General features: G+C 39.4%; 105 protein-coding genes, 3 tRNA genes and 8 pseudogenes. 51 read left to right on the top strand and 65 right to left on the bottom strand.

Annotated elements, in window-relative coordinates:
• The 3 pseudogenes from C228_RS13935 to C228_RS13565 form a co-directional block, all read right to left on the bottom strand.
• A pseudogene (locus C228_RS13935) lies at positions 1 to 358 on the bottom strand (helix-turn-helix domain-containing protein); the annotation flags it as partial.
• Positions 358 to 471, bottom strand: a pseudogene (locus tag C228_RS14175) (Mu-like prophage major head subunit gpT family protein); the annotation flags it as partial. The pseudogenes C228_RS13935 and C228_RS14175, both read right to left, overlap by 1 nt.
• 80 nt (positions 472 to 551) lie before the next feature.
• A pseudogene (locus C228_RS13565) lies at positions 552 to 1,060 on the bottom strand (phage protease); the annotation flags it as partial.
• 470 nt (positions 1,061 to 1,530) lie between these two features.
• Between C228_RS13565 and C228_RS0109090 the strand changes: the two are divergent.
• The 4 genes and pseudogenes from C228_RS0109090 (at position 1,531) to queA (ending at position 5,568) form a co-directional block, all read left to right on the top strand.
• Entirely contained in the window at positions 1,531 to 2,286 is a 756-nt protein-coding gene (locus tag C228_RS0109090) for a class I SAM-dependent methyltransferase (RefSeq protein ID WP_018652318.1), read from the top strand.
• Between the two features lie 57 nt (positions 2,287 to 2,343).
• On the top strand, positions 2,344 to 3,411 hold the full coding sequence (locus C228_RS0109085) for an AI-2E family transporter (RefSeq protein WP_018652317.1): 1,068 nt from the start codon (positions 2,344 to 2,346) through the stop codon (positions 3,409 to 3,411).
• Positions 3,412 to 3,605: 194 nt separating this feature from the next.
• A pseudogene (locus C228_RS14860) lies at positions 3,606 to 4,199 on the top strand (2-phospho-L-lactate transferase CofD family protein); the annotation flags it as partial.
• 283 nt (positions 4,200 to 4,482) lie between these two features.
• The gene (gene queA, locus C228_RS0109070; RefSeq protein ID WP_018652314.1) at positions 4,483 to 5,568 is read left to right on the top strand and encodes a tRNA preQ1(34) S-adenosylmethionine ribosyltransferase-isomerase QueA; all 1,086 of its coding nucleotides are present in this window, start codon (positions 4,483 to 4,485) and stop codon (positions 5,566 to 5,568) included.
• A gap of 13 nt (positions 5,569 to 5,581) precedes the next feature.
• On the opposite strand, the gene C228_RS0109065 is transcribed toward queA, so the two are convergent.
• Together C228_RS0109065 and sstT are read right to left on the bottom strand one after the other, a co-directional pair.
• Entirely contained in the window at positions 5,582 to 7,876 is a 2,295-nt protein-coding gene (locus tag C228_RS0109065; protein ID WP_026313262.1) for a DNA internalization-related competence protein ComEC/Rec2, read from the bottom strand.
• Positions 7,877 to 8,013: 137 nt separating this feature from the next.
• A complete protein-coding gene (gene sstT, locus C228_RS0109060; protein WP_018652312.1) occupies positions 8,014 to 9,225 on the bottom strand; it encodes a serine/threonine transporter SstT in 1,212 nt (403 codons plus the stop codon).
• 276 nt (positions 9,226 to 9,501) lie between these two features.
• On the opposite strand from sstT, the gene C228_RS0109055 reads away from it, so the two are divergent.
• The 3 genes from C228_RS0109055 (at position 9,502) to C228_RS0109045 (ending at position 11,968) form a co-directional block, all read left to right on the top strand.
• The gene (locus C228_RS0109055; RefSeq protein WP_026313261.1) at positions 9,502 to 9,864 is read left to right on the top strand and encodes a diacylglycerol kinase; all 363 of its coding nucleotides are present in this window, start codon (positions 9,502 to 9,504) and stop codon (positions 9,862 to 9,864) included.
• A gap of 78 nt (positions 9,865 to 9,942) precedes the next feature.
• Complete coding sequence (gene ushA, locus C228_RS0109050; protein ID WP_026313260.1) at positions 9,943 to 11,586, top strand: bifunctional UDP-sugar hydrolase/5'-nucleotidase UshA; 1,644 nt, start codon at positions 9,943 to 9,945, stop codon at positions 11,584 to 11,586.
• A gap of 82 nt (positions 11,587 to 11,668) precedes the next feature.
• The gene (locus C228_RS0109045; protein WP_018652309.1) at positions 11,669 to 11,968 is read left to right on the top strand and encodes a DUF4298 domain-containing protein; all 300 of its coding nucleotides are present in this window, start codon (positions 11,669 to 11,671) and stop codon (positions 11,966 to 11,968) included.
• Between the two features lie 730 nt (positions 11,969 to 12,698).
• Here C228_RS0109045 and C228_RS0109035 read toward each other — a convergent pair.
• From C228_RS0109035 to yoaA, 13 genes are all read right to left on the bottom strand, one after another.
• Positions 12,699 to 12,772, bottom strand: a tRNA-Cys gene (locus tag C228_RS0109035).
• A 17-nt stretch (positions 12,773 to 12,789) separates the two neighbouring features.
• A tRNA-Gly gene (locus C228_RS0109030) sits at positions 12,790 to 12,865 on the bottom strand.
• A gap of 257 nt (positions 12,866 to 13,122) precedes the next feature.
• On the bottom strand, positions 13,123 to 14,547 hold the full coding sequence (gene lpdA / locus C228_RS0109025; protein ID WP_018652307.1) for a dihydrolipoyl dehydrogenase: 1,425 nt from the start codon (positions 14,545 to 14,547) through the stop codon (positions 13,123 to 13,125).
• A gap of 115 nt (positions 14,548 to 14,662) precedes the next feature.
• Complete coding sequence (gene aceF, locus C228_RS0109020) at positions 14,663 to 16,555, bottom strand: pyruvate dehydrogenase complex dihydrolipoyllysine-residue acetyltransferase (protein WP_018652306.1); 1,893 nt, start codon at positions 16,553 to 16,555, stop codon at positions 14,663 to 14,665.
• A gap of 115 nt (positions 16,556 to 16,670) precedes the next feature.
• Positions 16,671 to 19,325 (bottom strand): pyruvate dehydrogenase (acetyl-transferring), homodimeric type, encoded by a 2,655-nt coding sequence (aceE, locus tag C228_RS0109015; RefSeq protein ID WP_018652305.1) that lies wholly within the window; start codon positions 19,323 to 19,325, stop codon positions 16,671 to 16,673.
• Positions 19,326 to 19,683: 358 nt separating this feature from the next.
• Positions 19,684 to 20,694, bottom strand: a complete 1,011-nt coding sequence (gene pyrD, locus C228_RS0109010) for a quinone-dependent dihydroorotate dehydrogenase (protein WP_018652304.1) — start codon at positions 20,692 to 20,694, stop codon at positions 19,684 to 19,686.
• A gap of 71 nt (positions 20,695 to 20,765) precedes the next feature.
• Positions 20,766 to 21,716, bottom strand: a complete 951-nt coding sequence (locus tag C228_RS0109005; RefSeq protein ID WP_018652303.1) for a ribose-phosphate pyrophosphokinase — start codon at positions 21,714 to 21,716, stop codon at positions 20,766 to 20,768.
• Between the two features lie 31 nt (positions 21,717 to 21,747).
• On the bottom strand, positions 21,748 to 22,593 hold the full coding sequence (gene ispE / locus C228_RS0109000; protein ID WP_018652302.1) for a 4-(cytidine 5'-diphospho)-2-C-methyl-D-erythritol kinase: 846 nt from the start codon (positions 22,591 to 22,593) through the stop codon (positions 21,748 to 21,750).
• Positions 22,593 to 23,225, bottom strand: a complete 633-nt coding sequence (lolB, locus tag C228_RS0108995; protein WP_018652301.1) for a lipoprotein insertase outer membrane protein LolB — start codon at positions 23,223 to 23,225, stop codon at positions 22,593 to 22,595. Before lolB ends, ispE begins: the two co-directional genes overlap by 1 nt.
• A 134-nt stretch (positions 23,226 to 23,359) precedes the next feature.
• Complete coding sequence (msbA, locus tag C228_RS0108990) at positions 23,360 to 25,105, bottom strand: lipid A ABC transporter ATP-binding protein/permease MsbA (protein WP_018652300.1); 1,746 nt, start codon at positions 25,103 to 25,105, stop codon at positions 23,360 to 23,362.
• Between the two features lie 62 nt (positions 25,106 to 25,167).
• Positions 25,168 to 25,854: an LrgB family protein gene (locus tag C228_RS0108985; RefSeq protein ID WP_026313259.1), complete on the bottom strand. Its 687-nt coding sequence runs from the start codon at positions 25,852 to 25,854 to the stop codon at positions 25,168 to 25,170.
• A 14-nt stretch (positions 25,855 to 25,868) separates the two neighbouring features.
• Entirely contained in the window at positions 25,869 to 26,228 is a 360-nt protein-coding gene (locus C228_RS0108980; RefSeq protein ID WP_018652298.1) for a CidA/LrgA family protein, read from the bottom strand.
• A 65-nt stretch (positions 26,229 to 26,293) separates the two neighbouring features.
• The gene (gene yoaA / locus C228_RS0108975) at positions 26,294 to 28,216 is read right to left on the bottom strand and encodes a DNA repair helicase YoaA (RefSeq protein WP_018652297.1); all 1,923 of its coding nucleotides are present in this window, start codon (positions 28,214 to 28,216) and stop codon (positions 26,294 to 26,296) included.
• Positions 28,217 to 28,388: 172 nt separating this feature from the next.
• Here yoaA and C228_RS0108970 point away from each other — a divergent pair, with 172 nt between their 5' ends.
• Positions 28,389 to 28,601 (top strand): hypothetical protein, encoded by a 213-nt coding sequence (locus C228_RS0108970; RefSeq protein ID WP_018652296.1) that lies wholly within the window; start codon positions 28,389 to 28,391, stop codon positions 28,599 to 28,601.
• A gap of 115 nt (positions 28,602 to 28,716) precedes the next feature.
• Here the strand turns inward: C228_RS0108970 and trpA are convergent, their stop codons facing one another.
• From trpA to C228_RS0108950, 4 genes are all read right to left on the bottom strand, one after another.
• Entirely contained in the window at positions 28,717 to 29,529 is an 813-nt protein-coding gene (gene trpA, locus C228_RS0108965) for a tryptophan synthase subunit alpha (RefSeq protein ID WP_018652295.1), read from the bottom strand.
• Between the two features lies 1 nt (position 29,530).
• Positions 29,531 to 30,721 (bottom strand): tryptophan synthase subunit beta, encoded by a 1,191-nt coding sequence (gene trpB, locus C228_RS0108960; RefSeq protein WP_018652294.1) that lies wholly within the window; start codon positions 30,719 to 30,721, stop codon positions 29,531 to 29,533.
• A gap of 329 nt (positions 30,722 to 31,050) precedes the next feature.
• The gene (locus tag C228_RS0108955) at positions 31,051 to 31,800 is read right to left on the bottom strand and encodes an SDR family oxidoreductase (RefSeq protein WP_018652293.1); all 750 of its coding nucleotides are present in this window, start codon (positions 31,798 to 31,800) and stop codon (positions 31,051 to 31,053) included.
• 90 nt (positions 31,801 to 31,890) lie between these two features.
• The gene (locus C228_RS0108950) at positions 31,891 to 32,337 is read right to left on the bottom strand and encodes a YcgN family cysteine cluster protein (RefSeq protein WP_018652292.1); all 447 of its coding nucleotides are present in this window, start codon (positions 32,335 to 32,337) and stop codon (positions 31,891 to 31,893) included.
• Positions 32,338 to 32,437: 100 nt separating this feature from the next.
• On the opposite strand from C228_RS0108950, the gene C228_RS0108945 reads away from it, so the two are divergent.
• A complete protein-coding gene (locus tag C228_RS0108945) occupies positions 32,438 to 34,108 on the top strand; it encodes a formate--tetrahydrofolate ligase (protein WP_018652291.1) in 1,671 nt (556 codons plus the stop codon).
• A gap of 106 nt (positions 34,109 to 34,214) precedes the next feature.
• Here the strand turns inward: C228_RS0108945 and C228_RS0108940 are convergent, their stop codons facing one another.
• The 9 genes from C228_RS0108940 to mepM form a co-directional block, all read right to left on the bottom strand.
• Positions 34,215 to 34,535, bottom strand: coding sequence for a YbjQ family protein (locus C228_RS0108940; RefSeq protein ID WP_005622442.1), 321 nt, complete (start codon positions 34,533 to 34,535; stop codon positions 34,215 to 34,217).
• 27 nt (positions 34,536 to 34,562) lie between these two features.
• A complete protein-coding gene (gene rdgB / locus C228_RS0108935; protein ID WP_018652290.1) occupies positions 34,563 to 35,159 on the bottom strand; it encodes an RdgB/HAM1 family non-canonical purine NTP pyrophosphatase in 597 nt (198 codons plus the stop codon).
• A 38-nt stretch (positions 35,160 to 35,197) separates the two neighbouring features.
• Positions 35,198 to 35,716 carry a GNAT family N-acetyltransferase gene (locus tag C228_RS0108930; protein ID WP_018652289.1) on the bottom strand — a complete coding sequence of 173 codons (519 nt, stop codon included), beginning with the start codon at positions 35,714 to 35,716 and terminating at the stop codon, positions 35,198 to 35,200.
• A gap of 23 nt (positions 35,717 to 35,739) precedes the next feature.
• A complete protein-coding gene (gene narQ / locus C228_RS0108925; protein WP_018652288.1) occupies positions 35,740 to 37,455 on the bottom strand; it encodes a nitrate/nitrite two-component system sensor histidine kinase NarQ in 1,716 nt (571 codons plus the stop codon).
• Positions 37,455 to 38,273: a pyridoxal phosphatase gene (locus tag C228_RS0108920; RefSeq protein WP_018652287.1), complete on the bottom strand. Its 819-nt coding sequence runs from the start codon at positions 38,271 to 38,273 to the stop codon at positions 37,455 to 37,457. The genes narQ and C228_RS0108920 overlap by 1 nt, the downstream gene beginning before the upstream one ends.
• Positions 38,274 to 38,367: 94 nt before the next feature.
• The gene (locus tag C228_RS0108915) at positions 38,368 to 39,216 is read right to left on the bottom strand and encodes an OmpA family protein (protein WP_018652286.1); all 849 of its coding nucleotides are present in this window, start codon (positions 39,214 to 39,216) and stop codon (positions 38,368 to 38,370) included.
• 124 nt (positions 39,217 to 39,340) lie between these two features.
• Complete coding sequence (gene recJ / locus C228_RS0108910) at positions 39,341 to 41,056, bottom strand: single-stranded-DNA-specific exonuclease RecJ (RefSeq protein WP_018652285.1); 1,716 nt, start codon at positions 41,054 to 41,056, stop codon at positions 39,341 to 39,343.
• Between the two features lie 90 nt (positions 41,057 to 41,146).
• Positions 41,147 to 41,830 carry a bifunctional protein-disulfide isomerase/oxidoreductase DsbC gene (gene dsbC / locus C228_RS0108905; protein WP_018652284.1) on the bottom strand — a complete coding sequence of 228 codons (684 nt, stop codon included), beginning with the start codon at positions 41,828 to 41,830 and terminating at the stop codon, positions 41,147 to 41,149.
• Positions 41,831 to 41,848: 18 nt separating this feature from the next.
• A complete protein-coding gene (mepM, locus tag C228_RS0108900) occupies positions 41,849 to 43,303 on the bottom strand; it encodes a murein DD-endopeptidase MepM (protein WP_018652283.1) in 1,455 nt (484 codons plus the stop codon).
• A 204-nt stretch (positions 43,304 to 43,507) separates the two neighbouring features.
• Between mepM and znuC the strand changes: the two genes are divergently transcribed.
• From znuC to sucD, 6 genes are all read left to right on the top strand, one after another.
• Positions 43,508 to 44,308, top strand: coding sequence for a zinc ABC transporter ATP-binding protein ZnuC (gene znuC, locus C228_RS0108895; protein WP_026313258.1), 801 nt, complete (start codon positions 43,508 to 43,510; stop codon positions 44,306 to 44,308).
• Between the two features lie 248 nt (positions 44,309 to 44,556).
• Positions 44,557 to 47,367, top strand: a complete 2,811-nt coding sequence (gene sucA, locus C228_RS0108890) for a 2-oxoglutarate dehydrogenase E1 component (protein ID WP_018652281.1) — start codon at positions 44,557 to 44,559, stop codon at positions 47,365 to 47,367.
• Positions 47,368 to 47,482: 115 nt separating this feature from the next.
• Positions 47,483 to 48,712, top strand: a complete 1,230-nt coding sequence (gene odhB, locus C228_RS0108885; RefSeq protein ID WP_018652280.1) for a 2-oxoglutarate dehydrogenase complex dihydrolipoyllysine-residue succinyltransferase — start codon at positions 47,483 to 47,485, stop codon at positions 48,710 to 48,712.
• A 134-nt stretch (positions 48,713 to 48,846) separates the two neighbouring features.
• Positions 48,847 to 49,713, top strand: a complete 867-nt coding sequence (locus C228_RS0108880; RefSeq protein ID WP_018652279.1) for a VirK/YbjX family protein — start codon at positions 48,847 to 48,849, stop codon at positions 49,711 to 49,713.
• Between the two features lie 170 nt (positions 49,714 to 49,883).
• Positions 49,884 to 51,050, top strand: coding sequence for an ADP-forming succinate--CoA ligase subunit beta (gene sucC, locus C228_RS0108875; RefSeq protein WP_018652278.1), 1,167 nt, complete (start codon positions 49,884 to 49,886; stop codon positions 51,048 to 51,050).
• A 1-nt stretch (position 51,051) separates the two neighbouring features.
• A complete protein-coding gene (sucD, locus tag C228_RS0108870; RefSeq protein ID WP_018652277.1) occupies positions 51,052 to 51,924 on the top strand; it encodes a succinate--CoA ligase subunit alpha in 873 nt (290 codons plus the stop codon).
• A 142-nt stretch (positions 51,925 to 52,066) separates the two neighbouring features.
• Here the strand turns inward: sucD and pckA are convergent, their stop codons facing one another.
• Positions 52,067 to 53,677: a phosphoenolpyruvate carboxykinase (ATP) gene (gene pckA, locus C228_RS0108865; RefSeq protein ID WP_018652276.1), complete on the bottom strand. Its 1,611-nt coding sequence runs from the start codon at positions 53,675 to 53,677 to the stop codon at positions 52,067 to 52,069.
• 273 nt (positions 53,678 to 53,950) lie between these two features.
• Here pckA and ftsB point away from each other — a divergent pair, with 273 nt between their 5' ends.
• The 3 genes from ftsB to ispF are packed head-to-tail and all read left to right on the top strand — an operon-like array spanning position 53,951 to position 55,398.
• Complete coding sequence (ftsB, locus tag C228_RS0108860) at positions 53,951 to 54,229, top strand: cell division protein FtsB (RefSeq protein ID WP_018652275.1); 279 nt, start codon at positions 53,951 to 53,953, stop codon at positions 54,227 to 54,229.
• A 9-nt stretch (positions 54,230 to 54,238) separates the two neighbouring features.
• Positions 54,239 to 54,919: a 2-C-methyl-D-erythritol 4-phosphate cytidylyltransferase gene (gene ispD, locus C228_RS0108855; protein WP_026313257.1), complete on the top strand. Its 681-nt coding sequence runs from the start codon at positions 54,239 to 54,241 to the stop codon at positions 54,917 to 54,919.
• 2 nt (positions 54,920 to 54,921) lie between these two features.
• Entirely contained in the window at positions 54,922 to 55,398 is a 477-nt protein-coding gene (gene ispF / locus C228_RS0108850; protein ID WP_018652273.1) for a 2-C-methyl-D-erythritol 2,4-cyclodiphosphate synthase, read from the top strand.
• 348 nt (positions 55,399 to 55,746) lie between these two features.
• Here the strand turns inward: ispF and C228_RS0108845 are convergent, their stop codons facing one another.
• The 7 genes from C228_RS0108845 to gap all read right to left on the bottom strand — a co-directional run bounded on the left by C228_RS0108845 (position 55,747) and on the right by gap (position 62,920).
• Positions 55,747 to 56,547 carry a class II glutamine amidotransferase gene (locus C228_RS0108845; protein ID WP_018652272.1) on the bottom strand — a complete coding sequence of 267 codons (801 nt, stop codon included), beginning with the start codon at positions 56,545 to 56,547 and terminating at the stop codon, positions 55,747 to 55,749.
• A 194-nt stretch (positions 56,548 to 56,741) separates the two neighbouring features.
• Complete coding sequence (znuB, locus tag C228_RS0108840) at positions 56,742 to 57,527, bottom strand: zinc ABC transporter permease subunit ZnuB (protein WP_018652271.1); 786 nt, start codon at positions 57,525 to 57,527, stop codon at positions 56,742 to 56,744.
• Positions 57,528 to 57,617: 90 nt separating this feature from the next.
• Positions 57,618 to 58,958: a replication-associated recombination protein A gene (locus C228_RS0108835; protein WP_018652270.1), complete on the bottom strand. Its 1,341-nt coding sequence runs from the start codon at positions 58,956 to 58,958 to the stop codon at positions 57,618 to 57,620.
• 10 nt (positions 58,959 to 58,968) lie between these two features.
• Complete coding sequence (gene mreD, locus C228_RS0108830; protein ID WP_018652269.1) at positions 58,969 to 59,457, bottom strand: rod shape-determining protein MreD; 489 nt, start codon at positions 59,455 to 59,457, stop codon at positions 58,969 to 58,971.
• Positions 59,457 to 60,509 carry a rod shape-determining protein MreC gene (gene mreC, locus C228_RS0108825; RefSeq protein WP_018652268.1) on the bottom strand — a complete coding sequence of 351 codons (1,053 nt, stop codon included), beginning with the start codon at positions 60,507 to 60,509 and terminating at the stop codon, positions 59,457 to 59,459. Before mreC ends, mreD begins: the two co-directional genes overlap by 1 nt.
• A gap of 104 nt (positions 60,510 to 60,613) precedes the next feature.
• A complete protein-coding gene (locus C228_RS0108820) occupies positions 60,614 to 61,666 on the bottom strand; it encodes a rod shape-determining protein (protein WP_018652267.1) in 1,053 nt (350 codons plus the stop codon).
• A 249-nt stretch (positions 61,667 to 61,915) separates the two neighbouring features.
• The gene (gene gap, locus C228_RS0108815; protein ID WP_018652266.1) at positions 61,916 to 62,920 is read right to left on the bottom strand and encodes a type I glyceraldehyde-3-phosphate dehydrogenase; all 1,005 of its coding nucleotides are present in this window, start codon (positions 62,918 to 62,920) and stop codon (positions 61,916 to 61,918) included.
• Between the two features lie 222 nt (positions 62,921 to 63,142).
• On the opposite strand from gap, the gene msrB reads away from it, so the two are divergent.
• The gene (gene msrB, locus C228_RS0108810) at positions 63,143 to 63,538 is read left to right on the top strand and encodes a peptide-methionine (R)-S-oxide reductase MsrB (protein WP_018652265.1); all 396 of its coding nucleotides are present in this window, start codon (positions 63,143 to 63,145) and stop codon (positions 63,536 to 63,538) included.
• Between the two features lie 122 nt (positions 63,539 to 63,660).
• Here the strand turns inward: msrB and leuB are convergent, their stop codons facing one another.
• Entirely contained in the window at positions 63,661 to 64,743 is a 1,083-nt protein-coding gene (gene leuB / locus C228_RS0108805) for a 3-isopropylmalate dehydrogenase (protein WP_018652264.1), read from the bottom strand.
• A gap of 114 nt (positions 64,744 to 64,857) precedes the next feature.
• Here leuB and C228_RS0108800 point away from each other — a divergent pair, with 114 nt between their 5' ends.
• The gene (locus tag C228_RS0108800; protein ID WP_018652263.1) at positions 64,858 to 65,088 is read left to right on the top strand and encodes a YceK/YidQ family lipoprotein; all 231 of its coding nucleotides are present in this window, start codon (positions 64,858 to 64,860) and stop codon (positions 65,086 to 65,088) included.
• A gap of 389 nt (positions 65,089 to 65,477) precedes the next feature.
• Here C228_RS0108800 and C228_RS0108795 read toward each other — a convergent pair whose 3' ends face one another.
• The 16 genes and pseudogenes from C228_RS0108795 to C228_RS0108735 all read right to left on the bottom strand — a co-directional run bounded on the left by C228_RS0108795 (position 65,478) and on the right by C228_RS0108735 (position 72,856).
• Positions 65,478 to 65,945, bottom strand: coding sequence for a hypothetical protein (locus tag C228_RS0108795; RefSeq protein ID WP_018652262.1), 468 nt, complete (start codon positions 65,943 to 65,945; stop codon positions 65,478 to 65,480).
• A 261-nt stretch (positions 65,946 to 66,206) separates the two neighbouring features.
• A complete protein-coding gene (locus C228_RS13550; RefSeq protein WP_281109868.1) occupies positions 66,207 to 67,088 on the bottom strand; it encodes a phage portal protein in 882 nt (293 codons plus the stop codon).
• Positions 67,089 to 67,156: 68 nt separating this feature from the next.
• A complete protein-coding gene (locus C228_RS15005) occupies positions 67,157 to 67,438 on the bottom strand; it encodes a phage portal protein (protein WP_281109867.1) in 282 nt (93 codons plus the stop codon).
• On the bottom strand, positions 67,435 to 67,587 hold the full coding sequence (locus C228_RS14475) for a hypothetical protein (protein ID WP_026313256.1): 153 nt from the start codon (positions 67,585 to 67,587) through the stop codon (positions 67,435 to 67,437). Before C228_RS14475 ends, C228_RS15005 begins: the two co-directional genes overlap by 4 nt.
• Positions 67,588 to 67,730: 143 nt before the next feature.
• Positions 67,731 to 68,201: a lysozyme gene (locus tag C228_RS0108775; RefSeq protein ID WP_018652259.1), complete on the bottom strand. Its 471-nt coding sequence runs from the start codon at positions 68,199 to 68,201 to the stop codon at positions 67,731 to 67,733.
• 48 nt (positions 68,202 to 68,249) lie between these two features.
• Complete coding sequence (locus C228_RS0108770; protein ID WP_018652258.1) at positions 68,250 to 68,654, bottom strand: hypothetical protein; 405 nt, start codon at positions 68,652 to 68,654, stop codon at positions 68,250 to 68,252.
• Between the two features lie 47 nt (positions 68,655 to 68,701).
• Entirely contained in the window at positions 68,702 to 69,568 is an 867-nt protein-coding gene (locus C228_RS13545; protein WP_018652257.1) for a terminase TerL endonuclease subunit, read from the bottom strand.
• A gap of 70 nt (positions 69,569 to 69,638) precedes the next feature.
• The gene (gene lysC, locus C228_RS15190) at positions 69,639 to 69,923 is read right to left on the bottom strand and encodes an Rz1-like lysis system protein LysC (protein WP_039771093.1); all 285 of its coding nucleotides are present in this window, start codon (positions 69,921 to 69,923) and stop codon (positions 69,639 to 69,641) included.
• On the bottom strand, positions 69,817 to 70,188 hold the full coding sequence (locus tag C228_RS0108760) for a DUF2570 family protein (protein ID WP_026313254.1): 372 nt from the start codon (positions 70,186 to 70,188) through the stop codon (positions 69,817 to 69,819). The genes lysC and C228_RS0108760 overlap by 107 nt, the downstream gene beginning before the upstream one ends.
• Positions 70,189 to 70,202: 14 nt before the next feature.
• Positions 70,203 to 70,343 (bottom strand): lysozyme, encoded by a 141-nt coding sequence (locus C228_RS14850; RefSeq protein ID WP_018652254.1) that lies wholly within the window; start codon positions 70,341 to 70,343, stop codon positions 70,203 to 70,205.
• Positions 70,344 to 70,462: 119 nt separating this feature from the next.
• Positions 70,463 to 70,711: a hypothetical protein gene (locus C228_RS0108750; RefSeq protein ID WP_018652253.1), complete on the bottom strand. Its 249-nt coding sequence runs from the start codon at positions 70,709 to 70,711 to the stop codon at positions 70,463 to 70,465.
• A gap of 26 nt (positions 70,712 to 70,737) precedes the next feature.
• Positions 70,738 to 70,809, bottom strand: a pseudogene (locus tag C228_RS14355) (IS200/IS605 family transposase); the annotation flags it as partial.
• A gap of 184 nt (positions 70,810 to 70,993) precedes the next feature.
• Complete coding sequence (locus C228_RS0108745) at positions 70,994 to 71,899, bottom strand: DUF7689 domain-containing protein (protein ID WP_018652252.1); 906 nt, start codon at positions 71,897 to 71,899, stop codon at positions 70,994 to 70,996.
• A gap of 216 nt (positions 71,900 to 72,115) precedes the next feature.
• Entirely contained in the window at positions 72,116 to 72,343 is a 228-nt protein-coding gene (locus C228_RS14470) for a hypothetical protein (RefSeq protein ID WP_050560381.1), read from the bottom strand.
• Positions 72,330 to 72,542, bottom strand: coding sequence for a hypothetical protein (locus C228_RS13920; protein WP_050560380.1), 213 nt, complete (start codon positions 72,540 to 72,542; stop codon positions 72,330 to 72,332). The genes C228_RS14470 and C228_RS13920 overlap by 14 nt, the downstream gene beginning before the upstream one ends.
• An 86-nt stretch (positions 72,543 to 72,628) precedes the next feature.
• Entirely contained in the window at positions 72,629 to 72,856 is a 228-nt protein-coding gene (locus C228_RS0108735; RefSeq protein ID WP_018652251.1) for a hypothetical protein, read from the bottom strand.
• Positions 72,857 to 72,863: 7 nt separating this feature from the next.
• Between C228_RS0108735 and C228_RS13525 the strand changes: the two are divergent.
• The 4 genes and pseudogenes from C228_RS13525 to C228_RS14350 form a co-directional block, all read left to right on the top strand.
• Positions 72,864 to 73,135, top strand: a pseudogene (locus tag C228_RS13525) (LexA family protein); the annotation flags it as partial.
• A gap of 18 nt (positions 73,136 to 73,153) precedes the next feature.
• Complete coding sequence (locus C228_RS0108725) at positions 73,154 to 73,843, top strand: hypothetical protein (protein WP_018652250.1); 690 nt, start codon at positions 73,154 to 73,156, stop codon at positions 73,841 to 73,843.
• A 180-nt stretch (positions 73,844 to 74,023) separates the two neighbouring features.
• Positions 74,024 to 74,317, top strand: coding sequence for a DUF4298 domain-containing protein (locus tag C228_RS0108720; protein WP_018652249.1), 294 nt, complete (start codon positions 74,024 to 74,026; stop codon positions 74,315 to 74,317).
• A 137-nt stretch (positions 74,318 to 74,454) separates the two neighbouring features.
• The gene (locus C228_RS14350; protein WP_018652248.1) at positions 74,455 to 74,628 is read left to right on the top strand and encodes a hypothetical protein; all 174 of its coding nucleotides are present in this window, start codon (positions 74,455 to 74,457) and stop codon (positions 74,626 to 74,628) included.
• Between the two features lie 415 nt (positions 74,629 to 75,043).
• On the opposite strand, the gene C228_RS0108710 is transcribed toward C228_RS14350, so the two are convergent.
• From C228_RS0108710 to C228_RS0108695, 4 genes are all read right to left on the bottom strand, one after another.
• Positions 75,044 to 76,258, bottom strand: coding sequence for a tyrosine-type recombinase/integrase (locus C228_RS0108710; protein WP_018652247.1), 1,215 nt, complete (start codon positions 76,256 to 76,258; stop codon positions 75,044 to 75,046).
• Positions 76,259 to 76,488: 230 nt separating this feature from the next.
• A tRNA-Ile gene (locus C228_RS0108705) sits at positions 76,489 to 76,565 on the bottom strand.
• Positions 76,566 to 76,661: 96 nt separating this feature from the next.
• Positions 76,662 to 77,399, bottom strand: a complete 738-nt coding sequence (pgeF, locus tag C228_RS0108700) for a peptidoglycan editing factor PgeF (protein ID WP_018652246.1) — start codon at positions 77,397 to 77,399, stop codon at positions 76,662 to 76,664.
• 27 nt (positions 77,400 to 77,426) lie between these two features.
• On the bottom strand, positions 77,427 to 77,816 hold the full coding sequence (locus C228_RS0108695; RefSeq protein ID WP_018652245.1) for a RidA family protein: 390 nt from the start codon (positions 77,814 to 77,816) through the stop codon (positions 77,427 to 77,429).
• 92 nt (positions 77,817 to 77,908) lie between these two features.
• Here C228_RS0108695 and yejK point away from each other — a divergent pair, with 92 nt between their 5' ends.
• The 5 genes from yejK (at position 77,909) to C228_RS13520 (ending at position 82,296) form a co-directional block, all read left to right on the top strand.
• Entirely contained in the window at positions 77,909 to 78,910 is a 1,002-nt protein-coding gene (gene yejK, locus C228_RS0108690; protein WP_018652244.1) for a nucleoid-associated protein YejK, read from the top strand.
• A 70-nt stretch (positions 78,911 to 78,980) separates the two neighbouring features.
• Complete coding sequence (bamE, locus tag C228_RS0108685) at positions 78,981 to 79,328, top strand: outer membrane protein assembly factor BamE (RefSeq protein ID WP_018652243.1); 348 nt, start codon at positions 78,981 to 78,983, stop codon at positions 79,326 to 79,328.
• Positions 79,329 to 79,656: 328 nt separating this feature from the next.
• Positions 79,657 to 80,997: an NADP-specific glutamate dehydrogenase gene (gene gdhA / locus C228_RS0108680; RefSeq protein ID WP_018652242.1), complete on the top strand. Its 1,341-nt coding sequence runs from the start codon at positions 79,657 to 79,659 to the stop codon at positions 80,995 to 80,997.
• A 97-nt stretch (positions 80,998 to 81,094) separates the two neighbouring features.
• On the top strand, positions 81,095 to 81,550 hold the full coding sequence (locus C228_RS0108675; protein WP_018652241.1) for a DUF5358 family protein: 456 nt from the start codon (positions 81,095 to 81,097) through the stop codon (positions 81,548 to 81,550).
• A 173-nt stretch (positions 81,551 to 81,723) separates the two neighbouring features.
• Complete coding sequence (locus C228_RS13520; RefSeq protein ID WP_018652240.1) at positions 81,724 to 82,296, top strand: integrase arm-type DNA-binding domain-containing protein; 573 nt, start codon at positions 81,724 to 81,726, stop codon at positions 82,294 to 82,296.
• Between the two features lie 134 nt (positions 82,297 to 82,430).
• On the opposite strand, the pseudogene C228_RS14345 reads toward C228_RS13520, so the two are convergent.
• A pseudogene (locus C228_RS14345) lies at positions 82,431 to 82,502 on the bottom strand (IS200/IS605 family transposase); the annotation flags it as partial.
• A 465-nt stretch (positions 82,503 to 82,967) separates the two neighbouring features.
• Here C228_RS14345 and C228_RS0108665 point away from each other — a divergent pair.
• On the top strand, positions 82,968 to 83,780 hold the full coding sequence (locus C228_RS0108665) for a 5'-nucleotidase, lipoprotein e(P4) family (RefSeq protein ID WP_018652239.1): 813 nt from the start codon (positions 82,968 to 82,970) through the stop codon (positions 83,778 to 83,780).
• Between the two features lie 65 nt (positions 83,781 to 83,845).
• Here the strand turns inward: C228_RS0108665 and C228_RS0108660 are convergent, their stop codons facing one another.
• Positions 83,846 to 84,067 (bottom strand): YgjV family protein, encoded by a 222-nt coding sequence (locus C228_RS0108660; RefSeq protein WP_018652238.1) that lies wholly within the window; start codon positions 84,065 to 84,067, stop codon positions 83,846 to 83,848.
• A gap of 118 nt (positions 84,068 to 84,185) precedes the next feature.
• Complete coding sequence (gene folA / locus C228_RS0108655) at positions 84,186 to 84,680, bottom strand: type 3 dihydrofolate reductase (RefSeq protein WP_018652237.1); 495 nt, start codon at positions 84,678 to 84,680, stop codon at positions 84,186 to 84,188.
• A 125-nt stretch (positions 84,681 to 84,805) separates the two neighbouring features.
• Here folA and proB point away from each other — a divergent pair, with 125 nt between their 5' ends.
• From proB to C228_RS0108625, 6 genes are all read left to right on the top strand, one after another.
• A complete protein-coding gene (gene proB, locus C228_RS0108650; protein WP_026313252.1) occupies positions 84,806 to 85,897 on the top strand; it encodes a glutamate 5-kinase in 1,092 nt (363 codons plus the stop codon).
• Between the two features lie 63 nt (positions 85,898 to 85,960).
• On the top strand, positions 85,961 to 86,731 hold the full coding sequence (locus C228_RS0108645; protein WP_018652235.1) for a TSUP family transporter: 771 nt from the start codon (positions 85,961 to 85,963) through the stop codon (positions 86,729 to 86,731).
• Positions 86,728 to 87,360, top strand: a complete 633-nt coding sequence (gene nth, locus C228_RS0108640; RefSeq protein ID WP_018652234.1) for an endonuclease III — start codon at positions 86,728 to 86,730, stop codon at positions 87,358 to 87,360. The genes C228_RS0108645 and nth overlap by 4 nt, the downstream gene beginning before the upstream one ends.
• Before the next feature lie 165 nt (positions 87,361 to 87,525).
• Positions 87,526 to 88,830 carry an acetyl-CoA C-acyltransferase gene (locus C228_RS0108635; RefSeq protein ID WP_018652233.1) on the top strand — a complete coding sequence of 435 codons (1,305 nt, stop codon included), beginning with the start codon at positions 87,526 to 87,528 and terminating at the stop codon, positions 88,828 to 88,830.
• A 10-nt stretch (positions 88,831 to 88,840) separates the two neighbouring features.
• Positions 88,841 to 90,961 carry a 3-hydroxyacyl-CoA dehydrogenase NAD-binding domain-containing protein gene (locus C228_RS0108630; protein WP_018652232.1) on the top strand — a complete coding sequence of 707 codons (2,121 nt, stop codon included), beginning with the start codon at positions 88,841 to 88,843 and terminating at the stop codon, positions 90,959 to 90,961.
• A 59-nt stretch (positions 90,962 to 91,020) separates the two neighbouring features.
• Positions 91,021 to 92,442: a YdgA family protein gene (locus C228_RS0108625; protein WP_018652231.1), complete on the top strand. Its 1,422-nt coding sequence runs from the start codon at positions 91,021 to 91,023 to the stop codon at positions 92,440 to 92,442.
• Between the two features lie 76 nt (positions 92,443 to 92,518).
• On the opposite strand, the gene C228_RS0108620 is transcribed toward C228_RS0108625, so the two are convergent.
• Positions 92,519 to 93,451: an AEC family transporter gene (locus C228_RS0108620; protein ID WP_018652230.1), complete on the bottom strand. Its 933-nt coding sequence runs from the start codon at positions 93,449 to 93,451 to the stop codon at positions 92,519 to 92,521.
• A gap of 1 nt (position 93,452) precedes the next feature.
• Complete coding sequence (gene fdhD / locus C228_RS0108615; protein ID WP_018652229.1) at positions 93,453 to 94,259, bottom strand: formate dehydrogenase accessory sulfurtransferase FdhD; 807 nt, start codon at positions 94,257 to 94,259, stop codon at positions 93,453 to 93,455.
• A gap of 414 nt (positions 94,260 to 94,673) precedes the next feature.
• On the opposite strand from fdhD, the gene fdnG reads away from it, so the two are divergent.
• From fdnG to C228_RS0108535, 15 genes and pseudogenes are all read left to right on the top strand, one after another.
• The gene (gene fdnG, locus C228_RS0108605; RefSeq protein WP_155877785.1) at positions 94,674 to 97,739 is read left to right on the top strand and encodes a formate dehydrogenase-N subunit alpha; all 3,066 of its coding nucleotides are present in this window, start codon (positions 94,674 to 94,676) and stop codon (positions 97,737 to 97,739) included.
• The gene (fdxH, locus tag C228_RS0108600; protein WP_018652226.1) at positions 97,739 to 98,638 is read left to right on the top strand and encodes a formate dehydrogenase subunit beta; all 900 of its coding nucleotides are present in this window, start codon (positions 97,739 to 97,741) and stop codon (positions 98,636 to 98,638) included. The genes fdnG and fdxH overlap by 1 nt, the downstream gene beginning before the upstream one ends.
• Entirely contained in the window at positions 98,631 to 99,296 is a 666-nt protein-coding gene (locus tag C228_RS0108595; RefSeq protein ID WP_018652225.1) for a formate dehydrogenase subunit gamma, read from the top strand. The genes fdxH and C228_RS0108595 overlap by 8 nt, the downstream gene beginning before the upstream one ends.
• Positions 99,297 to 99,421: 125 nt before the next feature.
• Positions 99,422 to 100,339 (top strand): formate dehydrogenase accessory protein FdhE, encoded by a 918-nt coding sequence (gene fdhE / locus C228_RS0108590; protein WP_018652224.1) that lies wholly within the window; start codon positions 99,422 to 99,424, stop codon positions 100,337 to 100,339.
• A 182-nt stretch (positions 100,340 to 100,521) separates the two neighbouring features.
• Complete coding sequence (gene ppc, locus C228_RS0108585; protein WP_018652223.1) at positions 100,522 to 103,161, top strand: phosphoenolpyruvate carboxylase; 2,640 nt, start codon at positions 100,522 to 100,524, stop codon at positions 103,159 to 103,161.
• A 161-nt stretch (positions 103,162 to 103,322) separates the two neighbouring features.
• Entirely contained in the window at positions 103,323 to 103,946 is a 624-nt protein-coding gene (gene lptC, locus C228_RS0108580) for an LPS export ABC transporter periplasmic protein LptC (protein ID WP_026313251.1), read from the top strand.
• Positions 103,943 to 104,443, top strand: a complete 501-nt coding sequence (lptA, locus tag C228_RS0108575; RefSeq protein WP_018652221.1) for a lipopolysaccharide transport periplasmic protein LptA — start codon at positions 103,943 to 103,945, stop codon at positions 104,441 to 104,443. Before lptC ends, lptA begins: the two co-directional genes overlap by 4 nt.
• A gap of 12 nt (positions 104,444 to 104,455) precedes the next feature.
• Positions 104,456 to 105,181: an LPS export ABC transporter ATP-binding protein gene (gene lptB, locus C228_RS0108570; protein WP_018652220.1), complete on the top strand. Its 726-nt coding sequence runs from the start codon at positions 104,456 to 104,458 to the stop codon at positions 105,179 to 105,181.
• A 55-nt stretch (positions 105,182 to 105,236) separates the two neighbouring features.
• Entirely contained in the window at positions 105,237 to 105,752 is a 516-nt protein-coding gene (locus tag C228_RS0108565; protein WP_018652219.1) for a PTS sugar transporter subunit IIA, read from the top strand.
• Positions 105,753 to 105,770: 18 nt separating this feature from the next.
• Positions 105,771 to 106,635, top strand: a pseudogene (gene rapZ, locus C228_RS0108560) (RNase adapter RapZ).
• 87 nt (positions 106,636 to 106,722) lie between these two features.
• On the top strand, positions 106,723 to 107,904 hold the full coding sequence (locus C228_RS0108555; RefSeq protein WP_018652217.1) for an FAD-dependent 2-octaprenylphenol hydroxylase: 1,182 nt from the start codon (positions 106,723 to 106,725) through the stop codon (positions 107,902 to 107,904).
• 137 nt (positions 107,905 to 108,041) lie between these two features.
• Complete coding sequence (locus C228_RS0108550) at positions 108,042 to 108,521, top strand: hypothetical protein (protein WP_018652216.1); 480 nt, start codon at positions 108,042 to 108,044, stop codon at positions 108,519 to 108,521.
• A 72-nt stretch (positions 108,522 to 108,593) separates the two neighbouring features.
• Positions 108,594 to 109,136 (top strand): hypothetical protein, encoded by a 543-nt coding sequence (locus C228_RS13515; protein WP_018652215.1) that lies wholly within the window; start codon positions 108,594 to 108,596, stop codon positions 109,134 to 109,136.
• Between the two features lie 60 nt (positions 109,137 to 109,196).
• Positions 109,197 to 109,670 carry a hypothetical protein gene (locus tag C228_RS0108540; protein ID WP_018652214.1) on the top strand — a complete coding sequence of 158 codons (474 nt, stop codon included), beginning with the start codon at positions 109,197 to 109,199 and terminating at the stop codon, positions 109,668 to 109,670.
• A gap of 73 nt (positions 109,671 to 109,743) precedes the next feature.
• On the top strand, positions 109,744 to 110,022 hold a 279-nt coding region (locus C228_RS0108535), incomplete at its 3' end, for a helix-turn-helix domain-containing protein (protein ID WP_018652213.1).

The raw sequence follows: 110,022 nt of genomic DNA, 5'->3' as shown, positions 1-110,022 counted from the left end.
ACAAATAGAGCTTTTCATCACCCACTATTTTACCACTTATGAAAATGCCTTCAGCTTGCAATTTAGCTCGAATCATCCGATAGCCATCTCGCCCATCATTTTCCTGATGAATAGCGAAAATGTTAGGTTGGCGAATAAGCCCATTGGTACCGTATTTTTCAAAACGTTGCAACCACATAACAACAGAGGAATGCGAAGAGATGGAAAAATAATCTGCCACTTCCCTAACACCCATACGGTTATCTAAAACATGTTGAATGACATGAAACTTAAAAGAAAATGTGTAATGTTTACCCATAACAAAATCTGCACCTTTAATTAGTTGGTTGGTTTGTCCAACTTTTAGGGGGCAGATCAAAGTATGGATTTACCTTTTACCAATAAACTAAACACTAAGTCATCAGGCAATTCCGCCGCACTTTGACCGGCTTGCTGCACAATCGGGATAAATAAACCAACCTGCTCATCTTCAAATCAGGGGTTAAACCGAATGTCTTAGCCGTTGCAATTTCAGCTGCACTCAACGCCACTTTCTCTGTCTCAGAGTTTTTAAGTGCCGCATAAACATCTTTTAAAGCGACTTTAGAGTCACCTTTCGCTGCAGATAAAGCGGTCAATTCCGCTTCAATTTCTGCGTCTGTTGCTGTTGCGGATAATGCAAACAGCTTAATTAATAGTTCTTTCATTTTTGAGTTGTCCTCATTAGGTTCTAAGTAATGGGCAAATTGACTAGATGTCGCCACCACTTCGGCTAGATTGTGCAAAGCAGGGCGATTGGTTAAAGCTGCATTTAACACTTTAATCACACGTCCTGACTTGTCAGCCAAGAATAGTGGTGATAGATATTTATAAATACCGTTCTTAATTTCATCCGAGGCTTTGCTCGTCCAACATCGACGAAGATGCCTTGCCCAGAGATATATTCAGCGTTTACCATCCAACCGGCTGCCGGATTACCTTTGCCATTTTCTGCTACATAAAGAGGTTGATGTTCGTAATCGAACATCAGTTGGATTTGCAAATTATTGATGTCATCAGCGAGCTGATAACCGTTAGTGTCGTCTACATACCAACCTCTCTCACGTCCGTCTTGCGGATAAAGCCAACCATAAGGGAAAAGCTATACACGACCGTTCGCCTTTTGCTCAAGCTGGAAAGCACACGCAATAGGATTTAGTTTAAATTTCTGCGTAAACACAAAAACACCTCAAAATAAAATAATGAGGTTAGAGAATAGTGGATAGTTGGATAAGATAAGAGAGGAGGGACTTCTACAAATGACGAAAATTTGTAGAAAACCTAGAAAAAAAGACCGCTTGAAAAGAATTGCGAGATAAAATCACTTTAAAAACATTTTAATTTATTTTAAAAGATTGCGTAATTAATGTATAAATTACTCGCAATATGATGCCAAATTTTACGATTCGCGTATATAAGAATCATAAAAACTTCGGTATAATCCTTTAAATATCCGTCATACAAGCGGTTAAATTTTCTCAAAATTTTGCAGATAAATGCAGAGAGGTTTCTATGAAAAAAGAAGAAGTAGGACATAATTTTTTAGCCCGTCTTGGCAAAACCCGCTTACGTCCGGGAGGTAAATTAGCGACCGATTGGCTCATTGCGAATGGTGATTTTAACAAAGATAAAAAAGTATTAGAAGTCGCATGCAATATGTGTACAACTGCTATTCAAATCGCTAAACAATATGGCTGCCATATCACAGGCATTGATTTAGATGAAGAAGCGCTTGATAAAGCGCGTGCGAATATTAAAGAGCATAAAGTCGAAGATCTTGTGCAAGTTCAGCGTGCCAATGCAACGAAATTGCCGTTCGAAGATAACTTGTTTGATATTGTGATCAATGAAGCAATGTTGACTATGTTGCCAATTGAAGCAAAAGAAAAAGCGATTCGTGAATATATTCGTGTATTAAAACCGGGTGGTTTCTTGTTAACTCATGACGTCATGCTAAATACCGAAGATGCGGATGCAGTGATTCAGTCGCTAAGAGAAGCGATTAATCTTACGGTAACACCATTAACCAAAGAAGGTTGGAAAACATTATTCCATGAATGCGGCTTCCGCAATGTAGATGCTTATTCAGGTGAAATGACGCTACTTTCTCCTAAAGGTTTAATTCATGATGAAGGTGTTTTAGGCGCAATGAAAATTGTTGGTAATGCACTAAAACCTGAAAATCGCGATACGTTCAAAAAAATGTTCCAAACCTTTAATGATCCGGAGAATAAACTGGGCTTTATTGCCGTTTGTAGCCAAAAATAATTTAAATCCTTCTACATAACGTAGAAGGATTTTTCAAATTTATTAGAGGGAAATAGAATGCTTGAAATGTTCCAAGCTTGGTATAAACAGAGATTTAATGACCCGCAAACAGTCGCTTTACTCGGTATTTTATTGATTGGATTCGGTATCATTTATTTCTTCAGCGATCTGATTATGCCATTATTAGTAGCAATTGTGTTTGCCTATTTACTTGAATGGCCTATTCGCTTTCTCACATGCCATTTTAAATTTCCACGCTTTCTAAGTTTGGCCGTTGTATTAGGTGGATTTATCTCGCTGCTTATTTTTCTGTTTATGGTGATGTTGCCAAGCCTGTGGAACCAAGCGGTCACATTTATTCGGGATCTTCCCTCTATGTTCAACTTATTGAATGCTTGGCTGGAAGCATTACCGGAACATTATCCCGAATTAATTGATTACGCCATGCTAGACACTTTAATGGGCAATTTAAAGACAAAAATTTTAGGTTTCGGAGAATCTTTATTAACTTTATCTGTCCATTCTATTATCAGCCTAGTAGGATTGGGTATTTACGCATTTTTAGTGCCGTTAATGGTGTTTTTCTTGTTAAAAGATAAACACCTTTTTGTGCGTTCTTTTGTGCGTATGTTGCCGAAAAATCGTCGTTTAGCGGTAAACGTATGGTTTGAAATGCAACAACAAATTGCAAATTATATCCGTGGTAAATTCTTAGAAATTTTGATTGTTGGTATTGCAACTTATGCCCTCTTCTTATTCTTTGATTTACGCTACCCGTTACTACTTTCCGTAGCGGTAGGATTATCAGTGTTAGTGCCTTATATCGGTGCAGTATTAGTTACAATACCGGTTGCTTTAGTTGCTTTATTTCAATTTGGATTGTCGCCTGAATTCTATTACTTACTGCTCGCTTTCGTGATCAGCCAACTACTAGACGGAAATTTAGTTGTGCCATTTTTATTTTCAGAAGCGGTCAATTTACATCCGTTAACTATTATTGTAGCGGTGTTAATTTTTGGTGGCTTATGGGGATTTTGGGGTGTGTTTTTTGCAATTCCTCTTGCAACATTGGTTAAAGCTGTGGTTAATGCGTTACCTTCATCAAATGAAGATGAGATCGTATAAATTTATCATTACGAGAGAGCAAAAATATATTCTATATGATGGCGTAATGCAAAATAATAGTCTCTGTTCAATAATAAAAAGGAAAATAAATGCCTGAACAAAAACTATCTTCTCGTCATCCTTATTTGAATAGTATGAGTCAGGTGGTTGCCATTGATGACGGACACGGTTTAGGTTGAGCATTATCATCACTATCATTCCTTGGGAAACGACTTACCGGAATTGTCACCACCACAGATGGTGGCGGTTCTACCGATCGTATTCGTTCCCAACACCGTGGTATTACTTGGGGAGATCTGTGCAATTGTTTAACCCAGATCATAACTAAACCAACTGTTGCATCCGCATTATTTGAATATCGTTTCAGCGATGCGGGTGAACTTGCGGGACGGGACATAACTTAGGTAATTTAATTCTAAAAACGCTAGAAAATATGAAAATTCGACCGCTTGAAGGCATTAATCTTGTTAGAGACTTGCCTACACATTCGAGCAGGTTTGATTCCAATATCTGAATCGCCAGTACATTTAGCCGCACAAATAAAATCAGGTATAACCATTGTCGATGAAGCCTCGGTGGATGTACTGGGAGAAATTCATCGGAATTTATTGCTGATGCTGAGTGTGAATGCGACACCGGAAGCGATTGATGCGGTAAAAGAAGCAGAGTTAATCGTACTTGGTCCCGGTAGTTTTTTGACGAGCATTACGCCATCATTACTTATTGATGAAATATCAAATACGATCAAACATAGTAAAGCCAAAATAATCTTTATTGATAATATTTAGCAAGAATCAGGGTCTGCCGGCTCTCTTTCATTTACAGAGCGTGTAGAATGGTTGGAAACTCGGATTGGTAAAAGTCGCCTAGATGGTATCATCACCGTTCCAACTACCTATAGTAATCTACCGGCAAATATTAAGGTCTTAAAGCAAGTTTTATCTGATGACGATGTTGTTTATCGCCATGATCGAAATAAACTCAGCAAAGCAATCAATGATATAGTAGAATTATTAAATACATGACATCTGCCCCTTTTAAGGGGCAGCCTGTTTTTATAGAGGTTTTCCCATGTTAGTTTCTGATTTCCATTTTGACTTACCTGACGAACTTATCGCTCGCTATCCTACTGCGGAACGTACCGCTAGCCGCTTATTACAGTTAACCGGTGAAACCGGGGAATTTTCCGATAAACAATTCTCCGACTTATTAACGCAAATTGAAGCAGGTGATTTGCTGATATTCAATAATACGCGTGTTATTCCTGCACGCTTGTACGGACGCAAAGCCAGTGGTGGGAAATTAGAAGTTTTAGTTGAGCGAGTTTTAGATGAACATCGCTGTTTAGCGCACGTGCGTGCTTCAAAAGCACCGAAAGAAGGTGCGGAACTTGTACTTGGTGAAGATAAACTCGGAGAAGGTAACGGCTTTAAAGCGATCATGGCTGCCCGCCATGAGGCATTGTTTGAATTACATTTCACCGAAGAGAAACCGCTGTTTGATTTACTTCAACAAGCCGGTCATATGCCATTACCGCCGTATATTGATCGTCCGGACGAAGATGCTGACCAAGAACGTTATCAAACCGTTTATAGTAAAGTTTTAGGTGCGGTGGCTGCACCGACTGCTGGTTTGCATTTTGATACACCAACGCTTGAAAAGCTCAAAGCAAAAGGAGTTAATATAGCGTTCGTAACATTACACGTTGGCGCGGGTACATTCCAACCGGTACGTGTGAATAATATTTTGGATCACAAAATGCACGCTGAATACACCGAAGTGAGCCAAGATGTTGTCGATCAAATTTTAGCAACTAAAGCAGCCGGCAAACATGTTATTGCCGTTGGCACCACTTCTGTTCGTTCGATTGAAAGTGCCGCTCAAGCTGCCGAACAAGAAGGTAAATTGATTGCACCGTTTTTCTCTGACACCTGTATTTTCCTTTATCCGGGCAAAACATTTCGTATCGTTGATGCGTTAGTCACAAACTTCCATTTACCTGAATCAACGCTAATTATGTTAGTTTCTGCATTTGCCGGTTACCGCAACACAATGAATGCGTATAAACATGCGGTAGAAGCGAAATATCGCTTCTTTAGTTATGGCGATGCAATGTTTATTTCAAAAAATCCGAATGCATTAAATGATGTTCCTTAATTAAGAAAGGCAATTATTGATTTGGAAGCCCATAAATCTCTCGATACCATGGGCTTCTACTATTTCTCGCCGTATCTAACTTCCAGCTACCTTTCTCAAAGCTCACTTTGACCATCCCTACCGTTGCCGTACTAAAGGTTTTAATATTTTGTTGTGATAAGCGTACTAATACTTGCTGATGAGGCATTTTCCAAGGATTCCAGCGCCCTGCAGAGATAATAGCGATTTGTGGTTTCGTCTGAGCTAATAAAGTATAACTGGAACTCGTTTTACTACCATGATGAGGAATCTGTAAGAAATCAATTTGCCCGATTTGATTTGCAAATACACGTTCTTTTGTCGAAGTCGTATCACCGGTAAATAGCAATGAGAAGCGGTCTATTTTTACCAAAATAATGCAAGAATCTTCGTTCTTCGCGCGTTTTACTCGTGATATCGGATAAATCGCTTTTAATTCAAATTGCCCAAATTGCCATGTTTGACCAGCGACACAGGCTTCAGGATCATACTTTGCATAACGGCGAGTACTTGCCGAAATTAGACGTGCTTGAGGATATTCAGCAAGAATATCTTCCACTCCACCGGAGTGATCATTATCGTCATGGCTTAAAAAAACGGCTTCTACTTGAATACCATTACGCTTCAAATAAGGCAAAATTTCTAATTGAGCCATTGAACCCGTTCTCCCTGATTTATCTTTCCAGCTTGCCCCCGTATCGTAAAGAATGGCACGTTTTTTACCGCTATCCTGATAAACAAGTGCCTGTGCAAGCCCTTGTCCGACATCAAATGTTACCCATTCCAGTGAAACCGGAAACTTGATGAAGAAAATCGCAAAACCGCTACTTAAGACAACTAATCCCAACTGTTTCCAATATCTTATAAATAATTTTTCTTGTATGAGGTAAAGTAACAACAGACACAATGCATTTAAAATCAACAAATAACATTGCTCACTTTGGCTTAATGCTATCCAATCGGAAGAGAGAAAAGAAAGCATTTTCAAACTCCCCTGTACCAACCAATCCGCCCAAGCCCAGCTATTTAATATATTGTTTGTTAACAATGAAAAAATAACTAATGGTACTAACAGCACACTATATAAAGGAACAATCAGAAAATTGGCAATAAATGCCCAAGGTGAAATCCCCTCAAAAAAGAAAAATTGGACCGGAGAAAACACAAGAAAAATCCCCAATTGCAAATGTACTAGCGATAACCATAAGCGGTTAAATTTCTGCCATTTTTTGCAAAAAGGAAAAAGCTTTACCAGCGGAAAATACTGATACCAAATAATTAAACTGAGTACGGCTAGAACCGACAGCCAAAAGCTATCCGATAGAATCGAGAGGGGATCAAGCACAAGTAATAACGCAACAATACGCCACCATAATTGCCAAGCTGTGTAATAGCGGCGTAACCATTGACATAATAAGACAAGAGAAATCGCAAGTAACGCCCGTAAAGTAGGAATTGCAAAGCCAGATAAATAACTATAGGAAATAGCCAAAACTAGCCCCATACCTCTCGGGAAAAAAATAGAAATGCTTCCAGCAGATAAGACTCCCACTCGTAAAAAAAACCACTGAATACATTTTGCCAACCAAAATCCGATCCCCATCGCTAGACCTATATGTAAGCCGGAAATCGCTATTAAATGAGCAGTAGAAGTTTGTTGAAACAATTGCCAATCCGAATTCACTAACCAAGCACGCTCACCAAAAGCTAATGCTAATAACAACCCTTTAGAAGGAAATGGTTCCAATTGTTTTCTGATATATTCCAGCCATTGAACACGCAAAGAGAGAGAAGACGAAAGCGCTAGTTTTTGTACTTTCTTAACCGTTGCGCTACCATTTATATGGTGTGCAAAAAACCAACGTTGACGGTCAAAATTTCCAATATTTAAACGAGAAGAAATAGGCCGTATCTTAAAATTCGCTTGATAATATTGCTCTAATTCTAACGGTTCATCCGATTGCCAATTTAAATAAATAAGCTCACCATTTTCTAACTTCACAAATGCTGTTTGAAACTCAGCCTGCTTAATAATTTTCTGAACTTGGAACCGATATGGCTGTTGGGAAGATGTTACATATTTGTTTGCATTACTTGCTATGTCAGTAATCTGCCAATAACTCATTAACATTAGAAAACCTAACAAAATTGTTAATCGTTGTTTTTGGGCTATTCCTATAACAATAATTAGAACCGTTACCCAACAGCCATGTATAAACCACTCTCGAGGTAAAAGAAGTAACGGTAGAAAAGATAAGGAAAGGATAAAAACAAAGCGGTCGAGATTCATAGCAAATACCTTTTTGCAAAGTATGCTAAATTTTCGACCGCTTGTGGACAGCTAAGTTAAAGTTTGCGATCTAGATCGCAAAAGTTAATCTTAGTAATTCCTATTGATTAAATAAACTGCATAAAATCTTACGTAAATTACTTATTATCTTCAGCCATACTTACCGCTGCGGTAAATAATACGTCTGTTGATGAGTTTAATGCAGTTTCCGCAGAATCTTGAATCACACCAATGATAAAACCAACACCGATTACCTGTGCCGCAATATCATTTGGAATATCGAATAAGCTACACGCTAACGGAATAAGTAATAACGAACCACCTGCAACACCTGATGCACCACACGCACAAATCGCAGCAACAATACTTAATAACAATGCCGTTGAAAAATCAGGATGAATATTTTGGGTATAAGCTGCCGCTAACGTCAACACAGTTACGGTAATTGCAGCACCAGCCATATTAATATTCGCACCAAGCGGAATAGCCACTGAAGCGATTTCATCACGTACGCCTAAACGTTTAGCTAGATTCATATTTACCGGAATATTTGCTGCTGAGCTACGAGTAAAGAATGCAGTTACACCACTTTCACGTAAACAGGTTAACGTTAATGGGTATGGGTTACGGCGAATTTTCCAATATACGATTAATGGATTTAACACAAATGCTACAAACACCATTGAACCAAGTAATACGCCTAATAAACGTGCATAACCAGCAAATGCATCAATACCATTTTTAGCAATCGTTTCAGCTACTAAACCGAATACACCGATAGGTGCAAAAGCGATTACAATTTTAACAACATAAGATACTGCTTCCGCAAAATCGTTTAAAAATGTTTTAGTGCTTGGCGCCGCATGACGTAACGCAATACCTAAACCGATTGCCCAAGCTAAAATACCGATAAAGTTAGCATTTGCTAATGCTTGTAACGGGTTATCAACTAAATTGAATACGACTGTTTTGATAATTTCCCCAATACCTTGCGGAGGATTTAAATTATCTGGATTTGAAACAAGTTCTAATGTTGTTGGGAAAAGGAAACTAAATATCACTGCTGTCAATGCAGCGACGAATGTACCTAAAATGTACATTACTAAAATCGGTTTTAATTTACTGTCTGAACCTACTTCTTTATTTGCAATTGCAGAAAGCACTAAGACAAATACAAGAATCGGTGCAATTACTCGAAGTGATTTAACAAAAAATTGACCTAATACGCCAACGCTTTTTGCCCAATCAGGATTAACGGATGCTAAACACAAACCTAGTACTAAACCGATGGCAATACGTAAGACTAAGTTGCCCCCGAAAATTTTTGAAGATAAAGATGAATTACTCATAATATTTCGCTATTAAAGACTAAAACAGAATAAACAGCTAGCCGTCTATCCACCTAGATGAATATGAAAATTTGAGATTAGCGGAAAATACCCTTTTTGGGAATAGTTACTTATGCATTTTTATTAGATTTTTATATATTAGTGATTAAAATTTGTTATTTCTCTATATCAAACAAATATAGATAGGCTCGAACCAAGAAAAATGCTTTTCGCAACCGATTTCTTTCAGGTAGAATGCACGCACTTTTTATTAATAAAACTATTTTGAGAAATAAAATGAAACCTGAAAATAAAGCAGACTTTCAACGTGTTATTCGTGCTGCTGGCTATTCAATGAAAGGGCTTAAAGCAGCTTACATTAATGAACCCGCATTTCGCCAAGAAATTTGGTGTGCAACGATTTTAATCCCTCTTGCATTACTACTTGGCAACGATATCATTGAAAAACTTTTACTGCTAAGTACTGTGTTTTTAGTGCTGATTACCGAATTATTAAATAGCGCAATTGAGGCTGCCGTCGATAGGATCGGTTCTGATTTCCATGAATTATCAGGGCGAGCGAAAGACATCAGTTCTGCAGCCGTATTTATGGCAATGGTACTATTTGCGATAACATGGCTACTTATTCTTATTTTTTAATCATATGAGCAATAGATTTATAGGATCTCCTATCTAATGCCCATTTTTTTTGCATATCAATCTAAATTTGAGGTTCTTATGAAATTTAATAAAGCACTTCTCTCTGTTGCACTCCTTTCGGCAACCTCTGCGATGGCATACCAAGCAGATAAAACCTACACATTTACGCTTTTGCACACTAATGATATCCATGGACATTTCTGGCACAATGATAAAGGCGAATACGGCCTTGCGGCTCAGAAAACCTTAGTTGACAATATTAAGAAAGAAGTTGAAGCCAAAGGTGGCTCAACAATTATCTTAAATGCCGGTGATATTAATACTGGCGTACCTGAATCTGATATGCAAAATGCTCGCCCTGATTATGAAGGTTTAAATGCAATTGGTTATGAAGCGATGGTATTAGGTAACCATGAATTTGATTTTCCACTTCAGGTATTAAGTATGCAAGAGAAATGGGCCAATTTCCCGCTTATATCTGCAAACGTAATCAATAAACGCACTCAAAAAGAACTTACTAAACCTTATGTAATGCTAGACAAGCAAGGATTAAAAGTTGCTGTTGTCGGGTTAACCACAGAAGATACCGGTAAATTAGGTAATCCCGATGTAACAGAAAACGTTATTTTTAAAGATCCAATTAGCACAGCTAAAGAGATGTTATCTGAAATTAATAAAACCGAAAAACCGGATGTGCGTATTGCGTTAACCCATATGGGATGGTACTTAGATGGTAAACATGGCAGCAATGCACCAGGCGATGTAACTATGGCAAGAACTCTAGATAAAGGTGCATTTGACATCATTATCGGAGGCCATACTCATGATACCGTATGTTTTGACGAAAAAGGTCAATTTAGAGCGAAATATTCCCCAGGCGATAGCTGTAGACCTGATTACCAAAATGGTACTTGGATTATGCAAGCTGGAGAATGGGGCAAATATGTAGGTCGTGCTGATTTCGAATTTAAGAACGGCAAAACAACATTGGTTAAATATGAACTTATTCCAATTAACTTGAAAAAAACTATCAAAAAAGAAGATGGTAAAAAGGAATACCAACTTTACCAAGCCGAAATCAAACCGGATCAAGCGCTATTTGCTCACTTAAAAAAATATCAAGATGAAGGTGATAAATTATTAAGCGTTGAAGTTGGTGAAGTGAAGGGCTTATTAGACGGCAAACGTGAACACGTACGCTTCATCCAAACAAACTTAGGACGCTTAATTTCTCAATCACAAAAAGAGCGTGTAAAAGCAGATATCGGTATCGTGAACTCTGGTGGTGTGCGCGCTTCTATTGAAGAAGGTAAAGTAACTTATAAAACTTTATTAACAGTTCAACCTTTTGGTAATATGATTTCTACTATTGATCTTAAGGGTCAAGAGTTATTAGATTTCTTAACGACTGTTGCATTAAAAGAAGTTGATACAGGCGCGTATCCTCAATTTGCTGGCATTTCTATGACTGTAGATCGTACGGCGAAAGCAATCTCAAATGTTAAAATTGCAGGAAAACCGTTTGACCCGAATAAAACATATAAAGTATCCATTCCGGATTATCTAACTGCTGGTGGTGATGGTTACCCAGTAATGAAAAGACACCCTAGCTACGTAAATACTGGCTTTATTGATGCAGAAATGTTGAAAAAATACTTTGAAGAAAACAAAGTCATTGATGCAAGTAAATTCGATCCTAAAGAAGATATTATCTTTAAGTAAACACTAAACAAAAAAGCTAAGCGTTATGCTTAGCTTTTTTACTTTCATAGCATTCATCATATAGCAGGAAATTAATCTAAATATGCAACAAAATATTCAACAAATACAAGATAATTACGGCAAGTTAGTTAAACTCTTACTGGAATTAGAAAAAAGCCTCAGCCAGTGGGAAGAAGCCTACCAGCTCATGCAGCAACTCGATCAATTTTATCATAGCCCCTTGTGGCTAGAGCTCTACGATAATGCAGACAACATCCACCTAGAGACTTATGGAAATTACAGTGTACTCTCCCAAGATGCTATCTGGAACGCGATTACAGAACAATATGAACTCGCAAAAAAGTTAAATGAAACACTTTCTAAGATAGTTATCACTGAATAAAGCTAAGTATATAATTAAGATAAAAGAGACAAGAAATAATATGTTGAATAACAAGTCAATTCAACATACTGCCGTATATAGACTCACATACATATTATTTTAATTTACCTAAAAGGAGAAATTCATTATGTCTGGATTTGTTGATTTAGTATTAGCTAGTTCTCGCAACCAAATTACTGTAAGTAAAACAGCCATTTTATTTATTGAAGAAAGCTAAGTGACATAATTTTACCCATCTGCATTATGTAGGCGATATTACTCATGTTATTGTAGGTATTTACTCTGATATTGCAGAAAAATTCCCAAAACTCTTCCCAACATCACGTAGCGATAATGATAATAAAATAAGAGTGTCTATAAATGATTGGAATCTTTCTTATATTGAAAAAAGTAGGCGAAACTACTTTAGTTTACTTTACAGAAAGAGGTATTAATGTTCCTGTTACACACTCTTACGAAGAAATAACTAAATACTTCCATTCATTAAAATAGTTGTTTTTCCGAATCCACCTTTACTAGGTGGGATTTTTATTATAGCTAAGTACACTCTATATAAGAGCCTTAAGATTAATAATGATCTCCACCCAAATTATTTAGAATAATCTATACATCTTAGAAACCATAAAAATGCAAGTAAGTTAATAAAAAATCTAATTTTTTCCTATCATGCCGCTAGAAGAAAAATTGAAACTTGAATGAAACGTCATAACATATTGAAATAATTAAGTAGTGGAGGCGTGTACCGGAGTCGAACCGATCTACATGGATTTGCAATCCAGTGCATAACCGCTTTGCTAACACGCCGTATTGAAGAGATTTAATGGAGCGGGAAACGAGGCTCGAACTCGCGACCCCGACCTTGGCAAGGTCGTGCTCTACCAACTGAGCTATTCCCGCTTTAAGTCTTTGTTCGTAATGAACGAGGTGCATTTTACGGATTTTCAGACCTATGTCAAATGCTAATTTGATTATTTTATTTCAAATGCCGAAAAAAAGTTCATAATGCTGAAAAATTAATAAATGCATAGCTAAATCGTTGATTTTGTAGGCATAAATCAAGCTATTAAACTAAACTTTTAGCCTATAAAAAAGCGGTTGAAACCCGCTATTTTTTGCAAATTTCAACCGCTTTATAAATAAGCTAAATTAACCTATTAGCGTTTTTTCGCTTTTGCGTTTGGTAAGTCTGTGATAGAACCTTCAAACACTTCTGCTGCTAAACCTACAGATTCGTGTAATGTAGGGTGAGCGTGGATAGTTAAAGCGATATCTTCCGCATCGCAACCCATTTCGATTGCAAGACCGATTTCACCTAATAATTCGCCACCGTTGCTACCTACGATTGCACCACCAAGTAAACGGTGCGTATCTTTATCGAAGATAAGTTTAGTCATACCTTCTGAGCATTCAGAAGCAATTGCACGACCTGATGCAGCCCATGGGAATTTCGCCACTTCAAAGTTCAAGCCTTCTTGGCGACATTCTTTTTCAGTTTTACCAACCCAAGCAACTTCCGGTTCAGTATAAGCGATTGATGGAATTACTTTCGGATCGAAGTAGTGTTTCTGACCTGCAATCACTTCTGCAGCAACGTGGCCTTCGTGAACACCTTTGTGAGCTAACATTGGCTGACCAACGATATCACCGATAGCAAAAATGTGTGGTACGTTTGTACGCATTTGTTTGTCAACAGTGATGAAACCGCGATCATCAACGTTTACACCAGCTTTGCCTACATCAATTAATTTACCGTTTGGTACACGACCGATAGCAACTAATACTGCATCATAACGTTTAGTGTCGTTACACGCTTTACCTTCCATTGAAACATAAATACCGTCATCTTTCGCTTCAACTGCCGTTACTTTCGTTTCAAGCATTAACTTGAATTTTTTCTCGATTTGTTTAGTGTAGATACCAACAACGTCTTTATCCGCTGCAGGAATTACTTGGTCAAACATTTCAACTACTTCAACCTCTGCCCCTAAAGCGTGATACACTGTACCCATTTCTAAACCGATAATACCCCCCCCCATTACGAGTAATTTTTTCGGTACTTCTTTTAATTTAAGCGCATCTGTTGAATCCCAAATACGAGGATCTTCATGTGGGATGAACGGAAGCTGAATTGGACGAGAACCCGCAGCAATAATTGCGTTATCGAATTTAATTGTTGTCGGATTACCATCACGGTCACGAGCAACTAAAGTATTCGGATCAGTAAATGCTGCTAAACCCTCTACCACAGTTACTTTACGTGCTTTAGCCATACCCGCTAAACCACCGGTTAATTTAGAAACAACCGCTTCTTTACCCGCACGTACTTTATCTAAATCAATAGTCGGCTCACCGAAAATTACACCGTTTTTCTCTGCGTGTTTTGCTTCTTCAATAACTTTTGCAACGTGTAATAATGCTTTAGATGGGATACAACCTACATTTAAGCAAACACCACCTAAAGTTGAATAACGTTCAACAATTACAGTTTCTAGGCCTAAGTCAGCACAACGGAATGCTGCTGAGTAACCAGCAGGACCTGCACCAAGCACTACGACTTGCGTTTTGATTTCTTTGCTCATATTTATTCCTTTATTGTAGGGACACAAGTGCTGTGTCCTTGGACACACACTGTGTGTCCCTACGAAACAAGCGGTCAATTTTGCAAAATTTTTTGCAAATTTAACCGCTTACCTATTACATAACTAAGCGACGAATGTCTGCTAATACACCATTGATGTAGCTTAAGAATCTCGCACCATCAGCACCATCGATTACACGGTGATCGAATGATAATGAAAGCGGTAACATTAAGCGAGGGGTAAATTCTTTACCGTTCCAAACTGGCATCATTTCAGATTTAGACACGCCGAGGATCGCCACTTCTGGGGCGTTCACAATCGGGGTGAAGTGCGTTGTGCCTAAACCGCCAAGGCTTGAGATGGTGAAACAGCCACCTTGCATATCCGCGGCAGTCAATTTACCGTCACGGGCTTTTTTCGAGATTTCCATCAATTCACGAGAAAGTTCGATAATGCCTTTTTTATTCACGTTTTTGAACACTGGCACCACTAAGCCATTCGGTGTATCCACCGCCACGCCGATATTGATGTATTTTTTGAGGGTCAAACGCTGACCATCTTCGGAAAGTGAGCTGTTGAAACGTGGGTATGCTTCTAATGCTTTCGCTACCGCTTTCATAATGAACACAACAGGTGTGATCTTCACATCAAGTTTTTGTTTTTCAACAATCTTGTTCTGTTCTTTACGAAACGCTTCTAATTCTGTGATATCTGTACGATCGAAGTGTGTAACGTGAGGGATCATCACCCAGTTACGGTGTAAGTTCGCACCAGAAATCTTATTGATACGGCTTAATTCTACTTCTTCAACTTCACCGAATTTGCTGAAGTCTACTTTTGGCCATGGTAATAAACCTAAACCTGCACCGTTTGCAACACCGTTACCCGCTGCTGCAACAGTACCTGTTTCAAACGCTTTAACCGCAGTTTTAACGTATGCTTGGATATCTTCTTTAACGATACGACCTTTACGACCTGAACCTTTCACTTTATCTAAGTTCACACCGAATTCACGTGCTAAACGACGAATTACTGGTGTCGCGTGTGCATAAGCACCCGCTGCTACTACCGCATCTTGGCTTAAACCTGAAACATTACCGCCTTGAGCTGGTTGTGCAGATTGTGCTGCAGGAGCTGGCGCTGCTGTTTGAGCAGCCGGAGCTGGGGCTGCCGCCGGTGCCGCACCTTGAACTTCAAATTTCATAATTAATGAACCGGTTGAAACTTTATCACCTGATTTCACTAAAATTTCTTTTACAACACCTGCAAATGGTGCCGGAACTTCCATTGATGCTTTGTCGCCTTCAACAGTAATTAAAGATTGCTCTTCAGATACTGTATCACCGACGTTTACCATGATTTCAGTTACGTTTACTTCATCGCCGCCGATATCCGGTACATTTACTTCTTTGGTTGCTGAAGCTGTTGCAGCCGGTGCAACAGCTTGTACTGGCGCATCTGCAGCAACCGGTGCTGCTGACGCAGTTTCAAATTTCATAATTAATTTACCGGTTGAAACTTTATCACCTACATTGATTAAAATTTCTTTTACTACGCCCGCGATAGGTGCAGGAACTTCCATAGAAGCTTTATCACCTTCTACATTGATGATTGATTGATCAACTTCAACTGAATCACCAACTTTAACCATAATTTCGGTTACGTTTACTTCGTCTGAACCGATATCGGGCACATTCACTTCAACAACTGCTGATACAGTTGCTACAGGTGCCGCTGCTTGAATTGGCGCTTCTGCTGCCGGAGCAGATACTGCTTCCGCCACTTCTAACACTAACATTGGTGAGCCAGTTGTTACTTTATCGCCCACTTTTACTAAAACTTCTTTAACAACACCAGCTTCCTGCGCTGGTACTTCCATTGAAGCTTTGTCGCCTTCTACGTTGATGATTGATTGATCTACAGTAATAGTATCGCCTACTTTTACCATTACTTCGGTTACTGATACTTCATCTGAACCGATGTCTGGTACATTAATTTGTTTTGACATTTTGGTAATCCTTCATTGTACAAGCGGTCAGTTTTGCAAATTTAACCACTCTTCTAAAACCCAATCATAATGGACGCACGCAGTACGTCCCTACAATCGTTTGTCTAATTTTTAATTATGCGTATAACGGGTTAATACGATCTACGTTTAAGCCGAATTTAGCAATTGCATCAGCAACAACTTTAGTTTCCACTGTGCCTTCTTTCGCTAATTGCGATAACGCTGCAACAACAACGTAACGGGCATCAACTTCGAAGTGTTCACGTAAGTTAACACGGCTGTCTGAACGACCGAAACCGTCTGTACCTAATACGTGGAAGTGTTTGCTTGGTACAAATGCACGGATTTGATCTGCATATTGTTTCACATAGTCAGTTGAAGCAACTGTCGGTAAATCCGCTAATACTTGTGCCACATAAGGAACACGTTGTTCCGCTGTTGGGTGTAATAAGTTCCAACGTACTGCATCATTACCTTCACGCGCTAATTCATTGAATGATGGCGCAGAGAATACATCTGAAGTTACGCCATAGTCATTCGCAAGGATCTGTGCCGCTTCACGAACGTGACGCATAATTGCACCAGAACCTAATAACTGAACGTGACCTTTGCCTTTACCTTTAACAGTTTCGAATTTATATAAACCTTTACGGATACCTTCTTCAGCACCTTCCGGCATTGCAGGTTGATCCATTACTTCGTTTAATGTTGTCATGTAATAGAAAACATCTTCTTGTTTTTCACCATACATACGGTTGATACCGTCTTGCATGATTACCGCAACTTCAAACGCAAATGATGGGTCGTAAGTAATACAGTTAGGGATAATACCCGCTTGAATATGGCTATGGCCGTCTTCGTGTTGTAAACCTTCACCGTTTAATGTTGTACGACCAGACGTACCACCTACCATGAAACCACGAGCTAATTGGTCACCCGCTAACCACATCATATCACCCACACGTTGGAAACCGAACATTGAGTAATAGATGAAGAATGGGATCATCGGTTGGTTGCTTACAGAGTAAGACGTTGCCGCTGCAACCCAGGACGCTGCACCACCTAATTCGTTGATACCTTCTTGTAATACTTGACCGTCTTTCGCTTCACGGTAGTAAGCAACTAAATCGCGGTCTGAAGGCGTATAGTTTTGACCGTGCGGGTTGTAAATACCCACTTGACGGAATAAACCTTCCATACCGAATGTACGCGCTTCGTCTACGATCATCGGAACGATTGTTTTACCGATATTTTTATCTTTTAATAAGATATTTAATGCTCGCGTAAACGCCATTGTGGTTGAAATGCCACGTGGTTGTTCTTCAAGTAATGCTTTGAATTCTTCTAATGCAGGTACTTTATACTCTACGTCAAATTTAGGACGACGAGCCGGAACATAACCGTTTAATGCTTTACGTTGACCGTGAATATAGTTGTATTCTTCAGAACCTTCAGCAAATTTGATGTACTCAAGATTTTCTACTTGCTCATCCGTTAATGATAATTCGAAGTAGTCACGGAAGCCTTTTAAGCTTTCTAATGACATTTTTTTCGATTGGTGCGCAGTATTTTTACTTTCTGCTTCAGGGATTTTATAACCTTTAACTTGGTGAGCTAAAATCACAACCGGTTTGTCTGATTTTTGTGCTTTCGCATATGCAGCGTAAAGTTTTTCGCTATCGTGTGCACCACGGCGAAGATCCCAAATCTCTTCATCTGTCATATCCGCAACTAATGCAGCTGTTTCAGGGTAACGACCGAAGAAGTGTTCACGAATATAAGCACCGTCTTTTGATTTGAAGGTTAAGTAGTCACCATCAACCACTTCCATCATTAATTGTGCTAATTTACCTGAAGTATCTTTCGCGAATAATTTATCCCAGTTGCTGCCCCATAATACTTTAATTACTTCCCAACCTGCACCAGTGAATAAACCTTCTAATTCTTGAACGATTTTACCGTTACCGTTTACCGGACCGTCTAAACGTTGTAAGTTACAGCTTACTGTGAAAATTAAGTTATTTAATTTTTCACGAGCAGCAAATGTTAACGCACCTTTAGACTCGATTTCATCCATCTCACCATCGCCTAAGAATGCGTAAACTTTTTGGTCTGACGTATCTTTTAAGCCACGGTTTTCAAGGTATTTTAAGAAACGTGCTTGATAAATCGCATTAACAGGACCTAAACCCATTGATACGGTTGAGAATTGCCAAAATTCAGGCATTAATTTCGGGTGTGGATATGAAGATAAACCATCCGCAAATGCCTCTTGACGGAAATTGTCTAATTGTTCTTCTGTTAAACGACCTTCAACATAAGCACGCGCATACATACCTGGCGCAGCATGACCTTGGAAGAATACTAAGTCACCACCGTTTTTCTCAGTTGCCGCTTTGAAGAAGTGGTTGTAGCACACCTCATACATTGTTGCCGCTGATTGGAATGTTGAAATATGACCACCTAAGTCAAGATCTTTCTTCTGGCTACGTAAAACCATTGCGATAGCGTTCCAACGTACTGCAGAACGAATACGACGTTCAATTTTGTGGTCACCCGGGTAAGCTGGTTGTGCCGACACAGGGATAGTATTTACATACGCTGTTGTCACACCAGATTGAACCGGCACACCATCTTTACGTGCTTGGCTTAATAATTCATCGATAATGAATTGTGCACGTTCAACACCTTCTACACGGATTAATGAATCAAGTGATTCTAACCACTCTTTAGTTTCAAATGGATCTACATCTCTTTCTAACTCTGACATAGGTTGTCCTTATTTTAAGTAAATAATGAGTGATAAGTTCTCTATACTTAAACTTATCGTTTGATGAAATTATAGACATTCATTCGATTAGACTAAACATAAAACACACAGAAAGTTTAACAAAATGTAAAAATCCGTTTTCCATTCGAGTGAATATCTTGCGATATCTACTTGATTTTAAACACTTTTTATCACGCTATAAAAAATGTTGAAAATTTGTAGAAAAATTTTAGCTAACAAGATAACAAAATTGACCTATTTTGTCTATTTTTTTGACCTGCGCCAACCGTTGTCTTTCCTATAAACAAGCGGTTAAAACCTGCAATTTTTTTACAAATTTTAACCGCTTGTTTAAGGGCTATTTATTAAGTTTAATCTGTTTGGCCAGCTTTTGAATCAGTGCCGGTCCCTGATAAATCATTGCCGAATAAACTTGCAATAAGCTAGCTCCCGCATCAATTTTTTCCTGACCGGAAGAGACAGAATGAATACCTCCGCTACCGATAATTGGTAGCTGCCCGTTTAATTCCTTCGCTAATCTACGAATTAAATGGGTACTGAGCGAATTTAACGGCTTACCGCTTAAGCCGCCTTGTTGTTCCGCATGTTTTAAACCTGCTACCGGTTCTCGAGATAAAGTGGTATTACCGGCAATAACGCCGTCAATCTTATGTCGTACCAAACTATTCGCTACCGAAGCAACTTCTTCATCCGTTAAATCCGGCGCAATTTTCAGAACAAGCGGTTTATATTTTGCAAACTTTTGCGAAAGTATTGATTGTTCTTGCTTTAATGCACTCAGCAATTCATCTAGCGCATCACCGTATTGCAATGAACGTAAATTGTTGGTATTCGGTGAAGAAATATTCACCGTAATATAATCGGCATACTCATACACCTTACGTAAACAAATTTGGTAATCATCCAAAGCGTTTTCAATCGGCGTAAAGGCATTCTTACCGATATTAATTCCGAGTACTCCGTCATATTTGGAACGCTTCACATTTTCTACCAACACATCCACACCGTAATTATTAAAGCCATTACGATTGATAATGCCCTCCGCTTCCAAAAGACGAAATTGCCGTGGCTTAGGATTACCGTCTTGTGCAATCGGTGTAACAGTTCCTACTTCAATAAAACCGAATCCTAACTTGCCAAAACCGTCAATCGCTTCGCCATTTTTATCCGCACCAGCGGCAAGACCGATGGGATTTTTAAATTGTAGCCCCATTACTTCAACCGGATTATGAGGAATGGGTAAAGGCTCAAAAGGTAATTTTCCGACAAGTTTAAGCACTTGAACGGAAAAATTATGCGCATTTTCAGCGTTCATAGCAAAAAGACATTTACGAATGAGGGAATACATGATGAGACCTTTGCTTAATAGAAAGAAATAGATAAATTAAGGGCGAGTATTCAACTCGCCCTTATCAGAAATTATGCGTCAAACATTGCAGAAATGGACTCTTCGTTGCTAATACGGCGAATAGCTTCCGCTAACATGCTTGATAATGTTAATGCACGTACTTTGTTTAATGCTTTGATTTCATCAGAAAGTGGAATTGTATCGGTTACAACTACTTCATCTAATGCCGGATTCGCTAAGTTCTTCGCTGCAGTGCCTGAGAATACCGCATGCGTTGCGTAAGCAACTACTTTGGTTGCACCACGTTCTTTCAACGCTTCCGCTGCTTTAACTAAAGTACCGCCAGTGTCGATCATATCGTCAACTAAAATACAGTCACGACCCGCAACATCACCAATAATATGCATTACTTGTGATACGTTTGCTTTTGGACGGCGTTTATCAATGATTGCCATATCCGCATCATTTAATAATTTAGCGATCGCACGCGCACGTACTACACCACCGATATCCGGTGATACCACCATTGGATTGTTTAAATCAGTTTTCTTAACAATGTCTTCGATAAGTACTGGCGAACCGAATACGTTATCTACCGGTACATCAAAGAAACCTTGGATTTGCTCTGCATGTAAGTCACAAGTTAACACGCGATCAACACCTACGCTTGAAAGGAAGTCCGCCACAACTTTTGCCGTAATCGGCACACGCGCTGAACGAACACGACGGTCTTGACGAGCATAACCGAAATAAGGAATAACAGCCGTAATACGACCTGCAGACGCACGACGTAAAGCATCAACGATCACAATCAATTCCATTAAGTTGTCATTAGTTGGTGCGCAAGTCGACTGGATAATAAACACATCCGAACCACGTACGTTTTCATTAATTTGAACTTGAATTTCACCGTCGCTAAAACGACCGACTGTTGCATTGCCTAAAGAAATGTAAAGGCGCTCTGCAATACGTTTTGCAAGTTCTGGCGTTGCGTTACCCGCAAACAGTTTGATATCTGGCATTGGAATTGATCCTTGAATTTACAAAGGGAAGTTAGGGAATTAAGTTTAATTTTTTGTGCAAAGGCGAAATATTCTGCCCTTTAGCAACAAAACCACACACGTTTTGAGGTTTGCAATTGAAGACTTTCTGTGCGTCTTCTTTTGAATTAAATTCGGCAAAAATACAAGCACCAGTGCCCGTTAACCGAAACGGTGCATATTCTACCAATTCTTGAACAAGATCTTCAACCTCTGAATAATGATCTCGTACAACTTTTTCGCAATCGTTTGCCCATTTATTATCTAACAGGTCCGTCAAACTACGTTTTGGCGTATTTCGAGGTAAATTAGGGTCATTAAAAACGACTGCGGTCGAAATAGAAACACTTGGTTTTAATACAACAAACCATTTTTCTTCCGGCTCACAAGGTGTTAACACTTCACCGACGCCTTCTGCAAAAGCGGCAACGCCTCGCACAAAAATAGGCACATCCGCACCTAGGCTCAATCCTAATCCTGCAAGCTGCTCAAGGGTTAAACCCGTTTGCCAAAAATGGTTTAATCCGACCAGTACAGTTGCCGCATTCGATGAACCGCCACCAACACCACCGCCCATTGGTAAACGCTTGGTTACGCCGATTTTGGCACCTTTCATACAAGCGGTATGATTTTGTAATAATTTTGCAGCTTGATAAATTAAGTTCTGCTCTTTTTCAACCCCTTCAATTTCGTTTAACAATTCAATTTCACCGCTCTGATTTACTTCTAGTGAAATCTCATCGCCAAAATCCAAAAATTGAAATAAGGTTTGTAACTCGTGATAACCGTCTGTGCGTCTGTTAGTAATGTATAAGAAAAGATTTAACTTAGCCGGGCTAGGTAAAGTGACTTTATTCATTAATACGTCCATTGATCAATACGAATTTTTAAGGTTTGTTGACCATTCTCTAATACGATTAACTTCGGTAAGTTCGGTTGACGATCTTCGTGATATTCAACATAGCTCGCTTGCCACACTTGACCGTTAATCGGATAACTAAATTGTGAAAGTTGACGTTTTTCATTCACAATATAATTACCGTTTTTTTCCGGCTGACCTTTTACCCAATAGGCAAATTGATCAATCGGAAATGAAACACCGATAATTTCTTCCATCAACGCATCAACATCCGCTTCCGTACGTGAGCGCCCTTCACTGTCCGAAACGGTTAATCCTCGTTGGGTACGATGTAATTTCATCGACTTTGTCGATAAATTTGATGAAAGTTCTAAACCGAAATTATTTGCTGATTGGTATTGCCAATCGAAGTGTGAAGAAAAACGCTCTTCAGGTGAGATATACCCGAATTGCCCTTTCGCTTGATAACGCTTAATTTGCGCTAATTGATTAAGATGTTGCTGCCATTTGGCATCGGTATGCGAGATTTGTACGGTCGGCGTCTGAACGGTTGTAGGTGCATCTAACACCGAATTACAGCCCGTTAACACTAACATTGCACCGAGTGAAACTAAAAAAGAAAATTTTTTCATAGCGAACCTTTTATAACGTGAGTAGCTATTCTAGCTTATAAGCGGTCTAATTCTGTTAAAAATTTGTAATTTTTTAGCAACTTTTGACCGCTTGTAGAAAACGAAAAGTCTCCCGAAAAGGAGACTTCATTCGATTAACTAAACTGAAGGCTATGTAATTGCTTATAAGCCCCGTTTTGTGCAAGTAATTGGGTATGAGAACCACGTTCGATAATTTGTCCGTGCTCCACCACCAAAATTTCATCCGCTTTTTCAATCGTAGATAAGCGATGAGCGATCACAAGCACGGTTTTATCTTTTTGTAACTCAGCAAGTGCCGCTTGAATTGCTCGTTCGGATTCCGTATCCAGTGCGGAAGTCGCTTCATCCAATACTAATACCGGCGAATTACGTAATAAAGCACGAGCAATGGCTAAACGTTGACGCTGACCACCCGAAAGGCTGGCGCCGTTTTCGCCGATCACCGTATCCAAACCGTCATCAAGCTTCTCAATAAACTCCATTGCATGTGCAGCTGTCGCTGCCGCAATAATTTGCTCACGACTATATTTATCGGTAGCCGCATAAGCGATATTATTGGCAATCGTGTCATTGAATAAATGCACTTGTTGTGAAACCACCGAACATTGTTCACGTAAATTCACCAATTTATAGTCTTGGATATTTACGCCATCCAGTGTAATTTCACCTTCATCAATATCATAAAAACGCGTTAATAGGTTCGCAATCGTTGACTTGCCTGAGCCGGAACGACCGACCAATGCCACTGTTTTGCCTTGTGGAATAGCAAAAGAAATATGATCCAATGCACGTTCGTCTTTACCTTCATAACTAAACGAAACATTATTGAATGTCACATCACCTTTTACTCGCGTAACTTCGTGAGTACCAAGATCTTTCTCTGTTTTCAAATCAAGGAATTCAAATAACGTTTGACAAGCCGCCATACCACGTTGGAACTGTGAGTTAACATTCGTCAACGATTTTAGCGGACGTAACATTGCCATCATAGATGAAAACACTACGGTAAACGAACCCGGTGAGAGATTTTCACTCATCACTTCAGGGAATGTCGCTACATACAGAACAACCGATAACGCAAATGAGGCAATTAATTGCGCGACACCATCTGAAATCCCATCTGCTGAAACGATTTTCATCCCTTTACGACGCATATCATTACTTACACGCTCAAAACGCTCTTTTTCGACTTGCTGCCCGCCGAATGATAAAACAACTTTATGCCCTTTTAACATTTGCTCGGTGGTTACAGTCAATTCCCCCATTGAACTTTGAATATGACGGCTCAATTTACGGAAGCGTTTCGACACAATACCGATTAATACACCAATGATCGGCGCCATAACAAATAACACTAACGATAGTTGCCAGCTGGTGTAAATCATCACCACAAATAACGAAATTAAATATGCGCCTTCACGCACAATGGTAACTAAAGCATGCGAAGAAGAGGTGGCAACCATTTCCGTATCATACGTGACACGAGAAAGAGAGCGCCCAACCGGGTTTTGGTCAAAATAACTGACCGGCATATACATCAAGTGTTGGAAAATAGTACGGCGTAAAATCATCACGACATTACCTGAAACCCAAGCTAAACAATAACCGGCAATATAGTTCGTAATACCTCTCACTAAAATAAATACTACGACTAACACAGCCATAAGTTTTAAAAAGCTGTGATCCGCCTGGCCAAATCCTTGATCTAATAAAGGTTTTAAAAGATAGATAAGCCCCGAATCTACCAATGCATTCAGCACTAGTGCGATTGCCCCGACAACAAGTCCCCACTTATAAGGCGCAATCGTTGGAAATAAACGCTTAAACGTTTTAAAGGTCGAAAGATCTTTTTCTTGCATAATGTCCATTCTTAATTTTCAAAAATCGGGGCATTGTACCCTGAATTGAATGAGATACCAAATTAATAGAATAAAGCTAATACAACTCTGAACACGAAAGGCGCTAAAACGGACGAAAGTACACCACTTAATACTAATGCGATAGAACTATAACTGCCGGTTTTAATACTGTATTCCATACAACGCCCTGTACCTAACGCATGAGAAACCGCTCCCATGGTTAAACCGATGGCTCGGACATTACGTACACCAATATAATGTAAGAAACTAAATCCGAATACTGATCCTAACAGTCCGGCAACCAGCACGCCAACCGCTGTTACTGCGGAACTTGCGCCAATTTGGCTTGAAATCGCAATTGCTATCGGCGTAGAAACCGATTTAGGTACAATTGCCGCAAGAATAGACGGGCTCGCTCCCAGCAACACAGCAAATAGCACACCGGTTAGCATGGTACATACGCTGCCAAATACAACAACCGCTAAAATCGGGCGCCATTTTTTACGAATTTGCGGTAACTGCTCATAGAATGGTAAGGCGAGTGCTACAACAGATACACTGAGTAAATTGTTGATCGGAAAATTGCCCTGATAATATTCCGAATAAGGCACTTTACCCATCACAATCACTAAAATGACGATTGTTAAAGCAATCACAAAAGGATTAAGTACGGACGAACGTAACTTTTGGCTGATACGCTGCCCAGCAAGGAAGGCGAAAATGGTTAAGAGAGAATAAAAATATATCATATTACCTTCTTCCATTATTTACGGTGAAAAATCCATTGCGCAAACAGCCCAATTAAGACTAAAGAAACTGCGGTACTAAGTATATTGGCGAACACAAATGAGGTGAAATGTACCTGTAAAGTATCAAGATGTTCGATAATTTCAGCACAGATAGGAATAAAGAAGATCGTCATATAACGTGTTAACGGTCTTGCGCTTGGTGTTACCCATTCAACTTTTACAACACCAATAACTAAACAGCTAAACAGTAATAGCATTCCCCAAATACTATCGGAAATACCAATCGGAATCAGAATACTAAGTAATTTCCCTGCGTATAACATCGCAAAAAGTAACACTAAGGAAATCAGCACTCTGAGCATACGAACAATCATGTGAATATCCTCCAAAATAAGCGGTTAAATTTGCAAAACATTTTGCAAATTTAACCGCTTGTTCACTAATTTTTTAAGAATTGAATCACTTTGTTTAAATCACGCGTACGCGTTAACGGCGGTAAACTCTTCAGGAATGTTTGACCATAATTCCGCATCACTAAACGTGAGTCACAAATAATCACTACGCCTCTATCGGTTACATCACGAATTAATCGCCCTACTCCCTGCTTCAAGGTGATTACTGCTTCCGGAATTTGAAGATCGTTAAATGGTTCTCCACCTTGTAAACGACAATCTTCCATGCGGGCTCTTAGCAATGGTTCATCAGGCGAAGTAAACGGTAATTTATCGATAATCACTAGTGATAACGCATCGCCTCGCACATCAATCCCTTCCCAGAAACTTTGGGTGGCAACCAATACGCTATTTTCTTCCGCAATAAACTTTTCTAATAAGCGAGTCTTGCTAGTTTCCCCTTGCAGTAGCACACTTAATTTACTGTGCTCACGCAGAAAATCCGCTAAACCTCGCATCATAAAATAGGAAGTACAGAGTAAAAAACAGCGACCATTATTAGCTTCAATCACAGGCATTAACATTTTGCCAAGTTCTGTTAAAGTGTGCGATTTATTTGTGTCCGGCAAATATCGAGGAACACAAAGCAACGACTGATTGGCGTAATCAAAAGGGCTTTGTAACACTAATTGTTCCGCATTCTCAATGCCTAAACGCTGACATAAGTGATCAAATTTACCACCGACCTCAAGCGTTGCGGAAGTAAATACCCAACCAATCTGTTGATTTTTAAGCTGTTCGCCGAATTTGTCTGCCACGGTTAACGGAGTGATATGTAAACCGAAAGAACGTCCGTTGGCTTCATACCAATAACAATAGCCAACCACGGTAGTATCGCTCAATTTTTTTAATTGAGCTTTGACTTCTGCCAACCTTTCAAAAATTTTATCAAGCGTTTCCGAACGACCGAGCGATTTTTTAATCACCTCACTTAAAAAATCAATGCTTTCCGCAACTTTGGTTAAGCCGTCTACTACTTTTGGGTCGTTAAACAACTCTCGTAAATTACCTTTAATTGAACCTTCCTTTCCCATTAATAAGCGGAAATCTTGCACCACTTTTTGCAAGTGATCCGCTGCTTTGCCTAACTGAGCAAGATCTTTTAGTTCGGTACGGTAAACAATATTGGTATCTTTACAAATATCAAACAGTTGACGAGAACTTAACGATTGACCGAAATATTGGCTGGCAATATCCGGTAATTGATGGGCTTCATCAAAAATAATCAATTCCGCTTCCGGAATTAACTCACCGAAGCCGGTTTCTTTAACCGCCATATCGGCACAAAACAGATGATGATTAACTACCACCACATCTGCTTCCATTGCTCGGCGACGAGCTTGTACCACATAGCAATCTTTAAAGTGCGGACAGTCCGAACCTAAGCAACTTTCTGCAGTGCTGACCAATTGCGGTAAAATCGGGCTGTCTTCGGCGATCGTAATACATTCACTTAAATCACCGGTTTTGGTTGAAGTATGCCATTTACTGACTTTCGATAAATCCGCTAATACTGATTTATCGCCTAGCACACCCATTGCCACCACTTGATCCAAACGTTCTAAACAAAGGTAATTGGCTCGCCCTTTTAATAAAGCGACTTTACCTTTGTATTTTAAGGCTTTTTGAATTGTTGGCAGATCTCGATTAAATAATTGATCTTGCAGGTTTTTAGAACCGGTCGAAACAATCGTTTTTTTACCGGAAAGCAGCGCCGGTACCAAATAAGCAAAGGTTTTACCTGTGCCTGTCCCTGCTTCCACCACAGTCGGTGTTGCAAATTTTACCGCTCTTCCGACCGCTTGTGCCATTTCGAGTTGAGCGGCACGAGGACGAAATCCTTGAATATTGTTACTTAATAAGCCGTCTTCACTGAAGGCATGGATAATTTTATTGTCTAATTTATTCATATATTAAAAAAACGTTAAGGCTGCTTGCTCCAAATGCGCAAACAGTCTTTTATTATAATACTGTATAAATACTTAGCCAATTTTTTTGTATTACAGTAGTAAACGCTATATCAATGCTTCTTTTTTGTGTAGAATAACTGCATTATAATTTTTAAGCTTATTAGGATAGCAAATGGGTATTATTGCATTTCTTAGTTATGGTTCGGTTCTTATTCTGAGTCTTTCATTTTTTATTAGTAGTATGACGACTTTACGTCTCTCTAATATCTTTTGGGGATTAGGATTTACGCTTTATGGTTTTAGCTCTAAAGCTTATATCATAGCAATATTAAACATTATTATCGTAGGTTTAAACGGCTACTTATTTGCAAAAGAGCGCCAATAATCGACCTCTTATCAGCTCAAGCTTTATTTAACGACAACACTCCCAAATAAAAAATTTGCACCTTAGTAAATCACTACTAAGGTGCAAATTTTTACCTATTTCGCTTAACGTCCGTTTATTTGATATAAGTAGCACTTTTCATTGCTGTTACAAAACTCGCTAATTCTGTCAATAGTTGAGGCTGGTTATCTAAATGGTTCTCGATAATTTTAACGATCGCAGATCCAGAAATCGCACCATCACAACCCAGAGCTAGCGCTTCTTTAACCTGTTCCGGTTTCGCAATACCAAAACCTTGTAAAATTGGCGCAGAATTTGACCGCTTGAGACTTTCGATAAGATTATCTAAATTTTTAGCATGCACTTGGTTCTCGGCACTGGTTACACCAGCACGAGAAACCAAATAAGTATAACCTTCAGTTAAACTTGCGATGCGTTCAATCGTTACCTGATCCGCATTTGGCGGGCAAATGAAGACAGATTGAATGCCGTGTTTCTTGGCAGTTTTAATAAATTCTTCTGCAGCGAGAACCGGTACATCGGCAATTAATACCGCATCAACGCTCGTTTCAGCACAACGCTTGAAAAACACTTCTTGGGTTGGTACGAAAACTAAGTTAGCACAAAGCAGCAAGCCAATTGGAATCTCAGGATATTTTAAGCGAATTTTAGCAATCATATCAAAACAGGCATCGGTACTATAGCCACCGTCTAATGCACGTTTATTCGCCGCTTGAATTACTGGGCCATCCAACAAAGGATCTGAAAATGGGAAGCCGAGTTCTAATGCATCCGCACCATTGGCAATCAATGTTTCGATAATCTCAAATGAACGATCGAAATCCGGATCACAGAGGGTAACAAACGGCACAAATGCCCCTTCATTTTTTGCTTTTAACTCAGCAAATAAAGTATCAAAACGGCTCATTTTAGTTTCCCCCATTTAAAATTTTATCTACGGTAAAAATATCTTTATCGCCACGACCGGAAAGATTCACCACCAATAGTTGTTCTTTTTCCGGATTTTGTGCAATTAATTTCAGCGCATAAGCCAGTGCGTGCGAACTTTCTAAAGCGGGAATAATACCTTCGTGTTGCGCTAGCGCTTGAAAAGCCTCTAACGCTTCTTGGTCGGTAATCGAAACATAGTCCGCGCGTCCAATCGAATTGAGATAAGCATGTTGCGGTCCGACAGACGGGAAATCTAAACCTGCGGAAATCGAATAAGATTCTTCGATTTGCCCATCCTTAGTTTGCATAATTGGCGATTTCATACCAAAATAAATACCGGTTGTGCCGTGTTTAAGTGGTGCACCGTGTTCGCCGGTTTCAATCCCTTTACCTGCCGGTTCTACACCAATCAATTGGACGCCTTTTTCCTCAATAAAATCCGCAAACATGCCGATTGCATTCGAACCACCGCCGACCGCCGCAATCACGACATCCGGTAAGCGCTTTTCTTTTTCTAAAATTTGACGCTTGATTTCTTCACCGATCATTTTCTGAAATTCACGTACCATAGTCGGGAACGGGTGCGGGCCTGCCGCCGTACCAATTAAATAATGCGTCGTTTCATAGTTTGCCGCCCAGTCACGCATTGCTTCACAGCAAGCATCTTTTAAGGAACAAGAACCTTTTTGTACCGGAATCACTTCCGCTCCCATCAAACGCATACGGAATACATTCGGTGACTGGCGTTCAACATCTTTTGCGCCCATATAGATTACGCAAGGCAAATCTAACATTGCACACGCTAATGCGGTTGCCACCCCATGCTGTCCGGCACCGGTTTCCGCAATAATACGGGTTTTGCCCATTCGTTTTGCTAATAACGCTTGCCCTAATACTTGGTTGGTTTTATGTGCACCACCGTGTAATAGATCTTCACGTTTAAGATAAAGTTTGGTTTTGCTTCCTTTGGTGAGATTACGGCAAAGCGTTAATGCGGTCGGGCGACCAGCGTAGTTTTTGAGTAAATCGGTAAATTCCGCTTGGAATAATGGATCATTTTGTGCATCGACAAAAGCAGATTCAAGTTGCTTTAAAACCGGTATTAGAATTTCAGGAACATACATTCCACCAAATTCGCCGAAGTAAGGATTAAGAAGTGTGTCTGACATAGCGTGTTCTCTCTATCTATAAGGAATATTATATACTATTAAAATAGTACATGATTTCACAATATGCAAGCAAAAATTTCTGATGATGAATTAAAAAAGAGAAATATTGGTGTAAGTGTCTAAGCAAAACCGCTTAAAATCCGAAATTATGTAGAAAATGCACAAGGGGCTAATCTATTTCAATGATGTAGGGGCGAATGGCATTCTCCCAAACAATTTATAATGAATATCACAAGGGCGAACACGGTTCGCCCCTACAATTTGTATAACTGCTACATAATACCTGACAAACTACCCTCTTTAGCAAAGAGAGAAATTTCCTTTAGGCATTAACCTCTTGCTACGGCAAGTGGTGAGAAAGTTTGTGCCGCCGGCATTACTTCAATGCGGTTAATATTGACGTGTTCCGGTTGCTGATTCAGCCATAACACAATATTAGCAATATCTTCCGGTGCGACATAGTTCACGTTTTCATATACTTTTGCCACTTTGTCGTCATCGCCTTTAAAGCGTACGTTCGAAAATTCCGTACCGCCGCATAAACCAGGCTCTACATTCGTTACACGCACTTTCGTACCGGCTAAATCCGCACGTAAATTGAGACTGAATTGTTTAACGAAAGCTTTTGTGCCGCCATAAACATTACCACCTGGGTAAGGATAATTACCGGCGATTGAACCTAAATTGATGATATGTCCGCTATTACGTTCTACCATTTCCGGTAAAATCAGACGAGTAACCGTCACAAGCCCTTTAATATTAGTATCGATCATCTGATACCAATCTTTTAAATCAGTTTTATAAGCTGGTTCCAACCCTAATGCCAATCCGGCGTTATTGACTAATAAATCTATTTGTTGCCAGCCGGTAGGACGGTTATTTAAGGCTTGTGTGGTTGCCGCCTCATCACTTACATCAAACGCAAGCGGTAAAAAATTATTACCTAGTTGCGAATGTAGTTCGGCAAGGCGCTCTTTACGTCTACCGGTACCAATCACTTTATAACCCGATTGAATCAGTAATTTACAAATTGCTAAACCAAATCCTGCGGTTGCACCAGTAACTAATGCTGTTTTCATTGTGTTTGCCCTCTTATCATTATTAAAATTATCCAAATAACAAGCGGTCATATTTTGCAAAATTTTTACAAAATATGACCGCTTATTAGCTTAAACCTCATCAATCACAAATTCAAACCAATCTATCACATCTTTTTCATGAATGCCGTTTGGAATGAGAATATTCGCTTTTTTTACCGATTGTAGATCGTTAGAGATCAACGGATGCCAATCAAATAACGGCTTACCTTCATAAAGTAAACGGTAAGCACAGGTTTTCGGCAACCAGCCAAAATCAGGCAAATTTTTCTTGGTTAATTTGGTACAATCCTGTTCAATTTTGAAACGATTCGGATAATTAGTACAACGCCCACTATCCACGTCCAACAAATTACAAGCGACCGAAGTGTAATACAAACGCTCTCGTTTGCCTCTGCCTTGAATATATTTGCGGTAACAACATTTTCCACAACCGTCACACAATGCTTCCCATTCCGCATCATTCATTTCAAGCAGGCTTTTTGTTTGCCAAAAGTTTGGCGTTAATTGATTCGTCATCTTTTTTGTTAAATATCTGTTACAGTTCTTTATTTTAAACGGATTTTAGCATATTCTAGCAGGGTTGAAAAAAGCAAACGTTTGCCAATCTGGAGGATGAATGAAAAGCGATGTAGAAATTGCTCAAGCTGCCATTATGCAGCCTATTAATAAAATTGCGGAGAAATTAGGTTTAAATGCCGATCAAATCGAACAATACGGCAAATATAAAGCGAAAATTAATCCGGCGGATGCTTTCAAATTACCAGCTAAAAACGGTAAATTAATTTTAGTTACCGCTATTAACCCGACTCCGGCAGGCGAAGGAAAAACCACCGTAACCATCGGTTTAACCGATGCTTTAAACCGGCTTGGTAAAAATGCAGTGGTTGCGGCACGTGAACCGTCATTAGGTCCGGTATTCGGTGTGAAAGGCGGAGCGGCGGGCGGTGGCTATGCGCAAGTGCTGCCAATGGAAGATATCAATCTGCACTTTACTGGCGATTTCCACGCTATCACCAGTGCCAATAACCTATTGGCGGCATTATTGGATAACCATATCTACCAAGGCAATGCGTTAAATATTGATACCAAACGTGTGTTATGGCGTCGAGTAATTGATATGAACGATCGTCAATTACGTAACGTATTAGGCGGTTTGGGTAATCCGACAGACGGTGTGATTCGTCCGGACGGTTTCGATATTACTGTGGCTTCGGAAGTGATGGCGATTTTCTGTTTAGCTAAAGATCTTGCCGATTTAAAAACACGTTTAGGTAATATCTTAGTTGCCTACACCACTGACAAACAACCAGTTTATGCAAAAGATTTAAATGCGCACGGTGCAATGGCAGCATTGTTGAAAGATGCGATTAAACCGAATTTAGTACAAACGATTGAAGGCAGCCCTGCCTTTATTCACGGTGGCCCGTTTGCCAATATCGCTCACGGTTGTAACTCGGTTACTGCAACCCGTTTAGCATTACATTTAGGCGATTATGCAGTAACGGAAGCCGGCTTTGGTGCGGATTTAGGCGCAGAAAAATTCTGTGATATTAAATGCCGTTTAGCTGACCTTAAACCGGATGTGGCGGTGGTCGTTGCAACCGTTAAGGCCTTGAAATATAACTGTGGTGTTGAAAAAGCGAATTTAGCTGAAGAAAGTTTAACCGCTTTACAACAAGGTTTACCAAATCTGCTTAAACATATCAGTAACCTCAAAAATGTATTCGGTTTACCGGTAGTGGTCGCATTAAACCGCTTTGTATCTGATACCGATGCAGAATTAGCCCTAATTCAGAGCGCTTGTGCGGAACAAGGTGTGGAAGTATCGCTCACTGAAGTTTGGGGTAAAGGTGGTGTCGGTGGTGTAGACTTAGCACAAAAAGTGTTAAAAGCGATTGATGAACAACAAAATCGTTTTAATTTCGTCTATGACGTAAATGAAAGCGTGCAAAACAAAATCAAAGCGATCGCACAAAAAATCTATGGTGCGGATGATGTGAATTTTAGTGCCGAAGCCCTAGCGGAAATTAAAAATCTGGAAAAATTAGGTCTAGATAAATTACCGATTTGTATGGCGAAGACACAATATTCATTAAGCGATAATGCAAAATTACTCGGTTGCCCGACAGGCTTTAGCGTTACCGTACGCAGTATTAGTGTGTCTGCTGGCGCCGGCTTTATCGTTGCGATTTGCGGCAGTATTATGCGTATGCCGGGCTTACCGAAAATACCAGCAGCAAATCGTATTGATGTGGATGAAAACGGCTTAATTACCGGTTTATTCTAAACATAGCGAACATAAAAATCCCCGCAAAATGCGGGGATTTTTTACAGGATAATTTACAAAATAACGGCAAAAAATGACCGCTAGTACTCATGCTCATTTGTTAGATTTAGCGAATCACCACCGCTGTGCCGGTTGCAACCACGATAAACATGCCTTTATCGCCGCCCATTGATTGATATTCCATAGAAACACCAACCACGGCATTTGCACCAACACGTTTCGCTTCTTTTTCTAATTCTGCCAATGCTTCTTGTCTAGCACTGTTTAGCTTACTTTCATAAGCGCCTGAACGGCCACCAATCACATCGGTAATACTCGCAAAAAAATCACGAATAAAATTGGCACCGGAAACCACTTCACCAAAAACTAAACCTTTATATTCAGTGATTTGGTGACCTTCAATGGTTGGTGTGGTGGTAATAATCATATTTTCTCCTCGTAAACGTCACTTCGCTTACTTTAGTAACTGTTGTTTTAGCACTTCCAATGCCATTGCACGGTGTGAAATTTTCTTTTTCTCACTGGTTTCTAACTCAGCGAAACTGCAATTTTTGGGCGGATAGAAGAATAGAGAATCGTAACCAAAGCCATTTTGGCCACGTTCTTCACGTAAAATTTCACCAAAACATTCGCCTAAGGCAATTTTCGGTGTCGGATCCGTTTCGTGTTGTAGAAAAACGATACAACTTACAAATTTCGCCCCACGTTTTTCATCTGCAATATTTTGCATTTCAGCTAATAATTTTTGGCGATTTGCCTCATCCTTGCCTTCTTCGCCCGCATAACGCGCGGAATAAAGCCCTGGTGCGCCTCCCAGTGCATCTACCGCTAACCCCGAATCATCCGCAATTGCTGGTAGTCCGGTCATTTTTGAAGCATAACGTGCTTTTAACAATGCATTTTCAATGAAAGTCAAACCGGTTTCTTCCGGTGACTCAATGCCAAATTCACTCTGCGCTACGACATCAAAGCCAAATTGTGCCAAAACATCCGACATCTCTTTGGCTTTACCTTGATTTCCCGTAGCTAACACGACTTTAATTCGTTCCATTATGATCCTTTTGCAAAAAATTGATTAAAAATGACCGCTTATTCAATGCCTTTTTGGTAGGACATCATCAATAGCGTACGCCACTTATCTTGCCCTTGTTCATCTTTGCCCATATTGGCAATATTAGGAAATCGCCCCCACTGTTCAAAACCATGCTTACGCATTAGATTTTGGCTGACTTGATTCAGCTCGAACACATACGCCATTAACGTATGAATATTATGCTTCAACATTTCCGCTTGCATAAATTCAATAATTTTTGAACCGTAGCCTTTGCCTTTAGCACTACCGTCTAAATAAATGCTAATTTCAGAGGTATGCACAAACGCCGGTCGCTCATAAAACGGCGAAAAACTAAACCAGCCGGCAATGCCGTTTTCATCTTCTACTGTCCAAATCGGATACTGTTCACTGGTTAGATGAAAGTCGAACCAAGCACGGCGGTTGATTGGTATCGCTAACTCCAAATCTGCCGTAATTTGATGAGTCGGAATTGCTTGATTATAAATATTTAAAATTGTTTCAAAATCCGCTTCCGTCGATTTTCGAATCTGCATTTTATTGCCTTCCTTTGTAAAAATTATGCGGCAATCATATTCGGTAATACAACCATTACTTCAACGCCGCCTTCCGGACGATTTTTAATACTAAACTCGCCTTTTAATTCAGCAGTTCGCTCTTTCATAATAATCAGCCCATAATGACCTTCCGGCTCAATATCGCTTGCAATACCTTTTCCATTATCACGAATAATTAAGCAATGCTCACCATCCGCATTGGTTTCCGCGATCACGTCAATTTCACTCGCATTAGCATGCTTAATTGCATTAATGACCGCTTCACGCACAATCTGTAGCGCATGAACTTGTTGCTGTGCGCTAAAAATTTGCGAAGGGAGTTTGCAATTTAAACGAATATGAGCGGGTGTTCGAATACGTAATGAATCCAATACTCGTTCTAATGCATGGGCCAGATTGGCTTCCTCAATCGTTAAGCGGAAAGTAGAAAGTAACTCTCGCAATTGACTATAAGCTTCATTCAGCGCTTTTTCAAAATCATCCAAAATCTCTTTTTGCTTATTCCAATCTTGCTTAGTTTCTCCATTACGTTTTAATAAACTCACTTGTATTTTGAAAAACGTCAGTGACTGCGCTAATGAGTCATGCAACTCTCGTGCAATAATCGAGCGTTCTTCCATCAATACTAACTGTTGTTGCTGTTTCTGCACCTGCACAACATAGAGACTACGACCAATCATTTCTGATACGTTTTGGATTAAACGCTCATCCGGACATAAAAGTGACGGTTTCCAGCGTAATAACGCAATTTTCTCGTTTTCAATCGCAATTTCGTTATAACGCCAATCTTGTGCCGGTGCATTATCAATCGTTACATTCCAATAGTCCGCGCCATAGACTTGAATCTCAATTCCACGTAATTGTTCATTATCAAGCACCATTTGTAACACTTGAAATAAGACGTTTTGATTAACCGGTTTTGCGGTTAACAGCTGAGAACATTGGAATAATACCAACAAAGAACGGTTTACCGACATCAAACGACGGGTTTTATCTTCTACTTTCTCTTCAAGGGAAGCATATAGTTTAGCTAAATCGCTTGCCATTTGGGTAAATGCAGAAGAAAGAAAACCTAATTCGTTCGGCTCATTTACTGCTAACTGAATGTGGTCAAAATCTTCATTTTTGACTTGCTGACTTGCTGTCACTAACTGATCAAGCGGTGTAATAATCCGTTTACGAGTGTACCATACGCCAAAATAAGCTAAAGCAATGATCAATAACATAGAGACGGCTATCACACCGATCGCCACTTTTAATTTTAGTTCAACAAATTCTTGTAGCAACCACACGAAATTATTGACTTGCTTTGCATAGCCGTCAATATTGGCTTCATAGGAATGTCTATCTCGCTTGATAATAAAGGATTCCATTTCCTGCCAGCTTTCTTGTAGCTTGACATAAGCTTCCGTGACTTCTTTCGGCAATAAACACTTATGAGCTAGAGAGTCTTGGATTTCCGGCGAGTTCAAACTTTGACGATATTCATTTAAGCGAGTCGGAATAGATTGCGGATGGTGTTCCATTTCATAAAGGAAACGATAACTCTGCATCCGTAATGATCCAGAAACGTTAATCAAACCCGCATCCGATTTATTACTCCACATAATGCCTAATGAAATGCCACTAATTAAAGAGGCAAATACAATCATGACAAGAAAATAAGATCCAATGCGACGAGCAATAGAATACTTAGGATGATTAACCAGTTTATTCATTATAAATTAAGTAATTCCGTTAATTCTTTGGCAATACTGTCTTCGCTATTTGAACCGATGGTTTTATCCGCTCGTTGTTGAACTTCCGCTTCAGAACCACCCATTGCTATACCTAGCCCCACCAATTCTAGCATTGAGATATCATTGAAATTATCCCCGAATGCGATCACATTTTGCGGATCAATCCCTTCAATTTTAAGCAATTCCGCTAACATTGCGCCTTTGCTATTACCAACACTAGTAATATCCACTCTATCCACCCAAGACCATTCTGGGCTAAATTGATCAAGCGGTAATTTTTCAACAAAACTTTGCATTTTTGCTAGATCTGGATCACTAATTAACACTTTCCAAACCGTAGTACCTTTATCAATTTCTTGTTGGAACTTCTCAAGTTGATAAACATTCGGGCGTACCGCTTCAGGACAAGACTGAACCCATTTTTGGAATTTGGTGAAATGCGGATTAAGTTGTTCGTAAGTCATTGCATCACGGAAATACACCGCCGTATGAATGCCTAATGCTTGTGCTTGATTAATTAAACCGGAAGCCTGTTCTGCAGTTAATGGATTGCCTGATAACACTTTATCATGTTGAAAATCATATAAATAAGTACCATTACAGCAAACCACTGGCGTATCCAAGCCGATTTCCGCATAGTAAGGACGCACCGCCGTATGGTGGCGACCTGTTACAAAGAAAATTTTTACGCCTTTCTCTCGTACCTTTTGAATAGCTTGCTTGCTCGATTCCAGAATAACCGCATTCGGTGAAAGTAAAGTCCCATCTAAGTCAAAAGCAACCGCTTGATAACGCATAAAAATTCTCCTATTACAGGGCGGTAAGAAAAAATAAAGGCAATCAATTCTGATTGCCCTTATATTTTACTCTATGTTCTCACGAAACAGTAGATTATTTATTACTGTTATATTGTGGCGTTTGATAAAGTGGTGCTGGACCGTTAGGCCCCGCAACGTTACCACCTTCGTTTTGTTTTAATACGCCACCGTTTGCAGAAATTTCCACACGACGGTTAGGACGTAAGCAATCACGTAATGCTTGACCTGATTCACCGTCACACGCTTTAACTTGGCTTGCTTTACCATAGCCAACAGCGTTGATTTGTGCAGTCACACCTTGTTGAACTAAACGTGCTTTCACCATGTTCGCACGGCGTTGTGATAAATCTAAGTTATATTTTTCTGAACCTAAACGGTCTGTATAACCCGCCACTTTAACTTGTTGTGCGCCAGATGATTTTAATTGTGCAGCAACACTATCAACAACTTCTTTACCTTTCGCAGTTAATGTATCTTTATCGAAATCGAATAAAAAGTCACCACTTAAGTTAAATGATGAGTTACCATTACAACCGTTCGGATACCAGAAGAAACTTTGTGCATTCATATTTTTGTCAAATAAGATTTTGTATTGACAAATTTTGTGCACACCATTCTCACGATAGTTAAATGCATAGTCCCACTCACGGACGCCATATAACCCTTCTTCAAAGTGTGGGCGACCGATTAGGTTATATAATTGGTCTTTGTTCATACCACGTTCGATCTGACGAACGTTTTCCCAGTTTGGCCATGAACCGAATTGAGAACCATCATGGTTGAATTCTGATTCGGAAATTTTTGGGAATACTGGATTTTCTGTCGTACCTTCATCAGTCACTTTGCTTAAGTTACCACAAGCAGCTACAGCTAATGCGATACCAGATAATAACAATCCGCGAAAAACAATCGTATTTTTCATCGTTGGTTGTTCCTTGTTAGATTAAAAACTTCATTCATATGTTCTAAATACCATCCATCAGTATATAGGCGAGCAGATTCTACAACACAATATTATTTTATTCTAGGGTTAGAAATAGAATAAACTAAATAATTAATGTATCGACTCTTAATTGTAAATTTTTATTCCCTCTAAACTCATTTATATCAAGTTTGTAAACTAATTTAACTTGTTTAATCGATAAATCAGGAAAATAACGCAAATCGGCATTAAACCAAATTGCATCAAATAATCCACCGTTAGGTTGCTCGACCATTAACTTTAAGTGTTTACCACCTAGTATACGCTGTTGCAATAAACGAAATTCGCCTTCAAACGTAGGCTCCGGAAAGTTTTGTCCCCAAGGCCCTGCTTGTTGTAATAATTCCGCTATTTCGATATTTAATTCTGATGGAGCTAATTCCCCATCGGTATAAATGACACCTTGTAATTGTTCCGGTTCAATTATTTCATTAATAATTTCATCAAATATTTTCTGGAAACGTAAAAAATTATCTTGGTGAATCGTTAAACCCGCCGCCATCGCATGCCCGCCGAATTTAATAATTAAACCCGGATATAGTGAATCTATACGTTCTAATAAATCACGCATATGCAACCCAGCTATTGAGCGTGCCGAGCCTTTCAAATACTCACTGTCTTCACTCTCTTGTGCAAAGGCGATAACCGGTCGATGGAATTGATCTTTAATTCGCGAAGCTAAAATGCCAATCACGCCTTGATGCCAATCCGGCTGATATAACACAATACCGTGTGCTTGTTCTTTTTGCATTAAAGAAGGTAAATTAGAACAAATTGCCAACGCCTCGGTTTTCATTTCTTGCTCAAACTCTTTACGCGTTTGGTTTAGACTATCCAATTCAAACGCTAGTTGACGAGCGATTTCCATGTTGTCAGCAATTAACAGCTCTACACCAAGTGACATATTTTCCAAACGACCCGCAGCATTTAAACGAGGAGCAATCGCAAAACCTAAATCGCTAGCTTGTAGAGAAGATAAATCTCGCTTAGACACTTCCGCTAAAGCGCGAATACCTGCTCGACAATGTCCCGAACGAATGCGATTTAATCCTTGGTGAACTAAGATTCGATTATTGTGATCAAGCGGAACCACATCCGCGACTGTTCCCAATGCAACAAGATCCAATAATTCCGCTAAATTAGGTTCTTTATCTTTAAAACATCCTAATTCACGCATTTTGCCTCGTAGCGCCAACATCACATAAAACGCAACACCAACACCAGCTAGAGACTTTGAGGGAAATGAGCAATCCTCCAAATTCGGATTCACCATTGCATCTGCATTCGGCAAACTTTCTGCCGGCAAATGATGATCGGTAACTAAAACTTTGATACCGTGTTCTTTTAGTAAATCGATACCTTCAAAAGAAGAAATCCCGTTATCGACCGTCATCACGATATCCGTACCTTTAACCAATACCGTTTCAGCAACGGCTAAACTTAAGCCATAACCTTGCGAAAAACGATCCGGAATCAAATAATCCACATTTTCAAAGCCTAATTGACGCAATGCGAGAATGGCTAATGCCGTACTGGTTGCGCCATCGGCATCAAAGTCTCCGACAATAATAATGCGTGATTGCTGTTTATAAGCTGCGATAAGTAATTCAACTGCTGCATCAATATTCGCTAATTGATTGGGTCTATGTAAAAATTGCAGTGTTCGTTCTAATTCTTGAGGCGAAGCAATACCACGGCTTTGATAGAGTCGATTTAATAGGGGATGGTCTGATAATTTTATGGATGTGAGTTTAGATCGTTGTTTGATTAACTTTTGCACTGGATTTTCTTCTTTTCTTTAAATAAAACAAGCGGTGTAATTTTGCAAAAATTTTACAAAATCAGACCGCTTGTATTCAAGAGATTAATGCTATTCTAGCATTTTAAGTAATTCTTTCGGCTCAACATAACCTGCGATTAATTGACCGCTGCTATCAACCATATTCGGTGTCCCTGTTACACCAAATTTAATTCCAAGTTCATAGTGTTTTTTCACAATATTTGGTGTTTTAACTTCTTTTGGTAAAGTACCATTTTCTGCGTCATTTAACGCTTTTACTTTATCTGTTGATGTCCAAATTGCTTCCATTTGCTTCGCCGTTTGAGTATTCATACCACCACGAGGGAAAGCAAGAAAACGAATCGTAATGCCTAAATCGTTATATTCTTTAATGCGTTGGAACATCAAATGGCAGTAGTGGCAAGTAATATCCATAAACACAGTCACTACATGTTTTTCATTCTTCGCCGAATAAATAATCATCTCTTTTTCTAGAGAATTTAAATCTGCAAGTAATGCTTTATTAGTAATATCAACCGCTTTGCCGTTTTTCAGTTCAAAAATCTGACCTTGAATAACAAAACGCCCGTTCTCACTAATTTGCACGACACCTTCATTCGAAACTGCCGTTCTAAAGCCCGGTAATGCCGAATCACTGATTTTTACATTGGTTGCGCCCATGCCTTCTAACGTACGTTTAAGGCTAACATCATCAGCCATTACTGATGTACTTAATATATATAGGCCTAATAATGCAATCGCATTTTTTTTCATTGTAAATTCCTTAAAAAATTAGAGTTTAAGCTTCGCTTCCACAGCTTTTGCTCGTTTTAAGAAAGATTGTCGCTCTTTACTCGCCATACCTGAACTCGAACCAGGTAACTTAACCGTCATCGGATTAACCGGTCGCCCATTGATATGAAATTCATAATGTAAATGCGGACCTGTTGATCTTCCGGTATTTCCAGAGAGAGCAATACGCTCACCTTTTTTTACACTTTGTCCTACACTCACAAGCGTTTTGCTCAGATGCATATAAACAGTCGTAATATGACCATGGCGAATTTTAATATAACGCCCTGCACCTCGTGCTTGGTACGCAATATGTTCAACTACACCATCACCCGGTGCAATAATCGGAGTGCCCGTTGGCACACCAAAATCCACGCCGTTATGCGGTCTCACACGACGCGTAATCGGATGAACTCGCCTAGGATTATAAGACGATGATACTCTCGCACTGAATAACAATGGAATACGTGCAAAACCTTTGCTTAATGTCTCACCGTGGCTACTATAGTAACGACCGTTATCGGCTTGAATCGCATAATAACGTTTTTTATCGCTTAAAATAAGGATCCCTTCAACATTACCGACATCCGTTACTGTACCGTTAATGTATTCACGTTTCACCAAGATCGCAAAACGATCACCTTTTTTGAGTTTATTGGTTGCAATTTGTGATTGTAACCCAACTGCCAGCTGATTAACTTGGCGCTCGGATAATCCTACATTTTTAAGACTTGTCGCAAAGCTACCATCAATCGTGCCTCGCACAACATCTTGGCGCCATTCGCCTTTTTTCTGTATGCTCTGGAAAACCCATTTACCGTTATCTTTACGCTCATAAATGCGTTCTTCTTTCTCTGAGACCAACCAGTTCATATATTCCAATTCACCGTGGTTATCTAAAATCCAATAGAATTGTTGCCCGCCGTCTAAATTCGCTAACTCAGGGAATTGTTTAATCATTGCTCTTGCTACGCTTACACCTAAACCGGACTGTTCTAAGACATCTTTTAATTTATCACCTCGACCAACCGTATAACTAAACTGATCTTGGATACGTAACGCCTCATCGGCAACTTCTAAGATTTCATCTAGTACTTTCTCTGCTTCCGGTGATAATTTTTCTTCCGGCTTTTCAGCTTCTTTAGTAACTATCGTCCCCTCTTGCCCTTCTACTTCATCATCCTTTTCATTCAGCAGATCTTCATAGGATGTTGCGTTAACATCCTCTGCTGCGCCTTCAACCACATTCGGGTCAGTTTCTGTAGATTCGTTCTCTGCGGAAGCTTGCTTTACCTCATTTTCAGCCGATGTCGCTTCCGCTTGCTCCGGCTCATCCTTATGCTCTTCCGTTTGTTCATCCAGTACAATATATTGTTCTTGATTTGTTGCACTGCTAATGGAAGGTTGATTTTTTAAAGCAAGTATAATACCAATAAAAATCGATAACAGCGCCATAAAGAAAAATAATCCCTTTAAACGAGATTTCTTCCGGCGACGATCTCTTGCTAGAATAACGTGTTGCAAAATATGTCCTATACTATCTTTTATTTATTACGAAAAAATTTGACAAATGTTCTGTTAGAAAATTCATTCTTGCCAACATCACAAAAATCAGCTAACTTGCTCACTTTTATATTATACCCTTAATTTTTTTAAATAATGCAAATAAAACAACTTACTCCCACACCACAGCCGAAAAAAAAGGAATTACCTCTTGTAGAACTTCAACAAATTGAAGTGAGTTTCGGTGGTCAAAAAGCTTTGCAAAATATCAATTTAACGGTATATGCGAATTCAATTACGACGATTGTTGGCCCGAACGGCGGCGGCAAATCGACATTATTAAAAGTGTTACTTAAACTCCTTTCCCCAACTAAAGGCAAAGTCATTCATCAAAAAGGGCTCAAAATCGGTTATGTGCCACAAAAATTGCATATGGATCACTCAATGCCAATTACGGTGAAAAAATTTCTATCACTAAAACCTAACTGCTCTGCACAAGCGATTCAAGAAGCGCTTGCACTCTTTTCTATTACGCACTTAGCAGAAAATAGTATGCAGAAATTATCCGGCGGTGAATTGCAGCGAGTATTGCTTGCCCGAGCTATTTTAGATCGCCCGCAACTTTTAGTTTTAGACGAACCGATGCAAGGGGTGGATATTACAGGGCAAACAGAACTCTATCAACTATTAAATAGTACTCGTTCGTGGTTAAATTGCGCAATTTTGATGGTTTCGCACGATTTAAACATCGTAATGGCAAATACTGATGAAGTTTTATGCGTAAATAAGCATATTTGTTGTGCCGGCACACCGGAAATGGTGACCAATGATCCGCATTTCATCCATTTCTTTGGTGACCAATTTGCCAAAAATGTTGCCTTTTATTCGCACCGCCATAACCATCATCATAACTTACACGGTGATGTCTGCAGCGGACAATGTCATTGCAGTCATTAGTGTTAAATATAAGCGGTCTTTTTAGCATTTCTTTTGCAAATTTTTAGCCAAAAAAGACCGCTTATTTGTTACCAATCTGTTAAAAATCTGACTTAGCTCACATTCTTCACTTAAATTTTCAGGCATAATAGCATTATTGATTTATAAATCGCCTAATAGAATGGTGTTTCAATCCATTTTATTTATATTAGCGTATATAATACTCGTCATAACTCAATAAACACACAAATATACAAGGTTAGGTCTGTATGCAACATAAAAATTTTGAAGACTGGTTAGCCTCCTCACCTTTCGGTGGTTCTAACCAAGCTTATGTTGAAGAAATCTACGAACAATATCTTGAAGACCCAACTAGCGTTGATGTTAGCTGGTGTAACATTTTTGATACCCTTCCGAAAACGCAAGTCGTAGAGCAACCTCATTCACAAGTACGTGATTATTTCCGTAAACTCGCCCGTGAAAATGTCCCTGAATCCGTTACGGTTATCGACCCAGAAGCCAGTGCAAAACAAGTTCGTTTATTACAATGGATTAATGCGCACCGTTTCCGTGGCTATCTTGAAGCCAAACTGGATCCGCTCGGTTACTATCGCTGGAAAACATCTCAAGTCCCGGAGCTAGATTATCGTCATCACGGCTTTACTGATGCGGATCTGAACGAAACCGTTACGATCGGTAAATATGTATATGGCAAAGAAACGATGAAATTCAGCGAACTTGCCGATGCATTAAAACAAACCTATTTAGGTACAATAGGTTTAGAGTTTATGCACGTACAAGATATGGAACAACGTAACTGGCTACAAGCAAAAATTGAAAGTACCTTAAATAAACCGTTGTTCTCGCACAAAGAAAAAGTCAATTTACTCACCGAATTAACCGCCGCAGACGGTCTTGAACGTTATCTCGGCGCAAAATTCCCCGGTGCGAAACGCTTTTCGCTTGAAGGAAGTGATGCGTTTATTCCAATGATGAAAGAAATCATTCGTCATGCTGGTCGCCAAGGTATGAAAGACGTGGTGATGGGAATGGCACACCGTGGACGTTTAAATATGCTGGTAAACGTATTGGGTAAAAAACCGGCGGAATTATTTGATGAGTTTGCAGGTAAACATGCCGATGACAATCGTACCGGTGACGTAAAATATCACCAAGGTTTCTCATCTGATTTCGATGTGGACGGCGAACGTGTGCATTTAACTTTAGCCTTCAACCCGTCGCATTTAGAAATCGTAAGCCCAGTGGTTATCGGTTCGGTACGTGCACGTCAAGAGCGTATTCGTGATACGGAACATAATAAAGTCTTAGCCGTTACCGTACATGGCGATTCGGCAGTTACAGGTCAAGGCGTAGTGCAAGAAACCTTAAATATGTCAAATGCTCGAGGTTATAAAGTTGGCGGTACGATTCGTATCGTGATCAATAACCAAATCGGTTTTACCACCTCTAACCCGAACGACACTCGTTCAACTGAATTCTGCACTGATATTGCGAAAATGATTCAGGCACCGATTATCCACGTTAACGGCGATGATCCTGAAGCGGTCGCATTTGCTGCCCGTATGGCAGTGGAATATCGTACCCTATTTAAACGCGATATTTTCATTGATCTGATTTCTTACCGTCGCCACGGTCACAATGAAGCGGACGAGCCTTTAGCAACACAACCAATGATGTATAGCATCATCAAAAAACATCCTACACCTCGTAAAGTCTATGCGGATCGTTTGGTTGCTGAAGGCATATTAAGCCAAGATCAAGCCACTGAAATGATGAATAACTATCGTGATGCGTTAGATAACGGTGATCGCGTTGTACCTGAATGGCGTGAAATGGATATGGCAGCGGTTGATTGGTTGCAATACCTCAATTATGACTGGACAACACCGTATGAAAGTAAATTCCCGTTAGACCGTTTCCAAACTTTGGCAAAACGTGTATGTGAATACCCTGAAAGTTTAAGTCCGCACTCTCGTGTCGAAAAAATCTATAACGACCGTAAAGAGATGTGCGAGGGCAAAAAATTATTAGATTGGGGTATGGCGGAAACGATGGCATACGCAACCCTACTAGATGAAGGTACGCACGTCCGTTTATCCGGAGAAGATGCCGGTCGTGGTACATTCTTCCACCGTCATGCGGTTGTACATAACCAAAATGATGGTACAAGTTATGTGCCGCTTGCTCATTTACATGCAAATCAAGGGCGCTTTGAAGTATGGGACTCCGTACTTTCCGAAGAAGCGGTATTAGCTTTTGAATACGGTTACGCAACAACCAATCCGAAAACATTAACCATTTGGGAAGCACAGTTCGGTGACTTTGCCAACGGCGCACAAATCGTTATCGACCAATTTATCAGTTCCGGCGAACAAAAATGGGGCAGAATGTGCGGCTTAGTGATGTTACTTCCACACGGTTATGAAGGTCAAGGACCAGAACACTCATCAGCCCGTGTAGAACGTTACTTACAGCTTTGCGCACAACAAAATATGCAGGTTTGTGTGCCAAGTACACCGGCACAGGTTTACCATATGTTACGCCGCCAAGCGATTCGCAAAATGCGTCGCCCATTAGTTGCGATTTCACCTAAATCGTTATTACGTCACCCATTAGCGGTGTCTTCCTTAGCAGAATTGGTTGACGGTGAATTCCAAACGGTGATCGGTGAAATTGACAGTAATATCAAGGCGAAAAAAGTGAAACGTGTTGTAATGTGTTCAGGTAAGGTTTATTACGATTTACTCGAACAACGCCGCCAAAACGAACAAACTGATGTGGCGATTATTCGTATCGAACAACTTTATCCATTCCCATACGAGGATATGAAAAAAGTATTAGAACCTTACGCACATGTAAAAGACTTTGTTTGGTGTCAAGAAGAGCCACTTAATCAAGGCGCTTGGTATTGTAGTAAACATAATTTTGAAGCATCAATTCCAGAAAAAGCAAAATTAACTTATGCGGGCCGTCCTGCATCTGCATCGCCTGCGGTGGGCTATACTTCATTGCATACCCAGCAACAAAAACAATTAGTGGCAGAAGCTTTAACGATTTAACAAATAAGCGGTCAATTTCCAGCAAAATTTTGCAAAAAAATCCTCAAATTTGACCGCTTGCAAAATTATCGGCACAGCTAAAACACTGTGTTAACGAATATAAAGGAACATAACTATGACTATTGAAATTTTAACGCCGGACTTACCCGAATCCGTTGCAGATGCGACTGTTGCTACTTGGCATAAGAATGTGGGTGATGCAATTAAACGTGATGAAGTAATCGTTGAAATTGAAACGGATAAAGTCGTATTAGAAGTACCGGCGCCACATGACGGTATTTTAGCGGAGATCAGCCAAGTTCAAGGCGCTACCGTTATTTCCAAACAATTACTCGGCAAAATCTCAACCGTCCAAGCAGGCGATTTCACCCAAGAAACGATTAAACCGATGAATGAAGCAACTCCGGCGGATCGTAAGTCTGCAGCTATTGAACATGACCATTCCGATGCGGATTCTCAAGGCCCTGCGATTCGTCGTTTATTAGCAGAACATAATATTGAAGCGCATCTTATCAAAGGTACGGGTGTCGGCGGTCGAATTACCCGTGAAGATATTGAACATCATTTGGCACAACGTCAAACACAAGCTTCAAAACAAGCTATTACTACAGAGCAAAGCACTGTAAGTACTGTGGCTTACTCAGCACGTAGCGAAAAACGTGTGCCAATGACACGTTTACGTAAACGTATTGCTGAACGTTTGTTAGAAGCGAAAAATACAACAGCTATGCTCACTACATTCAATGAAGTAGATATGCAGCCGATTATGACATTACGTAAAATTTACGGTGAAAAATTTGAAAAACAACACGGCGTGCGTTTAGGTTTTATGTCGTTCTATATTAAAGCGGTTGTTGAAGCATTAAAACGTTATCCGGAAATCAATGCTTCGATTGACGGCGATGATGTGGTATATCACAACTACTTTGATATTAGTATTGCGGTCTCAACCCCTCGCGGCTTAGTCACCCCGGTTATCCGTAACTGTGATAAATTATCGATGGCGAATATTGAGAAAACCATTAAAGAACTGGCTGAGAAAGGTCGTAACGGCAAATTAACCGTAGAAGATTTAACCGGTGGCAATTTCACGATCACAAACGGCGGTGTATTCGGTTCATTAATGTCCACCCCAATCATCAATCCGCCGCAAAGTGCGATTTTAGGGATGCACGCAATTAAAGATCGCCCAGTTGCAGTAAACGGTCAAGTGGTTATTCGACCAATGATGTACCTAGCATTATCTTATGACCACCGATTAATTGACGGACGTGAATCCGTTGGTTTCTTAGTGGCGGTAAAAGATTTATTAGAAGATCCGACACGTTTATTGCTCGAAATCTAACTAAATCGAAATAACCAAACTTAAACCGCTTATAGACAATGCTATAAGCGGTTTTTAATAAAGTTAATACAAACTTTGTAAATTAATTAATTTTATTGTATTATAACGTCATTATTTAGCAAACTTAGAGAAATATGACTGATTACAATTACCCTAAGGCATACCAAATATATCCCGACACACCTCAAAAATCTTATCGCCTCAAACGTTTACGCTTCTGGTTACGCTCTCGTTTACATCAAAAACACATAAAATTATTCACTCAATTCGTAAACAGAAATCCAGCTCTTATCCCTCTATTAAATCAACGACCTAATTACAGTTACCCTCTTGTTCATCGTTTTTTGGATAAGCGCTTTAACGCTACACAACGTTTCCGAGCAATTTGCGATAACTTAACGTTTTTTCCGCAAGCGTTAGCGCAATACTCATTAACACCATTGTGGGAAAAATTAATAAGTTTTGGCGAAATTACAGATGATTTTGAGCTTCGCTTAAATATTAATGAACATCAACCAATGGAAGGTTTTTGGGCATTAGAGCTATATCAAAAAAGCTCGCAACAGCTCGTATATCTATTAACTTTCGGGCTCATTAACAATGCATTGCTTATCGGTGTAATTCAAGGCTCCAATCAAGCAAATGCCAAAGATTTGATGAAACAATTAACTAAGCAATGTTACGGCTTACGCCCCGCTCATTTAATGGTAGAAAGTATGAAACTACTTACTCCAATACTCGGTTATAACCAGTTACTTGGTATTCCGCATAAATATCAAAATAAATCACGTTTTATTCAAAGCAAACGCTATATAGTTGATTATGATGCGATCTTCAGTGAAAGTGGCGGCACCCTGAAAGACTATTGGCAAATATCGGTTGTTATAGATAAATCGCTTGAGCGAATCCCAAGCAAAAAACGTTCGATGTACCGTAAACGCTTTGCATTACTTGAGCAAATAGAAACAAATATCCGAACAGCGTTTGGCATAAATTCATAAATTCTTATCTAAACATCCTTTCATTCTTAACCGCTTATAATATACATATAAGCGGTTAAAATTTGTCATTTTTTTGCATTTTTTCCACTATCTTCAATTTGCTTTTTTAGTTTAGATCCATTAAATTCCTGAAAGATTTCTAGCAAAAATTATTCCATACAGGAAACTATATGAACCTACATGAATATCAAGCAAAGCAAATTTTTGCACAATATCAACTCCCTGTGAGTCGAGGTATTTTATGCACTAACACAAATGAAGCCATCGCCGCCATTCAGCAATTAAATGGGGATACTTGGACAGCTAAATGTCAAGTTCATGCAGGAGGACGAGGAAAAGCCGGTGGGGTTAAATTGGTTCGCAATGAATCTGATGTTAGAGCATTTTGTGATAAATGGTTTGGACAACGTTTAGTAACCTTCCAAACCAATGCAAACGGACAACCGGTTAATACGATTTATATCGAAGAAACCTGCCAAATTGAGCGTGAATTATACTTTGGTGCAGTCATTGATCGCACATCACAAAAAATCGTTTTTATGGCATCCTGTTCTGGCGGCATGAATATCGAAGATGTTGCCCAACATACCCCCGAACTTATCCACAATGTCACAATCGATCCGCTTACCAGTGCGCAAACTTTTCAAGGGAGAGAGCTCGCTTTTCAACTAGGGCTTTCCGGTGATCAAATTAAACAGTTCGTACATATTTTTGTACAGCTTACCAAGTTATTTATCGAAAAAGATCTAGCACTACTTGAAATAAATCCTCTCGTACTGACCAAACAAGGTCAATTACTCTGCTTAGATGCCAAAATGGTTGTAGACAGCAATGCGCTTTATCGTCACCCCGAACTCAAAGCCCTACAAGATCCAAGCCAAGAGGACGCTAGAGAAGCTGAAGCAGCAAAATGGGATCTCAATTACGTAGCACTCGACGGTAATATCGGCTGTATGGTTAACGGTGCGGGCTTAGCCATGGGGACAATGGATATCGTCAAATTACACGGCGGTCGTCCGGCAAACTTTTTAGATGTCGGCGGTGGAGCAACCAAAGAACGTGTTGCAGAAGCTTTTAAGTTAATTCTTTCCGATCACAATGTGAAAGCCGTGTTAGTCAATATCTTCGGTGGTATCGTCAAATGCGACTTAATTGCAGAAGGTATTATTGCAGCAGTTACTGAAGTCGGAGTCAGTCTTCCGGTTGTTGTGCGTTTAGAAGGAACAAATGCCGAATTAGGTCGTCAACTTCTCGCAAACAGCGGTTTAAGTCTCATTGCAGCTACCACATTAACGCAAGCGGCACAACTTGCAGTCACAGCAGCACAGGGGAAATAAAATGGCGATTTTAATTGATAAGAACACTAAAGTAATTTGCCAAGGCTTTACCGGTGGACAAGGTACATTTCATAGTGAACAAACGTTAGCATACGGCACGCAACTTGTCGGTGGTGTTTCCCCCAATAAAGGCGGCACAACCCATTTAGGCTTACCGGTATTTAATACCGTGCGTGAAGCGGTTCAAAAAACGGGTGCAACCGCAAGCGTAATTTATGTACCGGCACCCGGTTGTAAAGATGCCATTTTGGAAGCAATTGATGCCGGCATTCAACTTATTGTTTGTATTACCGAAGGCATTCCGACCTTGGATATGTTAATCGTAAAACAAAAATTAACAGAAAGCGGCGTACGAATGATTGGCCCAAATTGCCCAGGCATCATCACACCGGATGAATGTAAGATCGGTATTATGCCGGCACACATTCATAAAAAAGGCAAAATCGGTATCGTTTCTCGTTCCGGCACGCTAACTTATGAAGCAGTTAAACAAACGACAGATGAAGGATTCGGACAATCTACTTGTGTCGGTATCGGAGGAGATCCAATTCCCGGTTCAAGTTTCATCGATATTCTAAAACTCTTCCAATCTGACCCTGAAACCGAAGCGATTGTGATGATAGGTGAAATCGGCGGTACGGCAGAAGAGGAAGCGGCTGAATTTATCAAAATGCACGTCACCAAACCCGTTGTCAGCTATATTGCCGGAGTGACTGCACCAAAAGGAAAACGTATGGGCCACGCTGGTGCTATCATTAGTGGAAGCAAAGGCACGGCAGATGAAAAATTTAAAGCGCTAGAACAAGCCGGTGTAAAAACGGTGCGAAGTTTAGCAGAAATAGGTTCAGCTCTCCGCAAATTACTTAATAAATAATAACAAGCGGTTATTTTTTATTGTCTTTTTGCAAAAATGAAATTTAACCGCTTTCATATTAATTTCAATACAAACTATATAAAAAGCGCTAAGTTTTCACTTAGCGCTTTTCTTCTTTCTAACAAACAGGAATCATTTTATTTTAAAGTTTTGGACCAGCCGCAACTAAAGCCTTACCTTCATCATTTGTAGTATATTTCTCAAAGTTTTTCACAAAACGACCGGCTAAGTCTTCAGCTTTAGTTTGCCATTGTGCTTTATCCGCATAAGTATCACGTGGATCTAAAATCGCAGTATCTACACCCGGTAATGCATCTGGCACAGCTAAATCAAAAATCGGCAATTGATGTGTTGTTGCTTCTTCAATTGAACCGTCTAAGATAGCATCAATAATACCACGTGTATCTTTGATAGAAATACGTTTACCTGACCCATTCCATCCTGTATTCACTAAGTATGCTTGAGAGCCTGCCGCTTCCATACGTTTCACTAATACTTCCGCATATTTAGTCGGGTGAAGAGATAAGAATGCCGCACCGAAACAAGCTGAGAAAGTTGGTGTCGGTTCGGTAATACCACGCTCTGTACCCGCTAATTTCGCCGTAAAGCCGGATAAGAAATAATATTTGGTTTGTTCCGGTGTTAATTTAGATACCGGTGGTAATACGCCAAACGCATCCGCTGTTAAGAAAATCACTTTTTTCGCATGACCCGCTTTTGATACTGGCTCAACAATATTATCAATATGGTAAATCGGATAAGACACACGCGTATTTTCTGTTTTTGATTTATCCGCAAAATCAATTGAACCGTCTTCACGAACAACCACATTTTCTAATAAAGCGTCACGGCGAATCGCACGATAAATATCCGGCTCATTTTCTTCCGAAAGATTAATGGTTTTCGCATAGCAACCACCTTCGTAGTTGAACACGCCTTCATCATCCCAACCGTGTTCATCATCACCGATTAATTTACGTTTCGGATCGGTTGAAAGTGTTGTTTTACCTGTACCGGATAAACCGAAGAAGATTGCTACATCACCGTCTTCGCCTACGTTCGCTGAGCAGTGCATTGATGCAATATCTTTGAAAGGTAATAGATAGTTCATCATAGAGAACATACCTTTTTTCATTTCACCGCCGTACCAAGTACCGCCGATTAACTGCACGGCTTCAGTTAAGTTGAATGCCACAAAGTTCTCTGAATTTAAGCCCTGTTCTTTCCAATTCGGATTGGTTATTTTAGAGCCATTCATCACCACGAAATCTGGCACGAAATTCGCCAATTCTTCTTCAGAAGGGCGAATAAACATATTTTTCACAAAGTGGGCTTGCCATGCTACTTCGGTAATAATTCGTACCGCCAAACGGTGGCGAGGACTTGCACCGCAAAATGCATCAATCACAAATAAACGTTTATTTGATAATTGGTGAGTCACTAACTCTTTTAAACTTTGCCAAGTTGTTTGACTCATCGGTTTATTGTCATTTTTAACCGCATCAGATGTCCACCAAACATGATCTTTTGAAGTTTCATCATAAACGATATATTTATCTTTCGGCGAACGACCTGTAAAAATCCCCGTATCTACGGCAACTGCACCGGAATTCGTCAGTACGCCTTTTTCAAAGCCCTCTAATTCCGGCTTCATCTCCTCTTCAAATAATTGCTCATAACTAGGGTTACGTACAATCTCTTTTACGTTAGTAATACCTAGTTGTGCTAGTTCTTGTTCAATACGGCTTAACATAGAATCACCTCTTTATGATTGTAAAAGTTGAAAATTAATAATTGTGACAATTCTAACTAATTCTAGGAATAAAAAATGTTAACTACTTCAAATTTTGAAGATTTACTCTAAAATTACTTGCAAAATTTGCGTGAAATCAAAGAAAAGCTACACTATTCCTTAATCTTTGGCAGTTTTTATGAAGCATTGCATAACAAGCGGTAAGATTTTTCATTTTTTTGCAGAATAAGGTAAAATTCGACTTTACTCTATTAACCCATCAAGAGACATAAAATGCGATTATTAATTATCTTTTTTGCCGTACTGTTAACAGTCTTTCAGTATAGTTTTTGGTTCGGTAAAAACGGTTGGAGCGATTACCAAGATGCACAAACGGCAGTGGAAGTTCTTACGGAAGAAAATGCAAAATTAAGCGCACGTAATAGCTTAATAGCGGCAGAAATCAATGACCTTAAAAATGGTGTCAATGCACTGGAAGAACGTGCTCGTTTAGAACGTGAAATGGTAAAAGGTAGTGAAACATTCTATCGTATTGTTCCTCGTTCTCAATAAGGAAAATAATTGATGCGTAAAATTGTTGCTGTAATCCCTGCTTCTGGAGTCGGGAGTCGAATGAATGCACCGCTACCGAAACAATATCTTAAATTACAGGGAAAAACTATTTTAGAACATACGGTCAAGATTTTCCTGACACACCCTGATATTCAAAAAATTGTGGTGGCAGTCTCTGAAACAGATCAATACTATAGCGCTATCTCTATCTTAAACTCGCCTAAAATTCAAATTGTGTTTGGCGGTGAAACTCGAGCAGATTCGGTATTCAATGCGCTGCAAGTGATTGATGAAGATGCTTGGGCACTCGTACATGATGCGGCAAGACCTTGTCTCAAGCGGTCAGATTTAGACAAACTTTTACAAGTTCAAGAGCCAAATGGCGCAATTCTTGCTACACCGGCTATTGATACAATGAAACGAGCAAATGGCAATAAAATCATTGCAACGGAAGATCGCTCCACACTATGGCATGCTCTTACCCCTCAGTTCTTTCCGGTGAACACGCTAAAACAAGCGATTAAATATGCGCTAGAGAATGGATATACCATTACTGATGAAGCATCAGCAATGGAAATGAGTGGCTATACACCGCAATTAATCACAGGGCGCAGTGATAACCTGAAAATCACTCGACCGGAAGACTTAGCCTTAGCCGAATTTTATTTGACCCATTATATGGAGAACTAAAAATGTTACGAATTGGACATGGTTTTGACGTACACGTATTCGGGCAAGATCGTCCGTTAATGATTTGCGGCGTTGAAGTACCTTATCATACGGGCTTTATCGCCCATAGCGATGGCGATGTCGCTTTACATGCGCTGACTGATGCTTTACTCGGTGCCGTAGCATTAGGCGATATCGGTAAATTATTTCCGGACACGGATATGCAATATAAAAACGCAGATAGTCGTAAACTACTCATTGAAGCATATCGTCAGGTTTGTGCGCAAGGCTATAAAATCGGAAATGTTGATGTGACAATTATTGCCCAGGCGCCGAAAATGCGCCCATACATTGATCAAATGCGTCAAACCATTGCGGATGATTTACAGTGTGATTTGATGCAAGTAAATGTAAAAGCGACTACAACAGAAAAACTAGGCTTTACTGGAAGAGGCGAAGGTATCGCGTGTGAAGCTGTTGCATTATTGATTAAAGCATAATAACGACTTTAACATAAATAAAAAAGGCTAGACATCATGTCTGGCCTTTTGATAAGCATAATGAATAAAATTTTTGTCTCTACGACTGTCTAAAATACTTCTTATTAGCCTGAAGAATCTTAGATTCTCGTATTGTAAACTTATTTTAGAAAAAAGCAATCATTTACACTAAACATTCGTTCATAAAATAGCAAATTAGTTACTTTTATAATTTTTGTTGATAAACCAAAAATAATTTAGTAGCAAATAGATTACTTTTAGACAGTACTAATGTCATATTCATTGTAAAATTTAGTAAACAAAAATTACTTATCACCGAATAACTCAAATGTATTCATATCTATAACATTACACGTGTGATTGATTATCCGGTAATGTGCCTTCAATTTCATTCAGTAAATCGCCATCTTTAAACATCACATAACCACCATTTTTCATTTTGGTCCATTTTTCGTTTTTAGTTAATGGTTGGGTTGCAATAATAGTCACCTTATCATTTGGCGTCGTATATTTGCTAAAGTCGATTTCTACATCATCATCTCGTAATGCCTTACTAAACGGTGCTTTGCGGGTGACATAGAATAGGTTTGTTGAACAACGAGAAATCATCCAATGCCCGTTGGATAAAATAAAATTAAATACACCGTGAGTTGCAATATCGGAAGTAATTTCCACTACTGCAGCAAAAATCTGCTGTTCTGAAGGTTTTTCTGGATATTTTTCTTTTAAACGAGACATAATACAGCAAAATGCCGCTTCAGAGTCTGTTGTTCCGATCGGCTGATAATGACAATCAGGACAAGGTCTTACATCTTCAACCGTACCGTTATGCGCAAACACCCAGTTCTCGCCCCATAATTCACGAATAAAGGGATGGGTATTTTCTAAGTTGATATCTCCTCGGGTTGCCTTACGAATATGCGAAATCACATTATAAGATTTGATACGATACTCGCTGACTAAATCAGCCATTGGAGAAGAAGCTCCCGGTCGATTATCCCGAAAAACTCTCACGCCTTTACCTTCAAAAAAGGCGATACCGAAACCATCAGTATGATGATCGGTTAAACCAGCACGGCGGCGAAATCCTTCAAAGGAGAAAGTAATATCCGTTGGGGTATTGCAATTCATTCCGAGTAGTTGACACATAAATTTATTCTTCGTTAAAACTAAAAAGTAGGGAAAAAGAAAGACCGACTGACAGTCGGTCGAACATTGACTATTTTCACAAATCTCAAAAAGAATTCAATAGAAGTAAATCAAAAATCTTATAGCTTATGGTGCTATTTTATATTCATTTCACTATAAGAAGCCGGACAATGTCCGGCAATTCTCTTCGATAGTTATTCTGATTCCTTTTTAACTAGAGATAGCAAAAATAACGCACCTGCACAAATGACTACTGAAGGCCCTGCCGGTGTATCTTTCCAACCGGAAAATAATAATCCACCGGTTATAGAAAAGATGCTAAATATGATTGCATAGCCCACCATCGCCTCAGGCGTTTTAGCAAAGCGTCTAGCAATAGCAGACGGAATAATTAATAGAGATGTAATAATTAATGCCCCGACAAACTTCATACTTAATGCAATAGTCAATGCGGTAAGCACCATCAAAAGTAAACGTAAGCGAGCAACATTTAAACCTTCAATCTGAGCAAGTTCTGGGCTTATCGTAATCGAGAGTAATTTTTTCCAAAAAAATGCCAATGCTGAAGCAATTAATAGTGAGCCTACTCCGATAAAAATCACATCAGCAAAGTCAATCGCCAGCAAATCACCAAATAAATAAGACATTAAATCAACTCGTACGTTATCCAGTAAACTAATAGTAATAACACCGAGTGATAAGCTACAATGAGCGATAATGCCTAACACCGTATCCAGAGAATAAGCGGTACGATGCTCTAACCAAACTAGCAATAACGCCAGAATCAGCGTCATAATGATGACCGCAATATAGGGATCCACTTGTAGAAAAATCCCTAAAGCCACACCTAATAGTGCCGAATGAGAAAGCGTATCACCAAAATATGCCATCTTACGCCACACGACAAATGCGCCTAATGGGGCGGTAATAGCCGCTAACAATAAACCGGCTAACCAAGCTGGAAACAAAATATCAAACATATTTTCTCTTTCTTAAACTATAAATTTATATCGTTTAACTAAAACAAGCGGTCAAATTTCGCTAAAATTTTGCAAAAAAATTCAAAAATCTTACCGCTTATAACGTTGTTGTGTGCTTACTGCATCTTGTGCTTTTAGCCATAATATTTTTTCTTTTATTTGTTTTTCCATACCTCTTTCTGTCGGATGGTAAAACTGCGTATCTTTCAGTTCCGGCGGAAAATAATTCTCACCGGCGGCATAAGCGTTCGGCTCATGATGTGCATAGCGATATTCTGCACCATAGCCCAAAGACTTCATTAGTTTCGTTGGCGCATTGCGTAAATGCTCCGGTACATCATAATCCTTCGCTTCTCTGGCTAACTGCTTCGCTTCATTAAAAGCGTTATATACCGCATTACTTTTAGGTGCAACCGCCAAATAAATAATGGCTTGAGCGATTGCTCTTTCTCCTTCATAAGCACCGACTCGGGTATAACAATCCCAAGCATTAATCGCAATTTGCATTGCCCTCGGGTCTGCATTACCGATATCTTCAGAAGCAATGGCCAGTAATCTACGCGCAACATATAAAGGATCGCCTCCCACCGTTAAAATTCTAGCATACCAATATAATGCTCCATCCGGTGAAGAACCTCTTACCGATTTATGTAATGCGGAAATCAGATCATAAAAACGATCGCCGCCTTTATCAAAACGAGCCTGGCGTTCACCCAATACTTCCGTAAGCAGCGCTTTATTTAAAATTTTGCCTTGTGCCCCCTGTTCCGCCATATCTGACATGAGCTCTAAACAATTTAATGCATAACGCCCATCACCATTTACATAATCAGCTAATAACGTTAAAACATCGTCTTCCAGCACAAAAGATTCATTGCCTAGCCCACGCTCTTTATCAAATAACGCATTTTGCAAAATTTGGTGAATTTCGACCGCTTGTAATGGTTTTAAAATATAAATTCTGACTCGAGAAAGTAGCGCATTATTTAATTCAAAGGAAGGGTTTTCTGTGGTGGCACCAATAAAAATAATCGTCCCATCTTCGATATGTGGCAGAAACGCATCCTGCTGGCTTTTATTAAAACGATGAACCTCATCTACAAATAATAAAGTTCGTCTACCTGTTTGGCGATTCAATTTTGCGCGTTCAATCGCTTCTCTAATCTCTTTTACACCACAGGTAACCGCCGAAAGGCGCTCGACTTCCGCATCAAAATGGTGTGCAATAATTTCAGCTAACGTAGTTTTGCCGGTACCCGGGGGGCCCCAGAAGATCATAGAATGTGAATGTCCTGCTTCAATGGCACGGCGTAGCGGTTTTCCTTCTCCTATTAGATGGGACTGCCCTATGTATTCCGCCAGAGTGCGCGGACGCATTCTGGCCGGTAAAGGACGAAAGTCTTCATAAAAATCAAAAGATAAGCTGCTCATTATTATCTCTTTAACGGAGTCCTAACTGGCGACGAATATGACGCATTAATAAGAAAATCCATGGCCATAAAATACCGCTAATAATTGCTCCTAGGACTTCTTGCGAATTAAATTCCGCACTATGTAATACTAATTCGACAAAATAAATTAAGAAACGAATAGCAACCACATATAGCATCACTAAAATAGCCTGTAACCATAATGAAAGATTACGTAGTATTAAGTGATATTTCGCCACAAAATAAATTGCAATAGACAGTACTAACGCATGAATGCCTAAAATAGAACCTAATACTAGATCCCAAACGATACCAGCCACAAATGCAGTTCCAACACTGACTTTATTTGGTAAGGCTAATGCCCAATAAACAAGTACCAGAACTACCCAGTTAGGTCTTAGCCCTTGAAAACCGATAGGCCAAGGCATGATCTCTAATACGAAAGCAATCATAAAAATCGAGATTAATACCAAAATTTGAAAAATTGGATTTGCTCGCATTATTCCGCTCCTTGCTCAATATGGTGGTTCTCATCATTATCAATTTCCGGCTGTGAAGCTGGGTTTACCGGTTCATCACTATTCTCCAGAATTTCTTCTTTTGGCTGTTCCTCTCGAATTTGCTCTTTTTTATTTTTCTTCAGCAAATCTAACGGATTTAAGCTATTACGACGTTCTTCAACGACTTCTCGTACTTGTTGTGGAGACAGACTCTGTGCTTTGCGTAACTCTTCGCCTGTCGGCCACAATAATAATAAATAACGTAAACGGTCAAAAGAGGCCAGTGGGCGCGCAACAATACGCGCAAATTGGCTTTGGGTATCATTTTTAACCGCCTCCACAATCGCAACCGGATAGCCCTCAGGGAAACGTCCGCCTAAACCGGAAGTAACCAATACATCACCTTTAATAACATCTACCGAACGAGGTAAATTATCAATAAATAACTCGTCATTATGCCCTGTGCCATTTGCGATACCACGCACATCATTACGCAGTACTTGCACCGGTACAGCATGAGTCACGTCCGTGATTAATAAAACTCGGCTACTATTTTCTCCAACTGAGATTACTTGGCCAACCACACCACGCTCATCAATAATTGGCTGTCCAACAAATGCGCCGTCACTTTTACCACGATTGATAATCACCTGCTGGCGATAAGCATCCATTTCCGCCGTAAGTACTTCGGTGATCTTCTTATATTCATCTTGACGAAGCGGAGAACTTAACAATAAGCGCAAACGTTGATTCTCAACTTTTAGCTGATCCAGTAATAAAAGATCTGCATTTTTCTCACGTAATTGTTCTTTTAAAGCTCGGTTCTCTAATTGTAGCTTGCTGTTATCAATAAAATTATTACTTACACCGTCAAGCACCGAACGAGGTGTATTAGAAAAATAGTATAGACCGCCAATGGCAGTTTCAAGCATATTTCGAAATTGGATTAGCGCACTATTACGTCCGTCAAAGGCAATTAACGCTATAGAGATAATGATTGCGAGAAATAGGCGAGTACCTAGTGAAGGGGCTTTAGCAAAAATTGGTTTCATTGTTAAATTTTTAAATGAAATTAAGGTGAGCTGATAATGAACAATGGATAATGAACACTCCCGTCATTATCCATTATGATCGTTCATATCAATTAAAAGCGGAATTAGTCATCGCTACTAAATACATCACCACCGTGCATATCGATCATATCTAGTGCTTTACCGCCACCACGAGCCACACAAGTTAATGGATCTTCCGCAACAATCACTGTAACGCCCGTTGCATTAGAAAGTAATACATCTAAGTTTTGTAATAATGCACCGCCACCAGTTAATACCATACCACGTTCGAAAATGTCAGCTGCTAATTCAGGCGGACATTGCTCTAATACTGATTTAACTGCTTCTACGATACCGTTTAATGGTTGCTCAATCGCTTCTAAAACGTGTTTAGAATCTAATTCGAAAGTACGAGGCGCACCTTCTGCAAGATTATGGCCGTGAACTTCCATCGTACGAGCTTCATCTTCGTCACGAATAATTGCCATTGCAATCTCTTTCTTAATACGTTCGGCTGTCGCTTCACCGATTGCCGAACCAAAATGGCGACGTACATATGCAACAATCGCTTCATCTAATTTATCGCCACCGATACGAACAGAAGTTGAAAATACGATACCGTTTAACGAAAGTACCGCAACTTCCGTTGTACCACCACCGATATCGATAATCATTGAACCTGTTGCTTCATGTACAGGTAAACCTGCACCAATCGCTGCAGCCATTGGTTCTTCGATTAAATATACTTCACGTGCGCCAGCACCAATTGCCGATTCTTTAATTGCTCTACGCTCAACCTGTGTCGCACCAGCCGGCACACAAACTAATACACGAGGGCTTGGACGCATAAAGTTATTGCTATGCACCTGTTTAATAAAATGTTGTAACATCTTTTCTGTTACGAAGAAATCTGCGATAACCCCATCTTTCATCGGACGGATCGCTGTAATGCTTTTTGGCGTACGACCTAACATTAATTTCGCATCTGTACCTACTGCCGCAATACTTTTTAAAGAGCCAATACGATCTTGACGCACTGCTACAACAGAAGGCTGATCAAGCACAATTCCCTGACCTTTTACATAAACTAAGGTATTTGCTGTCCCGAGATCGATAGACAGATCATTAGAAAACAATCCTAGAAATTTTTTAAACATATAAAGTGATCCATTAAATGAATGTGGTGATTTTGCAAGTATAAAAATAATGCTCGCGTAAAGGAGCAAAAAATATCTGATAAATATAACAAAAAAGCCTACCAAACTTCAATGACTAATTTTCCTGAATAATAAAACTGCTTAGTTTTTAACTTAATTTATACACGAATAATAAACTCTGAGTGACTAAAAACAAAAACGCCACTCTTAAACTAAGAGTGGCGTTAACAAAAATTAAACTAACGAAGATTAGCCTTTGTAGTTATAAACGTGAGCTACTAAGTCTAATACTTTGTTTGAATAACCAGTTTCGTTATCGTACCAAGATACTAATTTAACGAAAGTATCTGTTAATGCGATACCTGCAGCTGCATCGAATACTGAAGTTTCAGTTGCACCGTTGAAGTCTGTAGATACTACCGCATCTTCTGTGTAACCTAAAACGCCTTTCATTTCATTTTCTGAAGCACGTTTGATTTCTGCACAGATTTCTTCGTATGTCGCAGGTTTTTCTAAGTTAACAGTTAAGTCAACAACAGAAACGTTTGCTGTTGGAACACGGAAAGACATACCGGTTAATTTACCGTTTAATGCTGGTAATACTTTACCTACTGCTTTCGCTGCACCTGTTGATGAAGGAATGATGTTTTGTGAAGCACCACGACCACCACGCCAGTCTTTAGCTGATGGACCGTCTACAGTTTTTTGTGTCGCAGTTGTTGCGTGAACTGTAGTCATTAAGCCTTCTTTGATACCGAATTTATTGTGGATTACTTTAGCTAATGGTGCTAAGCAGTTAGTTGTACAAGAAGCGTTAGAAACGATATCTTGACCTGCATACGCATCGAAGTTTACACCGTTAACGAACATAGGAGTTGCATCTTTAGATGGACCAGTTAATACAACTTTTTTCGCACCTGCAGTAATGTGTTTACGTGCTGTAGCGTCATCTAAGAATAAACCTGTTGCTTCAACTGCGATATCAACACCGATTTCATCCCATTTTAAGTTAGCTGGATCACGTTCAGCTGTTACGCGGATTGCTTTACCGTTAACAACTAATTGACCATCTTTAACTTCAACAGTACCATTGAAACGGCCGTGAGTTGAGTCGTATTTTAACATATATGCCATATAATCAACGTCGATTAAGTCGTTGATACCTACAACTTCGATATCATCACGAAGTTGAGCTGCACGGAACACGATACGACCGATACGACCGAAGCCGTTAATACCAATTTTAATTGCCATAGATTTTTCTACCTATATTAAAGTTAAACAAAATTGTTCTTCTAATGCTTTAAGAAGTGCCTGAATTATAGCACATACTCCAGTATGACTTACAACTAAAAGAACCGAAACAAATATAACAGATAAATTTTTTGTGATCTATGTCAAAATTTTAAAATTTGTAACGCTAAAGTGGTAAAAAAACGCTAGAATTGGAGAGAAATTTCTATATTAGGAGTGAAGATGATTAAAGATATTGATGAACTAACGGAAGAACAAGTTGAGATTCTGATTAATCATGGGACAGAAATGCCATTTACTGGTAAATTCTTACATGAGGAGCGTATTGGAACCTACCGTTGTGCTCGCTGCCACAATGCACTATTCCGTTCTGATACTAAATTTGATGCTGGTTGTGGGTGGCCGAGTTTCTATGAAGCCGTTTCAGACGATGCATTACGTTATTTAGATGATTACAGTTTAGGTCGCCATCGTACCGAAATTCGTTGTGGCAACTGCGATTCGCATATGGGGCACGTATTTAATGATGGGCCTCCGCCGACAGGTTTACGTTTCTGCTTAAACTCTATCGCTCTCAACTTTAAATGGGATGAAACAGGTGAAGAAATTGATGGTTAATTAATTTTATAAATTAAATATCATTTTCTAAGTTAGACATACGATAAACGGTCGAAATTTGAAAGAAATTTGCAAAAATCCTTCAGATTTCGACCGCTTGTTTATAATAAATAATCAGCTATTTACGCTAAAATATTTCTCGCAATAATATCACCCATTTCACTGGTAGAAACCGGTGCGTTTTCGTCCGCTAAATCACCGGTACGATAACCATCCGCTAACGCTTTTTGAATCGCTGCTTCAATCGCGTCCGCCGCTTCATTTAAATTAAAGCTGTAACGTAACATCATCGCTGCCGATAAAATTTGTGCGATTGGGTTAGCAATATTTTTACCCGCGATATCTGGTGCTGAACCGCCCGCCGGTTCATATAAACCGAAACCGTCTTCATTTAAACTTGCAGACGGAAGCATTCCCATTGAACCGGTAATCATTGCCGCTTCATCCGAAATAATATCACCAAAAATATTCGAGCATAATAAAATATCAAACGTCTCCGGTGCTTTGATTAATTGCATTGTCGCATTATCAATATACATATGCTCAAGCGTTACTTCCGGATATTCTTTTGCGATTTCGCTGACTATTTCACGCCATAAAATTGAGCTTTGTAATACGTTTGCTTTATCAATAGATGTCACTTTTTTGTTACGTTTCATTGCAGATTCAAAAGCAACGCGCGCAATACGTTCAATCTCATACTTATAATACACTTCCGTGTCAAATGCTTTAGTTTGCGAACCTTCACCTTCACGCCCTTTTGGCTGACCGAAATAAATCCCACCGGTTAACTCACGTACCACAACCATATCAAAGCCTTTCGCTGCAATATCCGCACGTAATGGACAGAATTTCTCTAAACCTTTATATAAAGTAGCAGGACGTAAATTACAGAATAATTTGAAATGTTTACGTAATGGAAGTAATGAGCCACGCTCAGGCTGCTCATCCGGCGGTAAATTTACCCATTTAGGTCCACCTACTGAGCCAAACAGAATCGCATCCGCATCTTCACAGCCCTTTAAAGTATTTTCTGGTAGTGCTTTACCTTGCGCATCAATTGCCGCTCCACCGATATTAAAATGATTAAAATTTAATTTAAAACCGAATTTTTGTTGTGTTGCTTCAAGCACTTTGATCGCTTGAGCCATAATTTCAGGGCCAATACCATCACCTGCTAAAACCGCAATGTTATAAGTTTGCATATAAAATCCTCTTATTATTATGAATCAAGATTAAATATTTTACCTTAAAATTTAACCTGTCGGGTGGGAATTTATCAAATTTAAGCTAGAATAATCAGCAATTAGAGGAACAATATGAAGAGATTATTTTTAAAACTGATCGCTGTTGTAATTTTTAGCCAAAATTTGACCGCTTGCGGCACAATAATCAGCCTTACCGAAGGCAATTACTCCGTTTATGCCGGTGTCAGCAAAGATTTCAAAGCCATCCAAAGAGGAGGAATCTTAAGTATTCCGGCCGTGGTTGATTTACCGCTAAGTTTTATCCTAGATACCTTAATGCTGCCTGTAACGCTAAGCCAATAAAAACAATGTCGACACATTTATTTTTCATTAAGGGCTCATCAACTTTTTAGAGCTTATTGTGTGTTGAATCAACGTTTTAAGCCTTAATTCAAGTCATGTAAAAGGAATCAATACTAATAATAAAACCACTGTATAAAATTTATATTTTTTATTATTTTTTCTATATATTAGAAAAATGCTGTTCCACTTGCCCCATTGTCCCACCAATTTTAACTTATTGATAAATAAGAAAAATAATACTTTTTAGTGGAATAAATCATCTTTCCGTTTTGTTCCACTACTCCCCAAACTTTGGCTCACGTCTACTTTTTGTGCGTTTTTCCCTGTTTTTAGGAAAAATATCTAAAAAACATTGTTTATAAAAAAGCATTTTATACACTTGTTTTAATTTACAGTATATAAAATACTTTAGAGCAAGTGGGCGGATTTTGACAAAATTTTCTAATCGTCCGTTTCTTCCAGCTTGTAAACAACGTAACAAAACGGCGGCTTTTATCCAACATTTTGGCATTTACTAACGCTCTAATCGCTACCTCTTTTACTCTCCCTGCATTTACCTTGTTTAATACGTGTAGAAAAATAAAAAATGCTCTTTCAGTGCAAAATGTTCGTCTTCCGGAAAATAATAAGCCCGCTACATCTCGGCTAAATATAGGGATTGTGTTTTCTATATCGCCTTTACCGTTTAATTTTATTTTGGTGAATTCGGTATGCTGTGCCCAAAATAACCAACTATTAAAATTATCTATAATCGTCGTTTCTTCCTTGCTACGAGTATCAAAAACAGAAGCCCAACTATTAATAGCTTCTCTATTTTCTTCTTCACTCCAACCAGTTAAATGACTGGTTAATTGCAAGGCAATTTCCAGTGTTGTAAAATTATTTACAGCACATTGTCATTGCCCATTAGCTTCATGGAGTAAACGCTCAAGCCATAAATTCAAATAATACTTAAAAGTCGGCTTAATCTGCTTTTTATTCGCAATAATAAAGCTAAACCGTTCTCTCCCCAAGCTCCCATAATGTTCGGTTACTTGTTTATTTAAATGGTCTGCGTGCGCTTTTGCGTTTGGCAAACCGCGCCATTCTCACGCCTCTTCCATTGGGATATTTAACAATCAAACGAGACTACCGGCTTGAATGTTTCCTCCGTTTGTTTTTTTATTTGATACTTGTTGTGCAGCATTTACGCTAACTAGCATTTCATCTAACCCTTCTACTGGATTCATATCCTCTAACTGGCGTGCTTCGTTTCTCGACATCCAACCATCTGTAATAGCATTGTGATAGAACGTCGCACGTTCGCCAGCGGTTCCACACATAATGCCTGCGAGATTAAACTTGACGAAATAGCCTGCTTTACGCTCTGCAGTCGTGAAAATTTTGCGGTTTAGCTCTTGTTCCCAATTTACCACCCACGGCATTACGCTATAACGGATAAATTGAATGGTTTGTTCGCTGATATTGGAAAAAGTGGCTTTTTCCAAATCGTTAATCATATGTGCGGGTACGTTAAAAATTCCTGCAATTTCAGAACGGTTTAGCTTCATCATTGAGAGTAACTCAGTATCGACCGGCGAAACTGTCAATGCTCGATAATCAAGCTCACCAGGGAGTAAAATCGTTTTATTTTCTTCACTTCTTAGCTTATCTTGAGCTTGTTGCCACATTCTTTTGAAGTTTTCCCAAGCGTTGCTATTTAATGGCGTTTTTACCGATAAAATCCCCGCCGGGCGTGCGTTGTTACCAAAGAAACCGCTAGCAAATTTGCGAGCATCTAACCCTAAGCCGATTGTTTCGGCGTGTGTTTGAATGACCGATTTGCCCATTTTGATGTTTGTGCCAAGGGCTTTGATGTGGATCATATCATCGGGCGAAATGCTCAATGTTTTGTCATCGTCGTAGTAGGCATAAATGTAACGACTGCCATTTTTCAGCAGTTGCACCTTCCACGGCTCTAACGATTCAAGCGATTGCACCGTACCGTTATGATTACGCACAATGTGAATATACGCATTGCCGTAAGCAACACCGCACTTTGGGCGTATTCACTCATTTTGTAGGATGTTTACCAAAAATTCGGGCTATCGTGTAGCAAATAATAGGCTGGGTGATCTTTTGCTACTTCCACCTTATCGCCATCTTTGCGTTTAACGTGCAGCGGTAATTGAGCGAGTGAGCTTGATAGAACATAGACACAGGCGTAAACCGCCGCTAATTTCATAGCCAAATCCGGGCTAACAACTTTAGTAGGCTGCGTGCCAAACAATTCTTCATAAGCAGATTCACTACTTAGCGGAACGGATGGATTTTCAAGTGAACGTGTTGCAAAAAGTTTGTCAAAAATCATCGTTTCCACCCTGCACTAAATAAGGCATACAGTAACAAGAGTACACCACTTGTCATTAGGGTTATCGCTTCACCAAATTGAAGATAACAGCCGTAGCAGAGGGCAGAAAAGCCACTGATGCCGATAATGTCGGTTAGGAGAGTCTTCATTATTACTTCCATTTTATGCTCCTTTCCCAATAGCTCATTTGCTACTGGGGAGGAGATTTAATCTATAAGATCTTCTTCTTTGTGTGTTTCAATAACACAGTCGCTCTCAGGATACGCCATACATAAACAAACAAATCCTCTTTTTATCTGTTCTTCTCTCTTCGACGTCGATTTGCTAATCCCTGTATAAATTTCCCACCAGACTTATTCCAAGCAAGCATTGCTTGAGCGGCAGCTTGACGGTTTCCTTGATTTAATTCCTTCAACACGGTAGATTTAGCAAAATTACCTTGACCAATATTGAAAACCAAACTCGCTAAAGCATCAAACTCATTTTGATTTAATGGCACCTTAACTAAACGATTTACTGCATTTGAAGCATCTGCCAAATCTGCCATAAATAGTTCTGTTTGCTGTTGCTCACTTATTTCCATTCCAGAATGGATAGGAACCCCATCTACAAATCCCGTATGAAATCCCGTATGCCCATATCCAATAGTCCATACTCCTCTTACATCTTGGTATGCTGATAAACGACTTGCTTCTGATTGCTGTAATTCGTGAATACCATCAAAGCTTACACTAGTAATATCAGCGTTATTTATACATCCCATAATATTCTCCAAAATAAAAAGCCACTCATTATTTATGAGTGGCTCTTGTTAATTAATATGCTTTTTCGTCAAATTCAACAAATAGTTAGATAAATCATCGCACTCTTTTTGCGATAGTATTGTGTTTTTTTGATATGAGAATTTATACCTCCGTTCATTAAAATCTTTTGCAAAGTCGTTATCTTCAAATATTTTTACTGTCGCATCACTGCCAAAGAGTTCTGTCATCAATGCAATATCATATTTTGATTCAATTACATTTTCGAACTCACTTCTTTTAACAAAATCCTGCTCTCTTTCTCTGTTAGTTTTCGCAGTCCATACCCCAGATTGAAAGCATTTTTCTGCATTTGTTGAGATAAAAATATATTGCTGGATTTGTTCATCACTTATCTGAATATTTTCCGCAAAAGCCAATATTGGTAAACTCACTAAAAGTAAGAATTTTTTCATAAACGCCTCCTTTTGTATCGTAATTGTACATTAAAGAAGCATTAATATTAAAGTTCTAGCACCTCATCAGGGAAGAAATCATCTTCCACGTTCAACATAATGCGACCGATAGCCATCATTAAAGCAACGGCGCCATCGATTTTATTTTCAGGAATTTCTTTAATCGGGCGCACCACATCATCATTACCTGGAACAGTTTTACCTACCACATTGCCAATACACCACGTCATAATTGGGTTGCCGTCGTGATGAAAACGACCCGATTCAATCGCCGCTTCCAGTTCTTTCATCGGGTCGGATAGGTTGGTGTAGTTTTGGGTAATGGTTATCGGGTTTAAGCCTTCGTCCGCCAAATTGTGGCTGATCGCAATCGCTCCGTGTGGGTCGATTGCCACGCAAGACACTCGGTGTTCTTGGTTGGTTGCCTTAATCACTTCTTCGATTTCTCGATAATCCACTTCCGCACCGTCGGTTGCGGTTAAATGTCCGCTGTTTACCCATTTTTGATATTTATCCACTACACGCTTTAAAGCGGTGTCAGTGTTGTAAACCGTATCTTCGGGAACGAAAAATTCAGGCGAAATGCAGTAATAATGCCGTTTTCCGTCAATAATGCGAGTAAACACTTTCACAAGTGAGTTCATATCCAGCTTGCGTGCCATATCTAGCCCAAGCACCACATCATCGCCTTGGAAATCTTCCAAACTTAGTGTGTCATCTTTGCAATTTTCCCAGCTAACCATATTGAAATAGCTTTCTTTTGCCGATACCCATACGTTCAAATGTTTGGTTTTGAAAGTGTTGGTTAGGCGTGCGTTGTTGATCGCCTTAGTTTGTTGGCTAATTAAGTAATCGCCATAGACGGAAACGTCAAAATTTGGGTTGGCTTTGCGGATACGCAAGTTATGTAGCATATAAAATACAAAAGGGAGCTATTACGCTCCCTCTTGTTGATTAACTTTAATGAGAAATTCAAACTAATTGCTATTTAAACCCAGCCTTTACCTGTGCTTGCCATTCTCTGATACTATTGATTTGATTAGCACATACATCTCGCTCTTTAATGACGACCATTAAATAATCAATAGAATCGGCGTAGGTTTTCCCATAAAATCCCGACCGCTCACACTGCACTAAATAAGCAGCTGGCGGATAAACGTAATTAGTTTTTGTCACTACCTTTTGTGTGCAACCGCTTAATGCTGTCGATAACAGCACTAGGCATAGCCACACCGCCACACGGCTCTTTGATAAGAACTGTTTTAACATTCTCACGCTCCGTTTCCATTTGTGCTTTTAATTCGCTTGCAATTTTTTGCTGATTTTCGACCGCTTGTTTTTCTGCTTCCAGTTGAGTTACCAACTCTTGGTTTACTACTTGCTGTTCTGCAATCAATGAATCCTTTGCTTTAACTTCGGCATTCAGAGCGTCAATCGTTGATGATTGATAAAGCGTCCAACCACCAAGAGCAACCACTACCAAGGCTAATCCACCAATCAGTAATCCCATTGACTTAGTAAATCCATCTAACATAAACACCACTAATCCTATAAGCCTGATAAACACAACGCTTTTTCTTTTTCTCGACGAATCACCAAACCTTTTAACTTGCGACCATCGGAATAAACCCAGCGAGAAAACTCATTACACACACCGTTCCAGTCATAAGCATTCGCCTTGCGGAACATAGAAGAACGAGATAAAGCATCGCAACCTACATTGAAAGTAATTGTTAGTAATCATAATAGCTATCATTGTTAGCACCGGGCAAGCTCCACCAACTTTGCCAAGCGTCCCCCATTTATTGCTACTCATCACTAAGCCCCTTGTCTAAACGTTTCACTTTTAATTGATGAATTTGCTCAGCTCGTTCTTCCTCACGAACTTTGATCTTACGCAGTTGATATTTTTCAACTAAATTTACAATAGCCGTTATAGCACCGATAACTAAACTAACTAATGGCAAGATTTCTTGAGCCAACATCAACGAAAAGAAACCGCCAATACCAGCCCACCAATAACTTTGATTGCCCAGGTTTTTAAACATTTTATCCATACCTTACCTCCTTTTCTTGAGGCAATAAAAACAATATGATATTTACAGTTCCATCTAGTGTGTGATAGACTTGAATCGTCATTGGATTTACTTGCCATTGATTTATCCTCCTACCTATATATTGAGCTTTGGTTGTCAGCCTCATTCATTATAGGAGGATTTTTTATTCTCTCATCACTTAAGCTCTTTGATTCCACACGCATAGCGTGTGGTTTTTATAGCTAGACATAGTCTAGCTATAATAAAAAAGACCCTATTTAAGGGTCTTATTACTGAACTGCTTTATGTCAATGAATCTATGTATTTTTTGACTGTTCGGCGTGCTCTACCATGTTGTCCTTCCAAAATATGGCATTCTACACCATGGAAGACTTTAAGGCTTTCTGTTGATTGAAGCTCATCATAAGCTAATAAAGCCCAATAATCACCGACATAAAGTCTAAGAATAAGCAATGGCAAAATGTTATTTTTTTGCCCAAATTGAATAAGCTCTTTGTATGTGGTTGATTGTTTCCGTGAAGCTGGAGCCGAGCTAAGCAGTGAGTTTTTATCTGCCGAATCCTGCCAAAACTCAATCCAATTTTCATACAATGTATCAAAATCATGAATTACATTCTTAGATAATAAAGACAGTGCTTTACTAAGTTTTATCAGGTCTGAATGAGTAATGGTAGGTAGTTGTCTTTGTAACTTCAGACGGTGTTGCTGTATTTTTTCACCGGCTGATTTTTTATAATATGCCACAGGTTGCCCATAAGATTCGCCTTTTAATCCGCCTAAATCATGAGCTATTCGAATATAAGCACCTAATTTAGATTCCCATTGTTTTGATTGAGGATAAGCAATACAAGCATGTGTCATATATAACTTGCCATTTGGTAATTTATTTCCCCAAGCAATAATATGAGCCTCATTTATATTCGACACTTTTGTAAACCCGGCCTCTTTATAAAATCGGTCAAAATCCGCTAAGGTTGTGTCCTTATCTGTAAGATATGGATGATATAAAGGCCATAGCCAATCATCAGTAACACCTAAAGTCCAAGCTACACAGTTATAGCATTGTGTAGCAATACTAGTTTCCTTAGTTGTAGCCAGATTTAAGTTTGGAAAGAATGATTTATAAAGGATACCTTCGCCTTTATCTAAAGGCTTTGAATAGGTGGGAATATTTTTGCACTCGTTCATTTTAAACCTCCTAAATGAGCGATAATAAAAAAGCCCCGACTGGAAAACCAATCAGGGCTATAAAGTTTGTAGTTGCGTGATGCGCTTGCACCAATCGCAGGGATTACGTAAATACTATGATTTTAGTTGCAACTTGTCAATCACTTTTTAAGCAACTGAATTTCAACAGAACAAGTACGACCGTCGCAATCCTTATCTAAGTCTAAAAAACAACCATCAACCATCAACAATCAATAAACCGATAAAAACATATTTCCACGTAATAACCTCAGTTAAATTTTGGGTGTAAGAATCCGCCACTTGATTTTTCACAAGCGCAGAGATAAGTTTTAAATCATCTTCGTTGTCTGCATTAAATAATAATACGCCATCTGCATCACATAAGTGTGAAGCCATTCCACGAGCAATAGCATAAGGTTCGTAAACATGTTTAATGTTGCTCATTTAAAATATCTTCATTTTCTAAATCAAGTTCAATACCCAATTGTTGAGCGATCTTAATTTGACGTTTACGCTGATCAAGAATAAGCGCATTTGTCTCACCAACCGATAAATTGCGGATAAAATAAGATTTGCCTTTTAGATTAATAGTATTAACTTCTGGCTTTTCTAACAATAATTGTTCTCGTAAGTTTTTAGTCATATTTTGTTCCTTGAATACAGAAAAAACGAATAAAACCCCCGAATATACGGGGGGGTGGGGGTTATTTTTACAAGAGGGCTAAATTACTAAGCAATTAGCAAATAATCACGCTTCGCAGATTTGATTGAAGCTGCTCCTTCATATTTACCTTTTACTTTACCTGAGAAGCCGTTTCCGCTTTCAAGGATGCCTACACCGTAAATTGTGCCTTGCGCATTTGGTAATTCCAATTTGTACGCAAAAGTTTCTGTGCCATAGAATTTTTGACTTAGCGCTTTTTGTTGCTCGATCGATGAAACATAGAAGAAATTCAATTTGAGTGAACCAATGGAGCCGAAATTTATTGAAGGAGATATAGTGATTATTGATCCGAAAGTAGAACCGCATGCCAGTGAATTTGTTGCAGCAATCAACGGGGATTGTGAAGCCACATTTAAAAATATCGCCCACTAGAAGATTTAAATGAATATGACAAATAGCACTTTGAGTTAGTATCGCTTAACCCTGATTGACATAGTATGTCATCACTTAAACAAGAAATCCGAATTATCGGAACAATAGTAGAACACCGTATTTATAGTAGAAAGAGATAATTTGTAAAGGAGGCTAAAATGAAATTAAATGAACAAGAACTATCAATTGCTTTTCCACAAAATCTATATTATTCAGCAACAAAGCCACTACATGTTGACGATGTTATAAAATCGTTACGTGGTTTAAACGTTCTAGTAAAAAGCACTAAACCAACATTAAATGCACTGTTTAATGTAGATATTCATAATATTGAACTTTATGTAAAATCTATCAAAGAAGGTAGCTTATTAGAGGAAACTTTTATAAAATTATTTCTCAATTCACAAGCTGAATATGATACCTTCTTACAACAGATCCACGATAAATTTGGAGACAAAGCAATGAAAACAACTGGTGCAATCATATTGGCTGTTGTTTCTTGTTTTACTCTTTATGGCGTGTATAAAGCAGCAACAGCAGGAGCGGATAATGGAACCATAGCTATTGATAGCTATAACACTATCAATAATTATTATGTAGATTCTAGAATTTGGGAAGAAGGAGCTGAATTAGCTAAAATGACTCCAAAAGAATTTAAGAAAACGATTGAACAAAACGTAAGAAATCGTAAAGCGGTTACCCAGAGTTCATTAGATGTAATGTCTCCTGTAAAAGATGACAATAACGCCGAACTCTTTAAGGCTGGGCTGGTTTATTCCCAATGTAATCGATTATCGAGTAAAAATAGAAATAGCAAATGGTGTAAATACTGCCAAGCTGAAAATTAATAAAGCAATTCAAGCTGATGTTTCTATTAAAATGAAAAAAGATTCTTCAACAGGTGATTTAAAAGCAGCTAAAATCATTATACATAAGCTTAGATAACATTCCTAAACCGCCCTAGTGGCGGTTGAACATCGGTGCTATTTGTAAATAGTCCAAAGCTGTTTAATAAAAGGAGATAAATCATGCAACAAAAAATCCAACAAGCGCAAGATAACTACGGACAATTGCTAGAACTACAACAAAAGCTGCAAAAAAGTCTAAAAGATTGGCAAGAAGCAGCAAAGTTAACCCAAGAACTCCATAAGTTTTATCACACCCCTAAATGGTTAGAACTCCACGATAATGCCGAACAATATATCATCGATACTAAAGGCAATTACAGCGTACTTTCTGAAGATGCCGTCTGGAACGCTCTAGCAGAACAACTATGGATGACTGAAGAGCTAGCAGAGATTATCAAACCAATATTAGACTGAAATAGTTAAGTCCTCTTGATTTATGGCATTTGAAACTATTAAGCCAGTTATCGAATCGTAAAGTCAAACACTATATTTATCATAGAAAGAGATAAGTCGATAATTAAATTTTATTAGGTAACCTAGAGGAGTAATTTATGGAAAATTTAATTTATACTAAATTTGAAAAAATCAATTTAAATGTTCCTTTCTTTAATAGTCTAAAGAAAGATTATAAAGAATTCTCAGATTGGTTTAACAAGAAAAAAGATAATAATGAAGGAACATTTATCTTCTTAAATTCTCAGAAGCTATTGGATTCCTTTACTTAAAGAGTAAGGATGAAGAATTGAATGATATTACTCCTAAAATAGGGGGTTTTTAGGCGTATCTATGAATAGGAGAAATAAAGGCAGCCAACAAAACAAAAGAAGATTTTTTAGTCATGAAACTAGTAACTATGTTGAATCTAACCAATATTTCTATTTTGTTAGCTATTTCTAGTTATGGCATTGTTGGATATCTATTAAGAGATACAATAGAACCATTTTCTTTTAGTTGGATTATATTTACCCTTAGTTTAGGGACTATATCATTCATACTTAGCTTGCCGTTTTTGGCGATGATTGGTTCTATCATTATATCAATTACTCATTGCGTAATAATTTCATATAAATCTAGTATTCAGCTATATAAGTTAATTTTCTTGAACTATAAAAAAAGCGGTTCAAAATGACCGCTTCAATACTATTCACAAGATTCTACAAAATCCCCCCACGCTTGCATAATTGGAAATCTACGCTCTAGATAGTCGCCTCGGTGATAGCTGGTTTTAACGCTATTTGTATCGACGTGGGCAAGGCAAGCCTCCACTACATGATACTCCGTTGTAAATCGTTCATGTAAATAAGTGCTTGCGATACTTCTTAGTCCATGGGCCACAAGTAACCCCCTATATTTGCCATTACTCATTTTCTTAATAGCATTATTTACAGTTTGAGAATTTGCCGGCTTATCTCGATTTACTCGGCAGCAAAAAATAAAACGCCGATGACCATTAAATTTTTTCATTTCTTCCAAAATAGCTAAGGCTTGAGAATTTAAGGCTACACGGTGCGCCCGCTTGCCACCTTTCATTTTTTCCGCCGGAAGAGTAAGTACTTTCTTCTCCCAATCAATTTCACTCCATTCTACGGCAACCGCTTCAGCCGGACGCAAAATAGTGAGTAATTGCCATCTAACTAACAATTTCGTTTCATACTTACGATCAGATTTATCTAATTCTTTTAAAAATTCGCTCAACTCTTGCGGCGTAATTGTCGGTTGATGCGTTGCTTCTTGATAGCTAAACGCTTGCTTTAAGTCCGCTATAGGGTTGTACTTCACTAGCTGTAAAAATCGGGCGTAAGTCATTATCTCAATAAAATTCCCGATAACACGGTACAAAATATCAGAATGATTAGCCTGTAAATCCTTTAACTTCTCAATGCAATCACTAATTTCTATTTGCGTTACTCGGTAATTTTTAAATCTGGGGAATAAATGAATTTCTAATCGCCTAATTGTTTTCTTTTTGGTGTCTTCTTTGAGTTTGTCTTTCTCCGCTTTCCACTCAATCCATTTATAAGCCAAAGTTTCCAGCGTTTCTTCCTCTTTCTCCTTCGCTTTTAACTGATTAGCTTTATATTCGTAAGGGTCAATACCTTGGACTAATAAAGATTTAAATTCATCTCTGATTTTACGAGCTTGAGCTAGACTGATTTCCGGGTATTTCCCGAAAGATTTTTTAGTGATTCGCTTCCCCGTTACCGGATGAATATAGCTGAAAATCCAGCTTTTAACGCCGCTAGGATAAATTCTTAATAGAAGACCGCTACTACCATCGCTCACTTGAAAAACGCTTATCTGAGGTTTTAGATTCTTAATTTGGGTATCATTTAAAGGGTAATTTTTAATTGCCATAAAATAGTTACTTATGCAATGGCAAATAAGCGGAAAATCTATGCTTTTTGCCTGTTATTTTATCCATCATGATCCCTTGAAATTTCCCTTTTTGTTCAAGGGATCATCCAAGGGATCATAAAACCATAGACAATAAGCAACTAAAAAGACAATAAAGGATTATATAAGACTTGTAACTTGTTGATTTACAAAGGATTTAAGACAATAAAAGACAATATGCAACGGGTAAATGGTCCCCCCTACCGGACTTGAACCAGTGACCAAGCGATTATGAGTCGCCTGCTCTAACCAACTGAGCTAAGGGGGGATAAAGAAATGAGATTGGATTATAGGGAAATTTTGGGTGTTCGTCTAGCGTTAGGCGAACACCCGCATAAAAAACATACTCGCTATAAATTGTGCTTTATTCAGATCGCCAAATTATACTAGCCATACGTCCTGTCTGCTTATCTCTTCGGTAAGAGAAAAAGCGTTCTTGCTCAGTAACAGTACAATGCTCTCCACCAGAAATTTCGGTAATACCAAATTTATTCAATCGTTGCTGTGCAATTTGGTAAAGATTTCCTAAAAATTTACCCCTTACTGTCGGATCAGCAACAAATGCCTGTTCCGCTTGTGGATCAAATGCACAAAACTGCTCCATTACTTCTTTGCCGACTTGAAATTTAGTTGAACCGATTGCCGGTCCTAACCACGCACAAATTTCCGTTGGCGAACAAGAAAATTCCACTACCGTATTTTCTAATACGCCATCACATAAGCCTCGCCATCCGGCGTGAGCCGCTGCGACTTCTTTTCCATCTTTACTACAGAATAGAACCGGTAAACAATCTGCAGTTATCACTAAACAAACCTGATTCGGTTGATTGGTATAAACCGCATCCGCTTCTAAATTATCACCGTCATATGGTAGGCGAATCACACGAGTACTATGTGTTTGCGTTAAAAATAGTGGAAAATGTGGTAGACCAAACTGCTCCACCAATAACTGGCGATTTTGTTGCACATCCTTAGGATTATCACCGACATGATCACCTAAATTAAAGCTATCAAAAGGCACTTGGCTGACGCCGCCTGTTCTAACGGTAGTAAAGGCATGAATATGCTCTGGCGCATGCCAATTGGGCGTAATGTTTTTCATTGCAAAATTTTCTCTAAAAATGACCGCTTATTTGCGTACTGCAATCGCTTCAATCTCTAAACCAACATCTTTTGGTAAACGAGCGACTTCAACACAAGAACGAGCAGGAAATGTCGGATGATTATTCTCACGGAAAAACGCTTCATATTCAGCATTAACTGTTGCGAAATCATTTAGGTCTTTCACAAAAACGGTTGTTTTAACAATATCCGCTACGCTTAAACCGGCTTGTTCAACAATTACTTTTACATTTTCTAATGATTGGCGCGCTTGTTGAGTAATATCGCTTGGAATCTCGCCTGTTTGCGGATTAACCGGAATTTGTCCTGATGTTAAAACAAGATTACCTAAATCAACCGCTTGTACGTATGGGCCAATTGCTGCTGGTGCTTTTTCTGTATGAATAACTTTAGTCATGGTGAATTCCTTCTTTTAATAATGAAAAATAGTGCGTTTAATGATAATATCTCCCACCTTTTATTTCTACCCCGAATCTCAAGAGAAATAGTATGAGCATTAACGTTACTGAAATTGTCCTTCACCAGATTCATCAAACCGAAGGCGAAACACCGGAGTTAAATACGGTGCTTCGCGACAACCTCCTTGCCATTAGCCCCGAAGTTGAACAAATGATGTTACAGCTTCACCAAGCCTATCAAAGTAAAGCGAAGGCTTACGGTATCTTTAAAAATGAATCTATATTTGCTCAGCAACTTAATCGCTTATTAGAACAAGAAACTGATTTTTTACCGTTCAGTCACAGTTGCGCAAAAATGCTCTCTAGTGAATTAGCCAAATATCCTTTTGCATCAGGCGGAACCTTTATCCTTTGCCGTTATAACTTTTTAGCCACAGATTATTTATTTATTGCATTGATTGATAGCCATACCTCAATGTTAGTCGACGACCAATTAGAGATTAAACGTACCGAATATTTGGATATTACTCAGTATGATATCGCTTGCCGCATTAATCTGACTGAATTAAAAATCAATGCGCAATCAAATCGTTATCTCACCTTTATTAAAGGGCGAGTCGGACGAAAAATTGCAGATTTCTTTATGGATTTTCTCAGTGCGGAAGAAGGTTTTAACCCTCAATTACAAAATCAAACGCTTTTACAAGCGGTGAGTGACTATTGTGATCAAGGGGAATTATCTGCACCACAAACTCGTGAAGTAAAAAAACAAGTATTCGAATATTGTAAAGGACAAATTAATAGCGGCGAAGAAATCGCATTAAGCAAATTATCCGAAGCTCTGCCGACACTAAACGAAGTGAATTTTGCGCAATTTACTCAAGAACAAGAATACGGGCTAGAAGAAAATATTCCACCAGTTCGTAATGCATTAAAAACCTTAACCAAATATTCAGGCTCAGGAAAGGGAGTAACAATTAGTTTCAATGCGGAATTACTCGGCGAACGTTTAATTTGGGATGAACTAAACGATACATTGACAATCAAAGGTTTACCGGCAAATTTGCGTGATCAATTGGAACGCAATAAGTAATGGAAAATTTTTATGAGTTTGGGTATTATCTATCCAATCATTTTGAACAATTCAAAGGTCAATAAATATTATGAAAATGAAATCTCTTTTAGCTATCGCACTGCTTGCTGTCGGTGTAACTTCTTGTTCTACCGTAAAAAAAGTAGTGTATCGTATTGATGTTCCACAAGGCAATTATTTAGAACAAGATAAAATTGATCAAATAAAAATCGGCATGAACAAAACACAAGTGCAATATTTACTCGGCACACCTATGTTACAAGACGTATTTGCACAAAACCGTTGGGATTATGTTTTCATTAAACGTGAGGGGTATAACGATCCTATTCAGCATACTCTCTTTGTTTACTTCGATAACCAAGGTTTAGTTCGTGATATCAAATTAGATAAACCTATTGAAGCGACTAAAGCGGAATAATTTATTAGCCCACAGATGTGGGCTTTTTTACGCCTCAGAGCATTCATTAATATTTCTAATCAATAGTCTCATCATTAGTTTTTGTACAACATAACCGAATTTGCAATCAAATCGTCAATTTCAACCTAATTTTTGAGCATTTACTCTTATTAACAATCATAACAAATCAATAAAAGAGCATTTTTTAATCAATTAACTAAATTTTTGTAATTTACTTGATAAATTTTTTTAATTACACCTTTTCAAATTAAAAATTGCTTGCTAGACTCCAAGACATAGCAAAACACAACTAATTTTTACTAAAATTCAAACAAAATAGGAGTACTTTATGAGCGACTTAAACGCATTGTTTCAAAAAATCAAACAACGTGATCCTAACCAAGCACCATTCCACCAAGCAGTGGAAGAGGTTTTCGGTTCATTAGCACCATTCCTTGCAAAAAATCCACAATATACTCAACAAGGTATCTTAGAGCGTATCGTTGAGCCTGAGCGTGTTATTACTTTCCGTGTAACTTGGGTTGATGATAAAGGTCAAGTGCAAGTAAACCGTGGTTATCGTGTTCAAATGAACTCTGCAATTGGTCCTTATAAAGGCGGTATTCGTTTCCATCCGACTGTTGACTTAGGTGTTTTAAAATTCCTTGCATTTGAACAAGTATTCAAAAATGCGTTAACTACATTACCGATGGGTGGTGGTAAAGGAGGTTCGGATTTCGATCCAAAAGGTAAATCAGACGCAGAAGTAATGCGTTTTTGCCAAGCATTTATGACCGAATTATCTCGTCACATTGGTGCAGATACTGACGTACCGGCGGGTGATATCGGTGTAGGCGGTCGTGAAATCGGCTATATGTACGGTCAATACAAAAAATTACGTAATGAATTTACTTCAGTATTAACCGGTAAAAGCTTAACTTGGGGAGGTAGCTTGATTCGTCCGGAAGCAACAGGTTACGGTGCTGTTTACTTTGCAGATGCAATGTTAGCAACTAAAGGTCAAGGCTTTGAAGGCAAACGTGTTGTTATTTCAGGCTCGGGTAACGTAGCACAATATGCTGCAGAAAAAGCAATCCAAAAAGGTGCGAAAGTATTAACTGTATCTGACTCAAACGGTTATGTATTATTCCCAGATTCAGGTATGACTGAAAAACAATTAGCGGATTTATTAGTGTTGAAAAATGAACGCCGCGAACGTTTATCAGTATACGCTCTAGAACAAGGCATCCAATACTTTGAAGATCAAAAACCATGGAGTGTTAAATGTGATATTGCACTTCCGTGTGCGACACAAAATGAATTAGACGGCGAAGCGGCAAAAGAATTAGTGAAAAATGGCTGTTTCTGCGTAGCTGAAGGTGCAAATATGCCGACTACACTTGAAGGCGTTGAAGTATTTATCGCAGCGAAAATCCTTTACGCTCCGGGTAAAGCAGCGAACGCAGGTGGTGTAGCAACTTCAGGTTTAGAAATGAGCCAAAACGCAATTCGTTTATCTTGGACTCGTGAAGAAGTTGACCAACGTCTATTCAATATCATGACAGCAATTCATGAAAACTGTGTAGAAAACGGCACAGAAGCAGACGGTTTCGTAAACTACGTAAACGGTGCAAACATCGCAGGCTTCAAAAAAGTGGCAACTGCAATGTTAGAACAAGGTATCGTATAACGCTCTCTTAAAATAAGCCCTCTTCGGAGGGTTTATTTTTTGCGCAAAACAAAAGATTTGTGCTATGCTGTCCCAAACAGACATAGGAATAAATACAATGCGAAAAACTTTATTTATCTTGATTTGTGCAGCTTTATGCAATACAAGTTTTGCAAATTCTGCTGAAAATCCGACCGCTTATACGGAACACGCCAAATACAAAATCTCAGCTACCGATATGAAAATCTTGGTTCGCCAGTTAAATAACATTGAGCAATGTCTTTTCCCTGATCTTGCAAAACCAAATTACCAACAAATCTATGACAATTGGTCTGTTGCCGAAAGCATGACGATGCTTTATTTTCAACAAAATTTATTAAAAGAGTTAATTGGCGAACAAAATGCTCAATTTATCGAAAAAGACGAGCTTTCACGTCTTTACTTTGAACAAATGCATGAAAAATATAACCACCAAAAAGCTAATGTAGATAAAACCCGCTGTGAAGAATTCAAACCAATCTACGCCCAAGTCAAACAACAAATTGAATACTCAATACCTCAGGTGTATAAATAAGCTTTCTTAGCTATTTCACAGAGCTATATTTCGACTCCGGTACACACCTCCAAAAATTACGTTCCCCAACGCTCAAAACATTAAAAACGCTAAGAAAATCAAAGGCTTTTGTCTTTTGCAACGATCTATAAAGATCAGCTTAGCTCAATGTTACTCAAGGAGATGAGCGAAAAATGGCAGTCATAATAAAACCTCTAACTGCGCAACAAATAAACAATGCAAAACCCGAAGAAAGTCCATTACGTGACGGCGAAGGTTTAATTCTTTTTATCACAAATACTTCGAAAAAATGGCGACTTGATTACAAGCGTCCTATAACAAAATCCAGAACGTCTATCACTCTTGGAGATTATCCGGATATATCACTCAAAGAAGCTCGTCAGTTAAGACAGTTTTATCGTGGGTTACTTGCTGACGGAATAGACCCGAAAAAATATCTAAGAGAAAAAGAAGCTGAGAAAGCGGACCGAATTGAAAATAGTTTTTATAAAATTGCGGTGAAATGGAAAGCATTTAAATCGCAAAAAGTTAAAGAAGAAACAATGTTTGATGAGTGGCGAAGACTTGATAAACACATATTCCCGAAGCTTGGTGCATTGCCGATTAAAGATATTAACTCTCGTTTACTGGTAGAAGTATTGCAACCGGTTTACAGAAAAGGGCACACATCCGTAATCGAAAAAACGCTAAGAAGTATCGAGGGAATAATGGATTATGCCGAGAATACCGGTTTAATTAGTGAGTGAATCTATTCTTGCGCACAGTGTCAGAAATAAGCTGGAAGAGACTTATAACCGATATAATTATTTTGATGAGTGCTGAAAAGTGATGAATGACTGAGGGTAATTTATTGCAGATAGTGGTTTGAAGTGGTCCTAATAAAAACAATATGATACTTACAGTTCCATCTGGTGTGTGATAGACTTGAATCGTCATTGGATTTACTTACCATGACATATGTTGAATTTTGGTTGTCAGCCACATTCATTATAGGAGGATTTTTTATTCTCTCATCGCTTAAGCTCTTTGATTCCACACGCGTAGCGTGTGGTTTTTATAGATAGACATAGTCTAGCTATAATAAAGGGGCTTTCATCACGAAGCCCCTGTTTTCAATGGTTCACGTCCCACTTGTTCCCGTTTTTCCCGCCAATTCCCTATATTTCTTTGTTTTATTGATTCTATACAGCCAAAAACACGACCCAGATAGCAAAAGTTTTACTGACAAATTGTGTTATTTTCAAAAATGCACTCATGTTGTGTCCTTAATTGTTATTGATTTAGATTAAAAGAGTAACAGGCTAACGTACTTTTTTACAAAAGTGAATAGACAAAAATCAGGTTTATTTGTACCCTTTGGGCGCTTTGGCTGTCATTGCCAAAATTGCAAAAGAAACAAACACGAAAGGAGAACATAATGAAATTAGTTAAATTAACGGCAATCGCTGTAGCATCAATGTTTGCATTAACCGGCTGCCATCACCATGCACAAAAGCACGATGAAATGATCTTGCAAGAACAAGCGGCATTAGGAATTAACTGGATGCAACAATCAGGCGAATATCAAGCTCTCGCTCACCAAGCTTTCAATATGGCGAAAATTGCATTTGATAATGCAAAAGTAGCAAAAGGTAAGAAAAAAGCGGTTGTAGTAGACCTTGATGAAACAATGGTAGATAACAGCCCTTATGCAGGCTGGCAAGTAAAAAATCATAAATCATTTGACGGCGAAAGCTGGACACGTTGGGTAAATGCGCGTCAAACTCAAGCGATTGCTGGCGCGGTTGAGTTTAATAACTATGTAAACAGCCACAAAGGTACAATGTTCTACGTATCAAACCGTAAAGACAGCGGCGAAAAAGCAGCGACTATCGATGATATGAAAGAATTAGGTTTTACCGGTGTAAACGAACAAACGTTGTTCCTCAAAAAAGACAAATCGAACAAAACGCCTCGTTTCGAACAAATTGAAAAACAAGGTTATGAAATCGTACTTTACCTAGGCGATAACTTAAATGACTTTGGTGATGCTACCTACAAAAAATCAAATGCGGAACGCCGTGACTTTGTCAGTGCAAATAAAGAAAAATTTGGTAAACAATTTATCGTATTACCAAACCCGAACTACGGTGACTGGGAGGGTGGTTTAGATAAAAACTACTACAAAGGCGATGCAAAAAGCCGTTTAAATATCCGTCACAATGCAATTAAAGCTTGGGATGGAAAATAATTGATAAAAAGAGACCGCTTATCAGTCCCTGATAAGCGGTCTCTTATTGTGGCTTATTTAATTCATTATGCTCTTTCACGCATATGTTTAATAAAGAAATAAAGATTAGTACAGGCCACAAAAAAGTTTAAACCGGCAACAGGTAAAGAGCCTATCATTAACCCGTAAATGGTAAAGCAAGCACATCCTACCGCATTCACAAAACGCAACTTAATCACATCTCTTAATAAAAAAGATACGCCCACTAAAAACATCGCAAAATAGCCGAATAACTCTACATAATCCATAAGAACCTCCTAAATTAATATCTGTATATTATTTTAATCAGTCTTATTTTGTTTGTGTTTAACTTTAAAAAAAGCAAAGGATTGCGTTCACATTTTTGTGTTTTAACTGATGATAAAATCAGCAATCATTACGTTCCAGTAACATAAAACGGCATTGATAAGGGTTTTGTTCATCAACATCGGACCATTGTTCCTGTTTTAACTGCCAATGCTCTTCATCAAATTCAAAAAACGTATCGCCTTCAATCTCCGCCTGTATTTCGGTTAAATAAATTTTATCGGCAAACGGAAGCGTTTGTTTAAAAAGCTCACCGCCACCGATCACCATAATTTCTTCCACATTTGCAAAAGTTTTGGCTAATTCAACCGCTTGTTCGAAATTTGTCGCCATATAAGCACCTTCTACCGAAAATCCGGAACGAGATAAAATAATGTTAGGACGTTTCGGCAATAGACGGCCGATTGATTCGTAAGTTTTACGCCCCATAATCACCGGCTTGCCTAGCGTATTTTGACGAAACCATGCCAAATCAACCGGTAAATGCCACGGCATTTGATTATCCTTACCAATCACGTGATTTTTTGTACGTGCTACAATTAAACTAATTTCCATCAATTTTTCCGCCCTTATGCCTTTTAGTTTGATTTAAGTTGAAATTAATAGTGATTTTAGCAAACAAAAGTGCTACTTTTCATATAATTCTTTTTTTCTTTAGACAACCTACCGAAATACAGCTCATGAGCAAGACTATTGTTATCAAATTTGGGACAAGTACCCTTACACACGGCGGCAAAAGTTTAAGCCGTCCTTATATGTTAGAGTTAGTTAAACAAATCGCTCAACTGCATCAGCACCACCGCATTATCGTGGTTACGTCCGGTGCTGCAGCTGCTGGGCGTGATTACCTCGGTCATCCGGAACTTCCCAAAACGCTTGCTTATAAACAGATGTTAGCAGCGGTCGGACAAAGCCAACTAATTCGGACTTGGGAAAATTTATTCGATATCTATGGCATTCATATCGGGCAAATCTTATTAACACGTGCCGATATTGACGATCGTGAACGTTTCTTAAATGCTCGAGATACGCTAAATGCGCTGTTAGAACAAAAAATCATTCCGGTCATCAATGAAAATGACACCGTAGCAACCGAAGAATTTAAAGTGGGCGATAACGATAACTTATCTGCTTTAGTTGCGATCCTTGCACACGCTGACCAACTCTATTTATTAACCGACCAAGAGGGGCTTTTTAGCGCAGACCCTCGTAAAGATCCGAATGCAACTCTCCTTTCCGTTGTTGAAAGAATTACGCCGGAAATTCGTCAAATTGCCGGTGGTAGTTCAACCGAACTCGGTACCGGCGGTATGAGCACCAAAATTACTGCGGCAGATATTGCTACTCGTTCTGGCGTGGAAACAATTATTGCTTCCGGTTCACGTGAAAATGTATTGGTGGATTTAGCCAATGATGTGGCAATCGGTAGTAAATTTTTAGTGCAATCCGACCGCTTAGAAGGCAGAAAACGGTGGCTATTCGCTGCCCCGCAGATGGGTACATTAATCGTTGATAAAGGTGCGGAAGCCGCATTATTGCAACATAAATCACTCTTGCCTGTCGGAGTTTCAGATATAAAAGGCGTCTTTAGTCGTGGCGAAGTGGTTAAAATCTTTAATCAAGAAGGTAAAGCGTTAGCACTTGGCTTGGCTCGCTACAGTAGCGAAGCGTTAGAACGGATTAAAGGCAAGAAATCAGCAGAAATCGAATCATTGTTAGGCTATGAATTCGGCTCAGTTGCCGTACATATAGATGAAATGGTTATTTATTAACAAACAAGCGGTTAATTTTGCGAAAAATTTTGCAAATTTAACCGCTTGCATAAGGGAAAGAAAATGGAATTAGGACTAGATGTTTTTGCAATCTTATTTAGCGTGGCAATGATAGCCGGCTTTATTGACGCAATCGCCGGCGGTGGTGGATTACTGACGATTCCGGCATTATTAGCTGTCGGTGTCCCCCCTGCCATGGCATTAGGTACCAATAAGTTGCAAGCTTGCGGCGGGTCATTTTCCGCTTCTATCTATTTTGTGCGCAAAAAAGCGGTCGATCTCAAACAGATTTTCCTATTGATTTTATTGACTTTTATTGGCGCTGCTTGCGGTACAATCTTCGTACAAACTATTGATGTGAACGCACTCAAAGCATTATTACCCTTCTTAGTGCTGATTATCGGTATTTATTTTTTATTTAGCCCAAGTATTGGTGACGAAGATCGAAAACAACGCATCAGTCTACCATTGTTTGCGTTCACTGCGGCCGCCGGCGTTGGCTTTTATGACGGAATGTTTGGGCCAGCGACCGGTTCATTTTTCACTCTTGCATTTATTTTGTTACTTGGCTTTAATTTACCGAAAGCGGTGGCGCACGCCAAAGTGTTAAATTTTACCTCTAACTTTGCCTCATTGATTTTCTTTATTCTAGGTGGTGCCGTATTATGGAAAATCGGTCTAATCATGATAGTCGGACAATTTATCGGCGGTACTCTCGGGGCGAGAATGGTAGTCACAAAAGGTAAAAAATTAGTACGTCCAATATTAGTCACCACGTCATTTATAATGGTAGCAAAAATGCTCTATGATCAAGGCTTATTAAACTTTCTATGAACCAAGCAAAACGAATTGAAATTTTAACCCGTTTACGTAACGAAAACCCACATCCAACTACCGAGCTTAATTACAGCAATCCGTTCGAATTACTAATTGCTGTCATTCTTTCTGCGCAAGCGACCGATAAAGGTGTGAATAAAGCCACTGATAAACTGTTTCCAGTGGCAAACACGCCGCAAGCTATTTTGGATTTAGGTGTTGATGGGCTAAAAGAATATATTAAAACCATCGGGCTTTTTAATAGCAAAGCGGAAAACATTATTAAAACTTGCCGTGATTTAATCGAAAAACATAACGGTGAAGTACCAGAAAATCGTGAAGCGCTTGAAGCATTGGCGGGCGTAGGACGAAAAACCGCAAATGTGGTACTGAATACTGCCTTCGGGCACCCGACCATTGCCGTAGATACGCATATTTTCCGCGTATCCAACCGCACCGGCTTTGCCCCAGGTAAAGACGTAGTAAAAGTCGAAGAAAAATTACTGAAAGTAGTTCCTGCCGAATTCAAGGTAGATGTACATCACTGGTTGATTCTACACGGACGTTATACCTGTGTTGCACGCAAACCTCGTTGCGGTTCTTGCATCATTGAAGATTTGTGCGAATACAAAGACAAAACGGAATAAGTTATTCCTTCACATGCAAGCGGTCGAATTTGTATCTTTTTTTGCAAATGTTTATGTAAATTTGACCGCTGCTCCTATCTTTCTTAATCTATATTTCTTTTCTGCCTAACGGTGATACAATATCACTTTTTGCAACTCAACATCCCCTCCCGATAAGGACAAACAATGCCGAATCAGAATCTACTGACCGTAAAAGGTGAGCGTGTTGCGATTGTAGCAGGACTCCGAACACCGTTCGCTCGCAGAGATACCGGTTTCAAAGACACGTATGCAACTAGCCTTGGCACAATGGTAACCAATGAATTACTCAGCCGTACAGCGATTGAGCGAAAAGAAATCGAGCAATTAGTATTTGGTCAAGTAATCCAACAACCGGATATTCCAAATCCAGCACGTGAAATTGCGATTGCGCTCAATATGCCGCATTTACAATCTTACAGTATCAGTAGTTCTTGCTTATCTGGGTTGCAAGCGATCGCGAATGTTGCTGGCAGTATCGTTAATGGCTCAATTTCTGCGGGTATTGCCGGTGGTGCCGATTCGATTTCTAATGCACCGTTAAGCATTAGCCCTCGGGTTATTTACAACTTCAAATCTATTTTTGCTGCAGAAACGCTAGACGAAAAATATCGTCGTTTCCGCCAGTTCTCTTGGCGCGATTTCAAACCTCACAGCGTGAATTTGAAAGACTTCACCACTCAAATGTCGGTGGCGGAAGTCTCGGAACAAATGGCGCAAGACTACAAAATTAGCCGAGAAGATCAGGACGAATACGCCCGTCTTTCCAACCAAAAAGCGGCAGATGCATGGAAAATCGGTTTATTAAAAGAAGAAGTCATGCCGTCTTTCCCTCCCCCTTATAAAGACTTTGTAGTTTCGGACACCTTAGTTTCCGCTGCAACCCGTTCACGTTATTACCAACGTTTCTCGCCATTGGTAAATAAAGACTATGCTACCGTTACCGAAGCGAATATGCCACAGCCGGTTGACGGCGCTGCAGCAGTTTTACTGATGAATGAAAACAAAGCGAAAAATTTAGGACTCACTCCACTTGGCTATATCCGCAGTTATGCCATTACCGGTAATGATATTTGGCAAGATATGTTTGCCGGCGCAACTATTGCCAGCGCCCAAGCGCTCGACCGTGCGGAACTTCAATTACAAGATATGAGTTTTATTGATATTCATGAGTCGTCAGCAAGCCAAATGCTCGCCAATATTCAATTTTTTGAGTCGAATGAATTTGCAAAAAAATACCTAAATCGAACCGCTTGTTTGGGCAAAATTGAGCTGGATAAGCTCAATCATTTAGGCGGTTCCATTGCGTTTGGTAACCCACGTGCGGTAACCAGTTTACGCACAATTATTCAATCGCTTTATGCCTTAAAACGTCAAGGCGGTGGCTTAGCGTTAGTCGCTTCCAGTGGTTTAGGTGGCTTAGGTGCCGCAATGGTTTTAGAAAGTGAATAAGGGAGATACGATGATTGAACAACAAGAACAAACACCGGTGTTTCAAGTAGAAATTGATGATAACCGTATCGCGATTATTCGTATTCAAACTTTAGATAATGATGCTAACTGGTTACCGGAAAATTTTGTCAGCGAACTACGCAGCGTTATCGGCAGTATCATTTATCAGCAAGCTCGAGGCGTGATTTTTATCTCTGCTCGTGCGCACAACTTTATTCAGGGCTTCAAGCCGAGCATTCTAAAAGAGAAAACGGCGGAACAGCTAAGAATATTCTCGCAAGAAGCGCAGGCGGTCATGCGCGAAATTAATACACTAAAAATGCCGGTGATCTCCGCAATTGACGGCAATTGTTTCGGCTTAGGCTTAGAATTGGCATTGGCTTGTGATTATCGTTTGGCAACGGATGAAAATCACACACAATTTGCGATGCCACAAGTACGTTCCGGCTTATTACCGTTTGCCGGCGGTACACAACGTTTACCTCGTTTAATCGGCTTGCAAAATGCCACACCGCTATTACTATTTGGACATAAAATCAATGCCGAACAAGCGAAGAAGTTTGCGTTAGTGGATAAACTCGTACCGGTGACCCGACTTTTTGATACCGCATATCAAATGTTATTAAATAACAAAGTGCAAAAAGTCGATCATAAACGACCGCTTACGTTATTTAAAAAATGGCGTAAACAATTAGAAGGAAATACCCTTTTCCGCCATAAGTTTCTCGATCGCACCGAAAATTTGGTATGGCTAAAAACCTTTGGCAACTACCCTGCGGTTGCCCGTCTTATCGAATTGCTAAAAGAGCCGCATTTCAAGGCTGGCTTAACCTTAGAGCAACACGCATTCGCCGAATTATTTCATACCGAGACATCAAAAGTTTTAATTGATTTGAAAAAAACCGAACGTGCGATGAAAGATAAATATCGCATTCGTGGTAATGTAAGAGATGTATTGCAAGTGAGTGTACTTGGCTCCGGTTATATGGGTGCGGGAATCGCCTATCTAACCGCCAACAATGCGCAAGTGCCGGTGCGAATTAAAGATATTCATCCTTCGGAAATCCGTAAAGCACTACGCACCTGCTACGAATTGATGCGTAATGAAGTGGATAAAAACCAGCTTAATCCGGGGCAAATGATTCAGAGAATGAACCTAATTACCGGCGGCGAGCGCCTTGTTGCGGCAAAATCGACCGATTTTATTATCGAAGCTGTGTATGAAGATCTCAAACTGAAACAGCGAATGTTGCAAGAAAGCGAAGCCTATTATGACGAACATGCGATTTTTGCGACCAATACATCGACTTTCGCAATCCGAGATATCGCTTCGGTCGCTATACGTCCGGAAAATGTGATTGGCTTCCACTACTTTAGCCCGGTGGCGAAGCAAAAAATGGTTGAAATCGTACCGCATGAAGGCACTTGCGAACATACGATTGCCACAGCGATTCACTTTGCGATTCAGCAAGGAAAAATACCTTTATTAGTAGCAGATAAACAAGGCTTCTTTATCAACCGCATTTTAACGCCGTTCTTATTAGAAGCGATTCAATGTTTGGTAGATGGCGAATCCATTGAGTTTATCGACCGCTCGTTGCAAGAATTCGGTTTCCATCTAGGCCCATTAGCAGTTATTGATGAAATGGGACTAGATGTGATAGCCAAATCAAACCCAGCTCTGGTTCGTGAATTGGGCAGCCGCTTTAATTTGCCCGAAAGTATTGATTTACTGATTCGTAACGAGCGCAAAGGCTGCAAGAATAAACGTGGCTTTTATATGTATGATTCGAAAGGCGAACGTTTGCAAGAAGATAAAAGTATTTATCATGTGATGGAAACCATTGCCCGTAATGATTTGGAATCCGAGCAAATTGCCCGCCGTTGTATTCTGCGTATGCTTAATGAAGCGGCTTGGTGTTTGCAAGATAACGTGATCCAATCTATTGATGAAGGAAACGTTGCTTCCGTACTTGGTGCCGGTTTCCCTGAATTTAGAGGCGGGATTTATGCCTATATGGAAAAAATCGGCGCCCCAGAAATCGTTAAGCAATTACGTCAACACGTTAAACAATACGGCGCTCGCTTTGAACCTTGCGAATGGCTAACACAACAGGCTGAACAAGCTTAATATTAAAAAAAGCGGATAAAAATCTACATTATCCCTAAAATCTATAAAGGAAATAATTAATGAAAAAATCAACCCTTGTGATTTCTGTAGTGGCTGCATTAGCTGCAATTACTAGTGGCGGTGCGTGGTATACCGGTAACCAAATTGAACAACGTTATCCGGAACTGCTTGAACAAGTAAATACCGCACTAAAGGGTCTAAAAGCTTATGATATTCATGCTGATATCAGTGACGTCAAACTCACTAAAGGCATTTTTAGTTCAGCAGTTCAATATAACGTCAATGTTAAAACGGATAAAAATAGCTTTTCGCTTAAAGGTAACGATACCGTTTATCATGGACCGCTTCCGTTAAATCGTTTAATGAAAGGCAATTTGGTGCCAATGTTATTAAGCGGTGAAACGCATATTTCTGCCGTGGACAACCAGCTCAAAAGCTATTTTTCCGGTAACGATGTTCTTTCAGCGACAACGGATATTCATTACAGTGGTAATGTAGCCGGTAACGCTACGCTTAATCCGTTTAAATCGGAGAATATTGAAGCCTCAAAAATCTATTTGAAGGGCGATTATAACGGTTTTGGTAAACAACATTTGAATATTGAGTTACTGAAAATAAAAGATGATGGCGAAAGTAAAGGTGCGTTTGAATTATCCGGCTTACATTACACTGCAAATTACACGCAGGATAAACAATATCCAGAACTAAAAGGTTTAGGTGATTATCAAGCGAATATTAAAAAGCTCTCTGTTGTTAACGAAAAAAATGAGGTCATCAATTTAAACGAACTGACATCTAAAGGTCATAGTGAAATTAAAAATGAGCGTATGGTAGGTTCCGGAGATCTTACGTTCAATGCAGATTGGGCGGCTGAAGCTAAAACCGCCAATTTAGGGAAGATTCATCTCGATATGATGATGGATTTTGACGCAAAATCATTTAATGAATTGACTTTACTTTCAGATAAATTAGAAAGTGAATCGCCTGAAATCCAAAATCAATTACAAGCAGCAGTAACAGCCCTCCTTACCAAAGCACCTAAATTAAAAGTGAACGAAATTTCGATTCAAAATGCGAAAGGTAAAAATACTTTTTCACTTAATTTAGATTTGGATAAATTCGATATTGCACAAGTATCACAAGCGAAATCTATCGAAGATACGCTTAAAATCTTTAAGCCGTCTAATTTGGACGTAACGTTAAATTTAGCGGCAAGTGAAGAAATCGCAAAACAATGGTTAACCATTGCGCCTGACGCAAATTATATCGGTACACCGGAAGAAAATGCCAAACTGCGTATTCAAGAATTAGCAAATAGTGCGAAACACTCAGGTATTGCTAGCGTAGACACTGAACATATTAAACTGGCATTAAAAATTGAGAACGGCAAAGTAAACTTAAACGGTAGAGAGGTATCGGAATCCGAACTACAATTGGCACTATGGGCAATTATGCTCGGTGCGAGCGGCTTAGGTCACTAGTCATTCATTAAACAAGCGGTCTGTTTTAGGAAAGTATTTGCAAAATCTTCCACAAAACAGACCGCTTGTTTTTACCTTAAAGCCATTGATATAGGGCAATAATCAGCGGCATAGTGAACACACAAAGTAAGGTGGTTACACCATAAATTGCGCTGGCTTTTCTTGCGTCTTGGTTATACACCACCGCCATTTGCGTTACGGTTGCCGCCGAAGGGCTGGTGGTTGCCAAAAAGCTAATCATCGCAATAGTTGCACCATTTTCCGCTACCCAGCTACCAAAGTCGAATACTTTGACAATCACCAATAAAATCAGCGGGATAAAAATCAAGCGAAGAAACGAAACCAAATAAATACGCTTATCCGCCATAATCTCTTTGACTGGAATCGACGTAATTAACATCCCCGCTACTAACATCGCCATCGGCCCGATCATATCGCCGAGCCAAGCTAATGTTCCCGCAATTACGTTAGGTAATTTAATTTGTAATAGGAACAACAGCATACCAATCACAATCGCAATAATGTTGATATTGGTCAAAATCTTTTTCAAAGATACTTCGCCCTTACCGCACAATAACATGCGTAAATGCGACCAAAACAAGAAATTTTGTACCACCATAAAGCCGGTGGCGTAAATCACCCATTCATTGCCAAATAACGAAGCAACCAACGGAATAATCAAATTGCCCGAATTCGAATAAATGGCGGTGGCGTGTTCCAAATTGCTTAATTTAAAAATCGGCTTTAATATTTTACCAATCAAAATCAGCAGACCGCTCAGCAAAATCGCCATACCGAAAGACAAATATAAGCCGTGTAAAACAGCGTCCGAATATTCGATCTGAAAAGCGGTAATCAGCATAGACGGGCTAATAATATATAGCCCGATAACCGAAATCGGGTAACTTTGTTCCGAAGTCAGCAATTTCAGCTTCACTAATAAATAACCGAGTAACACAATAATGGTTAACTGAGTAATTTTCTCAGCTAACAATAAAGCGATGTCCATATTAGGCTTTCTCCAATAACAAGCGTTTCTCACCGGAATATACGGTCGCTTTTCCTTTGCGAGTAAAAGCACTCAAAGTGAAATCATGTGCCTGCGCAATCTCAACCGCCAAAGCCGTTGTTGCGGAAATGGCACACAACATTTCGATACCGACCGCCAAACATTTCTGTACCATTTCAAAACTGGCACGACTGGTCACAAACACAAAACCAAGCGGCTTACCCGCTTTCGCATACCAACCGATAAGTTTATCCAGCGCCACGTGTCTGCCGACATCTTCTCGAATTGCAAGCAATTCCCCTTGCGGAGAAAAGAATGCCGCCGCATGGCTTGCGCCGGTTTGTTGTGCCAATTGTTGCGCTTGTTCAAGTTGTTGCAAGCAATCATAGAATACCTGTGGGTTTACGGCTTGCAAGCGGTCATTTTTTTGTAAAAATTTGCAACTTTGGCTGACTTGCTCCAATTGCTCTACCCCGCAAATTCCACAACCGGTTCTGCCGGTCATCGAACGGCGTTTTTCTTTCAATGCCGCAAATTGACGAGTAGCAATCTCGATTTGCACTTCAATGCCATTGCATTGCTCAATCACATCTAAGCCGTATAATTCTTGTTTATCCTCCAAAATGCCTTCCGCTAATGAAAAGCCTAACGCAAAATCTTCCAAATCTTGTGGAGTCGTCATCATTACCGCATGAGAAATCCCGTTATAAACTAATGCAACCGGCACTTCACAAATAAGATTTTCTTGAATTTCAGTGGTAAAAAATTGTTGTAATTTAACCGCTTGTTTTTGTATTGTTATATCCATAATTTATTCCAAATTACCTTCCACCCCATATTTTTATCGTTATTCTACAATTTTTTTATTAGTCAACAATATAAGAGTTTCGCACTGCTTCTATTGCAGAAGAAATAAAAATCACTTTCATTTAATAACAATTTATTAGCAAAATGCTTTTTTACTTGCATTTTATGCTTATTTTGTTAAAAATTTGTAAAACTCAAATACTCAACAGCATTTAAATCCCGCTAGTATTTCACTAAATATTTAAGCTATATCAAACTAACTGCAAATAGTGCTAGTTTTACTTACGATTGGGTATGGCTTATTATAAATAAAAGTCAATAATAGCTTCACTTTAAATGCAGTATGCAATTAGAGCTTTTCAAATTATTTACATTAATTCTTTATGAATGTTTTGTTTTTTAAGTAGGAGTGATTATGCAGGTCTCTAGACGTAAGTTCTTTAAGATCTGTGCAGGTGGTATGGCGGGCACATCCGCAGCAATGCTAGGCTTTGCGCCGGCAACTGCGTTAGCGGCTCCTCGTGAATATAAATTATTACGAGCCAAAGAAACTCGCCAAACTTGCACTTATTGCGCCGTAGGTTGTGGAATGCTGATGTACAGCATGGGCGATGGTGCAATGAATTCACGTGGTAAATTATTCCATGTTGAAGGTGACCCAGATCATCCGGTAAGCCGTGGGGCGTTATGTCCTAAAGGTGCGGGTGTTTTAGACTATGTAAATAGTCCTAATCGTTTACAATATCCGGAATATCGCGCGCCGGGTTCAGATAAATGGGAACGAATTTCTTGGCACGATGCTATTCATAAAATCGCAAAACTTTTAAAAGAAGACCGCGATGCAAACTTCCAAGCAACCAACGAAGCCGGTACCCCGGTAAACCGTTGGCTCACCACAGGTATGTTATGCGCTTCTGCTGCAAGTAATGAAACCTGTTACCTCACACATAAGTGGGGACGTTCTCTCGGTATGCTCTATTTAGACAACCAAGCGAGTACCTGACACGGACCAACGGTAGCAAGTCTTGCTCCAACATTTGGTCGCGGTGCCATGACAAATCACTGGGTTGATATCAAAAATGCGGACGTAGTGGTCGTAATGGGTGGTAATGCCGCTGAAGCACACCCTGTCGGTTTCCGCTGGGCAATTGAAGCGAAAAAACAAAACGGTGCGAAGTTAATGGTGGTTGACCCACGCTTTAACCGTACGGCATCTGTTGCGGATTTCTATACGCCGATTCGTTCGGGTACCGATATCGCAATGTTATTAGGTGTGATCCGTTACTTGTTAGCGAACGATAAAATTCAACACGAATACGTTAAACACTATACCAACGCAAGTTTCTTAGTAAACGAAGGCTTCAAATTCGAAGACGGTTTATTCTCCGGCTACGATGCGGAAACTCGTCAATACGATAAATCGACATGGTCTTATCAGCTTGATGAAAACGGTCAGCCGAAACGTGATTTAACATTCCAAGATCCTCGTTGTGTCATTAACTTATTAAAAGCACACGTTGAACGTTATACCCCGGAAATGGTGGAACGTATCTGCGGTACGAAGCAAAAAGCATTCTTAGAATTTGCAGAAACCATTGCTTCAACTTCAACACCAGAACGTACGACAACTTTCTTATACGCATTAGGTTGGACCCAACACTCGGTCGGTTCACAAAACATTCGCTCAATGGCGATGATTCAGTTACTTCTCGGTAATATCGGTATGGCCGGTGGCGGTGTAAATGCGTTACGCGGACACTCAAACGTTCAAGGTTCTACTGATATGGGCTTGTTCCCGTCAATGTTGACCGGTTATATGCCGCTTCCGACTGAAAACGATACGTCATTAGACGCATTCTTAGCGCGTATTACACCAAAAACAATGATTGAAGGTCAGGTAAACTATTGGCAAAACACACCAAAATTCTTAGTCAGCTTGCTTAAATCGTTCTATGGCGATAAAGCAACCGCAGAAAATGAATACGGTTTCCATAATTTACCAAAACAATTACCGAAAAAACTCGACCCGATGCAATACATCAATATGATGGTTGAGGGAAAAGTTAACGGTTATATCTGCCAAGGCTATAACCCGATTGCGTCTTATCCGGATTCGAATAAAGTCCGTAAAGGCTTAAGCAAGCTTAAATTCTTAGTCATTTTAGACCCGTTAGAAACAGATACGTCTAACTTCTGGCAAAACTACGGTGAGATGAATGATGTCAATCCGGCAGACATTCAAACGGAAGTATTCCGCTTACCGACTATCTGTTTTGCGGAAGAAGACGGTTCGATTGCAAACTCAGGTCGTTGGTTACAATGGCACTGGAAAGCAGCCGAGCCGCCAAAAGAGGCAAAACCAGACGTAGATATTCTCTCGGAAATTCGTGAAGTGATGTTAGAAATGTATCATCACGAAGGTGGTAAATCGCTTGAAACGATTGAAGCGATGACTTGGGATTACGCAAACCCGGCTGAGCCGAAAGCAGACGAGTTAGCAAAAGAAATTAACGGCTACGCACTAGAAGACATCGTTGACCCGACAAGCGGTCAAATTTTAGTGAAAAAAGGCGAATTGCTTTCTTCGTTTGCACAACTACGCAATGACGGTACAACCGCTTCAGGTAACTGGATTTACACCGGTCAATGGACACAGAAAGGCAACCAAATGGCAAACCGTGATAACTCTGACCCGTCAGGTTTAGGTAATACGTTAGGTTGGGCATTTGCATGGCCGGCAAACCGTCGTATCGTTTATAACCGTGCGAGTGCAGATCCATCCGGTAAACCGTGGAACCCAAAACGCCAGCTTGTAAAATGGAATGGTAAAAACTGGAACTATATTGACGTGGCAGACTTCGGCTCTGCACCACCGAATAGTAACGTCAGTCCATTCATTATGCAGCCGGAAGGAGTAAGCCGTTTATTTGCAATCGATAAATTAGTTGACGGTCCGTTCCCTGAGCATTACGAACCAATCGAAAGCCCAATCGGCACGAACCCGCTTCATCCGAATGTGGTACAAAACCCGGTGGTACGCATTTTAGACAACGATAAAGCAAGTTTCGGCACGGCGGATGAATTCCCTTATGTCGGTACAACTTATCGTTTAACGGAACATTTCCACTTCTGGACGAAGCAATCTATGCTAAATGTGATTGCTCAACCGGAACCTTTTGTGGAAATCGGTGAAGCACTTGCACAAGAAAAAGGCATTGTTAACGGCGATACGGTTAAAGTGAGCTCAAAACGTGGCTTTATTAAGGCAAAAGCTGTGGTCACAAAACGTGTGCGTTCTGTACAAGCGGACGGAAAAACTATTCATACCGTAGGTATTCCAATCCACGGGGGCTTTGCAACCGTCGGTAAGAAAGGTTATTTAGCGAATAGTTTAACCGGTCGTGTGGGTGATGCAAATACGCAAACCCCTGAATATAAAACGTTCTTGGTAAATATTGAGAAAGTCACGGAGGTAGCATAATGTCGGTCGTTCAAGAACAAAACATTATTAAAGTCTCCGCCACCTCATTCGTTACACCGCCACCACAGGCTCGTAGCCATGTTGTGGAAGTGGCAAAACTGATCGATGTATCAACCTGTATCGGTTGTAAAGCGTGTCAAGTAGGTTGTTCCGAATGGAACGACCTTCGTACCGCCCCACAAGAATGTGTAGGCGTTTACGATAACCCAATTGACCTGAATGCCGAACAATGGACGGTAATGAAATTCAATGAAGTGGAAGAAAATGACCGCTTGGAATGGTTAATCCGTAAAGACGGCTGTATGCATTGTGCCGAACCGGGATGTTTAAAAGCTTGTCCGGCACCGGGCGCAATCATTCAATATGCAAACGGGATTGTGGACTTCCAATCTGACAAATGTATCGGTTGCGGTTACTGTATCGCCGGTTGCCCGTTCAACATTCCTCGTATGAACGATAAAGACAACCGCGTGTACAAATGTACCCTTTGCGTCGATCGTGTTAACGTAGGTCAAGAACCGGCGTGTGTAAAAACCTGTCCGACAGGCGCAATTCGCTTCGGTTCTAAAGAAGAAATGCTTCACTACGGTGAACAACGTGTGGCGGAACTCAAAACTCGTGGTTACGAGAATGCCGGTGTTTATAACCCTGAAGGCGTGGGCGGTACGCACGTAATGTACGTATTACACCATGCCGATAAACCAGAGTTATATTCGGGCTTACCGAAAGATCCGAGTATTGACCCAGCCGTTACGCTCTGGAAAGACGTATTAAAACCGGTTGCCGCTATCGCAATGGGCGGTCTTGCCCTCGCTGAAGTTGCACACTATGTAACGATTGGCCCGAACGTTGAAGAAGATGTGGAAGATCATCATGAGGAAGGAGATAAACATGAGTAAGAAATTAGAGATTACGAATGATACTAAAATCGTTCGTCATAAACCGCTTGCCCGTGTGAGCCACTGGTTCCTTGTTATCGCTTTCTTTTTAACCATGTTTACCGGGGTTGCTTTCTTCTTCCCTGATTTTGCATGGTTACATGAGATTCTCGGTACACCACAGCTTGCTCGTGCGTTACATCCATTTACCGGTATTGTAATGTTTATTGCATTTATCATTATGGCGCTGATCTACTGGCACCATAATCTTCCGGAAAAAAATGATATTCGTTGGGCAAAAGGGATTGTCGAAGTATTAAAAGGTAACGAACACGCAGTTGCTTATAACGGCAAATACAATTTGGGTCAGAAAATGCTGTTCTGGACTCTAATTTTAGCGATGTTTACCCTATTGATTACGGGCATTATTATGTGGAGAAAATATTTCTCTGCGAATTTCTCGATTCAAACGTTACGTATCGCAATCTTACTCCACTCAGCAAGTGCCTTTGCATTATTTACCGGTATTCTTGTACATATGTATATGGCATTCTGGGTTAAAGGCTCAATTACCGGTATGGTTGAAGGTTGGGTAACGGTTCGCTGGGCGAAAAAACACCACCCGAAATGGTTTAAAGAAGAAGTATTACCTGAAATTGAAAAACAAGTGAAGGAATAACTGGCTTCTAGAATGACTTAAAGTGCGGTAACTTACCGCACTTTATTTTTGAATACTTGATTTTTAAATACTTGCTAAGTTTCTTTTTTAAGGGCATTTAGCAAGATTTAACCTGAGAAAATAATATGAGCATCCGAATTTTACCTGAAAACGAAATGAAACAAGCGGCAAGTTCGTTTCAAAACCCACCGCTACTGTTTGCCAATCCAAAGAATCTCTATTTTCGCCGAGCAAAGCGTTTAAGAGAACTTGCAGAGAATAATCCGTTTGGTGATTACTTAGAATTTGCGGCGAATCTTTCTGAGGTGCAATTAGATTTATTGGAGAGCCATCCTATTGCAAATTATTCGGAAAAATTGACCGCTTGTGTTCAAACTTCAAATGGTCAAAAGCCGTTAAATGCCAACACCTTCCAACGCAGCAGTGAATGGCGTGAGTTATTATTAGCTTTAATTGATAAGTTTAAGCCTTATGCAAATGACACCATGTTGGCTACAATTGAGTTGCTCGAAAAATCTTCAAGTTCCGAATTAGAAGCTTTTGCCGATGATTTACTCAACGAACGTTTTGAAACAGTAGGTGCAGATAAAGCGGTTTTCCTATGGGCAGCTTTATCACTTTACTGGACGCAACTTGCCCAACAATTACCTCGTAATACCCGAACCGAAGTCGGTGAACGTCATACTTGTCCGGTGTGCAATTCAGCACCAGTGGCAAGTGTTGTGCATTTTGGTGATACCCAAGGGCTTCGTTATTTACATTGCGCATTGTGCGAAAGTGAATGGAATATGACCCGCTCACAATGCTCTGTCTGTGATCAAAGCGGTAAACTGGACTATTGGAGTATCGACAGCGTGGATGCAGCGGTTAAAGCTGAAAGCTGTAGTGATTGTGAAAGCTATTTAAAAGTACTTTACCAAGAAAAAGATCCTCACGTGGAGCCGGTCGCTGATGATTTAGGCACACTGATTTTAGATGCGGAAATGGAACACAAAGGGCTGGCTCGCAGCGGCTTAAACCCATTCTTATTCCAAGTGGAATAACCTTTCTTTTTACAAAAAAGCGGTCAAATTTGGCCGCTTTTTTACTTTTGTGATTTAAACAAATTCTGTTAATTTGAGTTTTATCATTATTTCACAAAATTAATTAATTCTTTATTGCTATTTTCACTATTTTTAGGTATATCTACCCTTAGTTAAATTTATGCAAGACATAGGAAAAAATTATGAATCAGCCATACTCCGCTATGCGTAACAACATCCATATGCTTGGTGATTTTTTAGGTGAAACTATTCGTGAAGCCCAAGGTAATGATATCTTAGAATTAATTGAAAGTATTCGAGTTCTTTCAAAAAATTCTCGTGCCGGCGATGAAAAAGCACGCGAACAATTACTAGATAAATTGGCGAATATCTCAACTGAAAATGTGTTACCTGTTGCACGTGCATTTAGCCAATTCTTAAACCTCACCAATATTGCTGAACAATATCAAACTATCTCACGTCATCATCAGGATGCTTCATTAGGTAACCGTTCATTAGGTGCTTTATTTGCTCGTTTAAAAGAACAAAATACACCGGTTGAGACCGTAATTAAAACCGTTGAAAAATTATTGGTTGAATTAGTGTTAACCGCACACCCAACCGAAGTTACCCGCCGTTCATTAGTGCATAAACACGTTGAAATCAATAAATGTTTAGGCCAATTAGAACACGATGATTTAACCGATGCGGAACAAACCAAACTTAAACGCCGTTTAATGCAACTGATTGCGCTTGCATGGCATACCAATGAGATCCGTGCAGCTCGCCCGACTCCGGTTGATGAAGCTAAATGGGGTATGGCAATTATTGAAAACAGTTTATGGAAAGCCGTACCTGATTTTTGCCGTGAACTGAACTTCCAATTAGAAAAACATTTTGGTGTACAGCATGACGTAGCACTTGCGCCGGTACGCTTCTCTTCTTGGATGGGTGGTGACCGTGACGGTAACCCGTTCGTTACTTCAGAAGTGACGCGTAGAGTGTTACAAATGAACCGTTGGAAAGCAGCGGAATTATTTTTAAATGATATCAGTGATTTAGCTGAAGAACTTTCTATCGTACAATGTACCGATAAATTCCGAGCGAAATACGGTGATCATATCGAACCGTATCGTGTTGTAGTAAAAGGATTGCGTACAAAATTACAAAAAACCTTAACCTATTTTGGTGAATTAATTGAAGGTAAAGCGACCACAGTTGATCCAAGTGACATCATCACTAACGATAACGATTTATGGGAGCCGCTCTATGACTGCTATCAGTCATTACAGGCTTGTGGTATGCGCATTATTGCAAATGGCGGTCTATTAGATTGCTTACGTCGTATCCGTTGTTTCGGCTTGGGTTTATCTCGCCTTGATATCCGCCAAGAAAGTACCCGTCACGAAATGGCAATTTCCGAAATTACTCGTTATATCGGTTTAGGTGATTATGCGCAATGGACTGAAGACGACAAACAAGCTTTCTTAGTACGCGAATTGAGTTCTCGCCGTCCTTTGGTGCCGACCAACTGGACACCAAGCCCTGAAACGCAAGAAATTTTAGATACCTGTAAAGTGGTTGCCCAACAACCTGAAGGTACGATTTCCGCTTATGTTATTTCTATGGCTCGCGAGGCTTCTGACGTGTTAGCGGTACATTTGTTATTGAAAGAAGCCGGCTGTAAATATACCGTACCGGTTGCACCGCTGTTCGAAACATTAGACGACTTAGATCATAGTGAAAAAGTGATGACCGATTTATTTAATATCGGTTGGTATCGTGGCGTAATCAACAATTACCAAATGGTAATGATTGGCTATTCAGACTCAGCTAAAGACGCCGGTATGTTAGCGGCAAGTTGGGCGCAATATCGTTCACAAGAAGCATTGGTCAATTTAGCGGAAAAATATAATATCGAATTAGTGTTATTCCACGGTCGTGGTGGCACAGTAGGTCGTGGTGGTGCGCCAGCACACGCAGCGTTATTATCGCAACCGCCTCGCTCATTAAAATCCGGTTTACGTGTAACCGAACAAGGCGAAATGATTCGTTTCAAACTCGGTTTACCAGCCGTCGCGGTAGAAACGTTAAATCTCTATGCAAGTGCGATTTTAGAGGCCAACTTATTACCGCCACCGGAACCAAAACAAGCATGGCGAGATATTATGGACAAAGGTTCAGATATTTCATGTGAAATTTATCGTGGCGTTGTTCGCGACGAACCAGATTTTGTCCCATACTTCCGCAGCGCGACACCGGAACAGGAACTATCAAAACTGCCGCTTGGTTCTCGTCCGGCAAAACGTAATCCGAACGGTGGCGTAGAAAGCTTACGTGCAATTCCATGGATTTTCGCTTGGATGCAAAACCGTTTAATGTTACCGGCTTGGCTTGGTGCCGGTGCTGCACTGCGCCAAATGATTGAACAAGGTGATGAAGCAACTCTTAAAGAAATGTGTAAAGAGTGGCCATTTTTCTCTACCCGCATCGGTATGCTGGAAATGGTCTTCTCAAAAGCGGATTTATGGCTTGCCGAACATTACGACCAACGTTTAGTAGCAAAAGAATTACACCGTTTAGGTAAAGAGCTTCGTGTACAATTATCTGCGGATATTCAAACCGTGCTGACCTTAGCGCATGACGGTCAGTTGATGGCGGATTTACCTTGGATTGCTGAATCGATCGCATTACGTAACGTTTATACCGACCCGCTCAACTTATTACAAGTCGAGTTATTACAACGTTTACGTAGCCAAGGTGATACGCCCGATCCAGCTTTAGAACAAGCGCTGATGATTACCATTACCGGTATTGCCACAGGTATGCGTAACACTGGCTAGTCGTAAAAAATTAGTTAAAAAAGACCGCTTGATTTGCTACAAGCGGTCTTTTTTTCTATGGATTTTACATATTCTTCGCAAAATTCTTTTCATTCACTTGCTATATCCATTCTAAAATTTATGTTATCATTCCGAATTGTTTTTACTCGATTTTTATTTATATGAATATTCGCCTAAACATCATTCTCCTTGTTATTGCTGCCGCTTTAGGTGGTTGGTATATGAGCCAACAAACGCCTGAAACAAACGGTTTAGATCAATTAATCAAGAAAGAAGGTAATCCTGATTATACCGGGAATAAGATGACTACTTCGGTTTATGATCTAAAAGGCAACCCACAATATTTTGCTCAAGCCGATGAAATAAAACGTTATGAATCAAGCAAAAGAACGGAATTTTTAAACCCTTTTGTTGACTTATTTGATGCACAAACTGCGCTCAAACAATGGAAGGTAAGCGCAAAACACGCTGAAATTACGAAAGAAAAAATGCTGAATTTATCCGGTGACGTTAAAATTGAAGCACTTGACCCCACCTCTCGCTTACAGCGAGTTGAAACCGACAAATTAACCGTTGATTTAAACAGCCAAGATATTTTTACTGAAAGCGAGGTAAAATCCGTAGGATTGGGCTTTACCACAAGTGGCGTCGGCTTAAAAGGTAATTTGAAACAGCAAGTCGCTACGCTCACTAAAAATGTAAAAACCTATATTGAACCTACTGTTATAAGACAGTCCAACGAAAAAGAAAAATCAGAGGCACAATCTCCTAAGGACGAACAATGAAACTTGTCATGAAATCTGTTGTTCTTACCACCCTTTTCGGTGTAAGTATCTCAGCACACGCACTCAAAGGCGATACAGACCAACCAATCAATATTGATTCGGGCAGCCAGTCTCTCGATATGAATAGTAATGTGGTTGTGTTTACCGATAATGTTGTTATTACTCAAGGCTCAATTAAAGTTACTGCACATAAAGTAACGATTACACGTCAAGAAGGTAAAAAAGAAACACTTGATGCAACAGGATCGCCTGTTACGTTCCAACAAACACTTGATAACGGTAAACCGGTCAACGGTAAAGGTAACAGCGTACATTATGATTTAAATTCAGAATTTCTGACACTTGTCGGTAATGCTGAATTAAAACAACAAGGTAGTTTTATCAAAGCAAGTAAAATTACTTACGATGTGAAAAAACAACAATTAAAAGCAAGCAGTGGAAATAAATTGCGCGTTAGAACCGTGCTTATTCCAAACGAATTAAACAAGAACAAATAGTAGGAAATCCCCATGCCAACGCTTTATGCAGAACATTTAGCAAAAAGCTATAAAAACCGCCAAGTCGTAAAAGATGTAAGTCTGAATGTCAAAGCGGGAGAAATTGTTGGTCTTTTAGGTCCGAACGGGGCTGGTAAGACGACCACTTTCTATATGGTCGTAGGTCTTGTACGCCATGATCAGGGTAGAATAAGAATTGATGATGAAGATATTAGCGTACTTCCGATGCATGATCGTGCAAAACAAGGTATCGGTTATTTACCACAAGAAGCCTCGATCTTTCGTCGTTTAAGCGTATATGACAACCTTATGGCAGTTCTCCAAGTTCGTAAAGACTTGAACAATCAGCAACGCAAAGCCAGAGCGGAAGAATTGATCAATGAATTTCATATTTCACATATCCGTGACAGCTTAGGGCAATCACTCTCAGGTGGTGAACGCCGTAGAGTTGAGATTGCTCGAGCACTTGCAGCGAATCCGCAATTCATTTTATTAGATGAGCCTTTTGCTGGCGTAGACCCAATTTCTGTGATTGACATAAAAAAAATCATTGTGAATTTAAAAGAACGTGGTTTAGGCGTATTAATCACTGACCATAATGTGCGTGAAACGTTAGATGTTTGTGAGCGTGCTTATATCGTAGGTAGCGGGCAAATGATTGCCAGTGGTACTCCGACTGAAGTATTAAATAACCCTGATGTAAAACGTGTTTACTTAGGTGACCAATTTAAACTTTAATCTGATGGATTTATAGGATGGTGTATAACTACCCTATCTTTTCAGAGTAAAACATATGAAATTAACTGAATTTCTCACGATCGAAAATATTCGCCAAGGTGCTTTGATCTCAAGTAAGAAAAGAGCGCTAGAATTAGTCGGTAAAATCATCGCAGAGTCATTGAATAAAAGTTGTGGCTGTGAAGAAAATGAAGGACTTTGTCCAATTGAATGTTTTGGCAACCTATTCAAACGAGAAAAACTTGGTTCTACAAGTTTAAATCATGGAATAGCCTTACCACATGCAAAATTACCGAATTCATCAACACTCTCTTTAGAAAATCCGATTGCCGTATTCGTTCAGCTTGAAACGCCGATTAATTACGAAGCAATTGATAATAAAGAAGTTGATTTAATTTATGCGGTAATGTTCCCTGAGGAAAGTTGTGAACAATATAAAGGTTGCTTACAACAAATTGCACAACGTCTCAGCGATAAAACATTAATAAAACAATTGCGTAATGCAGAAAGTGCCGAAGAAATTTGGCAACTACTTGAATACGCAGATAATCAGGTTATTGCGCAAGATTAATTGCATTCGGGGAAAGATATGGAATTAGTGATTATAAGTGGACGCTCCGGTTCTGGTAAATCTGTTGCGTTACGAGCTTTAGAAGATGTAGGTTATTACTGTGTAGATAACCTACCGCTTCCGCTTATTCCTGAATTGGCCTCATTCTTATCCAGTTCCGGCCGTTCTGCGGTAGTCAGCCTTGATATTCGTAATTTACCCGAAAATCCAGAGCAGATTGAAGAGTTACTCAACCAACTTTCACAACTTACAATCAGTACCAAATTAATTTTCCTAGATTGTGAACGTAATGCGCTCATCAGACGCTATAGTGATTCTAGACGTTTACATCCTCTTTCCAGTAAAGATTTATCACTTGAGAGTGCGATTGATTTAGAAAGCACCTTACTTGAACCGCTTTTTCATCAAGCCAATTATATTATTGATACCACAAATATTTCTTCACATGAGTTGGCGGAAAATTTGCGTAGCTTATTACGCAGTTCAACTGATAAAGAACTAAAGATTGTCTTTGAATCTTTCGGCTTTAAATATGGTTTACCTGCTGATGCCGATTATGTATTTGACGTACGTTTTTTACCAAATCCGCATTGGAATCCGGAGTTACGTCCAATGACCGGTTTAGAACAACCGGTCATTGACTTTTTAGATCGTCAAACTGAAGTACACAATTTTATTTATCACACACGTAATTACTTAGAAATGTGGTTACCGATGTTGGAAAAAAATAATCGTAGCTATCTTACAATTGCTATCGGTTGTACCGGTGGAAAACATCGTTCTGTCTTTGTAGCAGAGCAATTAGCTAAATACTTCCAAAGTCGAGACAAAGACGTACAAATTCGTCATCGTAGCCTCGAAACATCATCGTAAACCTTGCTAACCCAGGCGGTCAATTTTTCTCAAATTTTTGCAAATTTTCCAGGAAAACGACCGCTTTTAATTTATAGAACTAATAACATCTCACACTATGAAATCAGCAGATATTATCATTATCGGTGGCGGTATGGTCGGGCTTGCATTGGCAGCGTTATTAAAAGATACAGAATGCCAAATCAAGATTATTGAGAAAAATGCACCGACGCTTAGCGATAGTTATTCAAACCGAGTGAGTGCGATTAATGCGACGAGCGAAAAAATGTTACGCCAAGTTGGTGCTTTTGAGCGTATTGCCGCTGATCGCCGTTCGGCTTATCAACAAATGCGAGTATGGGAAAAAGATAGCTTTGCTCAAATTCACTTTGATAATACCCAACCGGAAATCAAACAATTAGGTGCCGAACAGCTTGGTTTTATTATTGAAAATAATCGTATTCAAGACGCACTTTGGCAACAAGCCCGTCAACAAACCAATGCTGAAATTATATTAGCGTCGGCACGAACTATCGGTATCAATGAGACAGGTGCATTTTTAACGTTAGATAATGGTGAAATGTTGTCGGCGAAATTAGTAGTAGCAGCAGACGGGGCCAATTCATGGATTCGTCAACAAGCCAACATTCCGCTGACAAGTAAAGATTACCAACATACTGCATTAGTTTGTAACATAAAAACGGCGGAACCACATCAAGCTATCGCGCGCCAAATTTTCTCGCCGGATAGTATTTTGGCATTTTTACCGCTTCCCGATGAACAATATTGCTCAATTGTTTGGTCTATGCCGCCGGAACAAGCCGAAATGTTGGTAAGTTGTGATGAAAAACAATTTAATCAAGCCCTAACCATTGCCTTTGATAATCAACTTGGTATGGTTGAATTGCAAAGTGAGCGAGCAATTTATCCACTCGTGGCACGCTATGCGCGCGATTTTGCACAGAATCGTATTGCGCTTATCGGCGATGCGGCACATACAATCCATCCGTTAGCCGGTTTAGGGGTAAACTTAGGTTTTGCCGATGCGATAACACTTGCACAAGAAATTCAGCAACATTTGACTATTGGTCATGATATTGGCGAATATCGCCACTTACGCCGTTTTGAACGCATTCGTAAAGCTGAAGCGGTTAAATTATTGGCGGCAATGGAAAGTTTAAAACAGCTTTTTCACGGCAATCATCCACTTAAGAAATTAATTCGAGATATTGGATTAAGTACGGTTAATCAAGTTCCTCTGCTAAAAAAACAGCTGATTGCTCAAGCAATGAGTATATAATCAAAGCTTAAAAATTACACAATCGACAATCTTATACAAGATTTTACTGAACTAGTCTTTTATCTCATTGTCTATTACCGTTACAATAAACGCCCCTTCTAAAGGGAATTTTTAATCTTACTTTTTAAGGAATACGAATGAAAAAATTAGCGACCATTGGTGCGGTAGCACTCTTAGCATTTAGCGTAACAGCATGTAACAAAGCAGATCCTGCGGCGGATTACAAAAAATTCCAAGAGTGGTATCAAGTTCAAGAACAAACTCAAGCAACTGCACAAGCTGAGTTTCAAAAACAATTAGCTGAAGTGATGAGTCAAGCAGAGAAAGATCCTAAAGCATTAGAAACCGTATTAAATAACTTTGCAGGTAAAGTGCAAGAAACATTAAAAAGCTTAGATGCGGTTGATGTGAAAAGCGAAGAAATTAAAGCATTAAAAGATAAAACTAAAGCTGTTTTAGGTTTATCAAGCGAAGTGCTTTCAGAGCAAGTAAAAGTGATGTCAGCACCAACAGCGGAAGCTCAGCAAGCGATTCAAGCGAAAGCAGCTCAATTGAACCAAGCGGCTCAAGAACTTCAAAAATTACAAGCAGATTTAAAAGCAAAATTTGCTAAATAATTTGCTGATACAATGATAGAATCATAAGGTTAGTGTTGCAAAGCACTAACCTTTTTCATATAGGATAATCACATGAATAAATTTACTAAAATCGGCGCAACCGCACTATTCGCTTTATTTTTAAGCGCTTGCGATAAACAGGCAAATAAAACGGCAGAAGTGCAAGCAACACAAGCAGAAACCAAAACAACTGCGGTAGATACCGGTGCGCAAGACTATAAAAAGTTCCAAGAATGGCAACAACTACAAGAAAAATCAATTGGCGAAGCTATCAATAGCGCAATTGAAAAATTGGGTGACAAAGCAAAAGATGCAGCCCTAATTCAAACAACCATGAATAAAGCGATTCTTGAGCAAATTGAAAATATTCAAAAAAGTGCGGCAACTTTAGAAATCAAAGATCCTCAAGTAAAAGCACTTAAGGATAAATCGCTTGAAGCCATGGCATTAGGCGCAAAAATGATCGCTGAAAACGACAAACTTGCTAAAAATCCAACACCTGAAGCACACAAAGCTTTTGGCGAACTGCAAGCACAATTAGACAAAATTGCGACGGAAGGTCAAAAAATTGAAGCGGAATTAGCAACTAAATATGGCGCAGCTCCAGCTCCATAATTATATCTTTATCGGCTAGGCAACGCCTAGCCTTTTTACTCGACAGCAAACGGCATCAAAATGCACAACATAATAAAAATTATTATTTCTTATTCGCTTATTTTCAGTCTTATCGGTTGTACTACACAAGAAAACCATTCTCCACAGGCTGATTTTCAACGCTTTCATCATTGGGATGAGGTTTACGGAAATGATTATATCCAAGCGACTGCCTTTGCGATGTATGGCTTAGAAAGTGCTACAAACAAATATTCCCGTATTGAAACTATGCAGAACTATTTAGAAGAAGTCGATACAATTCAAGCGTCTTTAAACTATTTAGATATCCAAAATGATGAAATTTTACCGATTAAAAATATCGGTTTAAGAGCGTTACAATTAAGCCAAGAAACATTCAGAGATATGATTAAATTAGAATCTCAACCTAACGAGGCATTGGCGCAAGCGGTACAAGATAAAGGGAAAATAATTACCCAATTAGGTAATGAAATCTCGCATGAAAAATTAAAATTAATGAAGAAATATCAGTTATAAACAAAAGGACGCTAATGATCTGCCCCCCCAAAAGTTGGACAAAATCTCCAACGGATTAAGGTGCAGATTTTTTATGGCCAAATATAACTCACTATTCAAACAACAAGTCATCGAGTTTTATCTTCAAAACGATAAAAATCGTTTATTCACTCAACGACATTTTCAATTACCCAAGAAAACCTTAACTCGGTGGATTGCTCAATTTCATCATAACGGAATCAATGGGTTAGCGGTAATAGGTAAGAAGCAAAAATACTCTTCTGAATTCAAATTAACCGTCATACAAGCGGTCAAAAAAGGACAATTTTCTGCGGAAAGTGCCTCCCTTCATTTTGGTATTGCCAATTCAGGT

Source organism: Actinobacillus capsulatus DSM 19761 (assembly GCF_000374285.1).
GTDB classification, from domain to species: Bacteria; Pseudomonadota; Gammaproteobacteria; order Enterobacterales; family Pasteurellaceae; genus Actinobacillus; species Actinobacillus capsulatus.
This window is presented reverse-complemented; position numbering and strand designations above follow the sequence as displayed.

What these genes read in the sequence shown, in the direction of transcription:
- C228_RS0109090 (WP_018652318.1), top strand. Translation starts at nt 1,531, where the DNA reads ATGAAAAAAGAAGAAGTAGGACATAATTTTTTAGCCCGTCTTGGCAAA.
- C228_RS0109085 (WP_018652317.1), top strand. Translation starts at nt 2,344, where the DNA reads ATGCTTGAAATGTTCCAAGCTTGGTATAAACAGAGATTTAATGACCCG.
- queA (WP_018652314.1), top strand. Translation starts at nt 4,483, where the DNA reads ATGTTAGTTTCTGATTTCCATTTTGACTTACCTGACGAACTTATCGCT.
- C228_RS0109065 (WP_026313262.1), bottom strand. Translation starts at nt 7,876, where the DNA reads ATGAATCTCGACCGCTTTGTTTTTATCCTTTCCTTATCTTTTCTACCG.
- sstT (WP_018652312.1), bottom strand. Translation starts at nt 9,225, where the DNA reads ATGAGTAATTCATCTTTATCTTCAAAAATTTTCGGGGGCAACTTAGTC.
- C228_RS0109055 (WP_026313261.1), top strand. Translation starts at nt 9,502, where the DNA reads ATGAAACCTGAAAATAAAGCAGACTTTCAACGTGTTATTCGTGCTGCT.
- ushA (WP_026313260.1), top strand. Translation starts at nt 9,943, where the DNA reads ATGAAATTTAATAAAGCACTTCTCTCTGTTGCACTCCTTTCGGCAACC.
- C228_RS0109045 (WP_018652309.1), top strand. Translation starts at nt 11,669, where the DNA reads ATGCAACAAAATATTCAACAAATACAAGATAATTACGGCAAGTTAGTT.
- lpdA (WP_018652307.1), bottom strand. Translation starts at nt 14,547, where the DNA reads ATGAGCAAAGAAATCAAAACGCAAGTCGTAGTGCTTGGTGCAGGTCCT.
- aceF (WP_018652306.1), bottom strand. Translation starts at nt 16,555, where the DNA reads ATGTCAAAACAAATTAATGTACCAGACATCGGTTCAGATGAAGTATCA.
- aceE (WP_018652305.1), bottom strand. Translation starts at nt 19,325, where the DNA reads ATGTCAGAGTTAGAAAGAGATGTAGATCCATTTGAAACTAAAGAGTGG.
- pyrD (WP_018652304.1), bottom strand. Translation starts at nt 20,694, where the DNA reads ATGTATTCCCTCATTCGTAAATGTCTTTTTGCTATGAACGCTGAAAAT.
- C228_RS0109005 (WP_018652303.1), bottom strand. Translation starts at nt 21,716, where the DNA reads ATGCCAGATATCAAACTGTTTGCGGGTAACGCAACGCCAGAACTTGCA.
- ispE (WP_018652302.1), bottom strand. Translation starts at nt 22,593, where the DNA reads ATGAATAAAGTCACTTTACCTAGCCCGGCTAAGTTAAATCTTTTCTTA.
- lolB (WP_018652301.1), bottom strand. Translation starts at nt 23,225, where the DNA reads ATGAAAAAATTTTCTTTTTTAGTTTCACTCGGTGCAATGTTAGTGTTA.
- msbA (WP_018652300.1), bottom strand. Translation starts at nt 25,105, where the DNA reads ATGCAAGAAAAAGATCTTTCGACCTTTAAAACGTTTAAGCGTTTATTT.
- C228_RS0108985 (WP_026313259.1), bottom strand. Translation starts at nt 25,854, where the DNA reads ATGATATATTTTTATTCTCTCTTAACCATTTTCGCCTTCCTTGCTGGG.
- C228_RS0108980 (WP_018652298.1), bottom strand. Translation starts at nt 26,228, where the DNA reads ATGATTGTTCGTATGCTCAGAGTGCTGATTTCCTTAGTGTTACTTTTT.
- yoaA (WP_018652297.1), bottom strand. Translation starts at nt 28,216, where the DNA reads ATGAATAAATTAGACAATAAAATTATCCATGCCTTCAGTGAAGACGGC.
- C228_RS0108970 (WP_018652296.1), top strand. Translation starts at nt 28,389, where the DNA reads ATGGGTATTATTGCATTTCTTAGTTATGGTTCGGTTCTTATTCTGAGT.
- trpA (WP_018652295.1), bottom strand. Translation starts at nt 29,529, where the DNA reads ATGAGCCGTTTTGATACTTTATTTGCTGAGTTAAAAGCAAAAAATGAA.
- trpB (WP_018652294.1), bottom strand. Translation starts at nt 30,721, where the DNA reads ATGTCAGACACACTTCTTAATCCTTACTTCGGCGAATTTGGTGGAATG.
- C228_RS0108955 (WP_018652293.1), bottom strand. Translation starts at nt 31,800, where the DNA reads ATGAAAACAGCATTAGTTACTGGTGCAACCGCAGGATTTGGTTTAGCA.
- C228_RS0108950 (WP_018652292.1), bottom strand. Translation starts at nt 32,337, where the DNA reads ATGACGAATCAATTAACGCCAAACTTTTGGCAAACAAAAAGCCTGCTT.
- C228_RS0108945 (WP_018652291.1), top strand. Translation starts at nt 32,438, where the DNA reads ATGAAAAGCGATGTAGAAATTGCTCAAGCTGCCATTATGCAGCCTATT.
- C228_RS0108940 (WP_005622442.1), bottom strand. Translation starts at nt 34,535, where the DNA reads ATGATTATTACCACCACACCAACCATTGAAGGTCACCAAATCACTGAA.
- rdgB (WP_018652290.1), bottom strand. Translation starts at nt 35,159, where the DNA reads ATGGAACGAATTAAAGTCGTGTTAGCTACGGGAAATCAAGGTAAAGCC.
- C228_RS0108930 (WP_018652289.1), bottom strand. Translation starts at nt 35,716, where the DNA reads ATGCAGATTCGAAAATCGACGGAAGCGGATTTTGAAACAATTTTAAAT.
- narQ (WP_018652288.1), bottom strand. Translation starts at nt 37,455, where the DNA reads ATGAATAAACTGGTTAATCATCCTAAGTATTCTATTGCTCGTCGCATT.
- C228_RS0108920 (WP_018652287.1), bottom strand. Translation starts at nt 38,273, where the DNA reads ATGCGTTATCAAGCGGTTGCTTTTGACTTAGATGGGACTTTACTTTCA.
- C228_RS0108915 (WP_018652286.1), bottom strand. Translation starts at nt 39,216, where the DNA reads ATGAAAAATACGATTGTTTTTCGCGGATTGTTATTATCTGGTATCGCA.
- dsbC (WP_018652284.1), bottom strand. Translation starts at nt 41,830, where the DNA reads ATGAAAAAAAATGCGATTGCATTATTAGGCCTATATATATTAAGTACA.
- mepM (WP_018652283.1), bottom strand. Translation starts at nt 43,303, where the DNA reads ATGGCGCTGTTATCGATTTTTATTGGTATTATACTTGCTTTAAAAAAT.
- znuC (WP_026313258.1), top strand. Translation starts at nt 43,508, where the DNA reads ATGCAAATAAAACAACTTACTCCCACACCACAGCCGAAAAAAAAGGAA.
- sucA (WP_018652281.1), top strand. Translation starts at nt 44,557, where the DNA reads ATGCAACATAAAAATTTTGAAGACTGGTTAGCCTCCTCACCTTTCGGT.
- odhB (WP_018652280.1), top strand. Translation starts at nt 47,483, where the DNA reads ATGACTATTGAAATTTTAACGCCGGACTTACCCGAATCCGTTGCAGAT.
- C228_RS0108880 (WP_018652279.1), top strand. Translation starts at nt 48,847, where the DNA reads ATGACTGATTACAATTACCCTAAGGCATACCAAATATATCCCGACACA.
- sucC (WP_018652278.1), top strand. Translation starts at nt 49,884, where the DNA reads ATGAACCTACATGAATATCAAGCAAAGCAAATTTTTGCACAATATCAA.
- sucD (WP_018652277.1), top strand. Translation starts at nt 51,052, where the DNA reads ATGGCGATTTTAATTGATAAGAACACTAAAGTAATTTGCCAAGGCTTT.
- pckA (WP_018652276.1), bottom strand. Translation starts at nt 53,677, where the DNA reads ATGTTAAGCCGTATTGAACAAGAACTAGCACAACTAGGTATTACTAAC.
- ftsB (WP_018652275.1), top strand. Translation starts at nt 53,951, where the DNA reads ATGCGATTATTAATTATCTTTTTTGCCGTACTGTTAACAGTCTTTCAG.
- ispF (WP_018652273.1), top strand. Translation starts at nt 54,922, where the DNA reads ATGTTACGAATTGGACATGGTTTTGACGTACACGTATTCGGGCAAGAT.
- C228_RS0108845 (WP_018652272.1), bottom strand. Translation starts at nt 56,547, where the DNA reads ATGTGTCAACTACTCGGAATGAATTGCAATACCCCAACGGATATTACT.
- znuB (WP_018652271.1), bottom strand. Translation starts at nt 57,527, where the DNA reads ATGTTTGATATTTTGTTTCCAGCTTGGTTAGCCGGTTTATTGTTAGCG.
- C228_RS0108835 (WP_018652270.1), bottom strand. Translation starts at nt 58,958, where the DNA reads ATGAGCAGCTTATCTTTTGATTTTTATGAAGACTTTCGTCCTTTACCG.
- mreD (WP_018652269.1), bottom strand. Translation starts at nt 59,457, where the DNA reads ATGCGAGCAAATCCAATTTTTCAAATTTTGGTATTAATCTCGATTTTT.
- mreC (WP_018652268.1), bottom strand. Translation starts at nt 60,509, where the DNA reads ATGAAACCAATTTTTGCTAAAGCCCCTTCACTAGGTACTCGCCTATTT.
- C228_RS0108820 (WP_018652267.1), bottom strand. Translation starts at nt 61,666, where the DNA reads ATGTTTAAAAAATTTCTAGGATTGTTTTCTAATGATCTGTCTATCGAT.
- gap (WP_018652266.1), bottom strand. Translation starts at nt 62,920, where the DNA reads ATGGCAATTAAAATTGGTATTAACGGCTTCGGTCGTATCGGTCGTATC.
- msrB (WP_018652265.1), top strand. Translation starts at nt 63,143, where the DNA reads ATGATTAAAGATATTGATGAACTAACGGAAGAACAAGTTGAGATTCTG.
- leuB (WP_018652264.1), bottom strand. Translation starts at nt 64,743, where the DNA reads ATGCAAACTTATAACATTGCGGTTTTAGCAGGTGATGGTATTGGCCCT.
- C228_RS0108800 (WP_018652263.1), top strand. Translation starts at nt 64,858, where the DNA reads ATGAAGAGATTATTTTTAAAACTGATCGCTGTTGTAATTTTTAGCCAA.
- C228_RS15005 (WP_281109867.1), bottom strand. Translation starts at nt 67,438, where the DNA reads ATGATTTTTGACAAACTTTTTGCAACACGTTCACTTGAAAATCCATCC.
- C228_RS14475 (WP_026313256.1), bottom strand. Translation starts at nt 67,587, where the DNA reads ATGAAGACTCTCCTAACCGACATTATCGGCATCAGTGGCTTTTCTGCC.
- C228_RS0108775 (WP_018652259.1), bottom strand. Translation starts at nt 68,201, where the DNA reads ATGGGATGTATAAATAACGCTGATATTACTAGTGTAAGCTTTGATGGT.
- C228_RS0108770 (WP_018652258.1), bottom strand. Translation starts at nt 68,654, where the DNA reads ATGAAAAAATTCTTACTTTTAGTGAGTTTACCAATATTGGCTTTTGCG.
- C228_RS13545 (WP_018652257.1), bottom strand. Translation starts at nt 69,568, where the DNA reads ATGCTACATAACTTGCGTATCCGCAAAGCCAACCCAAATTTTGACGTT.
- lysC (WP_039771093.1), bottom strand. Translation starts at nt 69,923, where the DNA reads ATGTTAAAACAGTTCTTATCAAAGAGCCGTGTGGCGGTGTGGCTATGC.
- C228_RS0108760 (WP_026313254.1), bottom strand. Translation starts at nt 70,188, where the DNA reads ATGTTAGATGGATTTACTAAGTCAATGGGATTACTGATTGGTGGATTA.
- C228_RS14850 (WP_018652254.1), bottom strand. Translation starts at nt 70,343, where the DNA reads ATGTTCCGCAAGGCGAATGCTTATGACTGGAACGGTGTGTGTAATGAG.
- C228_RS0108750 (WP_018652253.1), bottom strand. Translation starts at nt 70,711, where the DNA reads ATGGATAAAATGTTTAAAAACCTGGGCAATCAAAGTTATTGGTGGGCT.
- C228_RS0108745 (WP_018652252.1), bottom strand. Translation starts at nt 71,899, where the DNA reads ATGAACGAGTGCAAAAATATTCCCACCTATTCAAAGCCTTTAGATAAA.
- C228_RS14470 (WP_050560381.1), bottom strand. Translation starts at nt 72,343, where the DNA reads ATGAGCAACATTAAACATGTTTACGAACCTTATGCTATTGCTCGTGGA.
- C228_RS13920 (WP_050560380.1), bottom strand. Translation starts at nt 72,542, where the DNA reads ATGACTAAAAACTTACGAGAACAATTATTGTTAGAAAAGCCAGAAGTT.
- C228_RS0108725 (WP_018652250.1), top strand. Translation starts at nt 73,154, where the DNA reads ATGAAATTAAATGAACAAGAACTATCAATTGCTTTTCCACAAAATCTA.
- C228_RS0108720 (WP_018652249.1), top strand. Translation starts at nt 74,024, where the DNA reads ATGCAACAAAAAATCCAACAAGCGCAAGATAACTACGGACAATTGCTA.
- C228_RS14350 (WP_018652248.1), top strand. Translation starts at nt 74,455, where the DNA reads ATGGAAAATTTAATTTATACTAAATTTGAAAAAATCAATTTAAATGTT.
- C228_RS0108710 (WP_018652247.1), bottom strand. Translation starts at nt 76,258, where the DNA reads ATGGCAATTAAAAATTACCCTTTAAATGATACCCAAATTAAGAATCTA.
- pgeF (WP_018652246.1), bottom strand. Translation starts at nt 77,399, where the DNA reads ATGAAAAACATTACGCCCAATTGGCATGCGCCAGAGCATATTCATGCC.
- C228_RS0108695 (WP_018652245.1), bottom strand. Translation starts at nt 77,816, where the DNA reads ATGACTAAAGTTATTCATACAGAAAAAGCACCAGCAGCAATTGGCCCA.
- yejK (WP_018652244.1), top strand. Translation starts at nt 77,909, where the DNA reads ATGAGCATTAACGTTACTGAAATTGTCCTTCACCAGATTCATCAAACC.
- bamE (WP_018652243.1), top strand. Translation starts at nt 78,981, where the DNA reads ATGAAAATGAAATCTCTTTTAGCTATCGCACTGCTTGCTGTCGGTGTA.
- gdhA (WP_018652242.1), top strand. Translation starts at nt 79,657, where the DNA reads ATGAGCGACTTAAACGCATTGTTTCAAAAAATCAAACAACGTGATCCT.
- C228_RS0108675 (WP_018652241.1), top strand. Translation starts at nt 81,095, where the DNA reads ATGCGAAAAACTTTATTTATCTTGATTTGTGCAGCTTTATGCAATACA.
- C228_RS13520 (WP_018652240.1), top strand. Translation starts at nt 81,724, where the DNA reads ATGGCAGTCATAATAAAACCTCTAACTGCGCAACAAATAAACAATGCA.
- C228_RS0108665 (WP_018652239.1), top strand. Translation starts at nt 82,968, where the DNA reads ATGAAATTAGTTAAATTAACGGCAATCGCTGTAGCATCAATGTTTGCA.
- C228_RS0108660 (WP_018652238.1), bottom strand. Translation starts at nt 84,067, where the DNA reads ATGGATTATGTAGAGTTATTCGGCTATTTTGCGATGTTTTTAGTGGGC.
- folA (WP_018652237.1), bottom strand. Translation starts at nt 84,680, where the DNA reads ATGGAAATTAGTTTAATTGTAGCACGTACAAAAAATCACGTGATTGGT.
- proB (WP_026313252.1), top strand. Translation starts at nt 84,806, where the DNA reads ATGAGCAAGACTATTGTTATCAAATTTGGGACAAGTACCCTTACACAC.
- C228_RS0108645 (WP_018652235.1), top strand. Translation starts at nt 85,961, where the DNA reads ATGGAATTAGGACTAGATGTTTTTGCAATCTTATTTAGCGTGGCAATG.
- nth (WP_018652234.1), top strand. Translation starts at nt 86,728, where the DNA reads ATGAACCAAGCAAAACGAATTGAAATTTTAACCCGTTTACGTAACGAA.
- C228_RS0108635 (WP_018652233.1), top strand. Translation starts at nt 87,526, where the DNA reads ATGCCGAATCAGAATCTACTGACCGTAAAAGGTGAGCGTGTTGCGATT.
- C228_RS0108630 (WP_018652232.1), top strand. Translation starts at nt 88,841, where the DNA reads ATGATTGAACAACAAGAACAAACACCGGTGTTTCAAGTAGAAATTGAT.
- C228_RS0108625 (WP_018652231.1), top strand. Translation starts at nt 91,021, where the DNA reads ATGAAAAAATCAACCCTTGTGATTTCTGTAGTGGCTGCATTAGCTGCA.
- C228_RS0108620 (WP_018652230.1), bottom strand. Translation starts at nt 93,451, where the DNA reads ATGGACATCGCTTTATTGTTAGCTGAGAAAATTACTCAGTTAACCATT.
- fdhD (WP_018652229.1), bottom strand. Translation starts at nt 94,259, where the DNA reads ATGGATATAACAATACAAAAACAAGCGGTTAAATTACAACAATTTTTT.
- fdxH (WP_018652226.1), top strand. Translation starts at nt 97,739, where the DNA reads ATGTCGGTCGTTCAAGAACAAAACATTATTAAAGTCTCCGCCACCTCA.
- C228_RS0108595 (WP_018652225.1), top strand. Translation starts at nt 98,631, where the DNA reads ATGAGTAAGAAATTAGAGATTACGAATGATACTAAAATCGTTCGTCAT.
- fdhE (WP_018652224.1), top strand. Translation starts at nt 99,422, where the DNA reads ATGAGCATCCGAATTTTACCTGAAAACGAAATGAAACAAGCGGCAAGT.
- ppc (WP_018652223.1), top strand. Translation starts at nt 100,522, where the DNA reads ATGAATCAGCCATACTCCGCTATGCGTAACAACATCCATATGCTTGGT.
- lptC (WP_026313251.1), top strand. Translation starts at nt 103,323, where the DNA reads ATGAATATTCGCCTAAACATCATTCTCCTTGTTATTGCTGCCGCTTTA.
- lptA (WP_018652221.1), top strand. Translation starts at nt 103,943, where the DNA reads ATGAAACTTGTCATGAAATCTGTTGTTCTTACCACCCTTTTCGGTGTA.
- lptB (WP_018652220.1), top strand. Translation starts at nt 104,456, where the DNA reads ATGCCAACGCTTTATGCAGAACATTTAGCAAAAAGCTATAAAAACCGC.
- C228_RS0108565 (WP_018652219.1), top strand. Translation starts at nt 105,237, where the DNA reads ATGAAATTAACTGAATTTCTCACGATCGAAAATATTCGCCAAGGTGCT.
- C228_RS0108555 (WP_018652217.1), top strand. Translation starts at nt 106,723, where the DNA reads ATGAAATCAGCAGATATTATCATTATCGGTGGCGGTATGGTCGGGCTT.
- C228_RS0108550 (WP_018652216.1), top strand. Translation starts at nt 108,042, where the DNA reads ATGAAAAAATTAGCGACCATTGGTGCGGTAGCACTCTTAGCATTTAGC.
- C228_RS13515 (WP_018652215.1), top strand. Translation starts at nt 108,594, where the DNA reads ATGAATAAATTTACTAAAATCGGCGCAACCGCACTATTCGCTTTATTT.
- C228_RS0108540 (WP_018652214.1), top strand. Translation starts at nt 109,197, where the DNA reads ATGCACAACATAATAAAAATTATTATTTCTTATTCGCTTATTTTCAGT.